The 115,343-nt window shown below is 55.9% G+C and carries 102 protein-coding genes, 3 tRNA genes and 4 pseudogenes (1 of these 109 running past the window's edge); 47 read left to right on the top strand and 62 right to left on the bottom strand.

Features of this window, described 5'->3' with window-relative positions:
* The 3 genes in view from N1037_12560 to N1037_12550 are tightly spaced (each overlapping or abutting the next) and all read right to left on the bottom strand, a layout consistent with a single transcriptional unit that may run on beyond the window.
* A protein-coding gene (locus tag N1037_12560) for a uracil-DNA glycosylase (GenBank protein UWS78116.1) crosses the window boundary here: on the bottom strand, positions 1 to 300 show its 5' portion. It extends 372 nt beyond the left edge of the window; the window shows 300 of its 672 coding nt (coding positions 1-300); it begins with the start codon at positions 298 to 300; its stop codon lies off the left edge, out of view.
* Positions 297 to 1,322 carry an anthranilate phosphoribosyltransferase gene (gene trpD / locus N1037_12555; GenBank protein ID UWS78115.1) on the bottom strand — a complete coding sequence of 342 codons (1,026 nt, stop codon included), beginning with the start codon at positions 1,320 to 1,322 and terminating at the stop codon, positions 297 to 299. The genes N1037_12560 and trpD overlap by 4 nt, the downstream gene beginning before the upstream one ends.
* Positions 1,319 to 1,900 (bottom strand): aminodeoxychorismate/anthranilate synthase component II, encoded by a 582-nt coding sequence (locus tag N1037_12550; GenBank protein UWS78114.1) that lies wholly within the window; start codon positions 1,898 to 1,900, stop codon positions 1,319 to 1,321. The genes trpD and N1037_12550 overlap by 4 nt, the downstream gene beginning before the upstream one ends.
* Positions 1,901 to 2,124: 224 nt before the next feature.
* Between N1037_12550 and N1037_12545 the strand changes: the two genes are divergently transcribed.
* Positions 2,125 to 3,888, top strand: a complete 1,764-nt coding sequence (locus N1037_12545) for a divergent polysaccharide deacetylase family protein (GenBank protein ID UWS78113.1) — start codon at positions 2,125 to 2,127, stop codon at positions 3,886 to 3,888.
* Positions 3,889 to 4,035: 147 nt separating this feature from the next.
* Here N1037_12545 and trpE read toward each other — a convergent pair whose 3' ends face one another.
* The 5 genes from trpE to fabI form a co-directional block, all read right to left on the bottom strand.
* Positions 4,036 to 5,547, bottom strand: a complete 1,512-nt coding sequence (gene trpE, locus N1037_12540) for an anthranilate synthase component I (GenBank protein UWS78112.1) — start codon at positions 5,545 to 5,547, stop codon at positions 4,036 to 4,038.
* Positions 5,548 to 5,565: 18 nt separating this feature from the next.
* On the bottom strand, positions 5,566 to 7,407 hold the full coding sequence (locus N1037_12535; GenBank protein ID UWS78111.1) for a peptidylprolyl isomerase: 1,842 nt from the start codon (positions 7,405 to 7,407) through the stop codon (positions 5,566 to 5,568).
* Positions 7,408 to 7,613: 206 nt separating this feature from the next.
* Complete coding sequence (locus tag N1037_12530) at positions 7,614 to 8,789, bottom strand: aminotransferase (GenBank protein UWS78110.1); 1,176 nt, start codon at positions 8,787 to 8,789, stop codon at positions 7,614 to 7,616.
* 186 nt (positions 8,790 to 8,975) lie between these two features.
* Positions 8,976 to 9,491, bottom strand: coding sequence for a xanthine phosphoribosyltransferase (gpt, locus tag N1037_12525; GenBank protein ID UWS78109.1), 516 nt, complete (start codon positions 9,489 to 9,491; stop codon positions 8,976 to 8,978).
* A gap of 179 nt (positions 9,492 to 9,670) precedes the next feature.
* Positions 9,671 to 10,474: an enoyl-ACP reductase FabI gene (gene fabI, locus N1037_12520; GenBank protein UWS78108.1), complete on the bottom strand. Its 804-nt coding sequence runs from the start codon at positions 10,472 to 10,474 to the stop codon at positions 9,671 to 9,673.
* A gap of 188 nt (positions 10,475 to 10,662) precedes the next feature.
* Between fabI and pdxH the strand changes: the two genes are divergently transcribed.
* The 5 genes from pdxH to N1037_12495 all read left to right on the top strand — a co-directional run bounded on the left by pdxH (position 10,663) and on the right by N1037_12495 (position 17,118).
* Positions 10,663 to 11,268: a pyridoxamine 5'-phosphate oxidase gene (pdxH, locus tag N1037_12515; GenBank protein UWS78107.1), complete on the top strand. Its 606-nt coding sequence runs from the start codon at positions 10,663 to 10,665 to the stop codon at positions 11,266 to 11,268.
* 118 nt (positions 11,269 to 11,386) lie between these two features.
* Entirely contained in the window at positions 11,387 to 11,929 is a 543-nt protein-coding gene (locus N1037_12510) for a cold shock domain-containing protein (protein UWS78106.1), read from the top strand.
* Between the two features lie 4 nt (positions 11,930 to 11,933).
* Positions 11,934 to 12,422: a DUF192 domain-containing protein gene (locus N1037_12505; protein UWS78105.1), complete on the top strand. Its 489-nt coding sequence runs from the start codon at positions 11,934 to 11,936 to the stop codon at positions 12,420 to 12,422.
* 44 nt (positions 12,423 to 12,466) lie between these two features.
* Positions 12,467 to 12,543 (top strand) — tRNA-Pro (locus tag N1037_12500).
* Positions 12,544 to 13,467: 924 nt separating this feature from the next.
* Positions 13,468 to 17,118 (top strand): vitamin B12-dependent ribonucleotide reductase, encoded by a 3,651-nt coding sequence (locus tag N1037_12495; protein UWS78104.1) that lies wholly within the window; start codon positions 13,468 to 13,470, stop codon positions 17,116 to 17,118.
* Positions 17,119 to 17,277: 159 nt separating this feature from the next.
* Here N1037_12495 and N1037_12490 read toward each other — a convergent pair whose 3' ends face one another.
* From N1037_12490 to N1037_12480, 3 genes are read right to left on the bottom strand one after another with little or no spacing between them, the layout of a single operon-like run.
* Complete coding sequence (locus tag N1037_12490; GenBank protein UWS78103.1) at positions 17,278 to 18,051, bottom strand: ABC transporter ATP-binding protein; 774 nt, start codon at positions 18,049 to 18,051, stop codon at positions 17,278 to 17,280.
* Complete coding sequence (locus tag N1037_12485; protein ID UWS78102.1) at positions 18,048 to 19,124, bottom strand: iron ABC transporter permease; 1,077 nt, start codon at positions 19,122 to 19,124, stop codon at positions 18,048 to 18,050. Before N1037_12485 ends, N1037_12490 begins: the two co-directional genes overlap by 4 nt.
* A gap of 59 nt (positions 19,125 to 19,183) precedes the next feature.
* Positions 19,184 to 20,332 carry an ABC transporter substrate-binding protein gene (locus N1037_12480; protein UWS78101.1) on the bottom strand — a complete coding sequence of 383 codons (1,149 nt, stop codon included), beginning with the start codon at positions 20,330 to 20,332 and terminating at the stop codon, positions 19,184 to 19,186.
* A gap of 224 nt (positions 20,333 to 20,556) precedes the next feature.
* Between N1037_12480 and N1037_12475 the strand changes: the two genes are divergently transcribed.
* From N1037_12475 to N1037_12465, 3 genes are read left to right on the top strand one after another with little or no spacing between them, the layout of a single operon-like run.
* Positions 20,557 to 21,129 (top strand): MarR family transcriptional regulator, encoded by a 573-nt coding sequence (locus tag N1037_12475; protein UWS78100.1) that lies wholly within the window; start codon positions 20,557 to 20,559, stop codon positions 21,127 to 21,129.
* On the top strand, positions 21,107 to 21,982 hold the full coding sequence (locus tag N1037_12470; GenBank protein ID UWS78099.1) for an alpha/beta hydrolase: 876 nt from the start codon (positions 21,107 to 21,109) through the stop codon (positions 21,980 to 21,982). The genes N1037_12475 and N1037_12470 overlap by 23 nt, the downstream gene beginning before the upstream one ends.
* 45 nt (positions 21,983 to 22,027) lie before the next feature.
* A complete protein-coding gene (locus N1037_12465; GenBank protein UWS78098.1) occupies positions 22,028 to 22,786 on the top strand; it encodes an enoyl-CoA hydratase-related protein in 759 nt (252 codons plus the stop codon).
* Positions 22,787 to 22,911: 125 nt separating this feature from the next.
* On the opposite strand, the gene N1037_12460 is transcribed toward N1037_12465, so the two are convergent.
* Positions 22,912 to 23,388, bottom strand: a complete 477-nt coding sequence (locus N1037_12460) for a TetR/AcrR family transcriptional regulator (protein ID UWS78097.1) — start codon at positions 23,386 to 23,388, stop codon at positions 22,912 to 22,914.
* Between the two features lie 125 nt (positions 23,389 to 23,513).
* Here N1037_12460 and N1037_12455 point away from each other — a divergent pair, with 125 nt between their 5' ends.
* From N1037_12455 to N1037_12440, 4 genes are all read left to right on the top strand, one after another.
* On the top strand, positions 23,514 to 24,194 hold the full coding sequence (locus N1037_12455; protein UWS78096.1) for a DUF1295 domain-containing protein: 681 nt from the start codon (positions 23,514 to 23,516) through the stop codon (positions 24,192 to 24,194).
* A gap of 269 nt (positions 24,195 to 24,463) precedes the next feature.
* A complete protein-coding gene (locus N1037_12450) occupies positions 24,464 to 24,727 on the top strand; it encodes a hypothetical protein (GenBank protein ID UWS78095.1) in 264 nt (87 codons plus the stop codon).
* Entirely contained in the window at positions 24,727 to 26,094 is a 1,368-nt protein-coding gene (locus N1037_12445) for a hypothetical protein (GenBank protein UWS78094.1), read from the top strand. Before N1037_12450 ends, N1037_12445 begins: the two co-directional genes overlap by 1 nt.
* A gap of 343 nt (positions 26,095 to 26,437) precedes the next feature.
* Positions 26,438 to 27,865, top strand: a complete 1,428-nt coding sequence (locus N1037_12440) for a Hint domain-containing protein (GenBank protein ID UWS78093.1) — start codon at positions 26,438 to 26,440, stop codon at positions 27,863 to 27,865.
* 169 nt (positions 27,866 to 28,034) lie between these two features.
* Here N1037_12440 and N1037_12435 read toward each other — a convergent pair.
* Positions 28,035 to 28,628, bottom strand: a pseudogene (locus N1037_12435) (transposase).
* Positions 28,629 to 28,731: 103 nt separating this feature from the next.
* Between N1037_12435 and N1037_12430 the strand changes: the two are divergent.
* Both N1037_12430 and N1037_12425 read left to right on the top strand, forming a co-directional pair.
* Positions 28,732 to 29,057, top strand: a pseudogene (locus tag N1037_12430) (transposase).
* 80 nt (positions 29,058 to 29,137) lie between these two features.
* Entirely contained in the window at positions 29,138 to 30,181 is a 1,044-nt protein-coding gene (locus tag N1037_12425; GenBank protein UWS78092.1) for a glycosyltransferase, read from the top strand.
* A 41-nt stretch (positions 30,182 to 30,222) separates the two neighbouring features.
* Here N1037_12425 and N1037_12420 read toward each other — a convergent pair whose 3' ends face one another.
* Positions 30,223 to 31,581, bottom strand: coding sequence for an oligosaccharide flippase family protein (locus tag N1037_12420; protein ID UWS78091.1), 1,359 nt, complete (start codon positions 31,579 to 31,581; stop codon positions 30,223 to 30,225).
* A 532-nt stretch (positions 31,582 to 32,113) separates the two neighbouring features.
* Between N1037_12420 and N1037_12415 the strand changes: the two are divergent.
* From N1037_12415 to N1037_12395, 5 genes and pseudogenes are all read left to right on the top strand, one after another.
* A pseudogene (locus N1037_12415) lies at positions 32,114 to 32,830 on the top strand (IS5 family transposase).
* 284 nt (positions 32,831 to 33,114) lie between these two features.
* Entirely contained in the window at positions 33,115 to 33,495 is a 381-nt protein-coding gene (locus N1037_12410; protein UWS78090.1) for a hypothetical protein, read from the top strand.
* Positions 33,492 to 34,760 (top strand): relaxase/mobilization nuclease domain-containing protein, encoded by a 1,269-nt coding sequence (locus N1037_12405; protein ID UWS78089.1) that lies wholly within the window; start codon positions 33,492 to 33,494, stop codon positions 34,758 to 34,760. The genes N1037_12410 and N1037_12405 overlap by 4 nt, the downstream gene beginning before the upstream one ends.
* A gap of 12 nt (positions 34,761 to 34,772) precedes the next feature.
* Entirely contained in the window at positions 34,773 to 35,147 is a 375-nt protein-coding gene (locus tag N1037_12400) for a hypothetical protein (protein UWS78088.1), read from the top strand.
* A gap of 41 nt (positions 35,148 to 35,188) precedes the next feature.
* The gene (locus tag N1037_12395; GenBank protein UWS78087.1) at positions 35,189 to 36,121 is read left to right on the top strand and encodes an IS5 family transposase; all 933 of its coding nucleotides are present in this window, start codon (positions 35,189 to 35,191) and stop codon (positions 36,119 to 36,121) included.
* Between the two features lie 432 nt (positions 36,122 to 36,553).
* Here the strand turns inward: N1037_12395 and N1037_12390 are convergent.
* Positions 36,554 to 36,630: transfer RNA gene (locus N1037_12390), tRNA-Arg, on the bottom strand.
* A 140-nt stretch (positions 36,631 to 36,770) separates the two neighbouring features.
* On the bottom strand, positions 36,771 to 37,340 hold the full coding sequence (locus N1037_12385) for a DUF882 domain-containing protein (protein ID UWS78086.1): 570 nt from the start codon (positions 37,338 to 37,340) through the stop codon (positions 36,771 to 36,773).
* A gap of 359 nt (positions 37,341 to 37,699) precedes the next feature.
* Here N1037_12385 and N1037_12380 point away from each other — a divergent pair, with 359 nt between their 5' ends.
* The 4 genes from N1037_12380 to N1037_12365 are packed head-to-tail and all read left to right on the top strand — an operon-like array spanning position 37,700 to position 41,990.
* On the top strand, positions 37,700 to 39,325 hold the full coding sequence (locus N1037_12380) for a L,D-transpeptidase family protein (GenBank protein ID UWS78085.1): 1,626 nt from the start codon (positions 37,700 to 37,702) through the stop codon (positions 39,323 to 39,325).
* Between the two features lie 45 nt (positions 39,326 to 39,370).
* Positions 39,371 to 40,444 (top strand): UDP-3-O-(3-hydroxymyristoyl)glucosamine N-acyltransferase, encoded by a 1,074-nt coding sequence (lpxD, locus tag N1037_12375; GenBank protein UWS78084.1) that lies wholly within the window; start codon positions 39,371 to 39,373, stop codon positions 40,442 to 40,444.
* A gap of 48 nt (positions 40,445 to 40,492) precedes the next feature.
* Positions 40,493 to 40,750 carry an acyl carrier protein gene (locus N1037_12370; GenBank protein UWS78083.1) on the top strand — a complete coding sequence of 86 codons (258 nt, stop codon included), beginning with the start codon at positions 40,493 to 40,495 and terminating at the stop codon, positions 40,748 to 40,750.
* Between the two features lie 31 nt (positions 40,751 to 40,781).
* Positions 40,782 to 41,990 carry a beta-ketoacyl-[acyl-carrier-protein] synthase family protein gene (locus N1037_12365; protein ID UWS78082.1) on the top strand — a complete coding sequence of 403 codons (1,209 nt, stop codon included), beginning with the start codon at positions 40,782 to 40,784 and terminating at the stop codon, positions 41,988 to 41,990.
* Between the two features lie 134 nt (positions 41,991 to 42,124).
* Here the strand turns inward: N1037_12365 and N1037_12360 are convergent, their stop codons facing one another.
* Complete coding sequence (locus tag N1037_12360) at positions 42,125 to 42,760, bottom strand: invasion associated locus B family protein (GenBank protein ID UWS78081.1); 636 nt, start codon at positions 42,758 to 42,760, stop codon at positions 42,125 to 42,127.
* Between the two features lie 629 nt (positions 42,761 to 43,389).
* Between N1037_12360 and N1037_12355 the strand changes: the two genes are divergently transcribed.
* The gene (locus tag N1037_12355; protein UWS78080.1) at positions 43,390 to 44,934 is read left to right on the top strand and encodes a DUF853 domain-containing protein; all 1,545 of its coding nucleotides are present in this window, start codon (positions 43,390 to 43,392) and stop codon (positions 44,932 to 44,934) included.
* A 128-nt stretch (positions 44,935 to 45,062) separates the two neighbouring features.
* On the opposite strand, the gene N1037_12350 is transcribed toward N1037_12355, so the two are convergent.
* The 7 genes from N1037_12350 to N1037_12320 form a co-directional block, all read right to left on the bottom strand.
* The gene (locus N1037_12350) at positions 45,063 to 46,385 is read right to left on the bottom strand and encodes a branched-chain amino acid ABC transporter permease (GenBank protein UWS78079.1); all 1,323 of its coding nucleotides are present in this window, start codon (positions 46,383 to 46,385) and stop codon (positions 45,063 to 45,065) included.
* Positions 46,382 to 47,392 (bottom strand): branched-chain amino acid ABC transporter permease, encoded by a 1,011-nt coding sequence (locus N1037_12345; protein ID UWS78078.1) that lies wholly within the window; start codon positions 47,390 to 47,392, stop codon positions 46,382 to 46,384. Before N1037_12345 ends, N1037_12350 begins: the two co-directional genes overlap by 4 nt.
* An 11-nt stretch (positions 47,393 to 47,403) precedes the next feature.
* Positions 47,404 to 47,910, bottom strand: a complete 507-nt coding sequence (locus N1037_12340; protein UWS78077.1) for a hypothetical protein — start codon at positions 47,908 to 47,910, stop codon at positions 47,404 to 47,406.
* A 2-nt stretch (positions 47,911 to 47,912) separates the two neighbouring features.
* Positions 47,913 to 48,626 carry an ABC transporter ATP-binding protein gene (locus tag N1037_12335; GenBank protein ID UWS78076.1) on the bottom strand — a complete coding sequence of 238 codons (714 nt, stop codon included), beginning with the start codon at positions 48,624 to 48,626 and terminating at the stop codon, positions 47,913 to 47,915.
* A gap of 90 nt (positions 48,627 to 48,716) precedes the next feature.
* The gene (locus tag N1037_12330) at positions 48,717 to 49,502 is read right to left on the bottom strand and encodes an ABC transporter ATP-binding protein (GenBank protein ID UWS78075.1); all 786 of its coding nucleotides are present in this window, start codon (positions 49,500 to 49,502) and stop codon (positions 48,717 to 48,719) included.
* 101 nt (positions 49,503 to 49,603) lie between these two features.
* A complete protein-coding gene (locus N1037_12325; protein ID UWS78074.1) occupies positions 49,604 to 50,797 on the bottom strand; it encodes an ABC transporter substrate-binding protein in 1,194 nt (397 codons plus the stop codon).
* Positions 50,798 to 51,298: 501 nt separating this feature from the next.
* Positions 51,299 to 52,297, bottom strand: coding sequence for a GlxA family transcriptional regulator (locus N1037_12320; protein UWS78073.1), 999 nt, complete (start codon positions 52,295 to 52,297; stop codon positions 51,299 to 51,301).
* Positions 52,298 to 52,491: 194 nt separating this feature from the next.
* Between N1037_12320 and N1037_12315 the strand changes: the two genes are divergently transcribed.
* Positions 52,492 to 53,868, top strand: coding sequence for a 3-deoxy-7-phosphoheptulonate synthase class II (locus N1037_12315; protein ID UWS78072.1), 1,377 nt, complete (start codon positions 52,492 to 52,494; stop codon positions 53,866 to 53,868).
* A 182-nt stretch (positions 53,869 to 54,050) separates the two neighbouring features.
* Here N1037_12315 and N1037_12310 read toward each other — a convergent pair whose 3' ends face one another.
* Positions 54,051 to 54,866: a PAS domain-containing protein gene (locus tag N1037_12310; protein ID UWS78071.1), complete on the bottom strand. Its 816-nt coding sequence runs from the start codon at positions 54,864 to 54,866 to the stop codon at positions 54,051 to 54,053.
* Between the two features lie 250 nt (positions 54,867 to 55,116).
* On the opposite strand from N1037_12310, the gene N1037_12305 reads away from it, so the two are divergent.
* From N1037_12305 to phoB, 10 genes are all read left to right on the top strand, one after another.
* Positions 55,117 to 56,013 carry a YicC family protein gene (locus tag N1037_12305; protein UWS78070.1) on the top strand — a complete coding sequence of 299 codons (897 nt, stop codon included), beginning with the start codon at positions 55,117 to 55,119 and terminating at the stop codon, positions 56,011 to 56,013.
* Between the two features lie 19 nt (positions 56,014 to 56,032).
* Positions 56,033 to 56,674, top strand: coding sequence for a guanylate kinase (gene gmk, locus N1037_12300; protein UWS78069.1), 642 nt, complete (start codon positions 56,033 to 56,035; stop codon positions 56,672 to 56,674).
* A complete protein-coding gene (locus N1037_12295; protein UWS78068.1) occupies positions 56,671 to 57,192 on the top strand; it encodes a gamma carbonic anhydrase family protein in 522 nt (173 codons plus the stop codon). Before gmk ends, N1037_12295 begins: the two co-directional genes overlap by 4 nt.
* A 91-nt stretch (positions 57,193 to 57,283) precedes the next feature.
* Positions 57,284 to 58,327, top strand: coding sequence for an ATP-binding protein (locus N1037_12290; GenBank protein ID UWS78067.1), 1,044 nt, complete (start codon positions 57,284 to 57,286; stop codon positions 58,325 to 58,327).
* A 354-nt stretch (positions 58,328 to 58,681) separates the two neighbouring features.
* Positions 58,682 to 59,737, top strand: coding sequence for a substrate-binding domain-containing protein (locus N1037_12285; protein ID UWS78066.1), 1,056 nt, complete (start codon positions 58,682 to 58,684; stop codon positions 59,735 to 59,737).
* A 107-nt stretch (positions 59,738 to 59,844) separates the two neighbouring features.
* Positions 59,845 to 61,323, top strand: a complete 1,479-nt coding sequence (gene pstC, locus N1037_12280) for a phosphate ABC transporter permease subunit PstC (GenBank protein UWS78065.1) — start codon at positions 59,845 to 59,847, stop codon at positions 61,321 to 61,323.
* Positions 61,323 to 62,675 (top strand): phosphate ABC transporter permease PstA, encoded by a 1,353-nt coding sequence (pstA, locus tag N1037_12275; protein ID UWS78064.1) that lies wholly within the window; start codon positions 61,323 to 61,325, stop codon positions 62,673 to 62,675. Before pstC ends, pstA begins: the two co-directional genes overlap by 1 nt.
* Before the next feature lie 14 nt (positions 62,676 to 62,689).
* Positions 62,690 to 63,487 carry a phosphate ABC transporter ATP-binding protein PstB gene (gene pstB / locus N1037_12270; protein ID UWS78063.1) on the top strand — a complete coding sequence of 266 codons (798 nt, stop codon included), beginning with the start codon at positions 62,690 to 62,692 and terminating at the stop codon, positions 63,485 to 63,487.
* Positions 63,488 to 63,506: 19 nt separating this feature from the next.
* Positions 63,507 to 64,217, top strand: a complete 711-nt coding sequence (phoU, locus tag N1037_12265; GenBank protein UWS78062.1) for a phosphate signaling complex protein PhoU — start codon at positions 63,507 to 63,509, stop codon at positions 64,215 to 64,217.
* Between the two features lie 3 nt (positions 64,218 to 64,220).
* A complete protein-coding gene (phoB, locus tag N1037_12260; GenBank protein ID UWS78061.1) occupies positions 64,221 to 64,910 on the top strand; it encodes a phosphate regulon transcriptional regulator PhoB in 690 nt (229 codons plus the stop codon).
* A 91-nt stretch (positions 64,911 to 65,001) separates the two neighbouring features.
* Here the strand turns inward: phoB and N1037_12255 are convergent, their stop codons facing one another.
* The gene (locus N1037_12255; protein ID UWS78060.1) at positions 65,002 to 65,916 is read right to left on the bottom strand and encodes a LysR substrate-binding domain-containing protein; all 915 of its coding nucleotides are present in this window, start codon (positions 65,914 to 65,916) and stop codon (positions 65,002 to 65,004) included.
* Between the two features lie 109 nt (positions 65,917 to 66,025).
* Between N1037_12255 and N1037_12250 the strand changes: the two genes are divergently transcribed.
* Both N1037_12250 and sulP read left to right on the top strand, forming a co-directional pair.
* A complete protein-coding gene (locus tag N1037_12250; protein UWS78059.1) occupies positions 66,026 to 67,246 on the top strand; it encodes an acyl-CoA dehydrogenase in 1,221 nt (406 codons plus the stop codon).
* Between the two features lie 763 nt (positions 67,247 to 68,009).
* A complete protein-coding gene (sulP, locus tag N1037_12245; GenBank protein UWS78058.1) occupies positions 68,010 to 69,767 on the top strand; it encodes a sulfate permease in 1,758 nt (585 codons plus the stop codon).
* 13 nt (positions 69,768 to 69,780) lie between these two features.
* Here sulP and N1037_12240 read toward each other — a convergent pair whose 3' ends face one another.
* A complete protein-coding gene (locus N1037_12240) occupies positions 69,781 to 70,146 on the bottom strand; it encodes a VOC family protein (protein ID UWS78057.1) in 366 nt (121 codons plus the stop codon).
* A gap of 347 nt (positions 70,147 to 70,493) precedes the next feature.
* On the opposite strand from N1037_12240, the gene N1037_12235 reads away from it, so the two are divergent.
* On the top strand, positions 70,494 to 71,261 hold the full coding sequence (locus tag N1037_12235) for an SDR family oxidoreductase (GenBank protein ID UWS78056.1): 768 nt from the start codon (positions 70,494 to 70,496) through the stop codon (positions 71,259 to 71,261).
* A 22-nt stretch (positions 71,262 to 71,283) separates the two neighbouring features.
* Here N1037_12235 and N1037_12230 read toward each other — a convergent pair whose 3' ends face one another.
* The 10 genes from N1037_12230 to N1037_12185 all read right to left on the bottom strand — a co-directional run bounded on the left by N1037_12230 (position 71,284) and on the right by N1037_12185 (position 82,193).
* Positions 71,284 to 72,150, bottom strand: a complete 867-nt coding sequence (locus tag N1037_12230) for an acyl-CoA thioesterase II (protein ID UWS78055.1) — start codon at positions 72,148 to 72,150, stop codon at positions 71,284 to 71,286.
* 13 nt (positions 72,151 to 72,163) lie between these two features.
* Positions 72,164 to 74,125, bottom strand: a complete 1,962-nt coding sequence (locus N1037_12225; protein ID UWS78054.1) for an acetoacetate--CoA ligase — start codon at positions 74,123 to 74,125, stop codon at positions 72,164 to 72,166.
* Positions 74,122 to 75,333, bottom strand: coding sequence for a beta-lactamase family protein (locus N1037_12220; protein ID UWS78053.1), 1,212 nt, complete (start codon positions 75,331 to 75,333; stop codon positions 74,122 to 74,124). Before N1037_12220 ends, N1037_12225 begins: the two co-directional genes overlap by 4 nt.
* A gap of 32 nt (positions 75,334 to 75,365) precedes the next feature.
* Entirely contained in the window at positions 75,366 to 76,130 is a 765-nt protein-coding gene (locus N1037_12215) for an enoyl-CoA hydratase/isomerase family protein (GenBank protein ID UWS78052.1), read from the bottom strand.
* 209 nt (positions 76,131 to 76,339) lie between these two features.
* The gene (locus N1037_12210) at positions 76,340 to 77,368 is read right to left on the bottom strand and encodes a phosphotransferase family protein (GenBank protein ID UWS78051.1); all 1,029 of its coding nucleotides are present in this window, start codon (positions 77,366 to 77,368) and stop codon (positions 76,340 to 76,342) included.
* Positions 77,369 to 77,380: 12 nt separating this feature from the next.
* Positions 77,381 to 78,031 carry a histidine phosphatase family protein gene (locus tag N1037_12205; GenBank protein ID UWS78050.1) on the bottom strand — a complete coding sequence of 217 codons (651 nt, stop codon included), beginning with the start codon at positions 78,029 to 78,031 and terminating at the stop codon, positions 77,381 to 77,383.
* Between the two features lie 2 nt (positions 78,032 to 78,033).
* The gene (locus N1037_12200; GenBank protein UWS78049.1) at positions 78,034 to 79,029 is read right to left on the bottom strand and encodes a nitronate monooxygenase family protein; all 996 of its coding nucleotides are present in this window, start codon (positions 79,027 to 79,029) and stop codon (positions 78,034 to 78,036) included.
* 45 nt (positions 79,030 to 79,074) lie between these two features.
* Positions 79,075 to 79,896: an SDR family NAD(P)-dependent oxidoreductase gene (locus tag N1037_12195; GenBank protein ID UWS81357.1), complete on the bottom strand. Its 822-nt coding sequence runs from the start codon at positions 79,894 to 79,896 to the stop codon at positions 79,075 to 79,077.
* A gap of 6 nt (positions 79,897 to 79,902) precedes the next feature.
* Positions 79,903 to 81,018: an acyl-CoA dehydrogenase family protein gene (locus tag N1037_12190; GenBank protein ID UWS78048.1), complete on the bottom strand. Its 1,116-nt coding sequence runs from the start codon at positions 81,016 to 81,018 to the stop codon at positions 79,903 to 79,905.
* 5 nt (positions 81,019 to 81,023) lie between these two features.
* A complete protein-coding gene (locus N1037_12185) occupies positions 81,024 to 82,193 on the bottom strand; it encodes an acyl-CoA dehydrogenase family protein (GenBank protein UWS78047.1) in 1,170 nt (389 codons plus the stop codon).
* Between the two features lie 168 nt (positions 82,194 to 82,361).
* Between N1037_12185 and N1037_12180 the strand changes: the two genes are divergently transcribed.
* The 3 genes from N1037_12180 (at position 82,362) to N1037_12170 (ending at position 84,729) form a co-directional block, all read left to right on the top strand.
* Positions 82,362 to 83,357, top strand: coding sequence for an NADPH:quinone oxidoreductase family protein (locus tag N1037_12180; GenBank protein ID UWS78046.1), 996 nt, complete (start codon positions 82,362 to 82,364; stop codon positions 83,355 to 83,357).
* Between the two features lie 164 nt (positions 83,358 to 83,521).
* A complete protein-coding gene (gene aroQ, locus N1037_12175; protein ID UWS78045.1) occupies positions 83,522 to 83,974 on the top strand; it encodes a type II 3-dehydroquinate dehydratase in 453 nt (150 codons plus the stop codon).
* Complete coding sequence (locus tag N1037_12170; GenBank protein ID UWS78044.1) at positions 83,974 to 84,729, top strand: LuxR family transcriptional regulator; 756 nt, start codon at positions 83,974 to 83,976, stop codon at positions 84,727 to 84,729. Before aroQ ends, N1037_12170 begins: the two co-directional genes overlap by 1 nt.
* 513 nt (positions 84,730 to 85,242) lie before the next feature.
* Here N1037_12170 and tsf read toward each other — a convergent pair.
* The 5 genes from tsf to N1037_12145 all read right to left on the bottom strand — a co-directional run bounded on the left by tsf (position 85,243) and on the right by N1037_12145 (position 89,005).
* Complete coding sequence (gene tsf / locus N1037_12165) at positions 85,243 to 86,118, bottom strand: translation elongation factor Ts (GenBank protein UWS78043.1); 876 nt, start codon at positions 86,116 to 86,118, stop codon at positions 85,243 to 85,245.
* A 90-nt stretch (positions 86,119 to 86,208) separates the two neighbouring features.
* A complete protein-coding gene (gene rpsB, locus N1037_12160) occupies positions 86,209 to 86,964 on the bottom strand; it encodes a 30S ribosomal protein S2 (GenBank protein UWS78042.1) in 756 nt (251 codons plus the stop codon).
* Positions 86,965 to 87,121: 157 nt separating this feature from the next.
* The gene (locus tag N1037_12155) at positions 87,122 to 87,949 is read right to left on the bottom strand and encodes a 1-acyl-sn-glycerol-3-phosphate acyltransferase (GenBank protein ID UWS78041.1); all 828 of its coding nucleotides are present in this window, start codon (positions 87,947 to 87,949) and stop codon (positions 87,122 to 87,124) included.
* 4 nt (positions 87,950 to 87,953) lie between these two features.
* Entirely contained in the window at positions 87,954 to 88,715 is a 762-nt protein-coding gene (locus N1037_12150; protein ID UWS78040.1) for a GNAT family N-acetyltransferase, read from the bottom strand.
* 107 nt (positions 88,716 to 88,822) lie between these two features.
* A complete protein-coding gene (locus N1037_12145; protein UWS78039.1) occupies positions 88,823 to 89,005 on the bottom strand; it encodes a DUF3553 domain-containing protein in 183 nt (60 codons plus the stop codon).
* 27 nt (positions 89,006 to 89,032) lie between these two features.
* Here N1037_12145 and N1037_12140 point away from each other — a divergent pair, with 27 nt between their 5' ends.
* On the top strand, positions 89,033 to 89,629 hold the full coding sequence (locus tag N1037_12140; GenBank protein UWS78038.1) for a histidine phosphotransferase family protein: 597 nt from the start codon (positions 89,033 to 89,035) through the stop codon (positions 89,627 to 89,629).
* A 117-nt stretch (positions 89,630 to 89,746) separates the two neighbouring features.
* Here N1037_12140 and N1037_12135 read toward each other — a convergent pair whose 3' ends face one another.
* From N1037_12135 to N1037_12105, 7 genes are all read right to left on the bottom strand, one after another.
* Complete coding sequence (locus N1037_12135; GenBank protein ID UWS78037.1) at positions 89,747 to 91,012, bottom strand: glutamate-5-semialdehyde dehydrogenase; 1,266 nt, start codon at positions 91,010 to 91,012, stop codon at positions 89,747 to 89,749.
* Positions 91,013 to 91,111: 99 nt separating this feature from the next.
* Positions 91,112 to 92,218, bottom strand: coding sequence for a glutamate 5-kinase (gene proB / locus N1037_12130; GenBank protein UWS78036.1), 1,107 nt, complete (start codon positions 92,216 to 92,218; stop codon positions 91,112 to 91,114).
* Positions 92,206 to 93,240, bottom strand: a complete 1,035-nt coding sequence (obgE, locus tag N1037_12125) for a GTPase ObgE (protein ID UWS78035.1) — start codon at positions 93,238 to 93,240, stop codon at positions 92,206 to 92,208. The genes proB and obgE overlap by 13 nt, the downstream gene beginning before the upstream one ends.
* 129 nt (positions 93,241 to 93,369) lie before the next feature.
* Entirely contained in the window at positions 93,370 to 93,906 is a 537-nt protein-coding gene (locus tag N1037_12120; GenBank protein ID UWS78034.1) for a GNAT family N-acetyltransferase, read from the bottom strand.
* Positions 93,907 to 94,123: 217 nt separating this feature from the next.
* The gene (rpmA, locus tag N1037_12115; GenBank protein ID UWS78033.1) at positions 94,124 to 94,393 is read right to left on the bottom strand and encodes a 50S ribosomal protein L27; all 270 of its coding nucleotides are present in this window, start codon (positions 94,391 to 94,393) and stop codon (positions 94,124 to 94,126) included.
* Between the two features lie 11 nt (positions 94,394 to 94,404).
* Complete coding sequence (gene rplU, locus N1037_12110) at positions 94,405 to 94,953, bottom strand: 50S ribosomal protein L21 (GenBank protein UWS78032.1); 549 nt, start codon at positions 94,951 to 94,953, stop codon at positions 94,405 to 94,407.
* A gap of 275 nt (positions 94,954 to 95,228) precedes the next feature.
* Positions 95,229 to 96,080 (bottom strand): DUF2059 domain-containing protein, encoded by an 852-nt coding sequence (locus N1037_12105; GenBank protein UWS78031.1) that lies wholly within the window; start codon positions 96,078 to 96,080, stop codon positions 95,229 to 95,231.
* Between the two features lie 122 nt (positions 96,081 to 96,202).
* On the opposite strand from N1037_12105, the gene N1037_12100 reads away from it, so the two are divergent.
* Positions 96,203 to 96,292 (top strand) — tRNA-Ser (locus N1037_12100).
* Positions 96,293 to 96,642: 350 nt separating this feature from the next.
* Here N1037_12100 and N1037_12095 read toward each other — a convergent pair.
* The 6 genes from N1037_12095 to N1037_12070 form a co-directional block, all read right to left on the bottom strand.
* Complete coding sequence (locus tag N1037_12095; GenBank protein ID UWS78030.1) at positions 96,643 to 97,599, bottom strand: tyrosine-type recombinase/integrase; 957 nt, start codon at positions 97,597 to 97,599, stop codon at positions 96,643 to 96,645.
* A gap of 487 nt (positions 97,600 to 98,086) precedes the next feature.
* Complete coding sequence (locus N1037_12090) at positions 98,087 to 98,527, bottom strand: hypothetical protein (GenBank protein UWS78029.1); 441 nt, start codon at positions 98,525 to 98,527, stop codon at positions 98,087 to 98,089.
* A 71-nt stretch (positions 98,528 to 98,598) separates the two neighbouring features.
* A complete protein-coding gene (locus N1037_12085) occupies positions 98,599 to 99,015 on the bottom strand; it encodes a hypothetical protein (GenBank protein UWS78028.1) in 417 nt (138 codons plus the stop codon).
* Between the two features lie 442 nt (positions 99,016 to 99,457).
* Positions 99,458 to 100,795, bottom strand: coding sequence for a hypothetical protein (locus N1037_12080; GenBank protein ID UWS78027.1), 1,338 nt, complete (start codon positions 100,793 to 100,795; stop codon positions 99,458 to 99,460).
* Positions 100,792 to 102,729: a site-specific integrase gene (locus N1037_12075; GenBank protein UWS78026.1), complete on the bottom strand. Its 1,938-nt coding sequence runs from the start codon at positions 102,727 to 102,729 to the stop codon at positions 100,792 to 100,794. Before N1037_12075 ends, N1037_12080 begins: the two co-directional genes overlap by 4 nt.
* A 268-nt stretch (positions 102,730 to 102,997) precedes the next feature.
* The gene (locus tag N1037_12070) at positions 102,998 to 103,369 is read right to left on the bottom strand and encodes a helix-turn-helix domain-containing protein (GenBank protein UWS78025.1); all 372 of its coding nucleotides are present in this window, start codon (positions 103,367 to 103,369) and stop codon (positions 102,998 to 103,000) included.
* A 205-nt stretch (positions 103,370 to 103,574) separates the two neighbouring features.
* Between N1037_12070 and N1037_12065 the strand changes: the two genes are divergently transcribed.
* The 3 genes from N1037_12065 (at position 103,575) to N1037_12055 (ending at position 106,524) form a co-directional block, all read left to right on the top strand.
* Complete coding sequence (locus tag N1037_12065) at positions 103,575 to 104,549, top strand: hypothetical protein (protein UWS78024.1); 975 nt, start codon at positions 103,575 to 103,577, stop codon at positions 104,547 to 104,549.
* 42 nt (positions 104,550 to 104,591) lie between these two features.
* Positions 104,592 to 105,755, top strand: coding sequence for a hypothetical protein (locus tag N1037_12060; GenBank protein ID UWS78023.1), 1,164 nt, complete (start codon positions 104,592 to 104,594; stop codon positions 105,753 to 105,755).
* A gap of 136 nt (positions 105,756 to 105,891) precedes the next feature.
* Complete coding sequence (locus tag N1037_12055) at positions 105,892 to 106,524, top strand: hypothetical protein (protein ID UWS78022.1); 633 nt, start codon at positions 105,892 to 105,894, stop codon at positions 106,522 to 106,524.
* 92 nt (positions 106,525 to 106,616) lie between these two features.
* On the opposite strand, the gene N1037_12050 is transcribed toward N1037_12055, so the two are convergent.
* From N1037_12050 to dcm, 7 genes and pseudogenes are all read right to left on the bottom strand, one after another.
* Positions 106,617 to 108,860: a helix-hairpin-helix domain-containing protein gene (locus N1037_12050; protein UWS78021.1), complete on the bottom strand. Its 2,244-nt coding sequence runs from the start codon at positions 108,858 to 108,860 to the stop codon at positions 106,617 to 106,619.
* The gene (locus N1037_12045) at positions 108,857 to 109,291 is read right to left on the bottom strand and encodes a restriction endonuclease (protein UWS78020.1); all 435 of its coding nucleotides are present in this window, start codon (positions 109,289 to 109,291) and stop codon (positions 108,857 to 108,859) included. Before N1037_12045 ends, N1037_12050 begins: the two co-directional genes overlap by 4 nt.
* On the bottom strand, positions 109,288 to 111,117 hold the full coding sequence (locus N1037_12040) for a DEAD/DEAH box helicase (protein ID UWS78019.1): 1,830 nt from the start codon (positions 111,115 to 111,117) through the stop codon (positions 109,288 to 109,290). The genes N1037_12045 and N1037_12040 overlap by 4 nt, the downstream gene beginning before the upstream one ends.
* Positions 111,107 to 111,925: an HNH endonuclease gene (locus N1037_12035; protein UWS78018.1), complete on the bottom strand. Its 819-nt coding sequence runs from the start codon at positions 111,923 to 111,925 to the stop codon at positions 111,107 to 111,109. The genes N1037_12040 and N1037_12035 overlap by 11 nt, the downstream gene beginning before the upstream one ends.
* Positions 111,926 to 111,934: 9 nt before the next feature.
* A complete protein-coding gene (locus tag N1037_12030; GenBank protein ID UWS78017.1) occupies positions 111,935 to 113,560 on the bottom strand; it encodes an ATP-binding protein in 1,626 nt (541 codons plus the stop codon).
* A 1-nt stretch (position 113,561) separates the two neighbouring features.
* Positions 113,562 to 114,038: a very short patch repair endonuclease gene (locus N1037_12025; protein ID UWS78016.1), complete on the bottom strand. Its 477-nt coding sequence runs from the start codon at positions 114,036 to 114,038 to the stop codon at positions 113,562 to 113,564.
* Positions 114,039 to 114,051: 13 nt separating this feature from the next.
* Positions 114,052 to 115,110 (bottom strand): annotated as a pseudogene (dcm, locus tag N1037_12020) (DNA (cytosine-5-)-methyltransferase).
* Between the last annotated feature and the right edge of the window lie 233 nt (positions 115,111 to 115,343).

Genomic DNA, 115,343 nt, shown 5'->3' with positions numbered 1-115,343 from the left:
CTCTTTGTAAATGTTAGAAAGAGACCGTGGCAGAGGCCGCACGTCAGGCGCGACTGAAAAGGCCAGCCCATTGGCGTGACCCGGCGTCGGATAGGGATCCTGTCCCAAGATGACCACACGGGTGTTGTTCAGCGGCGTCAGTTCAAGCGCCGCAAAGCGCACCGAGTTTGGCGGCAAAATGGCCCGAGTTTCCGCATCCAGCTGCGCTTTGATTGCCGGCCAGTCCTGGGAGAAAAACGCCAGATCGCCCCAGTCACCTAACTGGGGTGCGCTTGGGGCTGAGCCAGCAGCTGTACTCATACGGCGGCGGCCGTGGTGATTTTTGCCAAGGCTTCCAGCTTATTCTTGGCCGCACCAGAATCGATGCTTTCTATCGCCTTTTCAACAGCTTCTTTCAAAGAGCTGGCCGCATTCGCAACCACCAGTGCCGAGGCTGCGTTCAACAGAACAGCATCACGGTAGGCGCCTTTTTCACCGTCCAACAAGGCGCGGAAGGCCGCAGCATTGTCTGCGGGGCTGCCGCCAACGATGGCCTCAAAGGGATGTACGGGCAGGCCGGCCTGTTCCGGGTGCAGTTCGAAATCATTGATCGACCCGTCTTCTTCCAGCGCGGAGACCCAGCTGATCCCGGTGATGGTCAGCTCATCAGTGCCGTCAGATCCATGCACCAACCAGGCGCGCTCGGACCCGAGCTGGCCCAGGGTTTCCGCCATGGGGCGGATCAGTTCGCGGCTAAATGCACCGGTGAGCTGACGTTTGACACCGGCAGGATTGGTCAATGGTCCCAATATGTTAAAGATCGTTCTTGTGCCCAGCTCCTGACGGGTTGGCATCACATGTGCAACGGCCGGGTGGTGCATAGGCGCCATCATGAAGGCGATGCCGCAATGGTCCAGCGCCTCTTCGACCACCTTTGGCGGTACCATGACATTGATGCCCATCTGCGCCTGCACATCCGCCGTGCCAGAGCGTGACGACAGGTTGCGGTTGCCATGTTTGGCGACCACAACCCCGGCGCCTGCGGTGACAAAGGCGGTGGCGGTGGAGATATTCAAGGTATGTTTGCCGTCGCCGCCGGTGCCGACAATATCCATGGCCCCGGCGGGGGCTTTCACAGGATTACATTTGGACCGCATGACCGAGGCCGCAGCGGCATATTCATCAACGGTTTCGCCACGGGTGCGCAGCGCCATCAGGATACCGCCAATCTGGCTGGGAGTGGCTTCGCCTTCAAACAACAGGGTAAAGGCCTGGGTCGCCTCATCGCGGCTCAGGGGGCGGTCGGCGGCGGCACCAATCAGCGGTTTGATCAGATCGCTCATGCGGGCACCTTCATGTCATCGAGGAAGTTCTTGAGCAGAGCATGGCCGTGCTCGGAGGCGATGGATTCGGGGTGGAACTGAACCCCGTGCATTGGCAGCTCTTTGTGCTGCAGCCCCATGATGGTGCCATCTTCCAGCTCGGCGGTGATGTCCAGACATTCGGGCAGGGTTTCGCGATCCACCACCAGAGAATGATAGCGGGTTGCCTCAAACGGGCTGGGCAGCCCGGCAAATAGCCCGGAGTTGTTGTGCTGTACCTTGCCCATCTTGCCATGCACGATCTCGTGACAGCGGACCACATTGCCACCAAAGGCTTGGCCGATGGTTTGATGCCCCAGGCAAACCCCAAGCAGCGGCGTTCTGGTTTCTGCGGCGGCCAGGGTCAGCGCCAGGCAAATACCGGCCTGTTCCGGGGCCTTGGGGCCAGGCGACAGCAGGATGCCTGCCGGATTTAACGCCATGGCCTCCTGCACGCTGAGGGCATCATTGCGATGGACCTCCATCTCGGCGCCGAGCTCTCCCAGATAGTGCACAAGGTTGTAGGTAAAGGAGTCGTAGTTGTCGATTAGCAGCAGCATCTTGGTGGGCTCTTTTATGGGTGGCGGGCGAGGGGGGCGCCGCAGTATAGTGGTTTCGGTATACTTGTTCAGGCTTGCGCGGCAGCGTCAAGAGCAGGACGGTCAATTGGCGCAGTGCCTGACCTGACAAGGTACCAAACAGGTAGCAAATCCGGTGCAGATGCACAGTTTGTTGTCTGTGGCTTTGAGGATAAACCAGCCCGGTGACAGGGTGGAAACAGGTGATGAGAGGCAAGACTGCGATGAAAGGGTTTCTCGGAGGCGTGAGTATCGGTGCACTGGTGGCCGTTGGCGGGGCAGCAATGGTGTCGTTGTCGTCTCCTTTGCCGAGCCGTGTGCAGGTTGATGCAACACTGCCGGATCAATCCAACCCGCCCAAAGCCGCCGCGACACAGGCACCTGAGGCCAGTGAACGTCGCGATGCCGATCTGGTGGAAGCAGCCCCCAGCCTCCCCACAAACTCCGGCACCGAGGACGCCAGTCCAGTTGCCGTTCTTGACACCAACCCCGGATCACGGCCCGTGGTGGCCACCGCGGAGGGGGCCAGCCCCGGCGATATGAGCCAAGGGGCAGGGGTGCAGAGCCTGCCACAGGTGCCAAGCACCGTCACAGCGGAGACCGAGAGCAGCGTAGCCCCCAATGCCCCGGCCCAGGAACAGGGGCCGGTTGTCTCCACCGAGACAGCAGCAGTGCCAGCACCGCCAGTCTCGACAGAAACGACCACAGAATCGGCGCCAATGGAATCATTGCCCCTGTCCGAACAAGCAGCTCCCTCGCAAGGGGCCAGCGGTACTGGCGATACCACGACTGTCAGGGTGGGCACAAAAATTACGGAAGCACCCGGCATGAGGGCAGACAGCCCCGCAGTGGAAACCGCCGATACGGAAACAGCAGACGCCACCCAACCAGCCGCCACCCAAGCAGATGCCAGCCAACCGCGCCCGGGGATCACTGCTCCTGTAGTGGCGACTCCTTCTGGGTCGGGTTCTCTGGGGCCAGAAATCGGGACAGCGCCGGTGGCCACGGCCCTGCCCAGCATATCTGCTACAGCTGTGACACCGTCGCAGCCAGAAGGCGGCGAAGCGCAAGCAGAGGTGGATCCAAGCCAGCAAGAGAGCGCAGCTGCTTTGGTGGCTGACGAAGAGGCTGATGAACAGCAATTGGCCTCTGCCGAGGGAGCAACCTCTGGCGGGGAGCTGGGGGCACGCCTCGGCACCCGTGTGGTTCCGCTGACCGAACGCAGCAGCACACCGACTTTGATTGCCGGCGATGACGCGGCCCCCTCAGAGGCGGTTCTGGCCGAGGGTCGCCCCTTTGAGGTTAACGCCGAGGCTTTTGTCGCGCTGGATAACCGACCCTTGATGTCCATCGTATTGATAGATGACGCGGCCGCAATTGGCGCCGAAGCGTTGCAGGATTTCCCCTATCCGCTGACCTTTGCAATTTCTCCTCAGGATCCAAAGGCTGCAGAAAAGATGAAGGCGCGCCGCGCCGCCGGGTTTGAGGTGCTGATCCTTGCCGACCTGCCGCGTGAGGCCAGCCCGCAGGACGCTGAAACCGCCATGGGGGTCTGGATGCAGCAATTGCCCCAGGCGGTTGGTATCCTGGAAGGAGTCGACACCGGGTTTCAGGGCAACCGGCCGCTGGCGGACCAGATGGTGGCGGTGATGAAGGCCACGGGCTATGGCATGGTGACCCAGAACAGCGGGCTGAACACGGTGCAAAAGCTGGCCCTGCGCGATGGTATGCCAGCGGGCGTGGTGTTTCGTGATTTTGACGGAGCCGGACAAAACCCGCGCGCCATTCGCCGGTTCCTGGACCAGGCGGCCTTTCGCGCCCGCCAGGAAGGCGCTGTGATCATGCTGGGCCGGTTGCGCCCGGATACCATTTCGGCGCTGTTGCTGTGGGGCTTGCAGGATCGTGCCAGCCAGGTGGGCCTGGCGCCCATTTCAGCCGGGCTCAAGGCCGCTCTTCCCGCGGCTGACTGAGCGGGAACCTAACATAAGGCCAGGGCCAGGCCCCCAATAGGGCCGGGGCCAGCCCCAGTGCGCCAACACCAGAGCCGCACAAAATGACAAAGGGCCTCCAGCGGGAGGCCCTTTTATACTGTCGATATTGAGGATCGCCTGTCGCGGTCAGCTGTTTCCATTGCCGACAAAGCGCGCCGCATCGGCTGCAGCCCGGCGGATGGCGTTGGATTTATGCACGGTTTCCATGTATTCGGCCTCTGGGTCGCTGTCATAGACAACACCACCACCGGCCTGCACATAAAGCGTCTGGTCCTTGACGATGGCGGTCCGCAGGGCAATGCACATATCCATGTCCCCCCCGGCTGAAAAATAGCCAACACCGCCGCCATAGACACCCCGTTTTTCCGGTTCCAGCTCGTCGATGATCTCCATCGCCCGCACTTTGGGCGCGCCGGAAACCGTGCCCGCAGGCATTCCGGCAAAAAACGCATCCAGGGCGTCTTTGTCTTCGTGCAGCTCACCCACCACGTTGGAGACGATATGCATCACATGGCTGTAGCGTTCGATGATGAACTGCTCAGTGGGTTTGACGGTGCCGATCTTGGCAACCCGGCCGGTGTCATTGCGCCCCAGATCCAGCAGCATCAGATGCTCGGCCAGCTCCTTTTTGTCGGCCAATAGATCCAGCTCGTTGGCCTTGTCCTGTTCGGCGGTCTCGCCGCGGGGGCGGGTGCCTGCGATGGGGCGAATGGTGACCTCATTGCCAAAGACCCGAACCAGGATTTCCGGGCTGGCACCGATCACCTGGAAGCCACCAAAGTTGAAATAGAACATGAAAGGCGACGGGTTGGTGCGCCGCAATGAGCGATAGAGCGCAAAGGGAGGCAGCGGGAAGTCCTGGCTCCAGCGCTGTGCAGGAACCACCTGAAAGATATCGCCGGCCCGGATGTAGTCCTTGGCCTTTTCCACCGCTTCCATATAGCCGGATTTGGTGAAATTCGATACCGGCGGCGCGATCTCGCGGGCCTCGCCCAGATCGCGGGTTTCTGCGGGCATCGCCCGTTCCAGATCGCGCACCGCATCCATGACCCGTTCCGCTGCCTGGGCATAGGCGGCGCGGGCGGTCTGGCCCTCGCTCACCCAGGCCGGAGACACCACGGTGACCTCACCTTTGACACCGTCCAGAACTGCGATCACCGAGGGGCGCATCATCACCGCATCCGGCAGGCCTAGCGGGTCGGGGTTCACATCCGGCAGATGTTCCACATGGCGCACCATGTCATAGCCCAGATAGCCAAACAGGCCGGCAGCGGCCTGGGGCATATCCTCGGGCAGGTCGATTTTGCTTTCGGCCAGCAGCGCGCGCAGATTGTCGAGCGGATTACCCTCCTGCGGCTCAAACGCATCCGGGTCAAACCGGGCCGAGCGATTGAGCGCCGAGGCCTCCCCATGGCTGCGCCAGACCAGATCCGGCTTCATGCCGATGATGGAGTAGCGTCCGCGCACCTCACCACCGGTTACGGATTCCAGCATAAAGGCGTCCTTCTGGGCGCCTGTGAGCTTGAGCATCAAAGAAACGGGGGTGTCCAGATCTGCGGCAAGCCGCGTATAGACAACCTGGTTTTCACCGCTCTCATAGGCCGTGGCAAAGCGCGCAAAATCTGGGGTCAAAGCCATTGGGCGGGTCTCACTTGTTTACTGATAGTTCGTCATAACGGCGTTGAGCGCCTGTTCATCAACGCGTGGTGCTGCACGCAGCTGTGCGGCGCTGATAAAGGCAGAGAACAGCGCCTCGGAGACGGCCTGGTCCAATTGGGTGCCCAAAGCCTCTGCCAGGAGCCGCGTCTCCTCGTTGTCCTCGGCGGCAAGGATCTCATCCAGACGGACCACAACGGTGCTGGCCTCGCCTTTGATCACTTTCAGATCCCCTGGCGCCATGGTGAAGATCTGGTTCATCATATCGGCTGGGGTATTGTCGAGGTAAGCGGTCCGGGTGAGGCCGGTTTCGGTCTGGACCTGGGTGCCTTCGGGGAAATCGCCGGTTTCAGAGGTGGCCGCCAGCAGGGCGTCCGCCTGTGCCTGCAGCGCCGTCGCAACGCGATCGGCTTCCCACGCGGCCAGTACCTTTTGTTTGGCCTCTTCAAAGGCTTCGGGGCGTTCCGGCAGGATCTCATCAAGGCGCAGCGCAAACAGGCTACCATCCTCGAGGAATTCGGCCGAGGGGAAATCTTCCAGTGTCACCACGCTGGCAGCGGTACGGAAGCCCTCATAGGCGGTGATGCCTTCGCCGGTGTCGCCGCTCCAGCCCAGGCTGGCGACTTCCATTTCGCTTTCATTTGCCAGATCTTCCAGCGTTGCACCGCCGGCAAGCAGATCGTTGATGTCTTCGGCCTGCTGTTCGATCAGGCGGCGGGCGCGATCCGCTGCCAGCTCGTCGCGCAGATCAGGCAGGGCCTGCTCAAAGGTGGTGAGCTGGGCCTCAAGGCGACCATTGATCCGGTACAGGGCAGGGCCAAGATCGGAAGGCAGCGGACCGGTGACATCATGCACCGCAGCGGCAAACACCGCTTCGCCTGCCGCGCTCAGGGCGGGCTGTGTTACATCGCCAAGGTCGATATCCTGCAGCGACAGACCGCGCGCCTCGACCAGAGCTTCAAAGGTTGTCTCAGCGGCATCCAGCTGTGCCTTGGCAGCGGTGGCGCTGGCCTCATCGGCAAAAACCAGACGTTCCACCAGGCGACGCTCGGCCACCTGATACTGGTCGCTGCGTTCGGCATAAAGTGCGCGCAGGGCCTCTTCTGCGACCTCGACGGTGTCCAGGATCATATCAGGGCTGAGGTGCGCATAGGTGATGCGTTTGGTTTCGGGCAGGGTGAACTGCGCCGTGTTGGCGTCATAAAATGCCTTGAGCTCCGCGTCGTCTGGCACCACCTGGATCAGGGCGATCTGATCCGGGCTAAACGGCACATAAGAGAAACTGCGGCGCGCACCGATGTAATCGGTCATGGTTTTGGTCATGGTGTTCGGCATTTTGGCACCGACCACGATGGCGCCTTGCACCAGGGTCCGGGCGGATTCGCGGCGCAGATCGGCCTCAAAATCGCTTTCGGTCAGGTTGACGTTCTGCAGCGCAAATTTATACGCCTGCCTGTCGAATTTGCCGCTGGCGTCCTGAAAGGCCGGGATTTCGGCCAGCTCTTGGCGCAGATTGTCATCGCCAACAGAAATGCCGAGGCTTTTGACTTCGTTATCAATGGAGGCGATGGAGATCAGACGGCTCAAAACCGCCTGGTCCAGACCAAAGGCCGCCATTTGGGCAAAGGTCAGGCTCTGACCGCCCTGGGCCTGCAGCGCACGCTGTTCGCGCTGCATCTCGCGCAGGTATTCGTCAACGGTGACCTCTTCCTCGCCAACAAGGGCAATGGCGGACATCGAGCTGCTAAAGTTGACCGCGCCAAAGCCGGCAAGGCCCACAATCAGCAAGCCCATAAGGATCCAAACAAAGGTATTGGATAGTTTTTTTATGCTTGTGGCCATGCTGCCCTCGTTGTTTTCGGTTCAGAAAGGCGCCGCGAGATTTTCGCCTGGGGGCTGCCTCTTCAAAAGAATTCGCACCTTGCATACGCTGCCACCCCAAGGGGAGCAAGATCCAGCGGCCTCCCAACCACTTGAATAAGGCGCTTTGACGGGGATCTGGGCCAATGGCTGGGAGAAATGCCGCCAGATCTGGTTGCTCTGGCCTCCTACGGGGTGAAGTTGCACAACCGCGAGAACAGCTCGGCTATTCCGTCGGCATCCACATTGGCAAAGGCTATGCGGAACTGACGCGCGGCAGGTTTGCTGCCTTCCGGCATAAACATGGTGCCGGGCAACATCAGCACGGAGGCATCGGTGACCAGTTTTTTGGCAATCTCTTCGGCGGGGGCTTCGAAGGGATGTTCAACATAGGCAAAATAGGCGCCGCATCCCAACAGCTTCCACCCCTGGGCTTGCAGGCTGGGGAAGTGGTCGATGATGGCCTGTTTGCGGGCCAGGATTTCAGACCGTTCCCCAGCCAGCCAGTCTTGTAAGTTGTGAATACCCCATTGCGCGCCGATCTGTCCCAGCTGCGACGGGCAGATGGTAACGGTGTCGAGAAACTTCTCCATCTCAAACAGGCGCTGCGGCGCTGCGGCGATGGCGCCAACCCGGTGGCCGGTCAAACGGTAGGCTTTGGAGAAGGAATACAGATGGATCAAGGTCTGCTCCCAATCCGGATCCTGAAACAGCGCGTGAGGTGGCCCTGAGCGGCTGTCAAAGTCACGGTAGGTTTCGTCCACAATCAGGGTAAGCCCGTGGGATTTGGCCAGATCAAAATAGGCGCGCAGCAGGCCGGCGGGATATTCCACGCCGGTGGGGTTGTTGGGGGTCACCAGCACGATGGCCTTGGTCCGCGCTGTGATCAGCGCCTGCGCGGCGTCGAGATTTGGCAGCATATCATCGCCAACCTGCAGCGGGCGGGCGGTGACGCCGCTGAGATCGAGCCACATTTTGTGGTTGAAGTACCAGGGCACCGGAATGATCACCTCATCCCCTTCGCCGCAAAGCGATGCAATCGAGGCGGCAAAGGCCTGGTTGCAGCCCGAGGTGATCCCAACCTGAGCGGGGGAGATGTCAGCCGCGTAATGGCTGCTCATCTGGTCTGCGAGCGCCTGACGCAACCCGTCGCGCCCCAGCACCGCCCCATAAAGATGGGCGTCATCTTGGTTCAGCGCCGCCTCTGCCAGCGCCTGGCGCAGACCCAGTGGCGGCGGATCCGCCGGGGCGGCCTGGCTGACGTTGAGCAAAGGGCGCTGGCTGGGAAAAGTGACACCTTCGACCCAGCGACGGGATTCGACAATTGGCGAAAGAAAGGTGGCCTCTGTGCGCGACTTGGTCATGCCCGCTCCTGTTCAAGGGATTTTCTGGTTCAGAATTGGTAGGGGCTTGGGCGGGCGATGGCAATCACTCTGTTTTGGGCAAAATCCTTTTGCCAGAAAAAGAGGTGCACAGAAAAACGCGCCCCAAGGGGCGCGCTGGTTTTATGATTTCAAGAGAGGCGTTTGCGTCTAATCCGCGCCGTCTATCTAGGTGCCGCGATAGGGCTCGACATATTGCAGCGCCATATCCCAGGGGAAAAAGATCCAGGTGTCCTGGCTGACCTCGGTGATAAAGGTATCAACCATGGGGCGGCCTTTGGGTTTGGCATAGACGGTGGCAACATGCGCCTTGGGGTACATGGCCCGCACCAGCTCCAGAGTTTTGCCACTGTCCACCAGATCGTCGATGATCAGAATACCTTCGCCATCGCCCATCAGTGCGGGGTCGGGGCTTTTCAGCACTTCGGCTTCGCGCTGTTGATCGGCCTTGCCGCCGCCGGAATGATAGGATTTCACGCTGATGGTATCGACCGTGCGGATGTCCAGCTCGCGGGCGATGATCATTGCAGGGGCCATGCCGCCACGGGTGATTGCCACCACGGCGCGCCAGGCATTATTGTCGGGCCCCTGTCCATCCAAACGCCAGGCCAGCGCCCGGCTGTCTCGGTGGATCTGGTCCCAGCTGATATGAAAGCCTTTTTCATGCGGCAGGCGGTCTGTCATCTTTATGGCTCCGGCAGTGGCTGCGTGGGGGTGCTGATCCGATCTTTGCCGAGCTTCGCGGAGGAGGCCTGTGGGCGCAGTGATCAAAAAAGCAGTCTAGTCAAAGGTGGTGCCTCTTGATCACTCCGCCCCGTGAAGGCAATGGGGGCAGGGTGAACAGGAGGGGTATCTAGCAGAGGTTATTTTGTAATGTCAGGCGCGTCGACAGCTTTCATGCCAACCACGTGATAGCCCGCATCCACGTGCAGGTTCTCACCGGTCACGCCGGAGCTGAGATCAGACAGCAGGTACAGGGCCGATTTGCCCACATCATCCGTGGTCACATTGCGACGCAGCGGCGAGTTGTATTCGTTCCACTTCATGATGTAGCGGAAATCACCAATACCCGAGGCGGCCAGGGTTTTGATCGGACCAGCCGAGATGGCGTTGACGCGAATGCCGTCTTTGCCCAGATCTTCGGCCAGATATTTGACGGAGGCTTCTAGCGCGGCCTTGGCAACACCCATGACATTATAGTGCGGCATCACCTGCTCGGCGCCATAATAGGTGAGCGTCAGCATCGAGCCGCCCTCAGCCATCATCTTTTCCGCGCGTTTGGCGATGGCGGTAAAGGAATAGACCGAAATATCCATGGTCATCTGGAAATTGTCGCGGCTGGTGTCGACGTAGCGGCCGCGCAGCTCGCTCTTGTCAGAGAAACCAATGGCATGAACCACAAAGTCCAGCTTACCCCATTTTTCCTGCAAGGAGGCAAACAGCGCATCCATCGAGGCTTCGTCCGAAACATCGCAGGGCAGAACGATATCGCTCCCCAGCTGTTCGGCCAGCGGTACGACGCGTTTTTTCAGAGCGTCGCCCTGAAAGGAAAAGGCCAGCTCAGCACCCGCATCGGCACAGGCTTTGGCTATTCCCCAGGCAATCGATTTGTCATTGGCCAGGCCCATGATCAGACCGCGCTTGCCGGTCAGCAGTTGATTAGACATTCAGGTTCTCCGCCTGTGTTCCGTAAAGTTAAACACGTTTAATATGTTGGTGCGCCTGCTTCAAGGGGCCACCTTGATTGTTCCTGCAACTGACCCGGTGGCTGTCCAGGCCAGATCCGTGTCGCGCAGCCCTTGCTGTTCTGAAAGGTGCTGCCTAGTGTACCGACGAAAACAGACAGGAGGCTCTTATGAGCGAACGTTCAGGGATCTTTGCCGGCGATGACCCATTTGAAATTGCCCGCACCTGGCTGACAGAGGCGGAAAAGACCGAAATCAATGATCCCAATGCGATTGCGTTGGCGACGGTTGATTCCAATGGGTTGCCCAATTCGCGCATGGTCTTGCTGAAAGAGATCGAAGCGGACGCTTTTGTCTTTTATACAAATTACGAAAGCGCCAAGGCCCAGGAGCTGGACCAGGCTGGCAAGGCCTCCTTTGTCATGCATTGGAAATCCCTGCGGCGGCAAATCCGCGTGCGCGGCAATATCAGCCGCGAGGAGGGGCCAAAGGCGGATGAGTATTATGCCTCTCGCTCGCTCAAAAGCCGCCTTGGCGCCTGGGCCTCAAAACAGTCCCGGCCGCTGGACAGCCGTGCCAGCCTGATGGCTGAGGTGGCGAAGGTGACAGCCACCAAGGGGCCGAATCCCCCAAGACCGCCGTTTTGGGGTGGGTATCGAATTTCACCTGTCGAAATTGAGTTTTGGGCGGATGGGGCCTTTCGTTTACACGACCGTTTTACTTGGATTTATGATGCCGAACAGGACAAATGGTCTGTTTCGCGACTTAATCCTTAAGGTTTATCAAGGAAAATAGCACTTTCCTAACAAATGGGAGGGTTTTTGCTTGAAATTAGGCAGTGAAATCGCGCATCACGTCACTACCAAAATGAAAAATACGCAGTGGATGAGATAAGTGGCAGAAGATCTGAGCAGCCTGCAGCAAATCCAAGGCCTCGTTAAATGGTTTGATCCCACCAAGGGATTTGGTTTTGTTGTGTCCGATCTGGGCGGCCCTGATATTTTGTTGCACGTAAATGTACTTCGTAATTTCGGACAGAGTTCCGTTGCAGATGGTACCCGTGTCGAAATAGTGACCCATCGCACCGATCGGGGGGTGCAGGCGGTCGAAGTCCTGGCAATCCATCCGCCAGAGCGCGAGGAGTCTCCGGTTCTGAGCGATTTTGCCGATTTTGACCTCAGTGATTTGACCTCCAAACCGCTGGTACCTGCGCGGGTGAAGTGGTTCAACAAAGGCAAGGGATTTGGTTTTGCCAATATCTTTGGTCGCAGCGAAGATGTCTTTCTGCATGTAGAGGTGCTGCGCCAATCTGGCTTGGCGGATCTACAACCTGGCGAAGCCCTGGCCGTGCGGGTGATTGACGGCAAACGCGGTCAAATGGCTGCCGAAGTTCAAGCCTGGGAAGCCGCCCTGCTTGAAAATAGTCAGGACAGCTGATCTCATGGCGCGGTTGAGAGCCTCTCTCGCCGCACCGGCCTTGGCCCTTTTCTGTGGCTTGGGCCTTTGTGCCCCAGTTCTCGCAGCGGACTGTCGTCCCGATCGGGTGGAGCTGCGTGGCAGCTGGGGGCAAACATCCTTTTCCGTTGAAATTGCTGATGACGAAGCCGAACGCGCCCAGGGGCTGATGTTCCGCGAAAGCATGGCGCGGGGCGCGGGTATGCTTTTTGTCTATTCAAAGCCGCAGCGCGTGGCCTTTTGGATGAAGAATACCCTCATTCCACTTGATATCATTTTTCTCGATCAGACCGGTCGAGTCATTCGGGTGCAGGCGGATGCGGTTCCCGGTGATCTGACGCCGCTGCCCGGCGGCAGTAACGTCTTTGCTGTGCTCGAAATCAACGGTGGTTTGGCCGCTAGATATGGAATTTCGATCGGCACCGAGATGCGCCACAAAGTTTTTTCAAAAACTGCACCAATTTGGCCTTGTTAGGGGTTTTCAAATCAATCCACTGGCGTTAGGAACAGCGCACGGTCCGGGGCGTGGCGCAGTCTGGTAGCGCACCTGTTTTGGGTACAGGGGGTCGTGAGTTCGAATCTCGCCGCCCCGACCATAATCACTTGAAAGCATTGCGCTTTTCGGTGGTGTTTATAAGAGAAGGCCCTATTGGGTCGGACCTAAAACGGGCAGTTCGCATTCAGATGCGACTGCCCGTTTTCTTTTTCTAGCACCTCAGTCCAGACCTCATATCGATCTGTTTTGTCTCAAGGTATAGCTGCCCGGGCGGCGCGCATTCCGGTTGGGCTCTAATAGGCTTTGCCAATCTTTCTGGTAGGACTGCATAGAATCACAGCGCGGCGCTGAATCAGTTTGGAATATCCCTGTAGCCGCTCTTAACCCTTCCTTAAGGAAGTGACGCGAAAGCGTGGCAATAGGTTTAAAAAGTGTTAACGATCTATACGCCAGGTCCGGGATCGGTTGCTCAAAATCTGTGCAAGGATATCACAGGTCCACCTAGAGCCTGTTGGCTGATGCTGGACCGGGCAAGCTTGCCTTTGCTGACCGTGCGCTGGTGGTATTTTTGGCAGGGCTTTGCGAAGGGAGTGCGGTGCGCTTTCAACTTCTAGGGACAAGTCGTTGCTGTTACCCGAATTTTCCCAGCTGCTGGATTGGTAACTTTTGCCCCCTGCGATGCCGTAGCCTGTGGGTGAATCACTCGCAACTGCAAGCGCCGCGTTTTGGGAATTTTCGTCAACAGTAAAGATGGTTTAAAATTGGTAAAATATCCGTTGACCCTCTTGGGGTCTATACGCCAAATTGTGGGAATTCGAGTTGGCGCTACTAGATCTAGTGAGATTTGCAGCGCCGGGACGATGGGAAAACACTAGACATATCCACAATAAATGGCCGGCGAAGGTCTTGTGTAGTTGGCCCGTAAACAGGCCTGCCAGCTGTGATGTGCTTTCCGACCGGACAGGTCACAGCGGCTGCTGTGGCGGCAATGAAGTTATGAGACGAACATCTCAAGGGGCAGAGCATGAAGATCGAGCGCAAATTCACCAAGTCAGGGCAGGACGCCTATAAATCTCTGGATTTCATTTCTGCCACCTCAGAAATTCGAAACCCGGATGGCACCATTGTGTTCCGCCAGGAGAATATCGAGGTGCCCTCCAGCTGGAGTCAGGTTGCCAGTGATGTCATTGCGCAGAAGTATTTTCGCAAAGCCGGCGTGCCAGAGCGGCTGAAAAAGGTCAAAGAAGAGGGCGTACCCGAATTCCTATGGCGCTCTGTTCCCGCTGGCAAGGATGTGCCCACTGGGGGCGAAACCTCCTCTAAGCAGGTGTTTGATCGTCTGGCGGGGGCCTGGACCTATTGGGGCTGGAAAGGCGGCTATTTCACCAGCGAAGAAGACGCCCGCGCCTATTTTGACGAAATGCGCCACATGCTGGCGACCCAGCGCGCCGCGCCCAATAGCCCACAATGGTTCAACACCGGTCTGCACTGGGCCTATGGGATTGATGGTCCGGCCCAGGGCCACCACTATGTTGATTACAAAACCGGCAAGCTGACAAAATCCACCAGCTCCTATGAGCACCCGCAGCCCCATGCCTGCTTTATCCAGTCCGTGGCGGATGACCTGGTCAACGAGGGCGGCATTATGGATCTTTGGGTGCGCGAGGCGCGCCTGTTCAAATATGGCTCTGGCACCGGCACCAATTTCAGCCACCTGCGCGGCGAAGGAGAGGCCCTGTCGGGTGGCGGCAAATCCTCTGGTCTGATGGGCTTCCTGCGTATTGGCGACCGCGCTGCGGGGGCGATCAAATCCGGCGGCACCACCCGGCGCGCGGCCAAGATGGTTATTGTGGATGCGGACCATCCCGATATCGAAGATTTCATCGAATGGAAGGTCATCGAAGAGCAGAAAGTTGCCTCGATTGTGGCCGGTTCCAAGATGCATGAGAAGATGCTGAACAGCATTTTTGCCGCCATCCGGTCCTGGGATGGCGCCTCTGAGGATGCCTATGAGCCTGCAAACAACCCGGCGCTGAAAACGGCGGTCCGCGAGGCCAAGAAGGTTGCCATCCCCGAGACCTATATCAAACGTGTGCTGGACTACGCCAAGCAGGGTTATGACAGCATTGAATTCCCGATCTATGATACCGACTGGGATTCAGAGGCCTATAATTCTGTCTCTGGTCAGAACTCCAACAACTCGATCCGGGTCACCAATGCGTTTTTGCATGCGGTGAAAAAAGATGCCGATTGGCAGCTGATCAACCGCACGGATGGCAAGGTCGCCAAAACCGTCAAGGCGCGGGATCTGTGGGAAAAAGTCGGCCATGCGGCCTGGGCCTGTGCCGATCCTGGCATTCAGTTCCACGACACCGTGAACGAGTGGCATACCTGCCCGGCGGATGGGGAAATTCGCGGCTCAAACCCGTGTTCGGAATATATGTTTCTGGATGACACCGCCTGTAACCTGGCCTCATTGAACCTGTTGACCTTCTACAAGGATGGCAAGTTCCAGGCTGAGGACTACATGCATGCCTGCCGTCTATGGACCGTGACACTGGAAATCTCGGTCACCATGGCGCAGTTCCCCTCCAAAGAGATCGCTCAGCGGTCTTATGACTTCAGAACCCTGGGCCTGGGCTATGCCAATATCGGCGGTTTGCTAATGAACATGGGCTATGGCTACGACAGCGAGGAAGGCCGGGCGCTTTGCGGTTCGCTGACCGCGCTGATGACTGGTGTTGCCTATGCCACCTCGGCTGAGATGGCCGGGGAACTGGGCGCATTTTCTGGCTATGCCCGCAATGCCGACGCCATGCTCAAGGTCATTCGCAACCACCGCACCGCGGCAATGGGCAAGGTTACGGGCTATGAGGGGCTTTCGGTTCCACCTGTGCCGCTGGATATTTCCGGCTGCCCAGATGCGCGGCTTGCGGATCTGGCCATGGGGGCCTGGGACGAGGCATTGGAGCTGGGTGAAAAGCACGGCTACCGCAATGCCCAAACCACCGTCATCGCCCCGACCGGCACCATTGGCCTGGTAATGGACTGTGACACCACCGGAATTGAGCCGGACTTTGCCCTGGTGAAATTCAAGAAACTGGCTGGTGGCGGCTACTTCAAAATTATCAACCGGTCGGTGCCCTCCGCTCTCGAAGGGCTCGGATATAGCTCCTCGCAGATTGAAGAGATCGTCTCTTACGCGGTGGGTCATGCGTCCCTCGGCAATGCGCCGGGTATCAACCACACCTCGCTGGCTGGCCACGGCTTTGGCCCCAATGAATTGTCCAAGATCGACAGTGCCTTGGAAGCAGCTTTTGACATTCGCTTTGTGTTCAACCAGTGGACCCTGGGCGAGGATTTCTGCACCGGCGTACTGGGCATCCCGGCTAAAAAGCTGAATGATCCCACCTTTGATTTGCTGCGCCATCTCGGCTTTAGCAAGGCCGACATCGACGCCGCCAATGACCATGTCTGTGGCACCATGACGCTGGAAGGGGCGCCACATCTGAAAGAAGAGCATTATCAGATCTTTGACTGCGCCAACCCTTGTGGCAAAAAAGGTAAGCGTTTTCTTGGCGTTGAAAGCCATATCCGCATGATGGCTGCAGCCCAGAGCTTTATCTCCGGGGCGATTTCAAAAACCATCAACATGCCCAATGATGCCGCCATCGAAGAGTGCCAGAAAGCCTATGAACTGAGCTGGTCCCTGGGTGTCAAGGCCAATGCGTTGTACCGTGATGGCTCCAAGCTGAGCCAGCCGCTGGCAGCGGCGCTGGTTGAGGATGACGATGAGGCAGCAGAGCTGCTGGAAACCGGCAACAATCAGGAAAAAGCCGTTGTTCTGGCAGAGAAAATTGTCGAGAAGATCGTCATCAAGGAAGTGATCAAATCCCACCGCACCAAGATGCCGCACCGGCGCAAGGGCTATACGCAAAAAGCGGTTGTTGGCGGTCACAAAGTCTACCTGCGGACCGGCGAATATGAGAGCGGCACCCTGGGTGAGATCTTCATCGACATGCACAAAGAGGGTGCAGGGTTCCGGGCGATGATGAACAACTTTGCCATCGCGGTCTCGGTTGGTCTGCAATACGGCGTGCCCCTGGAAGAGTTCGTCGATGCCTTTACCTTCACCAAGTTCGAACCCGCCGGCATGGTGCAGGGCAATGACTCGATCAAAAATGCCACCTCGGTACTGGACTATGTGTTCCGCGAACTGGCGGTGAGCTATCTGGATCGCACGGATCTGGCGCATGTCAAACCCCAGGGCCCTGCCTTTGACGACATTGGCCGCGGCGAGGAAGAAGGCGTGTCCAACCTGTCGGAAATCAGCGAAAGCGCCGCAACCCGGTCGCTCGAAGTGCTGAAACAGATCTCTTCCACTGGGTATCTGCGCAAGCGTCTACCACAGGATCTTGTGGTGCTTCAGGGCGGGCAAACCGGTGGAACGGGGTTAATGAACGCAGGTCTCTCGGCGGCGGATCCGGTTTCCGATCTGCAATCCCTGGTGCCAGAAACCACCGCAGCCCCAGTCACGGGCATGGATGCGCGCACCAAGGCCAAGATGCAGGGCTATGAGGGCGAAGCCTGCGGCGAATGCGGCAACTACACGCTGGTGCGTAATGGTACCTGCATGAAGTGCAACACCTGCGGCTCCACCTCTGGCTGTTCCTAAGCCCTTGGGGAGACGTAGTTTACGGGTCAGGCTGTTTAGATGTAACTCTTTGTAGCAAGGCCTTGACTTAACATTATAAAACCCGCGCCAGATTTGGCGCGGGTTTTGTTATTTCGCGGTTTCCTGTGTCGAGCAGCCCGTCAGAGCAACAGGATATATTTACGACGCATAGGCATGGACGGTCAGATCCTGTCTGGGGCCGGTGCTGGTTTCGACCTCCACCTTGTAGGTTTCGGATATCGCCGGTGAGCGCAGTACAGTTTCTGCACTGCCCTGGGCAAGAATGCGCCCCTGACCCAATAGGATAAGGTGATCGGCAAATCGCGCTGCGAGGTTCAGATCATGCAAGGCAACAACGCCAATACTGTCGCGCGCCATCATGGTGGCGCGAATACGGGTCAGCACCTCTAGCTGATGACGCAGATCCAGCGCCGAGGTGGGCTCATCAAACAGGTAGACATCAGAGTGGCGGATCAGTGCCTGGGCCACCGAAACCATCTGGGATTGGCCGCCGGACAGATCGCTCACATAGGCTTGCGACAAATGCCCGATCCCGGCTTCTTCCAGGGCCTGGGCCACGGCCGCCATATCTGCCCCAGAGACCCGCCAGCCGCGCAGTTGTTTATGGGCCATCATCACCACATCAAAAACGGTCAGGGCTGCGTTTGCGGCAAAGTACTGCGGCATAAAGCAGATACGTTTAAGCCGGTCCCGAGCCCCCAAGGAGGCTAGGTTCGTGTCATTCAGGATGACGTGACCCGCTGCAGGCTTGACCAGACCTGAGATCAGGCGAAACAGGGTGGATTTCCCCGCCGCATTTGGCCCGATCAAAGCCGTCAGCTTGCCCGAGGGCAATGGATCAAACTCCAGCCCCTTCAGAACGGGCCGCGCCCCATAGGAAAAGGACAGGTTTTCAGCGCTTAGTTTGGTCATTGCCAATGCCTCTTACGTTGTCCAAGGATCAACAGGATGAAAAACGGGATACCGATCAGCGATGTGATCATGCCAATTGGATAGACAATGCCCGGGGTGATTGCCTTGGAGGCGATTGAGGTGCCGGACATGATCAGCGCACCGCAAAGCGCCGAAAGCGGAAGAAACCCCCGTTGATCTTCGCCGACGATCATGCGGGCAATATGGGGACCTACAAGCCCGACAAAGGCCACAGCTCCGACAAAGGACACCGCAACCGCAGACAGCAGCGACACCCCAGCCAGGACCGACATGCGCAACAGCGAAACATTGACCCCAAGCGCTGCGGCTTTTTCCTCGCCCATGCGCAGGGCCGTCAAAGCCCAGGACCGGGACATGAAAAAGGGCAGCACAATCAGCAAAACGGCGATGCAGACGCCAACTTTGGCCCAGGAGGCACGGGCGAGTGAGCCGAGTTGCCAGAAAATCAGCTGTGCCAATTGCAGCTCGGATGCGCCGTATTGAAGAAAAGCCAGCAAGGCGTTGAATGTAAACAGCATCGCGATCCCGACAAGGATCATCGCCTCAGGTGTGACGCCGCGCAGACGGGTGAACAGAAACAAACAGCCAGAGGTGAGCATCGCCAGAACAAAGGCATTGGCGGTGACAAACAGCCCGCCGACACCCGGCACAACCGACCAGCCCAGTACGATGGCCAGCGCAGCGCCAAAGCTGGCGGCCGATGACAGGCCGAGGGTAAAGGGATCTGCAAGCGGGTTGTTCAAAATGGTCTGCATTTCCGCACCGGCAACGCCCAGCATGGCGCCAACCGTCACCGCCATCAGGGCCACGGGCAACCGCAGCTGCCAGATGATCACCTGTTCTTTTGGCGATGCCAGCGATGGATCCAGGATCACCGCAAGCGTGCGTCCAAAGCTCAGGTTTGCAGGCCCGGTGATGATGTCCAGAACAACAAGGCACATCATTACGATTACCGCGCCTGCAACCAGCCCAACGCGGCGCAGACTGCGCCGTTTGTAAGCCATCACCAGAGCAGCTGCGTTCAAACCAGCAGAGGTCGTTTGATCTGTCATTTTAGGATTTCCAAGTGTCAGGTTCGCAGAGCACAGCCGCAGTGCGAACCTGGTGAGTGTTATTTGAGCGATGCCCAGAACTGGCCGGAGGCTTCAAACGGCAGAAACTGATCGTGCAGTTCTTCAAAGGAGGCCTGCGGATCCAGATCTGCAAACTCCTCTGGGTGGAGCCATTTGGCAATCTGTTGCACCGCAACGAAGTGATAGGGTGAATTGTAAAACTGGTGATAGATCGCGTGCATATTGCTCTCTTTCACCGCCCGCATCTGGGCAAACCCGGTGCGCTCTGCCAGCGCCTGTAGCTTGGCCTGATTTTCCACCGGGTCGCCGTCATAGCCCAGCAAAATCGAGGTGACCTCTGGGCGCGTCTCTTTCCAGTTGGCACCGGTGGCGATGATGTGATCAGGGTCCGCCTCAATCAGCCCTTCCAGACTGATATCGACAGAATAGGCATTGGCCAGGGTTGAGCCATAGTTGACCCCGCCTGCCAGTTCGACAAAGCGGCCAAAGTTGTAGGGACCAAAGGACCAACAGCAAAAATCAGTTTGCCAGCCGGCGGCGTTTTCTATCGCCACCAGCGGGCGCGCGTCCGCCGGGATCTGATCAACAACGTTTGTGACCTTGCGCATCTGGCCGATATAGAAATCAATAAACTCCGCAGCCCGCTTTTCCTCGCCCAGGATACGGCCCATCATCAACAGCGATGGCACGGTATTTTCGGTTGCGTTGCGGCGGAAATCAACAAAGGCCACGTTGACGCCTGCGGTTTCCATCTTTTCGATCAGGCCGGTTTCTTTGGCTTTGAACAGGTTGCCCACGTCGAGCAACAAGAGATCTGTCTCTGCCTCCAATACGGCTTCGATGCTGAAATCGCCAGCATAGGGATTGCCAAAGTTGATCAGGCGGGCGGTGTCGTCTGGGAGGGCGTTTGCGTATTTGCGGAAAGCATCTGGATCGTAGTTGATCAGATCGTCTTTCCAGCCAACGATTTTTTCAAACGGATTGCAGGTGGTGATCGGCGCGATTGAATAGATCATGCGGCCTTCGCCCAGAACAATCTTGTCAGGCAGTTCGGTGAACGTGACCTGTCGGCCGGCAATATCTGTAACAGTGAGGGCGTCCGCTTGAGCTTCACTGGCTTGTGCAATCAAGAGTGCACTGGCTGTAACAGCACCAAGGAAACCGCCCATTGATGTCGCATAGGACATAAGCGTCTCCAGTGTGTTGATCGTGTGAGTCGGGGTTGTAATGAACTTTTTTGATATACCCAAGTGATTTTGTAAGAAAATGGAAGGGCGGGAGTTCAACTCAAGTGCGTCCGGTAAAATGCTGAAATAATATGAAATAATTCTCCCATCCTTGCGCTTGATCGGGTGAGGGCCCTCTGTGATCAAAATCCTCTGTGCTTGAACAGCTTTGATTTTGATCCTCTGTGACTTCGCGTCATGCCGTTGGAGCAGGTATTGCCAGGTCTGGTTGGTCCATATACGAACTAAATATAAGTTTGTTTTGGAGCCCTGTTGTGTCGGTAAAACTGCGTGTCTTTCATCAATTGCAGGTGGCTCATAATGCGTTGTTTCGCGCGGCTGACCAGCGTACGCGCCAGAGCGTGGGGCTGACCACAAGCCAAATTGCAGTGCTATTTGTCTTGTCCCAGTCAGATGCGCAGCCCATTTCTGAAATTGCCAAACGGCTCTCGATGGGGAAATCCAGTCTGACGGGGCTGGTGGATCGCATGGTTGATCGTGACCTTGTTGCCCGCATTGCCTCTACCAGTGATCGCCGGGTTATCAATGTGCATCTTGCGCAAAACGGCGCCAAAATTCTGGCCCATGTCAAAGAAGAGACCTCCCATTTCAATTCAGCTTTGCTTGCACCTTTTAATGATAAAGAACAGCTGGTTATCCAGAGGTTCTTAACGCATCTCGTCGATCACGCGGATGAGATTATCAACCCTGTTTCACCCCCTGGCGGAGATGACCATGACGCAATCGACACAGCGTGAACCAACACGTTTTTCCACCAGTGACGGTGTCACGCTGCAAGGCGATTTGACCAGCTGCGACAGCCCTAAACTGGCGGTTCTGATCTCCGCCGGCACCGGGTTTCCGCGCCAGTTTTATCATGCGATTGCGCAGTTTATGGCCGAACGTGGCGCCGTTGTGCTGACCTATGATTATCGCGGCATTGCAGGGTCGTGCCAGGGGGATCTGGCCCAATCTGAGATCGAGTATCCTGATTGGGGCCGATACGATATGGTTGCCGCCGTGGAGCACCTGTGCCAGGCGGCGCCGGGTCTGCGCATCACCCATCTGGCCCATAGCGTTGGCGGCCATTTCATTGGCGTTATGTCCAATCACCAAGCCATTGATCGCCATGCATTTGTTTCTGTTGGAACTGGGTATTTTGGCGGCCACCAAATCAAGAATTGGCCGCTTGAGTTTTACTTCTGGTGGATTTTGGGCAGCTATTCCTTGCTGCGCTGGGGCTATATCAAACCTGTGGGCGGCTGGCAGGGCGAGGCCTTGCCACCGCGCGTGTTCAGAACCTGGCGCAAATGGAGCCAACGTCGCAGCTATTTTCGCACCGATTATGAGGGGCTGCTAAAGCCACAGCACTACGGCGATGTGACGGCACCTATCCGATCCTGGGTCTTTTCCGATGATCCAATTGCGACCCCGCGGGCGGCGCGCGATCTGCTGGCGTACTATCCCAACGCAGCGAAATCATTGCACATTCGAACCCCCGCTGACATTGGTGTTAAGCGTATTGGTCACGAGGGTGCCTTTCGACCAGGCCGCGAAGCGCTTTGGTTGGAATGCTGGAATTGGCTTTCACAAGATCAGGTAACTGATTGAATTGGCAGAATTGCCTCTACGACTTCACATGTTAGGACTGCTGTTATGACCGACACAATTACACTAGAGGCCGATGGCCGGGTTACCCTTCTGACCATCAATCGGCCGCAAAAACGCAATGCGATCACCCAACAGATGTATGGGGTCATGGCAGATGCGCTCAAAGCCTATGAGGCCTCTGACACACAGCGCGCCTTTGTCATTACCGGAGCGGAGGATTATTTCACCGCTGGCAATGACCTGCAGGATTTTTCCACGGCGGATCACACAGAGGATTTGCCACCTGTCGCCCGGTTTCTCGAAGCGATCTCTACTTGCAAAAAGCCGGTGATTGCCGCCGTGAATGGCCCCGCAATTGGCATCGGGCTGACGATGCTGCTGCATTGTGATCTGGTCTATGCCTCTGCCAGCGCAACCTTCACCGCGCCCTTTGTCAAATTGGGCCTGGTGCCAGAGGCTGCCTCGTCAATGTTGTTGTCGGCCTCGGTAGGTATGGCAGTGGCCAATGACATCCTGCTGGCCGGGCGCAGCCTGTCCGCCGAAGAGGCGCATAGCTACGGTCTGGTTTCCCGGGTATTTGATGACGGCGCGCTGCAGGGGCAGGTGGCAGAGATTGCCAAACACGTCGCCGCATCGGCGCCTGAGGCGATTAAACTGTCAAAATCCCTGATCCGTCATCAGCGCGATCAGGTTGCAGTGCACATGCAGCGCGAGTCCGACCTGTTTGTGGCGCAGTTGAAATCTCCGGAGTTCGCCGAGGTTGTCTCTGCGATGATGCAAAAACGAACGCCGTCTTTTTCCTGACGCCGCTTAGGTGCTCGCTCTGCCACCTTCTGGTCACCCAGGCTGTTGGCAGGTTGGCATGGGCCGTCAGTCTGTACTGGCACAGATTGCGCCCCCAGATGGGGCGTCATTCTGCTTTCTGGGCGTCATTTCCCAGAAAAATAGTCTAACATCAGTTCTCCCAACAAACGGGCCAGGACCGCCTCGGCCCGTTTTTCCCCGACAATACTTGTGACAACCCTGCGATAAGCACTCATGGCCACCTGCATGGCCTCATCCTGGGCAATCTCGTTTTGGGTCTTGCCCCGCAGGTAGTCAAAAATCAGCGCCATTTCGCGGGCAAAATCCTGACGCAGGGCCTCTGTCAGGCGGTGAAGGTTTTCCTGCTCTGACGCCGCTGGGTCGACAAAATCGGCGTCAAATGCGCCCATAACCTGTTTGGTGCAGGCTAAAAACAGATCTTCTTTGCTTGGAAAGTAGTGATACAGCGCGCTTTTTGACAGGCCCAGATGCTGCGCCACCGCGCGCATACTGGTGCCGGCATAGCCATGATCCGAAAAATACCCCGCAGCGCGTTGCGCCAGGTGCTGACTGTGAGCCTGGTGGTCGACAATTTTTGGCATCTGTTTTCGTCCGATTGGTCCAAATACTGTTGACATGAAGCAAGGGCGAGGTCTAGAGCAGTTTTATAGACCGAGTGGACGAAAAAGGGTTTTTCCCTGAACCGGCAGCAAGAAAGGAAACGCCAATGGCAACCAGATACGGCGGTGTTGATCGCGCCCATGCCCGGTCATTTGGGCCAAAACTGACCTTTGCAGTTTTGCACCTTTGTCTAGTGGTGATTTGCCTGTGGCTGGCCTTTGGCGGTTTTGAGTGGGCTGATCCAACCCGGGCCAAAGTCCTGGCGCTATGCGCTGTGCTGTATTGGGGGCGGCACGGGGTGACGCTTTTTGTGATCCTGCAGCGCCGGGTTGAACTCTCCGAAGGGCTGGGACTGACCGTGTTTATTGGCATCGTTGAAGTTGGGTTTTTGCTGCTGGGGGCAGGGGCTTTGTCCGGTATTGCCACACCTTTTGGTCCTTGGGATTGTCTGGGGGGGGCTTTGTTGGTGATCGGATCCTCCCTGAACACCGGCTCTGAACTGCAACGACGTGCCTGGAAAAAACTGCCCGGCTCACAGGGGCGCTGCTACACGGGGGGGCTGTTCTCTTATTCCATGCATATCAACTATTTTGGCGACAGCCTGATGTTCACGGGATGGGCCATTCTGGCAGCCTCGGTCTGGGCGTTCTCCATTCCCTTGCTGATGACTGCGCTGTTTGTCTTTTACCACATCCCAGCGCTGGATCGGTATCTGGCCGACCGATATGGCGCCCAGTTCCATGTCTATTCCCGCAAAACTGCCAAGTTCGTGCCGTTCCTCTATTGACGCCAAACTATCCCAACTCTGGGTGCCAAACTTCGGCCACATAGGGAAAAATTGATCCTGTTGCCTGGGCATCGGGCGCCGTCGATTATATTTTACAACCTCAATTCGCCTATTTTGGTCTCGCGACACTGAATGAAGGGCGGATCTCGGAAGCTTTTGTTTCCCCAGCGGCAGGAGCGGTCTGGTGCAAATGGGAGTGACAGCGATCCCGAGCCCGTTCGGCCCCAAATAGGGGCCGTATTTCACTTGAAACCATGAGGCCAAACCACATGCCCCAGACTGATCCTTTTGCTGATATGAGCCGCAGCTTGACCAGCCCCGCCACCGAGCATTTTTCCATCGCGCCGGCCGATGGCGTTGATCTGCCAGTGCGCCCGCGTGTGCTGCGAGTTGTGAGCTCGGGCGATCTTGCTATGCGCGATTGCGAGGGCCAGGTGATCACCTATGCTGTCTATGCCGGTGAAACCCTGCAGTTTTCGGCCGTCGGCGTCGAGTCCACCGGGACCACGGCCACTGTTGTGGGTTGGCTCTGATGTTGGGGCTGGGGTTGGGGATCGGCGTGGCGCAGACCGCGCCACTGAGGCGCTACAGTATCGGCGGCAAGGCCCCGGCTGTGGTCGCGGACTATTCTTCCGGGATCTATGGTCTCAACGGTACGCCTGGGGTCTTCAACGGGCTGTTCAGCTTTTCCCGGCTATCCGCCGCCTGGAAACTTAACGCCCTGGGTCACTGGGTCAAGGCGCTGGCAGGCGAGCCGCGCACCGGGCATCACATCTGGAAAGATGGCAAGCTGGTGCCTGCTGGCCAGCTGGTGGAGAGTGCGACCCGAACGCAGGAATTCAGCTACAGCAAGCTTGACGATGCGAGCCTCGGCAGTACGTTCCAAACACTTGGTTCAGATGTGACCATTCAAGGCGGCTCAACTGACATCGTTACTGAAGTCGTGGCGACCGGGACACAAAATGGCATCCCCTACATTGATTGGAGTATTAGCGGAACCAACAACGCAGGGACCACTCAGTTTTATAACATCACTGACAATCGACAGCTTGTGACTAGTCCAGGCGACACTTACACGATCAGCGCTTATCTTAAGCTTATTTCTGGTTCGCTCGGAGCTTCCACTGGCACGGTTCAACTTTACGGCCATTATCGAGACGCTGGGAACGCTCTTATCGGCCAAGCCAATAGAGATGTCACGTCTGACATTACTGGGGATTTTCAGCGCCTGAGTGGTGGTGGGCAGGCAGCACCTGCGGGAACCACTAACATTGCTGCTAAGGGCTTGTTTGTCCGTGTGCCTGATGGAAACAGCATAAATATTGTTCTTCGTATTGGCCTGCCACAGGTCGAAAGCGGAGGTGTCTCAACATCTCCAATAGTTTCAACTGGATCACCGATCTCTGTTGCCGCTGAAAGCTTACAGATCGACACGCCAGCTTTATCTTCTGCCTTTGATGGCGCCATGCCCGAGGAGCTGACCCTGCTCATTAATGGCACTGTGACCTATGCTGATGAGGACAGCTTCAACACTGTAAAGCTAATTGAATGGCGCGTTTCCAGCGATGATTATCTTGAAATCTCTTTGGACACTTCTGGTGCAGAAACTGGAGAGGTGAATTTCAAAAGTAATTTGGGTGGGGTTTTTACGGGTGCGCAGTCTGCCCCTGATGCTTATTCCCCTGGAACCGAGGTTCACTTTTCCATTGCTTTGATCGTGACCGCCACGGCTATCGAGGGCTTTTGCAACGGGGTGTCAACCGGACAGATAGCCCATGGAGGCATGGCTGACCTGTTGTCTGCGCCAACGAAGCTCTTCCCAGTGGGCAACGCCACACTCAAAGACATCCGCCTCTGGTCCAAGGCTCTCCCAGATGCCGATCTGTTGCAGGCCATCTGAGGATGGCGACCGGTTGCAAAGTTTCCTGAGCGCTGCAAATGATCAACGATCCAGCGCAGAGCTGACAGGCAGGCCGATGTTCCGCGCCCAAGGCTCCAGATCATAGGCTGGGGGAACGCTCGCAAGGCGATTTTTGGTCTGATTGGCTGGATTCCGCAGGAGACGGTAGGCCTGTCAATTCGCAAAAAAGGGAAAAGAATGCCTAATTTCGGCTGCGTTTTTGCCACTGTGGCCGCGCACTTTGGGGGCATAGAATTCAAACCGGCACTTAAATCAGGCACATGCGATCGGCACAGCACTCGAACTGGCGTCGGCGGCGTCCATTCGAAAGTAGTCAAACGTCATGCCCACAGTCGACATTATCCGGCTAGATGAAGACCCGCATGAAAGCGCCCATGGCGTGCGCACCGACACATCTTCTCGCGGGGTGGATCTGGATGGCGCCCAAATCACCGCAACCTTCGCGGATGGCACAACCGAAGTCCTGACCTGGAAGGCATTGGATCCCTATACCGCTGGCGGTGCGTCAGGGACCGATATCGATATGTACTTTGGCTATGACTGGCATGATCTGACGACAACCAAACTATTGACCTCGTTGCAGATTGACCTAGCTCCGGCAAGTTCGGTGTTTGATACAAACTTTGCCACGGACGAAGACCCTCTGGGGGGATCGACGCCCACATCCAAAAATGGCTATCCGTTCAAGCTCTCCCCGGAATACGAAGACCTGACGGGCACCATTTCCGCCACCTATACCGGTATTGTCAACATTACCGGAAGCGAGGCCGTAGGCGATCTTTATACCACCATGATCATCGACTTTTCTGGCCTCCCAGAGGGTGGATTGCTTGGCGATCTGGTGTGGAATTCGGATATCGACACATTGACCGGCCCTTTTGAAGACGGTCTGACTGCCACCAGTGACGTGTTTGAAATTTCCGGTGACGGCTCCGAGGTCCTAAATGTTCTGGACAATGACCTTCACAGCGACGGCAGCAGTCTGACGATCACCCATATCGAGGGGCAGGCGGTCTCAGCTGGGGACACCGTCACCCTGGGCAGCGGCGAGGTGGTGACCCTGAATGCTGACGGGACGCTTTCGATCAGCAATGACAGCACCGTCGATGAGACCAGCAGCTTTTCTTATACGGTGGCGGATGATGAGGGCCACACCGACACTGGATCAGTTCAGGTCAAAACTGTCGTCAGCACCGCGCCCTGTTTTGTGGCAGGCACGCTGATCAAAACCGAATTTGGCTTGGTGGCTGTTGAAGCGCTTGAGGTCGGAGACCGAATTGTGACCCGAGATCATGGGCTACAGCCGCTGCGCTGGATTGGGCGCAGTACCCGCCGTGCGTCAGGGCAAAATGCACCGGTGGTTTTTGCAGAAAACGCGCTTGGCCGTCACGACTGCATCGCGGTCTCGCCAAATCACCGGGTGTTGATCTCTTCAGATCTGGCAGAGCTGCTCTTTGGACAGTTCGAAGTCCTGGTCAAAGCCAAACATCTTGTAAACGACACAACGATCCGCGTGGTGGCGGATGGTCAGTTGGTGACCTATGTGCACCTGCTGTTTGATCAGCATGAAATCCTGTGCGGCAATGGCCTGGAAAGTGAAAGCTATCATCCAGGCGCTGAAACCCTGGGCTCCTTTGATGCCGAAACACAGGCTGAAGTACTCGCTCTTATGGCGGATTTTGGACACTACGGCCCGACGGCGCGAACGACGTTGAAATCACATGAAAGTCAGCTGCTACGCGCCTCTTAGGGGCCATCTTGGAGCGCGGGCGCGGATGCACAGGCGTAGCGATTTTCCATTTTTCTTTTTGTCAGAACCATCATCTTTACTTAAGTTGATGGTCTCCGACAAGCTCGGGGCGTTTCACATAACCCACCTAAGTGGGTCACTTTTGCATGCCGTGGCGGAGGGTGTTTTAGAACAGAGCGGCAATCTTGCGCGCTGTTTCTTTGACCGCTTTGGACTTGCCCGCCCTTGCTGCCAGTCGGCGGTAGAATGCCCCAAGAGCGGTATCACTACGCCCGATAGTGACCGGAGCCAAACGCAGCAGGGCCGCCGCACGGCTGGAAGATCGCCTCTTGCGCGATGACAGCACCTTACCGCCAGATATCTTGTTCCCTGGTGCCAGGAAGAGCCACGACGTGAAGTGCTTAGCACTCGGCCAAGCGCGCAGATCAGTACCGCATTCGCCAACCAATTTTAGGGACAGAGACAGCCCCATCCCATGGAGCGCAGACTTGATGGTCTCGACATGGGCCTTGCATCGCACGTCACGGAAGGCCGCCACCACATTCAGATCCCGCTCGCCCGCAATAACCGCTCTGATGGTTTTCATTCCCGTCATACCCGTAATGTCAGACACAACATGATGCAGCTGGAGGTTCCACGTGTAGAGAGATTTGGTGCTGATACCAAACCGTTCGGCCACCTCCTTGACCGAAAATCCGCGCTCGATGATCTGCGCCACCGCGTCGATCTTGAACTCAACTGAGTAGCAAATTTGCCCTGACATTTGTATCCTCCTTTGCTTCCAAAATTAGCAAGCAAAGCGTCAACAAATCTAGGGGCACAACAGGGCCGCGAGGTGCGTGGGCGGGTCCATACGGTTCTTAAAGACGGCTGGTCAGGTCAGCGACTACACTGGAGCGATGTCATTATTGAGCAGTCTTCCGACCTAGGATTGGCTCCTGGGGGGCGGGGGTATGATGCGGATTGGTTCCGCGAAGGCCCCATAGACAAGAAGATACCGCCCTGCAGCCCCGGTCGAAAGTCACGCTACAAGCCCGTCAAATACAGCAAGCGCCGCTACAGAAGGCGCAACCGGATCGAAATCATGTTCGGACGTTCAAAGGACTGGCGACGCGTCGCCACGCGCTATGACCGAAGCCCCATGGTCTTCCTGTCTGCCATCGCGCATGCCGCAACTGTGACCTTTTACTAATGATTCCAGAGCCTAAGCTTGAAAAACGGCGCAAACACGGTCAGAACTATTTCTATATTACACTAGTTGGGAAGTTCCAAATGAGGTTTTTGTTTTTCGTTCCAGATGTCGCCGTTGTACGCGGAGGAATATCCGTAATACTAGATACGATCAATGTCCTAAACGAAAACAACATTGAAGCAGTTGCGCTATATAGCCGACCCGATTTCGAGTATCAGAGCTATATAAAGACAGCTCCCCGCATATGGTCTCCGGTTGTACGTGAACCCGACCTTAGAACTAAAAAGAAAACTTTGCTCGACTACGCGTTGGGACGTAAAGTTAGGCCAGAAGGAAATGCCAAGCCATGCCCAAAATGGGATGCCAGACCGGGTGACGTACTGATCGTTCCTGAATACGTTTCAGCTTGGATGCCTGACCGTGTTCCCCAGTACGTTAGAAAAGTACTATTCAACCAAAACCCATTCGCTCTCCTTAATTCCTCAACCAAAGACGGTTTCGACAAACGGAATTTCCACACATCTCTTTCCATTTCGGATGCATGTTCAGCTGCAAATAGAATGGTCATGGGGGATGAAGGACACTTCTTCCCTCTTTGTATTTCAAAAGAACTTTTTGGATATGTAGAGGATAAGTCCTTTCAGGTGGCTTACATGCCCAGAAAACGAGAAGACGATTCCTTGGCTTTGATAAAATGTTTGAGGGCTAGCCCAGAAATGAAGGATATCTCATTTGTTCCCATCGATGGGTTGTCCAATACAGATGCAGCCAAAAAAATAGGGGAATCCCTGTTTTTCTTGTCCTTTTCAGAGCGCGAAGGGTTTGGACTTCCTGCCGCTGAAGCAATGGCCACTGGCTCTATCGTTATCGGGTACTCGGGTGTAGGTGGAGACGAGTATTTCAACGAAGACAATGGCTACAAGGTGCCCGAAGACAACCTAATGCGCTTCTACGAAGACGCAATTCGAATTGTCGGGGGATATCAAGAAAATCGTAAGAGTTTTGACACCATGAGGAGAAAGGCCTCCCAAAATATATTAGAAAAATACTCGGAAGATGAATTCAAGAGAGGCGTGCTGCAATCCTTTTCGAAAATTTGCGACAACAGTGCCACCACATCGTGACGACGCCTGCTGCGCTTTAATCTACCAGCCTCAGCACCAAATTATTTAAAATCTAAAAGCAACAGCAACTCATCCCTTTGCACATAAATCGCCGTAGCGCATACGCATGTAGCGACAAGGCCGAAAACAAGATCATGGCCCCAATCCCAGACCCCATGCTTGCGTGCCAGCCGGACAACAAAAATATGTGATAAGAGCTGCGACAGCCACACGCCAGCTAGCGCGCCAACAAGACCAAATGAGAAAAATCCAATTGAAAAAAGAGTTAGCTGAAGGATTGTTTTCATTAACTGAAGAAAGAACATTCCCTTAGAGTCGCCCGCTGCAAGTGCGGCGTAATCGTATGTCATACCTGTAAGGTAAGGGGTATTCATGCATGCGATTGCTACGAGAACACCTCCGGCAGCAGAGTATTGATCTGAATACAATATATCCACGACCCAGATGCCAGACCAGGCCAACACGCATTGGAGAGACAAAGTTACAAAAGTGAGGACAAAACGGGTCTTTCTAAGCCGCGTGTAATTTTCATGAGAAAAACGTGGATTCCACTCGCGGTGAATAGGAATCAAGATGCGTGACATCAAACTTGCAGCCATTGCCTGTGGCACGGAAGCTAGAAAAAATCCTATATTGTAAATTCCGAGCTGATACAAATCGATGTACTTCCCAAGTATGGCTTTATCCGACTGCACCAGCAAAAAACCACATACCGTACTGAGAAAAATCCACCGACCAAAAGTAACAATCTCAGTGGCAGTGCTTGATTCCCATCTAATTCTGTTCTTGTGGCCCGGCAGGAAAGCTACCATGAAGAACAGCCTCACACCTGCACCAATAACCGTACCAATGACCAGCGCCCAAACAGATTGCAGTATTAATGCCAACGCCACATTGGCAACGAACGCAAGGAATTGCGCTGCTATATCTAAGGATGTCACCACGCCAATTTTCAGATGTCTGTTTGCAGTCTCAACTCGAGTTGGAGTGAAACCAGCGACAAGTAAGGATATTCCAGCGACAGGTAACATCAAAGAAAGATGTTCTGAATCGTAAAACCTTGCTCCCAATGGGGCAATTACAAAGCATGCCCCCCAAAGCAACAGGCCGCGCAAAATTTGAATTGTCCAAGCGGTATCTAGAAATACCGGGTCATCGCCGCGAGAACTCTGCTGAATAGAGGGAGACAATCCCACATCTGAGATCATCATGAGGCCGACCAGGAACACGGTCACCAGCGCCATAAGACCAAAATCTTCTGGGAACAGGATTCTCGTCAATACGAGATTGGATGCGAAGCGGATAACTTGACCACCGCCATACCCTATTATCGACCAAGCCGAGCTGCGCAAAAAACGTGCCGACAGAGTTTGAGACTTTATTATTTCTTTAAACGGCATTGAATTAGGTTTCGAGTTACTTCCATTACCCTGGGGGTCTTTTTGACGTGATTTGACGGTGCGACATCACAAGTTTGGCTACAATCGTGCTCTAGAGAGTACCCTCATCAGTGACTTCACTGCGCGGATCTGAGCTGACAAGGCTGGAGGCCAAAATTAAAAGATTCCCCTGCATAAATGCGCCGAGCATACGGCCTTGTTGCACAAATCAGTACCTGAGACATCTCCCATTTCTCTGAAGGGACTTGTTCTGCGGCCTCAGTACCAGGCAATAGCCAAGGTACCGCACGACTGTCCTGCTTGCTGCTTCCCCCACCGCTTCCCACGATCTGCCGGTACATGCACGATCAGGGGCACGTTTTCACCCTGCGCCAGATACAACTGCACTCTCACTTCCAACTGTTCTCGAAATGCGGTCGGGCAGACTTGTACCTGTGCGAACCGTGATCGACCCTACTTGGTTTTCAAATTCATTCAAGGCAGTTCTGTTTGCAACGATAAGAAGGCACCACTGGTTCGAGCCCACTGGCCAACGGGGGGGGACGTTCAGAGCCTGTTGCGTTTGGCGGGTCTGGATTGGTCTGCGCTGGATTTCAGCACATTGAGCCCACGTCAAAAGACACTGAACGTGAACCGGCCTTATTGTGGTAGCAAGGGCCCACGGAACCTCCTTGTCGACAGCACGGGGATCAAGGCCGAAGGCGAAGGCGAGTGGAATGCTCGCAAGCATCGTGGTCCAAAACGTCTGCTCTGGCGCAAGATAGATATCGGAATTGACGAAGAAACGCTGGAAGTGTGAGCCGTGGAGGTCACGACCAGCAGTATTGGCGACGCTCCAATGCTGCCTGATCTTCTCAACCAAATCCAACCCGATCCGGACGTGGGGTCAGTGACCGCAGACGGGGCATATGACGCGCGCAAATGCCATGACGCGATTGCCGCTCGTGGTGCCCATGCTGTCATACCGCCATGCAAGAACGCCAAGCCGTGGAAACCCACCACGGCCGGAGCCATCGCTCGGAACGATGCAGTGGATGCCTCGCGCTACCTCGATCGAACCATTTGGAAGCGATGCAGCGGATATCACCGCAGGAGCCGCGTCGAGACCAAGATGCACTGTGTGAAGCAATTGGGCCAATCCTTGATGGTCCGAGACTTCGACCGACAGGTCGCTGAGATCCAAATCCGGATCGCCGTCTTGAACCACTACACCGCTCTTGGCAAACCTGTCACAGAGCCCGCAGGATAACTCCGTCCGGGGAAAGGGGGAGGCTGTCCTTCAGACGATTTGCGCAGCAAAGCCTAGGGAGACCGGTTATGTGATTGAAACTATATCAAAAAAAGTGAAAAGGCCCGACGAAAAACACGTCGAGCCTTATGAATTCTGGCGCGCAAGGAAAGAGTAGGTTCGAACCAGCTTTCCTGCGGGTTTGGGGATATTTCGGCGCCTGACTTCGAGGCTGTCTTTGAAGAACTGGAGCGATGGAATGATGTTCTCAAAGACCACAAATATGAGTTGCGGGGGCCAAAGCCATGACCCTGCACATTGCTCAAAAACTACCTCGTCCTGCACCGTTTTCCCTCCGCCTTACGCCAGAGGAGCGCCAGAAGCTTGAAGCTCAGGCTGGGGCGATGCCGTTGGCGTCGTATATCAAGTCCGTGGTTTTGGCCGACGAAGCTCTTAAATATCGCAGTCGGCGGAAACCACCTGTTGCGGAGCAACAGTTGCTTGCAGAAGTGCTGGCACGCCTCGGCCAAACACGGCACGCCAAAAACCTCAACCAGATCGCTAAACATCTTAACCTCGGCACGTTGGTTGTTGATCCTGAACTGGAAGACGACCTCAAACGCGCTGTGGCTGAAGTGGCATGGATGCGGGCAAAGCTGATGGAAGCCTTGGGGGGGAAGTCATGATCCTCAAAGGTTCACAACGTGCAGGCGCAAAGGCGTTGGCAAATCACCTTATGAATGAACGTGACAACGATCATGTCACCTGTTTAGGGTTGCGAGGATTTTCAACTAATCAACTTGATGATGCGTTGGCTGAAACCTACGCAATTTCCAAAGCCACCCGTTGTAAGCAGTTCATGTTCTCTTTGAGTTTAAACCCACCCACAGATCACATTGCCACCGAAGACGAATTTCTTGAGGCCGCAGATCGTGCAGAACAAGCACTGGGGCTGGATGGTCAGCCCCGCGCTGTTGTGGTGCATGAAAAAGAAGGCCGTCGTCATGCCCATGTGGTGTGGTCGCGCATTGACGTGGATGAGATGAAGGCCATCAACCTTCCTCACTTCAAGAACAAGCTGCGGGACTGCTCACGCGATCTGTTTTTGGATCATGGCTGGGTGCTGCATGACGGGTTGGCAACCTACGGCAACAAATCTCCACTGAACTTCACACTGGAAGAATGGCAACAAGCCAAACGCCAAGGTGTCGATCCCCGTGAAATCAAACAAGCCTTCCAGCACTCATGGGAACGCTGTGACAGCCAGATCGGCTTCAAAAATGCTCTTGAAGATCGTGGGTACTTCCTCGCCCGTGGTGATCGTCGTGGGTTCGTCGCCTTGGATGTCGATGGCAATGTTTACGCCATCCCCAAATGGACAGGCCTCAAGTCCAAGGATGTGAAAGCCAAGCTAGGTTCTCCTGAAGATCTGTCATCAGTTGATGAAACGCGCAGCTCTATCCGCTCTCGTGTTTCAGGGCAGATGCGTGAATATATCGCTCAGGTCAAAGAACGACAGGCGCAAGAATTCAAACCGCTGCGCGCGGAACATCAGGCCATGAAAACATCCCATAAATCTGAGCGGCTGAAGCTCAAGGATGGGCAATCCAAACGCTGGGCTGAGGAAACCAAAGAGCGTTCCAGCCGTTTGAACAAGGGTTTGCGCGGATTGTTTGATGGCCTTTCGGGCAAGAACAAATCCATTCGCTTGCAAAATGAACGAGAAGCACGGCTTGCCGCCAAGCGAGACCAAGACCAACGCGATTTCATGGTCAAGGAACAGATGAAAGAGCGGCAATCCTTGCAGCAGGGCTTTCGTCGCTTGCGGCGAACACAACAAGAGCAGCGCTCCTTGTTTGCCCATCTGATTTCAAGCGCTCGGAAACTCAAAGATACCGAGGCAGCCATCCAATCACAGAACAAAACACGACGTATAAAACCCACCCCTTAGCAGGATGACATTATGGATTTTGAAGAATTCTTATTGAGGGCGCTGATCCTCGGTGTTCCTATTGCCCTTGGTTACGCCATCGGATGGCTTGTCTCACCCAAAGGTCGTGAACTTCGTGCTATCGCGGGCTATGTGATTGCGATTATCGCCGTCGGCTGCGCGCTCTTGATGGACCATGATGGTGGGCTGATCCTTGCCAGCACCCTCGCCCCCATTGGATTTTTTGTAGCTGCGATTTTTGCCATGCGCAGCAACAAAACGAGTGATGAAGACACGGACAGTTCTTCTCGCGTGACCACCTTTGGCTCCAGCAGTTGGGCCACCATGAAAGATCTCATGGAATATAAGTTGGTTGGGCGCGGGGGGGCTTTGTTGCACAAATCGTGACGGGGATTCACTGTATGAATCCAGCGTGATAGCTGGGATGCATGAGCAGTTGGGCCCCTACGAAGTATAAGACCACGAATTGGTCGTCTTCCAATGACGCGCTGAAGCAGCGTGGATCGTTGGCGATCTGGTTTGATCCCGAGATGGTTTGGACACCGCCACCGACCGGCAGGCGCGGTCGTCAATGCAAGTTCAGCGATGCCGCGATCCAGACCTGTCTGACCATGAAAGTCCTTTTCGGTATGCCACTGAGGCAGACGGCTGGGTTCGTTGAGAGTCTGTTGCGGCTGGTCGGACTGGATTGGTCCGTGCCCGATTTCAGTACGCTGTGGCGCCGCCAGAAGACGCTGAACGTGAGCTTGCCGTATTTCGGTGGGACTGGCCCACTGAACCTTCTGATCGATAGCACAGGCATCAAGGCAGAGGGCGAAGGTGAATGGAACGCCCGCAAGCATGGCGGCCCCAAGCGACGTATTTGGCGCAAGATACATATCGGGATTGATGAGGAAACGCTGGAGGTTCGCGCGGTAGAGGTCACCACCAGCAACATCGGTGATGCGCCCATGTTGCCTGAACTGCTCAACCAAATCCCACCAGATCAGGACCTTGGGTCAGTGACCGCCGATGGTGCCTACGACACGCGCAGATGCCATGACGTGATTGCAGCACGGGGCGCTCATGCAGTCATTCCGCCGCGCAAGAACGCCAAACCGTGGAAACCCACAAGCGCCGGAGCCATCGCAAGAAACGAAGCGGTCAATGCCTCACGATACCTAGGGCGCGCGCTGTGGCGACGATGGAGCGGATACCACCGCCGAAGCCGCGTTGAAACCAAGATGCACTGTGTGAAGCTGCTCGGCCAATCGCTGATGGCCTGGGACTTCGACCGGCAGGTAGCGGAAATCCAAGTCCGCATCGCGGTCCTAAACCGCTACACCGCTCTTGGCATACCCGTCACAGAGCCCGTAGGGTAAATCCGTCCAGGGAAAGGGGAAATGCGCTCGGGCCCCGATTTGTGCAACAAAGCCATATCGACCGACAGATCAAAGCGCATGACAAGCAAATCTCCCAAACGCTGGACAAAATTGTGACCAGCACCAGCGGCACCGTGATTGCGGCCTTCGAAAAACGCATCGAAGAGCTGGAGCGGGAAAGGCAGATACTGGAAGAAAAACGGGATCAAACCGCAAAACCAAAGCGCTCATTCAAGGAAGTGTTCGAACCAACAATGGAGTTTTTGGCAAACCCTTGGAAACTCTACGAAAGTGGGAGCTTTGCAATGAAGCGGATGGTGCTGAAACTGGCCTTCAAGCTGCTCATTCCGTATACCAAGGAAACAAGTGTTCGAACCGCTCAACCGTCTGATATATTTGCGATTTTCGACAAAATCACATTAGAATGTAAAATGGCGCACCTGAGAGGATTCGAACCTCTGGCCTCTGCCTTCGGAGGGCAGCGCTCTATCCAGCTGAGCTACAGGTGCTAGCAATAGCGGCGGTATAACCGCCAAGAGATTGAGCTGCAATGGCAAAACGGCCTGCGTCGAAAAAAACCATCCCAAGGCCAAAGGCTGCCTAAAGCCGACGCAGTCCTCGATCGCAACCAACGACGAAAAGCGCCGTGTTAGCCGTTCCAGCTGCGCACGACACCACAGTCCATATGGACAAAGTTCGAGCCGCGGTATTTGCCAACGCCACCAGCGTGACAGGCCTTGGCGGCATTTGCCATTTGGGTGACGGAGCGCGATGCCAGACGCAGATCGGCGGCCTGTCCACGCATATGCAGCGAGTTCTTAGCCACCCCGCGTGAGCGCCGACGGAGCATCGCGTTGGTCTGCGGGCTACGATACCCGGACAACATCATATAGGGCTCGGAGATATCGAGCAGGTTATGTGAAGCTGCCATGATGTCGATGGTGCGCAGATCCATGGATTTAACCTGATCGGTCCGCCAGTCGCGCATGAAGTAGTTGATCTCTTTCACGGCGTCTTTGATGTAGTCGCCATCAATCCAGTAGATCATATCCAGCCGTTCACCAGTACGCCCGGAAAACATCCGAATGCGGCGGATATCACCGCCACCACGTAGAAAACCTGCTGCCTTAGAAAACGTTGGTGCTGCCGCTACGGTTGTTGCTGCAAATGCACCAAGAAGTGCCCGCCGGGTCATGCCCGTCTTAGTAAGTTCTGCCATATCTTAACTACGCCATCCCGAACGTGATTAATCCTGCCTATGCCCGATGTTACGAGCCGACTGCGTTTTTTTTCCTGTGGTCGGTATGCCACAGTGAGAATCAATTACCAAGGTCCGTTTTGCCCGCCGCCTCATTGATGAGGATTTTCGGCAAAAAATTGCGCAAAAGGGGACGTGTGGTAAATATTTCCCCTAAGAGTAACGTCGATTACCCCTATTTATGCGACAGCATCGCACCACAATCACACTGACATAGCGTGGTTTCGGAAACGTGAATGGACATTCTGGACTGTCTTTCACCAATAATTCATAGAGCTGCTACCATTGTTACTGTTCATCGCTGTTGAGGACTTAAAAATATGACCAAAATCAATTCCCCGAGGCGCGCTGCACGTCTTAAATATGGGCTTTTTGCCCTGGCCTTGGGCAGCATCAGCAGTTTTGGTTTTGGCACCATGGCAACCGCGCAGTCCACGGCTTTTCGTCAAGCTGTCGCCTCTACTGCGTCTGTTAACGATGATGTTGCGCAGTTTTATCGGGAAAATACCTATTCGGCCCTCTGGACCGGCGGTGACGCGGCATCAAACCAGCGGCGCGCGGCGCTATTGCGGGCGCTGGAGGAGGCCTCTGCCCATGGGCTCCCTGACCAATCTGGCACTGCCGCATCTCTGGTGGAGCAGATGCGGAATGCCCGTACGGCCCGAGATTTTGGCCAGGTTGAGGCCGCACTGAGCACGGCATTTGTTAACTATGCAGCCATGGTCCAGACAGGTTTGCTGAAACCTTCTGCCATCGACAGCGACATGGTCCGCGAGCGGCGCGATCACGACGGCCCGGCGGCGCTGGCGGGGATGCGGGACAATCAACCCTTTGCCTATATGCGTACCCTGGTTCCGGCTTCGCCACAGTATCGCGCTTTGATGCGGGAAAAACTGCGTCTGGAGCAAGTGCAGGCGGCGGGTGGCTGGGGGCCAACCGTTTCAGGCAGCAAACTGGAACCCGGCGATACCGGGCGCAACGTTGTTGCTCTGCGCAATCGGCTTATCGCTTTGGGCTACATGGAGCGCAGCGCCACGGCCAATTACGACCATAACATTGAACGCGCTGTTGAGAGCTTTCAGTCCGACCATGGGCTGGAGGTAGACGGTGTTGCCGGCGGCGGCACCCTGAAGGAAATCAACCGTCCGGTGCGCGACCGCCTGAAATCGGTGATCATCGCCATGGAGCGGGAACGCTGGCTGACACCGGACCGGGGGGCGCGCCACGTTCTGGTGAACCAGACCGACTTTACCGCCAAGATTATCGACAATGGCGATATCACCTTTGAAACCCGTTCCGTCATCGGCAAAAACCAATCTGGTCGCCGCTCGCCCGAGTTCTCCGATGTGATGGAGCATATGGTGATCAATCCCAGCTGGTATGTGCCGCGGTCGATTATCACCCAGGAATATCTGCCAAAACTGCGCAACAATCCCAATGCGGTTGGACATATTCAGATCACCGACAACCGTGGCCGGGTGGTCAACCGCGCCAATACGGATTTTTCTCAGTTTACTGCGCGCAACTTTCCCTATGCGATGCGCCAGCCGCCCAGCCGGAGCAACGCGCTTGGCCTGGTCAAGTTCATGTTTCCGAACAAATACAACATCTACCTGCATGACACGCCACAAAAGAGCCTGTTCAAACGCGAAGTCCGCGCCTTTTCGCATGGCTGTATTCGTTTGGCGCAACCTTTTGAATTTGCCTATGCGCTGCTGGCCAAACAAACCGAAGACCCAATCGACTTTTTCCACCGCATTTTGAAATCCGGTAAGGAAACCAAGGTGGAGCTGGATCAGCAGGTGCCTGTTCACATTATCTACCGAACCGCATATGTGTCCAACAAAGGCCGGGCCGAGTTCCGCCGGGATGTTTATGGGCGTGATGCCAAGGTCTGGTCTGCACTGGAGCGGGCTGGGGTGTCACTGTCAGACGTTCAGGGGTAAATCTGGGGCCCGATCAGGAGCTTGAGCCGGAAAGGGCCCCTAGATATGTACACAGTTCGCGAGATCGCAGAGGCCATTGGTGTAGAGGCACAGGGTGACCTGGATCTGGTTATTGCCCGCGCGGCAGAGCCCCAGGATGCCGGCCCGCAAGATCTTGCCATGGCCACTTCTGCCAAATATGCCGAAGGCTTGGCGCGCGGCGCAGCTCAGGTGGCTTTGCTGTGGGATGGGGCCGACTGGCAGGCCCTGGGGCTGAAGGCAGCGCTGTTCGCCACCCGTCCACGCATGGCTTTGGGTGGGGTTTCAGTGTTGATGGATAGGGGGCAGGGATTTGCCTCCGGCATTCATCCCACGGCGGTGATCGACCCCAGCGCTACCCTGGGCGCAGATGTTTCCGTTGGCCCGCTGAGCATTATCGCCGCGGGCGCCAAAATCGGCGCTGGCTCAATCATCGGGCCGCATTGCTATATTGGTGCCGAGGTCGAAATCGGCGCTCAAGCACAGCTGCGCGAGATGGTCTCGATTGGGGCGCGCGCCCGCATTGGGGATCGCTTTCGCGCCCAACCCGGTGCTCGTATTGGCAGTGACGGATTTTCCTATGTCACCCCAGAGGTTTCGGGGGTGGAAAACGTCCGCAAAACTGTTGGCGATCAGGGCGGTGCGCAATCCCAAAGCTGGCTGCGCATACACTCCCTGGGGGCGGTGACGATCGGCGACGATGTGGAGCTTGGTGCCAATTGTACCATCGACAATGGCACCATTCGCGACACTCAGATTGGCTCTGGCAGCAAGTTGGATAACCAGGTGCATGTGGGGCACAACACCCGGATTGGCCGGGATTGCCTGATCTGTGGCCAATGTGGCCTGTCCGGCTCGGTTGAGGTGGGCAATAATGTTGTCATGGGCGGGCAATGTGGCGCTGCGGACAATATCTTTATTGGCGATGGGGTGATTGCCGGGGGGGCTACCAAAATCATCTCCAATGTGCCTGCAGGGCGGGTCGTCATGGGCTACCCGGCGGTCAAAATGGAAACCCATACGGAAATCTACAAGGCACAGCGGCGTTTGCCACGGCTGATGCGGGATATCGAAAACCTGAAAAAGGCTGTTTTCAAATAGGATTGAAGCAGCTACATCTGCCTCGACATCACAGATCAGGGGGCCGGAATGAGCACTCAGGACAAGGTCATCGCAATTGTCGCCGAACAGGCGCTGCTTGAACCATCGGATGTAACCCTTACCAGCACGTTGGAGGATCTTGGGATCGACAGCATGGGGCTGGTGGAGTGCATTTTTGCCATTGAAGAGGAATTTGATATCTCAATCCCCTTCAACTCCAATACACCTGAAGACAGCGATTTTGATATCTCAAATGTCGCGGCCATCATCGCTGGGATTGACAAGTTAGTGTCACAACCCTCGTGATATCAGCGCTTGAATCCTAGGGGAATACGACATGAAGCGCGTTGTCATTACCGGAGCAGGGACCATCAATGCCTTGGGGCATTCGGTTGCCTCCACCTTTGAAGCCATGCGCGAGGGTCGTTGCGGTATTGGCAAGCTTGAGTTTCGCGACGTGGAGCGGCTCTCGATTCGGATCGGCGGCCAGGTGCGCGGGTTTGAGGCCGAGGGGCGGTTCAACCGGCAACAAATGAGCCTCTATGACCGGTTCACCCAGTTTACGCTGATCGCTGCCAAGGAAGCCATTTTGCAATCCGGGCTCGAATTCCACGGTGAACTGTCTGCCAAATCCGGCGTGGTTCTCGGCACCGCCGGCGGCGGGGTCTCCACCTGGGATGACAATTACCGTTCGGTCTATGAGGATGGCAAAAACCGGGTGCATCCCTTTGTGGTGCCCAAGCTGATGAATAACGCAGCGGCCAGCCATGTCTCGATGGAATTCAATCTCAAAGGCCCCAGCTTTACCGTCTCGACCGCCTGCGCCTCCTCCAACCACGCCATGGCCCAGGCCTATCAGATGGTGCGCAGCGGCATGAGCCCGGCGATGATCACCGGTGGGTCGGAATCCATGCTGTGCTTTGGCGGTGTCAAAGCCTGGGAAGGGCTGCGGGTGATGTCGAAAAAGGCCTGCCGTCCCTTTAGTGCCAATCGCAACGGCATGGTTCAGGGCGAAGGTGCCGGGATTTTTGTCTTTGAAGAATATGAACACGCGCAGGCACGCGGGGCGGAAATCCTGTGCGAGGTTCTGGGCTTTGCCATGTCTTCGGATGCTTCAGATATCGTCATGCCCAGCAAACAGGGGGCGGCGCGGGCCATCGCTGGCGCGCTTCAGGATGCCGGCGTGGACCGCGAGCGCGTGGGCTATATCAACGCCCATGGTACCGGAACGGTTGCCAATGACAAAACCGAATGCGCTGCGGTGGCGGATGTCTTTGGGCCCCATGCGGATCGGCTGATGATGTCTTCAACCAAATCCATGCATGGGCATCTGATCGGCGGCACCGGCGCTGTTGAGCTGTTGGCCTGTATCATGGCGCTGAAGGACGGGGTGATTGCACCGACAATTGGTTATGAAGAACCAGACCCGGAATGTGCCCTGGATGTGGTGCCAAACCAGGCCCGCGAAGCGCGGATTGATGTGGCGCTCTCCAATGCTTTTGCCTTTGGCGGCCTGAATGCTGTCCTGGCCCTGGGGCGTGTTTAACACGCCAGGTCCAAAAGGCGCAGATCGGTCGAGAAAAAAACCACCGCAGGCGAATGACCTGCGGTGGTTTTTGTTTGTTCAGAGGAGGGAATAGGCGCGGGGCGGAAACCGCCATACGCGCCTAAGAGCGCAGCTTACTGCTGCACCACGTCCACAACATTGTAGCCAGCGGTAAAGCCTTTGAGCGACATTTTCATCTCAACCAGCTGATCTGGTGCAGGAGCGGGGCGCAGTGACATGGTGGCTTCGCCGCCTGCTTTGAAGGTGTCGATATCCGATTGGGTCAACCCAATTTGGGCGACGCAGCCAAGCGGGTTACAGAAAGAGTAGTTATAGCGCTTGCCAGGGGCGCCATCGACCGAAATGGTCAGCCCGGCGGGCAGCATGGTTTCCAGCGGAACAATGATTGTGGCACCGGCAACGGCCTGGCCACCGGGTTGATCAATCCGGAACAGCGAGACTTCGGCCATGGGATTGCCGTTTGGATCCGTCAGAATTTGCAGCAAAGAACAGGGATCTGTTTCAGCTTCGGTCTTAATGCAGGCCAGATCCCAATCGCCATGGGTTTCTTTGGCGTAGCGATCTCCAAGCTTTGGAGTGCCATCATCGACAGGCTGACCAAGATCAAGCACCTGGTCTGCTGTTGCTTCGTTGGCCTGCGCAACCGGTTCGGATGTGTCCGTGGTGGCTGTTTCACTGTCCTGGGCGGACACGGCGCTCGTTACCGCCAGCAGGGCGGCAAGGGTCATCGGCGTAAGGGACTTGATCATGAATGCCTCATTATTCTCAGGTCGTTTGCAGAGCCTTTACCATGTTGCAACTGGGGTGTCAGGTCTCAATCCCGCCACGGGCAAGAAATCGGCAAGGATTTGTAAAACAGTTTAATAACAAGTGAAGCGTTTGCTACAAAAGCAAAAAAGGAAGCTCTCCGGCTTCCCTTTTTGTTTAGTTCTCCCCGTCGGACTGGCCGACTTAGTTATTGAGTAGGACGTTACGAAAGGCCTGTGCTCGGGTCAACATGGAATAGCAAAAAAATGTGACACCTAGCTGCTTTACCCGGTATTTCTGCCAAAAGCCGCCAAACCTGGAGGTTTTCCCCGCTCTGGCCGCTCAAATAGAGGGCAAAACCGGTGAGAAATTGATCAGCAACAACAAGCCAGCCCCTCAGCCTTCAAAGGCGACAACAAAAAAAGGCCGTGCCCAGGGCACGGCCAGTCTGACAGGGAGGAAATGCCCGTCGCGGTCTCGATTAGAGAGGACGAGCATGACATTCATCGCATATAAAAGTTAATAATCGGTTTTCAAGGGGCCTTGCTTGAAGTCCACATGCCCGGGGTGATTCCCGGCTGTACCTTCATGGGGCCGGTTGGAGGCGTCTATTGGCGGGCAAAGGAAGACTATGACGGACAAGATTTTTATTGGTGGCGGTGGCGAAGGCTACGCTGAGCCGCAAGAGATGCGTTTCAAATATGCCAACCGCCACGGGTTGATCGCCGGGGCCACGGGCACCGGTAAGACGGTAACCCTGCAAATCCTGGCTGAAAGCTTCTCCCAGGCCGGCGTTCCGGTAATCCTGGCGGATGTAAAGGGCGATCTCTCCGGGTTGGCCAAGGCGGGAACAGCAAGCCATAAGCTCCATGCGGCCTTTGTGGGCCGCGCTGAAAAAATCGGTTTTTCCTCCTATACATACCACGACTGTCCGGTCACCTTCTGGGATCTGTTTGGCGAGCAGGGCCATCCCGTGCGTACCACGGTGGCGGAGATGGGACCTTTGCTGTTGGCGCAACTGCTGGAGCTGAGCGAAGCCCAGGAAGGGGTCTTGAATATCGCCTTTCGGCTAGCGGACGAACAGGCCCTGCCGCTGCTGGATCTGAAGGACCTACAGGCGCTGTTGGTTTGGATTGGTGAAAACCGGGGCGAGCTATCACTGCGCTATGGCAATGTTTCTCCGGCCTCGGTGGGGGCCATCCAGCGGCGTCTGTTGGTGCTGGAAAACCAGGGCGGCGCGGATCTGTTTGGTGAGCCTGCGCTGGCGCTGAGCGATCTGATGCGACAAGACAGCGCCGGGCGCGGCATGGTCAATATCCTTGCCTCTGACAAACTGATGTCCGCGCCCAAGCTTTATGCCACCTTCCTGCTGTGGCTGCTGAGCGAGCTGTTTGAAGAACTGCCCGAGGTGGGCGATCCTGACAAGCCCCGGCTGGTGTTCTTCTTTGATGAGGCGCATCTGTTGTTTGACGACGCGCCCAAGGCCTTGGTCGACAAGGTGGAACAGGTGGCGCGGCTGATCCGCTCCAAGGGGGTTGGCATCTATTTCATCACCCAGAGCCCGGGCGACGTTCCAGAGGATATTCTGGGACAGCTTGGCAATCGCATCCAGCACGCGCTGCGCGCCTTTACCGCGCGGGATCGCAAAAACCTGAAACTGGCCGCAGAGACCTATCGGGAGAACCCGCGGTTCTCGACTGAGGATGCCATTCGTGAGGTCGGCGTCGGGGAAGCGGTGACCTCGATGCTGCAAAAGAAGGGCGTGCCCGGCATTGTTGAGCGCACCCTGATCCGGCCGCCCAGCAGCCAGTTGGGGCCGCTGACAAAAGCGGAGCGCGCAGAGGTGCTCAAGCAATCGGATATGGCGGGGAAATACGACAAACCCCTGGATCGCCATTCTGCCTATGAAATTCTGCTGGCACGCACGGCCAAGGCAGCACAAGAGGCTGAGGTCGCTGAGGTTCAGGCCGAAGCGGCGCCAGAGCCGATGGCCCGGGAATTCAATGCAGCACGGCGGTTTTCTGGCGCCCGTGTTACGCGCTCGTCCGCGCGCAGGCATAGATCAAAAGATACCTTTGCCTCTGCCATGTCAGAAGCGGTGATCAAGGAATTGAAAGGCACCACAGGCCGCCGTCTGGTGCGCGGCATACTGGGTGGTTTGTTCAAAGGACGATAAGTGCATAGTGGGCCGGCAACTGCCAGCCCCCTATGGGTCCGCCTTTGGCGGGAGTATTTAGCGCCACATGAAATATGGGCCAAGAGCAAGGGCCGCCCCTGGTGTTTGGGCGGCCCTTTGTTGTTGTGCTACTTCTCCGGGATCAAGCCGCGCGGGCTGAAGCGGAGCACCAAAAGCAGGATCAATCCCATGGTGAACAACCGCATATGGGCGGCGTTTTCCAGCAGGTGTTCCCGCAGCATGTTGGTCTCATCCATGCCTGAGGTCAGCAGGGTGATCAGCTCCAGGCTCATCGGTTCCACCTTGATCCAGAGGAACCAGATCAGGAAGCCGCCCAGCACCGAGCCAAAGTTGTTGCCGGAGCCGCCAACGATGACCATCACCCAGATCAGGAAGGTAAAGCGCAAGGGATTATAGGTGCCCGGAGTCAACTGCCCGTCCAGGGTGGTCATCATCGCACCTGCAATACCGCAAATGGCCGAGCCAAGCACAAAGATCTGCAAGTGGCGTTTGGTGACGTTTTTGCCCATGGCCTGCGCCGCGACCTCATTGTCGCGAATGGCGCGCATCATCCGCCCCCAGGGGCTTTTGAGCGCCATCTGCGCCATCCACAGCAAGGCGATCAGCACCAGGGAAAACAGCGCCGCATAGCCCAGCTTGACGTAGAGCGTTGACCCCAAAACCGGATCCATTCCAAGACTGGCAAACCAGTCCACATAGGCGGGATCATTTTGCAGATCGACCTCGTAAGGCACGGGCCGGGGCAGGCCGACGACGTTTTTCACGCCGCGCGACAGCCAGTCTTCGTTTTTGAGGATGGCAATGATGATTTCGGCAATGCCAAGGGTGGCAATCGCCAGATAGTCCGACCGCAGCCCAAGAGCCGTTTTACCAATCAGCCAGGCCGCTCCGGCTGCCAGCAGCCCGCCCATGGGCCAGGACAAGAGCACCGGCCAGCCAAGCCCACCGATATTGCCCGCCAATGCCGGATTGATGTCTTCGATCGCTTCAATCGACGGGTCAAACAGGGCGCGATAGATGACAAACCCAACAATCAGGATGGCCACAATCAGCGCCGTACGCAGGCCACCTTTGGGCAGCAAACGGGTTGCGGCAACTGCCGAGATCACCGTCAGCGCCCCCATCACCAGTGCCATGACAACGCCCGGGCCTCCGGCGCTCCAGGCACCTGGGGATGGCGGCGTTGAGGTCAGCACCACAGCGAGACCGCCCAGAGCAGTGAACCCCATGATGCCCACATTGAACAAGCCGGCAAAGCCCCACTGCAGGTTTACCCCCAGCGCCATGATGGCCGAAATCAGCCCCATGTTGAGGATCACCAGAGAGGAGTTCCAGGAGCCTGAGAAAAAGCTCCAGTTCGTGAGGCCTTCCAGCAGGATCAGCACGGCCACGACCGCAAACAAAAGACTGTGTTTCAGAGTATCAGTCATACCGATTTCCCCTTGAAGAGCCCTGTTGGCTTGAACAGAAGGACGATGATCAGGATCGCAAAGGAGACCGCAAACTTATAGTCGGTACTCAGAAGTTGTACCAAACCATCGGGTTCCAGGTGTTCCGGCATCAGATAGCCCAACACCTTTTTCCAGGCGTAGGTAATAGTGACCTCGGAAAAGGCGATGATGAACCCACCCGCAATCGCACCCTGGGGGCTGCCCAGACCACCAACAATGGCCGAGGCAAAGATCGGCAGCAGCAGCTGGAAATAGGTGAAGGGCTTAAAGCTCTTGTCGAGGCCATAGAGCACACCGGCGATGGTCGCCAGGGAGGCCACGATCAGCCAAGTATACATCACCACCCGGTCCGGATCGATGCCGGACAACAGCGCCAGATCTTCATTGTCGGAATAGGCGCGCATGGATTTACCGGTGCGGGTCTTGTTGAGGAACCAAAACAGCAGCGCCACAACCACAATGGCGGCCACCACAGTGATGCCCTGAGAAGTCTTGATCGCCAACCCTTCACGCAGGCCCGTCATTTCCTTAAAGGCGCGCGCCTTGATGATAAAGCGCTCGCCATCGGCAAAACGCTGATCGCCGGGCCCAATGACAAAACGGACAAGGCCGTTCATCATGAACATCACCCCCAGCGAGACCATGACAAAAACCACAGGCTTGGCCTTTTGGGCGCGGTAGAACCGATAGACGGTGCGATCCGTGAGCAGTACCAACACCATGGTTGCAAAAATGCCAAAGGGCAGGGCGAGCAGCGCCGTGGGCAGTGGGCCAAAGCTCACCCCCCAGGATTGCAGCAACCAGGTCACCAGAATGGTCATCATAGTGCCAAAGGCCATGGTGTCCCCATGGGCAAAGTTGGAAAACCGCAGGATGCTGTAGATCAGCGTGACCCCCAACGCCCCAAGCGCCAGCTGGCTGCCATAGGCGATGGCGGGTACGCCAACGAAGTTCGTGAATGCCACAAGGGCGTTGAGAAGATCCATGTTGTATCTCTCTAGTCTGAATTCTGTGAATTGCTGCTTGGCGGTGGCAGCAAACTCTCACCGTCGATGGGAGCACGTTGTTTTGGGGAACCGGAGCCTTCATTTGAGTTCGTCAGGTTTTCATTCCTTGTGAGACCAACACCACATTTCCCTGCAGCGAATTCTGCTTCACTCTCTCCAACTGGCAATAACTGAAAATTCTCATGGGTTTCATCTATCCAGAGCGCCATAGATTCACCGTTGACTTCGCCTTTGAACCATCGAGAAGAGCTATCTACTGGTGAGAGAATAACGGCTGTTCGTTCTCGGTTTGGTACCTTTGTAATAAGCACAAGGTTTTCAGATTCTGAGGTCTCCAGCTCGATTAGTTCAAACTCGACCTTAAACGGTGAGCACTCAAGTGAGATCGAGCATGTTTTCTGGACTTGGCACTCTAGGGCTGTCGCCGTTTGAGCTGAGAACAGAAAGGACGCCAAAGCAAGTGTCAGATTTCGTTTCCAGTAATAGGTCGGTTCCATCTTCACCCCCCCAGAAACGATTTGCGTACTTCGGGATCGGCCAGCAGCTCTTGGCCGGTGCCGGTATAGGCATTGCGCCCCTGCACCAAAACATAGCCTTTGTCCGCAATCTCAAGCGCTTGCTTGGCGTTCTGCTCTACCATCAGGATCGGCAGCCCCGTGCGGGCCACCTCAATGATACGGTCAAACAGCTCATCCATGACGATGGGCGACACCCCGGCGGTGGGCTCATCCAGCATCAAAACCTTGGGCTGGGTCATCAGCGCGCGCCCCACGGCCACCTGCTGACGTTGCCCACCAGACAGCTCACCGGCTGGCTGGTTGCGCTTGTCGCGCAGGATCGGGAACAGATCATAGACCTGCTCCATGGTGCCAGTGATGTCATCGGTGCGAATAAACGCCCCCATCTCCAGGTTCTCTTCCACCGTCATCGAGGTAAAGATATTGCTGGTCTGCGGCACAAACCCCATGCCCTTGATCACCCGGTCCTGTGGGCTCAGACTGGTGATATCCTCACCACCCAACCGCACCGCGCCCGCGCGCACATTCAGCATGCCAAAAACCGCCTTCATCGCGGTCGATTTGCCCGCCCCATTGGGGCCAACAATCACGGCAATTTCACCGGGGTTCACAGCAATGGTGCAGTCATGCAGGATATCCGGCCCCTTGCCGTATCCCCCAGTCATGCTGTCACCAATCAAAAAGGGTTCAGACATGGGCGGCGCCCCTATTCATCTTGCCAAAAATACCTCGGGGGAGCCGCGAAGCGGCGGGGGCAGAGCCCCGGTTTTCTTTGCAATTCCCCATCAGGCCTTCTCCAACTTGTCTTTGTTCTTCAGCCCGGTACCCAGATAGGCCTCGATCACCTGCTCATTGGCTTTGATCTCGGCCAAAGTGCCCTCGGCCAGCTTCTTGCCCTCGGCCATGCAGATCACCGGGTCACACAGGCGGTCGATAAACTCCATGTCGTGCTCGATCACCACAAAGGTATAGCCACGCTCTTCATTGAGACGCTTGATGGCATCCGCAATTGTATAGAGCAGGGTGCGGTTCACCCCGGCGCCTACCTCGTCGAGGAAAACGATCTTGGCATCCACCATCATGGTGCGGCCCAGTTCCAACAGCTTCTTCTGGCCGCCCGAAACCTCGCCGGCGCGCAGATCTGCGATATGGCTGATGGTGAGAAACTCAAGCACTTCATCCGCCTTGGCCCGCAGAGCGCGCTCTTCATCGGCTATGCGCTTGCGGCCAAACCAGGTGTTCCACAGGCTTTCACCCGATTGCGCGCCGGGCACCATCATCAGGTTCTCGCGGCAGGTCATCGAAGAAAACTCATGTGCAATCTGAAAGGTGCGCAACAGCCCCTTGTGAAACAGCTCGTGCGGCGGCAGGCCAGTAATATCTTCCCCATCCATGGTCACGCGACCAGATGTGGGCTCAAGAACGCCAGCTATTACGTTGAAAAGAGTGGTCTTTCCCGCGCCATTTGGCCCGATCAAACCGGTTATGGAGCCCTTGGCGATTTCAAGCGAGGCGCCGTCAACCGCGTGGAACCCGCCGAAGTGCTTGTGCAAGTCCTCGACGACGATCATATCATTCTATCCCCTGCCGCTATTTTTTTCGGCTTACTAAATTTGGAACAGCCCGGGAAATTCCCGGGCTGCTCTTTGACTTTATGATCCTACAAAAGAGATCAGCGGAACTTTACAGTGGTGTTCACACCGTCTTTGACCAGGATCTCACGGTAGGAGCCTGCGCTCTCACCGGGGCCAATCAGCTCAACGCCGGTGGCGCCCTGGAAATCAACGTCTTTGCCAGCGGCAATCAGTTCCAGTGCCTTGCCCAGCTCGCCGGGGTTGATCACTTCACCGGGTGCATTGGCAACATCCATGATCTTGGCGCCGTACTCAGCAGGATCGGTCGAATTGGCCGCCTGCATTGCCAGCAGGATCAAAGCCGCCGCATCATAGGACTCGGAGGCATAGGCAGAGGTGCCGTCAAAGCCCAGGGCCTTTGCTTGCTCGGCAAAGATCTCCGCACCTTGGCTGTCGGAGCCTGCGATCTGGCCGTAAGAACCGTCCAGGTCGGAGCCAACGTTTTTCGGCAGGCTGTCACCGATCATGCCGCCAGGCAGACCAAAGGTGTCAAAGGCGCCGGAGTCGAGCGAGGACTGAATGATGCCCAGACCGCCCTGGTCAAGGTAACCGGCAACAACCAGAATGTCGCCACCAGCAGAGGCCAGCGAAGCCACTTCAGCAGAATAGTCACCCTTGCCGTCTTCATGGGCGGCGACGATTGTCACTTCACCGCCAACAGCCTCAAAGGAGGTCTTGATCGCATCGGCTAGGCCTTTGCCATAGTCGTTGTTGGTGTAGGTCAGAGCAATGGATTCAACGCCTTTTTCCTGCAGCATCTCAGCCATTACCTGACCTTCACGGGCGTCAGAGGGCGAGGTGCGGAAAAACAGGCCATTGTCTTCCATTGAGGAGAGGCCAGGGGAGGTCGCCGAAGGGGACACCATGACCATACCGTTTGGAATGGCAACGTTTTGCAGGATCGCGCCGGTCACACCGGAGCAGTCACCGCCAACAATACCATTGACGCCTTCTGCGATCAGTTTTTCACCGTTGGCTACGGCCAGGCCGTTATCGATGCAGCCTGTATCTGCCCGCACAGAGGTTACGGTTGCGCCGTCAAGCAGCAGGCCGGATTTGGTGACCTCATCCATCGCCATTTCCGAGCCAGCTGCCATGGCAGCGGTCAGCGATTCAATGGGGCCGGTGAAACCGATCAGAACGCCAAGCTTTACTTCTTTGGCGTGGCTGCCTGCAAAGGCGGTGCCTGCAGTCAGCGCGAGGGCCGCTGTGGCCATCATCAATTTTTTCATCATATTTCTCCCAGTTTATTGGAACAAGTCTGTTCATAAGGAACCCTAGGCAAGGCGATTTGAAAAGAAAAGTCCCCTTGGCTCGCGACACCCTCCCGATGTCCACTTGCTCTGTTTTTATCCAGCAGCGTTTTGCTGGCCTGATGAGGCGGATGCTCTACAGGTTTTTGCGCCAGAGGGAAAGAAAACAATGGCCATTTCGTCGCATCCCTTTGGGGTTGGTTTTGTCTCGCGGGCTTTCGTTGGACGGCGGAAATGTCCGTTTGGAGGCCGGTCAAAGCCGGTGGGCTTCCGCAAGTGCTTGAAGCTTAAAATAAATATGTTGATGAAATCGACCAGCCAAAGCCTGTGTCTTTTGCTGTGTCCAAAAAAGCCGGGCACAGCGCAGGATCTGTGAGAATGATCAAAAAAATGTGACAGGCCGAGCCCTCTGGGACGGCCCCCAAGTGGCAAAAGTGTCTGTTCTCGCCAGAGAATCAGTCGCTTTTGCTCAAGGTAGAATCACTGCCCGCCAGATTTGCTGCCGCGCTCACGGTAGGGGGTGGTGTCATAATGCGCCCGGTAGCATTTGGAAAAATGCGACGGCGAGGCAAACCCACAGGCCAGCGCCACATTGATCACGCTCATATCGGTCTGCATCAACAGGTTGCGGGCTTTTTGCAACCTCAGCTCCATATAATAGCGTTTGGGGCTGCGGTTCAGATAACGGCGGAACAGACGTTCAAGCTGCCGGGTCGACATCCCAACATTCTGCGCCAAGACGGAGGGGCTGATGGGTTCCTCGATATTGGTTTCCATCATTTGGATCACCATCGACAGCTTCGGGTGACGCACGCCGATCCGAGTCGGGACCGACAGGCGCTGGGTGTCCTGATCGGTGCGGATAGAAGAATAGATCAACTGGTCCGCCACGGAATTTGCCAGGTCCTCGCCGTGGTCATTGGCAATGAGTTTCAACAACAAATCAATCGACGACGTCCCACCCGCCGTAGACAAGCGATTGTTATCAATTACGAAAACGGACTTTGTGAGGGTGACTTCCTCGAACTCTTCGGCAAAGCTGTCAATGTTTTCCCAATGGATGGTTGCCTTTTTTCCGTCCAGCAACCCAGCCTTCGCCAGAACATAGGATGCGGTGCACAGGCCACCAATCATCACGCCCTTGCGGGCCTCACGGCGCAGCCAGGCCAGCAGTTTTTTACTGGTTGCGGCCTGAACGTTAACTCCTGCACAGACGAGAATACTGTCATCGCGTTGCAAATCACCAAAATCACCGTCCACAGCAAAGGTGGTGCCGGCAGAGCAGGTGACTTGTTCGCCACCCTCGCCAAGCAAGGTCCAGCTATAGACCTCGCGACCGGCCATACGGTTGGCGATACGCAGGCATTCAACCGCTGAGGCAAAAGAGAGCATCGAGAATCTCTCTAGCAAAACAAATACATATCGTCTTGTGGATGAAACCTCTTTTGATGTTTCGACCGGTTTTCTTTGGGTTTGCATGGGGCACATCCTTGGCAATTTTTGAATGCACCGGGAGAGACCAATAGTAAGTCAGCCCCGCGTGAGACCAGAAAACCGTGACCATAGGTTCGAAGCCGGGTCAAGAGGGGCAAATCTAAACTGGTCAGCACGAGTGCGTTTTTGTATAGGTGGCTTCCGTTCTATTATTAAGACCTCTTAAGCGGAGAAAAGCTATGAGTGAGTGGCAAAAAGCATCCTGGCGCAACAAACCCCGCGTGCAGATGCCCGATTACACCGACGCCCCGGCGCTCGGCGCCGTAGAAGCGCAGCTTTCAAGCTATCCTCCACTGGTCTTTGCCGGCGAAGCACGGCGCTTGAAACAACATCTTGCAGCGGCGGGCCGCGGCGAGGCATTTTTGCTGCAGGGCGGTGACTGCGCCGAAAGCTTTGAGCAGTTCAGCGCGGATGCCATTCGCGACACCTTCAAGGTGATGCTGCAGATGGCCATGGTGTTGACCTATGGCGCCAAGGTTCCTGTGGTGAAAGTGGGCCGTATGGCCGGCCAATTCGCCAAACCGCGCAGCGCGCCTACTGAAACCCTGGATGGGGTGGAGCTGCCCAGCTATCGCGGCGACATCATCAACGATCTTGGCTTCACCGAAGCCGCGCGTCTTCCCGATCCCAAGCGGATGTTGCAGGCCTACACCCAGGCGGCGGCAACCCTCAACCTGCTGCGGGCCTTTTCCACCGGCGGCTATGCGGATGTGAACCAGGTGCATTCCTGGACCCTGGGCTTTACCGAGGGTGAAAAAGCCCAAAGCTACCGCGAAATGGCCAACCGCATCACCGACACGCTGGATTTCATGAAGGCAGCCGGGGTGAACAATGATGCGGCGCATGCGTTGCAGACGGTAGAATTCTACACCAGCCACGAAGGCCTGTTGCTGGAATATGAAGAGGCGCTGACCCGTCTTGATACGACCTCTGGCAATTGGCTGGCAGGCTCCGGTCATATGCTGTGGATCGGGGATCGCACCCGCCAGCCCGACGGCGCCCATGTGGAATTCTGTCGTGGTGTGCTGAATCCCATCGGCATGAAATGTGGCCCGACAACATCGGCTGATGACCTGAAGGTGCTGATGCAGCGCCTGAACCCATCAAATGAGGAGGGGCGGCTGACGCTGATCGCGCGCTTTGGTGCCGGCAAGGTGGCAGAACATCTGCCGCGACTGGTCAAGGCGGTCGAGGAAGAGGGCGCCAATGTCACCTGGGTTTGCGATCCAATGCATGGCAATACCGTGAAATCCTCTACCGGCTACAAAACCCGCCCCTTTGAGAGCGTGTTGCGCGAAGTGCAGGACTTCTTTGCGGTCCATTCCGCCGAAGGCACCATTCCGGGCGGGGTACATTTTGAGATGACCGGTCAGGATGTAACCGAGTGCACCGGCGGTGTTCGCGCGGTAACGGATGAAAACCTGAGCGATCGCTATCACACCGCCTGTGATCCGCGTCTTAACGCCAGCCAATCCCTGGAACTGGCCTTTCTGGTTGCAGAAGAATTGTCAAACCTGCGCAATAAGCGTCGCGCACGCAGCGCTGAAGCCAGCTGAGCCACGCTCTGTGGGTTGTAGAAAATCAAGACCGCTCCAGGAAACTGGGGCGGTTTTTGTTTAACCACAATGTGTTGCGATGCGATGTTGAGGGGTGTTCAAAAGGGAAACGCCCCGGGAATTCTTCCGCGGGGCGATCATTGCTAGACTATGACCAAATAGACTAGAAATAGGCTAAAATTTTAGGAAACGGGCGTTTCATCACGGCTGGAGACCAGCCGCAAATGTGCCACTTTTGATTTGCTTTTGTCATCTGTCCGCGCAGTGTCACGCGCCGGTTTTTTCAACCTGAGATCGGCAAGATCACGCGCTTCTTGCAGGATGGATGGCTCAGGAGCAAGGCGCGCTTGCAACTCTGCAAACTCAGGGTTTGGCTTGTTCACATCACCCGCGTCGCGCGACTTTGCCTTGAACTCGGTATCATCGGTGTTTTTGGCAATGGCCCGCATTTCGATCGAGGTGATTGCAAAGCGCTGCGATGTTTTGTTCGGGTTACCCTCAGAGACAAAAACACCCAGTGCACGGCTCACATCGCCCAGGTCGCTGCGCAAGGGGAGCAGCAACATGCGGGCCTCACGGCGACCACGCAGGCGTGACCCTTCGGTCTGCATCTCAATCTCAACAATGGCAGGCGCTTCAAACATGTGCTCCAGCGCGGCGCTCATCTGTTTGCGGGCATCGGGGGTGAAAAAGGCGGTGATCGGCATGCCGCGCACCTCCATGCCTGCCATCTCATTGACCTTTTGGCCGGCCAGACGGAAGCGGGCGATGCCTGGGGCAACACGCTCCAGTATAAATGTCTGCGACAGAATGTTTTCCAACCCGCGTGGGTCGATCTGTGACCGGCTGGGAATGTCGTCGCCGCGACGCAGCGCGGTCCAATAGGCCTCGGCCTGACGCATGGGGGAAACCGGAACGGTGTTACGGAAATTCGTCATGGGAACCACCTTGTTGTGACCCTTGTCCTGGCTAGAGTTTTTGCTGCCGCCAAAAAACATGTGCTTTTCCTTACGTTGTCCGGTCCATTTGCCATCTTGTACGCAACACAATCTGCCGACTGCCTTATTCGTACCGTTTAGATGGTTACCTTGCAGTTAACATGCCATAATATTATTCAAATTTGGACTAAAACTTAAAGCAATGGTTAACGCCTTTGTATAACCACCTATCCTTTTGCGCGTGCCGGCACTGCTGAGGACACTGTTTTGGCCTGATTTTGCTGGCGATTGGCTGGATAAGGACAAGTTTATGAAAATTCGAAGCATGACCGGATTTGCCTCGGGACAGGGGCGTCTTGGGGTCCACAGTTGGAGCTGGGAAATGCGGTCGGTCAACGCCAAGGGGCTGGATCTGCGCCTGCGGGTGCCGGACTGGCTGGATGGGCTGGAAGTGCACCTGCGCAAGGTCATGGGCAACACACTGGCGCGGGGAAATGTCTCGCTCGGGCTGCGGATCAGCCGGGGCGAAGAGGCGGCTGGAACCCTCACTCTGAACAAACCTCTGCTCGCTTCGGTGCTCACCGCCCTGGCAGAGGCAGAGGCGCTGGCCCAGTCGGCCGGGGTGGATTTGTCGGTCACATCCGGTGCGGATTTGCTTTCTATTCGCGGGGTGCTGGAAACCACAGCAATCGAAGATGACCCGGCGCCCTTGGTTGCTGAGTTGAAAAAGGAATTCGAAAGCCTTGTGTCTGAATTCGTTCAAATGCGTGAAACCGAAGGGGCTGCACTGGAGCAGGTCTTGCGCAACCAACTGGCCGAGGTGAGCCGCCTGACCCAGTTGGCGGCAGACAGCGCCGAAGCGCGCAAACCCCTGGTGGCTGCGGCGCTTAAGGTCAATCTGGCCAAGGTGTTGGAAAACGCGGACGGGGCGGATGCCAACCGGGTTGCCCAGGAATTGGCGATGTTGGCGGTGAAATCAGATGTCACCGAAGAAATCGATCGGCTGGCAGCCCATGTGGCCGCCGCTGAGGATCTGCTGGCCACCGGCGGCGCGGTGGGTCGCAAGTTTGACTTCTTGATGCAGGAATTCAACCGCGAGGCCAATACACTGTGTTCAAAAGCGCTTAACAGTGACTTGACCTCCGTGGGTCTAGAGTTGAAAGCAGTGATCGACCAAATGCGCGAACAAGTGCAAAATATAGAATAACTCCAAAGGAGAAGACCTGATGGCAGATCGGCGCGGCCTTTTGATCATCCTGTCCTCGCCCTCCGGCGCGGGCAAATCCACTCTGGCAAAGCGGTTGCGCGCCTGGGACGACAGCATTTCGTTTTCGGTTTCGGCCACCACCCGCAACCCACGCCCCGGTGAGGTCCACGGCCAGGATTACCATTTTGTTTCCGTGGATGATTTCAAATCTGCCGTTACAGAAAATGACATGCTGGAACATGCGCATGTCTTTGGCAATTTTTATGGCTCCCCCAAGGGGCCGGTGCGCGCCGCCATCGAGGACGGCCAGGATGTGCTGTTTGACATCGACTGGCAGGGGGCGCAGCAGATCCGCAACTCTGAGCTGGGCCAGCACACATTGTCGATCTTTTTGTTGCCCCCGTCGATCACCGAGCTGCGGCGCCGGTTGGAAAGCCGGGGACAGGACGATGCCGAGACCATCAAACGGCGGATGGAGAAGAGCTGGGACGAAATTAGCCACTGGGGCAGCTATGATCATGTGTTGATCAATGATGATCTGGATGCCACCGAAGAAGCGCTGAAAACCATCATCACCTCCACCCGTTTGCGCCGTATTCAGCAGCCGCAGCTGGTGGATCATGTGCGCCTGTTGCAAAGCGAATTTGAGGACATGACATGACATTATACGCTCTTGGTGAACACCAACCCCAACTGCATGCCGATACCTGGGTTGCACCGGATGCCAATCTGGTGGGCAAAGTGGTACTGGAGGCCGGGGCCTCGGTTTGGTTTGGCTGCACCCTTCGCGCTGATCACGAAGAGATCCGCATCTGCGAGGGCGCAAATGTGCAGGAAAACGTGGTCATGCACATCGATGCGGGCTTTCCGCTGACCGTGGGCAAGAATTGCACCATTGGCCACAAGGTCATGCTGCATGGCTGTACCATCGGCGAAAACAGCTTGATCGGCATGGGGGCGACTGTTCTGAACGGCGCCAAGATTGGCAAGAACTGCCTGATCGGGGCAGGGGCGCTGATCACCGAAAACAAGGTTATACCGGATAATTCTCTGGTCATGGGCGCGCCGGGCAAAGTGGTGCGCGAGGTCTCTGCGGAGCTGGCCCAGACCCTGACCCAGAGCGCCCTGCATTATCAGGATAACATGCGCCGCTTCCGGGATGAGATGCGTCCAGTCTGACCAAAGCCCCCGGTACCAATGCAAGCGATGCGTTGCCACATAGGCTTTACATTCGCCTGATATTGGAAGCGGATTGCAACAGGGGTTCGCCATGAAACAAGAGGTAATCGAGAGTTTTCTTGAGGCAATTCCAATGCCTTGCGTCTTGGTGGATCAAACTGAGCGTTTTATCGGATCCAACAAACCTGGGCTTACCCTGTTGGGGGAGCAGATCCTGGGGCGTCATTTTGCGACAATCCTGCGGCAACCCAATGTTACTGCGGCAATTGAAAAATGTCTGGAGGATCGCGGCAATCGCAGTGCGCGGCATCTGTCAAACGATGGGGCGCAGGATACCACCTACGAGGTTGACCTGCGCTATATTGTCGGCATTGGCGCTGTCGAAGGTGGCGCGGTGCTGATCACCTTTCAGGATGTGACAGAGCGCGAACAGGCCAACCAGATGCGGCGGGATTTTGTCGCCAATGTCAGCCACGAATTGCGCACGCCGTTGACCGCCCTGATGGGGTTTATTGAAACCCTGCGCGGGGCGGCACGTGATGACCCGGCGGCGCGGGATCGTTTTCTGACCATCATGGAAGGCGAGGCCAGCCGGATGAACCGTCTGGTGGGCGATTTGTTGTCCCTGAACCGGGTCGAGAGCAAAGAGCGCATTCGCCCCAAGGAACAGATGGACCTGGTGGCACATCTTTGCTCCACGCTCAAAACCATGCAGCCCCTTGCCGAAGCTGGCAATGTCAGCCTGAATTTTAGCCCTCCCGAAGTGCCGGTGATGATCATTGGCGATCCGGATCAATTGCTACAGGTCTTTATCAATCTGGTTGAGAACGCCATTAAATATGGCGGCGATCAGGTCGAAGTGACCCTGGAGCTGCTGGAACGGGATCCTTCGCTGCGCGCTCCGGCGGTGCGGGTGCAGGTCACTGACAATGGTGCGGGCATTGATCCGATTCACCTGCCACGGCTGACAGAGCGGTTTTACCGCGCTGACAATCATCGCTCGCGCGAAATGGGGGGCACCGGATTGGGGCTGGCCATCGTCAAACACATCGTCAACCGCCACCGTGGCAGGTTGCGGGTCGAAAGCGATCTTGGCGCGGGAACCTGTTTTTCTGTGACCTTGCCCCTGTCCTGATCCCCGTCCTGATCCGAAGGCCAAACCTCAGATCTGATCCCGGCCCTTATTGCGGACCTGAAATCGCTGCTCTTGGGGGTATCCTCTTTGGCTTTGTCCATCTTTTGCAACGCGCACAGTCCGGCGCGCGGCCTGAACGGGCGCGCCTTTATAGGTGCTGTCTTTGCGCAGCTGCCAGAAATGCTGGCCCAAAGATTAACGCAGGGGCGGGATTTGTGACAAAAATCGCCGCTGATCCGGTTTTGTCATACAGCTGTTACATGCGCGTCACAAAAGCCTCATGTGCAGCTTTTAGGACCGGCACATGATCATCGTGTGGATGGTCACACAATTTAATCTCTCATGGAGACTCTCATGTCCTTTGTGAAACTGACCGCTTCTGCCCTGACCATTGCTGCCGCCACTGCGACGGCTGCCACTGCGCGTGACCAGGTTCAGGTTGCTGGCTCCTCGACCGTTCTTCCCTATGCTTCCATCGTTGCCGAAGCCTTTGGCGAAAACTTCGACTTCCCAACCCCTGTTGTTGAATCCGGTGGCTCTTCTGCTGGTCTGAAACGGTTCTGTGAAGGTGTTGGCGAAAACACCATCGACGTCGCCAACGCGTCGCGCGCCATCAAGGAAAAAGAAATCAAAGCCTGCGCCGAGGCTGGTGTCACCGACATCATCGAAGTGCGCATCGGCTATGATGGCATCGTCTTTGCCTCCGACATCAACGGCAACGAATTTGGCTACACCCCAACCGACTGGTTCCTGGCGCTGTCTGACGAGATCCTGGTTGACGGTAAAATGGTTCCAAACCCAAACAAGACCTGGGCCGACGTGAACCCATCTTTCCCAGCTCAGGCCCTGCAGGCCTTTATTCCTGGCACCAAGCACGGCACCCGTGAAGTGTTCGAAGACAAAGTGATCCTGGCAGGCTGTGAAGCCACCGGCGCATTCGAGCACCTGCTGGCCCATGCCGAAGGCGACACCGCCAAGGCACAGAAAAAAGCCGCTGAAAAAGCCTGTATCTCGCTGCGCACCGATGGCGTTTCTGTCGACATCGACGGCGACTACACCGAGACCCTGGCCCGTATCGAAAGCAACAAGGACGGCATTGGCGTCTTTGGTCTAGCGTTCTATGAGAACAACACAGACAAGCTGCAGGTTGCGACCATGTCCGGTATCGTGCCTTCGACCGAAAGCATCGCCACCGGCGAATACCCTGTGTCGCGCCCCCTGTTCTTCTACGTGAAAAAAGCCCACATCGGCGTGATCCCAGGCCTGAAAGAATATGCTGAGTTCTTCATCTCCGATGAGGTTGCCGGCCCCGATGGCCCACTGTCCGAGTATGGCCTGGTTGCTGACCCAGAACTGAGCGACACGCAGGACGCGGTTGCCAACGAAGCCACCATGGGCGGCAACTCCTAATCGCCCCCAGCACATAGCTTTTGACTGGGGCGGGCTCTCCGCCCCAGTCTTAATTCCTGGACCAGATCCAGCTCCCATTTTCTGCCGCTGCCATACCGGAGCATAAGATGCCAACATTCTGGCTTGTCGTTGTCCTGCTGGCGCTTACTGCGCTTGGCTTTTGGTTCGGGCGCCGTCGCGCCTTGAACTCGGCGCAGGGAAACCCGCGCGAACTGCATTCACTGCCCGTCTATTACGGCGCCAATGTCGCCATGAGCGTTGCTATTCCAGCCCTGATCACCCTGATGATCTGGCTGTTGGCGCAGCCTCTCCTGATTGAAAATCGGGTGTCGGCAACGATCCCCGCAGAACTTATCCCTGAAAACACCAGCATTGGCCTGGTGATGAGCGACGTGCGCCGCCTGGCCGAAGGCCTGGACGAGGCTGTCCTGCAGGGGGTTATGACCAAAAGCCAGTCGATCACACTGAATACCGAAGCCAGTGATATTCGCGCGGTTCTCGGTACTGTTGGGGTTGCCCTGGGGTCTGAAGTGCGCCCCGAAGTGCTGGAGGCCGCGCAAAGCTACCGCAGGTTGTCCAGTGTGGGATCAACCGCCATGACCCTGGTCTGTCTGGTCCTGGCGCTGATTGGGTTTGGACTATCTACGCTGCGTACCACCAAAGAGTTTCGTGCCCGAAACGTTGTGGAACGCGGTGTTCTAGCGCTGCTCATTCTGGCCGCATCGCTGGCGATCCTCACCACGGTTGGCATCGTATTGTCGATGCTGTTTGAGACCATCAACTTTTTTGGCTTGCATGCCTGGAGCGACTTTTTCTTTGGCTCTACCTGGGCGCCGAACTTCCGCGGCGACAGTGAGTTGTCGATGTTGCCTTTGCTCTGGGGGACGCTCTACATCTCGGCGATTGCTTTGATGGTTGCGGTACCCATCGGACTGTTTGCCGCCATCTACCTGTCTGAATATGCCAGCTCCACGGTGCGTTCCTTTGCCAAACCGCTGCTTGAGATCCTCGCTGGGATCCCAACTATCGTCTATGGTCTTTTTGCGCTGCTGACGGTTGGTCCGCTGCTGCTCAAACTGTTCGGCCAGGGTGAAGACGGTGTGCTTGGGCTTAGCTGGATGACAGGCGCGACCTCGGTTCTGACCGCTGGGGTGGTGATGGGCATCATGCTGATCCCCTTTGTGTCCTCGCTGTCGGATGACATTATCAACGCCGTGCCGCAATCCCTGCGTGATGGCTCGCTTGGCCTTGGTGCCACCCCATCGGAAACCATCCGTCAGGTGGTTCTGCCGGCCGCGCTTCCGGGGATTGTTGGCGCCATTCTGCTGGCGGCCTCGCGCGCCATCGGCGAGACGATGATTGTGGTTATGGGGGCAGGGGCAATTGCCAAGTTCTCGGCCAACCCTTTCGAATCCATGACAACAATCACCACCCGCGTGGTCAGCCAGCTGACTGGCGATACCGATTTTGCCAGCCCCGAAACTCTGGTAGCCTTTGCCCTCGGGCTTTCTCTCTTTGTCCTTACCCTGGGCCTAAACGTCCTGGCGCTCTATATTGTGCGCAAATATCGGGAGCAGTACGACTAATGACCGATCTCAGCTCAACCCCGAACCAGTCCGCACCAGCGCAGAGCTCTTTGCTGACACTGTCCCAGCGGACCATCAAGCGCAACGCGTCGGAAACCCGGTTCAAAGCCTATGGTATTGCTGCCATCGCCGTCGGCCTGATTATGCTGCTGGTTCTGGTGACCACAATTGTCGGCCGCGGCACTGGTGCCTTTCAGCAGACCTTTATTACCGTGAATGTTGAATTGCTGGAAAGCAAACTGGACAAAAACGGCGAACGCAACATCGAAGACATCAAGCGCGTCACCACCTTTGGCTATGCGCCCTTGATCAAATCCGCGATGCAGACAGCGGTTTCAGACCTGGGCATTGAGACCAGCCTGAAATCCAAGGATATGGCGGGTCTTTTGTCGAAGAACGCTGTGGCGCAGCTGCGGGCCTTTGTACTGGCCAACCCTGATCAGATTGGCGAAACCGTTGAGTTTCGTTTTCTGGCCCAAAGCCGTGTTGACGGCTATCTAAAGGATCGGGTGTCCCGCGACAGCATTGCCAATGACAAGAATATCTCTCCGGCGCAGCTGGATCTGGTGGATGCGCTGATTGCGGCTGGGGTTATTGAAAAAACCTTTAACCTGGACTTCATCACCGGCTCTGACGCCTCGGACCAACGTCCAGAAGCTGCCGGCATGGGTGTTTCAATGCTGGGGTCGCTGTTCATGATGCTGGTGGTGCTGGCCCTGGCCCTGCCAATTGGTGTGGCCGCCTCAATCTATCTGGAAGAGTTTGCCCCCAAGAACTGGATCACCGATGTGATTGAAGTGAACATTGCCAACCTCGCGGCGGTGCCCTCGATTGTCTACGGTATTCTGGGGCTGGCGGTTTTCATCAACTATATGCATCTGCCGATGTCGGCGCCGCTGGTTGGTGGCCTGGTGCTGACGCTGATGACGCTGCCAACGATCATCATCTCCACCCGTGCCGCCCTAAAGGCGGTTCCGCCTTCGATCCGGGATGCGGCCCTGGGGGTTGGTGCTTCCAAGATGCAATCGGTTTTCCACCACGTGCTGCCCCTGGCCGCGCCTGGCATTCTGACCGGGACCATCATCGGTCTGGCCCAGGCCCTGGGGGAAACTGCACCGCTGCTGTTGATCGGCATGGTTGGCTTTATCGCTTCCAATGCGCCTGAAACCATCGGGGAAGGCCTGTTGTCCCCGAACTCTGCAATGCCTGCACAAATCTACGAATGGGCCAAACGCGCCGACCCGGCCTTTTATGAACGCGCCTGGGGCGGGATTATCATCCTACTCGTTTTTCTTGTAACCATGAACACGGTGGCGGTGATACTGCGTCGTCGCTTTGAGCGTCGCTGGTAGCCGGAGGTGAGGAAATGAACACTATGAATATGTTGGATAAAACCTTGGACACAATGACCACCAAGATCTCCGCACGGGACGTGAACGTCTACTATGGGGATACGCATGCCATCAAGAACGTGAATGTCGAAATCGACTCCAACACGGTCACAGCCTTTATCGGCCCCTCGGGCTGCGGAAAGTCTACTTTCTTGCGGTGCATCAACCGGATGAACGACACAATTGATGTCTGCCGGGTGGAGGGTGACATTCTGCTGGATGGGGAAGACATCTATGACAAACGGGTCGATCCGGTGCAGTTGCGCGCCAAGGTCGGCATGGTCTTCCAAAAGCCCAATCCGTTCCCAAAATCCATCTACGACAATGTCGCCTATGGTCCCCGAATTCATGGTCTGTCGAGAAACAAGGCGGAAATGGATGAGATTGTTGAGAAATCCCTGCGCCGGGCTGCGATTTGGGAAGAGGTAAAGGACAGGTTGGATGCCCCTGGCACCGGTCTCTCTGGCGGTCAGCAACAGCGTCTGTGCATTGCCCGTGCCATTGCCACCGAACCAGAAGTCCTGCTGATGGATGAACCCTGTTCGGCGCTGGATCCAATTGCCACCGCGCAGGTAGAAGAGCTGATCGACGAGTTGCGGTCAAATTTCTCGGTGGTAATCGTGACCCACTCGATGCAACAGGCGGCACGGGTCAGCCAGAAAACGGCCTTCTTCCATCTTGGCAATCTGGTTGAGTTTGGCGCTACAGGCCAGATTTTCACCAACCCCGAAGACCCCCGCACCGAGAGCTATATCACAGGCCGTATCGGTTAAGCCCACAAAGGAAAATACCATGGTAGAACAACATATTGCCTCCGCCTTTGATCGGGATCTCGAAGCGATTCAGGCTCAGATCATGAAGATGGGGGGACTGGTCGAAGCGGCCATCGTCGATTCTGCACGGGCGCTGGAGACCCGGGATGAAGAGCTGGCGCAACAGGTGCGTCTTGCGGATCAGGCCATTGATGGTCTGGAAGAGCTGATCAATGAAGAATCCGCCCGCGTGATTGCCATGCGGGCCCCGGCCGCGGTTGATTTGCGGGTGGTGTTGTCGGTGATGAAAATCGCCGGCAATCTGGAACGCATCGGTGATTACTCCAAAAACATCGCCAAACGCACTGGGGTGCTGATCCAGTGGCATGACAGCACCGACAGCTCCTCTGCCTTACGTAGAATGGCCCGCGAGGTCGAACTGATGCTCAAGGATGCGTTGGACGCCTATATCCAACGGGATGTCGAACTGGCGGCGGATGTGATCATCCGGGACCGTGAAGTCGATCAGATGTACAATGCGCTGTTCCGCGAGTTTCTGACGCATATGATGGAAGATCCGCGCAACATTACCGCCTGTATGCACCTGCATTTTATTGCTAAAAACATCGAACGCATGGGCGATCATGTGACCTCTATTTCAGAGGAACTGATCTATCTGGTGACTGGTAACCGCCCCGAGGATGAGCGGCCCAAAGCCGATACCACCTCCACCGCGATCGGGGAGCTTTGATCCATGACTGCCGATCAGCCTACTGTCCTGATCATCGAAGATGAATTGGCGCAGCGGGAAGTCCTTGCTTATAATCTGGAAGCCGATGGTTTTCGCGTCATCCGGGCAGAAAACGGCGAAGAAGGCCTGCTGCTTGTTGAAGAAGACATGCCCGATATTATCGTGCTGGATTGGATGATGCCAAATCTGAGCGGTATCGAGGTGTGTCGCCGCCTGAAAACGCGGCCTGAAACACGCGGCATTCCGATTATTATGTTGTCGGCCCGATCCGAGGAGGTCGATAAGGTGCGCGGGTTGGAAACCGGCGCGGATGACTATGTGGTCAAACCCTATTCGGTGATCGAGCTGATGGCGCGGGTGCGTACCCAGCTGCGCCGGGTGCGCCCGTCGACCGTCGGCGTGCGTTTGGAGTTTGATGACATCATACTGGATGCAGAAACCCATAAGGTCAGCCGCTCGGAAAACTCGCTTAAGCTGGGACCAACCGAGTTTCGCCTGCTGTCCACCTTTATGGAAAAACCAGGTCGTGTCTGGAGCCGGGAGCAATTGCTGGACCGGGTTTGGGGCCGTGACATCTATGTCGATACCCGGACCGTCGATGTGCATATTGGCCGTTTGCGCAAAGCCCTGACCCAGTTCGGCGGGGATGACCCGGTGCGAACCGTGCGCGGGGCAGGCTACGCCTTGGGCTAAGTCTTGCCAGAACCAGGACGGGACGTGAAGTCAAATGGGTGCCCTTGTTTGGGCGCCCATTTTGTTATCCGCTGCGGTGAACTGGCGGGCCTTATCGTGGCAGCGGATCTTCGGGCTGGGCCTGTCCCTCTAGCCAGTGACGAAAGGTCGTCAACGCCGGATCGCGGGATTTGTTTTTGGGCCAAACCAGATAATAGGCGCCGGAAGCCTCGGTTGTTTGCGGCTGTAGTGCCGTCAATCGCCCGGTGGCGATGTCTTGTTCCACCAGATAGTCCGGCATCAGGGCCACGCCCAGCCCATGCTGCGCAGCCTGCGTTATTGTTGAGAATTGATCATACATTGTGCCGCCCATCTCCTCTGGGCTAGCGTCAACCTGGTGGAGATTAAACCAATCCAGCCAGGCCTTTGGGCGGGTCTGAATATGCAGGAGCGGCATTTTGAGGATTTGCTGCGCGGGAACATAGTTTCCAACGGCCACCAGTTCCGGGCTGCAAACCGGCAGAAGATGCTCACTTTTCAACAGCAGACTATCAGTTCCGGGCCAGTCTGCGTTTCCAAAATGTATCGCTGCATCAATAGGTTCACTGCCAAAGCTGAAAGCCTGCAGCCGGGTTGTCATATTGATGGTGATATCGGGGTGGCGGCGGGCGAATTCCGGCAGGCGCGGCATTAACCACCGCATCCCAAAGGCCGGCAAAATGGCCAGATTTAGGGTTCCTGCCAGTGGCGCCGTCTGCACACGCAGGGTGGATTGAGTAATCTTGTCCAGCGCTTCGCGGATCTCGCCGGCATAGGTTTCCGCCTCCGGTGTCAGATGCAGTTTTTTGCGGTCGCGCTGGACCAAAGACACCCCAAGCTGCGCCTCAAGGGATTGTAATTGCCGACTAACTGCGCCCTGGGTCAGGCACAGCTCTTCGGCTGCCGCAGAAGCACTGCCAAGCCGGTCGAGGGCTTCAAGAGCCCGCAGGGCAGAGATTGAGGGGAGGAATCGCCGGGGATGTTGCATGTATGAGTTTTACTCATGTTTGAGTGCCAAAGTCTCGCTGTTTTTTTGTCAGGGCAGCTGTTAATCTTTGCGCAACACACGCCATAAATCCAATATTGAGGATCTTTTGATGACTGATAAGCCAAGCCTGCGCGCCAAAGACGCCCCTGATCTGGGAGGGTTCACCTGGGAAGATCCCCTGCGTATGGACGACCAGCTGAGCGAAGATGAGCGGATGATCACCGCCTCCGCTCGGGCCTATGCCCAGGAAAAGCTGCAGCCACGGGTCACTGCAGCCTATGAAAACGAAGAAACCGATCCTGCGATCTTCCGTGAAATGGGTGAAATGGGTCTGCTGGGCACCACCATCCCCGAGGAATACGGCGGATTGGGCGGCGGCTATGTCTCCTACGGTCTGGTTGCCCGCGAGGTCGAGCGCGTCGACAGTGGCTATCGCTCGATGATGTCGGTGCAAAGCTCGCTGGTGATGTATCCCATCTATGCCTATGGCAGCGAAGAACAGCGTCAGAAATACCTGCCCAAACTGGCCTCTGGGGAATGGATCGGGTGCTTTGGCCTGACAGAGCCTGACGCAGGTTCAGACCCCGCCGGCATGAAAACCCGCGCCGAAAAAACCGCGACGGGCTATAAGCTGACCGGCTCCAAGATGTGGATTTCAAACGCACCGATTGCGGATGTCTTTGTTGTTTGGGCCAAGTCCGAAGAACACGGCGGCAAGATCCGTGGCTTTGTGCTGGAAAAAGGCATGAAGGGCCTCTCGGCGCCAAAGATCCAGAACAAAGCCTCGCTGCGGGCTTCGATCACCGGTGAAATCGTCATGGATGGCGTTGAAGTTGGTGATGAGGCGCTGTTGCCGCATGTCCAGGGGCTGAAAGGTCCGTTTGGCTGTCTGAACCGGGCGCGCTATGGCATCAGCTGGGGCGCCATGGGCGCGGCAGAGGCCTGCTGGCATGCGGCCCGCCAATATGGACTGGACCGCCATCAGTTTGGCCGCCCGCTGGCCAACACCCAATTGTTCCAGCTGAAGCTCGCCAATATGCAGACCGAAATCACCCTCGGGTTGCAGGCCTCTTTGCGGGTTGGCCGCCTGATGGATCAGGCAAACGCTGCGCCAGAGATGATTTCTATCGTCAAGCGCAACAACTGCGGCAAGGCGCTGGAGATTGCCCGCAATGCCCGTGACATGCATGGCGGCAACGGCATCAGCCTGGAATTCAACGTCATTCGCCACATGGTGAACCTGGAGACCGTTAACACCTATGAGGGCACCCACGACGTGCATGCGCTGATCCTTGGCCGGGCTCAAACCGGTTTGCAGGCGTTTTTCTAAGGAAAGCCCGCCTTTCACAGACAGGTTTTTGGAAAACTTGCTCTGACACTGGGCGAGGGGTGATGAGCCATCCCTCGCCCTTTGTTATTTCGGGCCTGCATTTGCGCAATATCTGATTGCAATTATGAAAATATCGAAGGCCGGGAGCCCATCCCGGCAAAGCTGCAAGGGATGGGCGGGGAGGTTTGTCCTCTCCGGGACGTGGTTAGGATCCAAAACCCTTAACAAGTAGCTTTGCCACCTAAGGCCCAGCCTGCGGTGGAGTTTTGCTGATCTTATCTTGAAAACAAAGGGCTTGAGAGCAGCAGGCCTGGGATGTGCTGTGTCGCAGTCCGGTCCATTTGGTTACCATCGCCAATGCCGACCTCGGGATTATACAAAACCAGAGTGGCGCGGCACGCCTGTTGCAGGTATTTTTGCAGAGGGCGCTTAGCGGCGCCATAGGGCAGGGTGATCTTGCAGCGATGCAATGGGGAAAGCCGCTCCGCAAGAAAGCCAGCGCCGACCTCGGGCAAGCTTTGCAAAAATAAATCTATAAGTTTGCACAGATGCAGCCACAAAAACGCAAGGCTGACAGGCCTAACCCGCCGGAGACCTAAACATTATCGCATCTTTACAATAAGTTAACATATTTCGTCGGGCCTGTGAAGGCTTTTCTTTCGCTTTGGTCGGCGCCAGGGGTTTACTCTCACCTATTTACATATAAATAAATGAATGTGTAAACATTCCCGGCCCAGAGGGCGTTAAACGGATGAGAGCGGCAATGACAAAAACAGCCTCGGGCACCCCGCAGTGGAAAAGGCTTTTCCCGATCCTAACCTGGGGCGCTGCTTACAATAGACAAGATCTGGGTGGCGATGTCACTGCAGCGGTGATTGTCACCATAATGCTGATCCCCCAATCCCTGGCCTATGCCCTGCTTGCGGGACTTCCCGCAGAGGTTGGGCTATACGCCTCGATCCTGCCCTTGGTCGCCTATGCCATCTTTGGCACCTCACAGGTATTGGCGGTGGGGCCGGTCGCGGTGGTTTCCTTGATGTCTGCCTCGGCCCTGTCATCGCTGGGGCTGGAAAGTGTCGCCGATTATGTTGCTGCCTCAGCTGTGTTGGCGCTGATGTCGGGGGTTTTGCTGGTTGCCATGGGGGCGCTGAAACTGGGCGTGGTTGCAAACCTGCTCTCACATCCTGTTATCGCAGGGTTTATTACCGCCTCAGGCCTGTTGATCGCGGTGAGCCAGGCCAAGCACATACTGGGTATCAAAGCCTCGGGGCATAACTTGATAGAGATCCTTGGGTCGCTGGGGCAGGGGCTGGGACAGGTCAATTTTGTGACGCTTATCTTAGGTCTTGGTGTCCTGGCCTTTTTGTTCTGGCTCCGCCTTGGGCTTTCGGATCTATTGCAGGGCAAATTTGGCCTGTCCAAGCTGGCAGCGGGTACTATTGTGCGCGTTGGCCCGGTTTTTGCTGTCTTTGGTACCATTGCCTTGTCCTGGGGGTTGGATCTGCCAGCCCTCGGGGTCTCGGTTGTTGGGACGGTGCCAACTGGCTTGCCGCCCTTAGGGCTGCCGACACTGGACAGTTCGGTATTAACCACCCTGATTGGCCCTGCGGTGTTGATCACCATCATCGGCTATGTGGAAAGCGTCTCTGTCGCCCAGACACTGGCCGCCAAGCGCCGCCAAAAGATTGATCCCAATCAGGAGCTGACAGCCCTGGGGGCCGCAAATATTGCCTCCGCTCTGTCGGGGGGGTATGCGGTCACCGGTGGCTTTGCCAGATCGGTGGTGAACTTTGACGCCGGTGCACGTACCCCAGCGGCTGGCGCCCTGACCGCAATTGGTTTGACTTTGGCCGCTATCTATTTGACGCCATATCTTTATTTCCTGCCAACCGCGACATTGGCAGCCACTATTATCGTGGCCGTTCTGTCGCTGGTCGATCTCTCCATCCTAAAAACCGCCTGGAGCTATTCGCGTGCAGATTTTGCCGCCGTCTTTGTGACCGTTGTATTGACACTGCTGGTTGGAGTCGAAACCGGTGTTGGTGCCGGGGTTGCGACCTCGATTGCGCTGTTCCTGTGGAAAACCTCGCGCCCCCATGTGGCTGAGGTCGGGCAGGTGCCAGGGAGCCAGCATTTTAGAAACATTGACCGCCATCAGGTGCTGACCGACCCGACGTTGGTCACGCTCAGGATTGACGAGAGCCTGTATTTTGCCAATGCCCGGCGCATGGAAGAGCTGATCCTGGATCGTGTCCATCGCGGGGCAGGCCAGTTGCGCCACGTTGTCTTGATGTGTTCGGCTGTCAATGAAATCGACCTCAGCGCCCTGGAATCCCTTGAGGCCATCAACCACCAGCTTGCTGATCTTGGGGTGCAGCTGCATCTGTCAGAGGTCAAAGGACCGGTGATGGATCGTTTGAAACGGAGCCATTTTCTGGATGACCTCAGCGGCGAAGTTTTTCTATCGCAGAACTGTGCCTATGAAAAACTGACAAAGGATCAGAAGCCAGACCCGTCTTAGGGGCACAGCGAACCTATAGCGGCATAAAAGCTCTGCTTGAAACTTGAACGGTGTTGCCCGACGGATCCTTTGTATTGGCAAAGCTATATCCGTCAGCCTGGAAAATAGTACCAAACGTCAAACCGTTACCGCGCGCAGCTTCGCAAAAAGCCGGGACGTCTTTGACATCAAACACCAGCTTTACAAGAACCTGACCCTCCTTTTGCTTGGCGGATGCAGGGTGCAAGAGTATCGGAATACCGTTGTCTTTTGGCTTTAGTTCTAAAATCCGATCGCCCTCGATATGGGAGAGCGTATAACCAAAATGTTTGGAATAAAACGCAACCATTTGCTCGATCTTATGAGTGTAAATAATGATGCGCCCAAGTGCTGCTGTCATTGCTACTGCCTTTGCATCGTTTGGGTTGAAACCGATGTATCAGAGAATGCCTGACCGTGTCAGGTTTGCCTGCGCAAAGCAAACAGGCCGGCTATCTCAGGTTTGGCGCTATTGTTGCGCGCGCTTTGAATGTAGTTTGGTGACGACCAAGTGGTTTCACACCGCTAGTTAAGCATCTTATTTTTGGCCTGGCATTGGTTGGGGACGCGCGCTCGCAACTTTCACACCAAACCCCCATAATCGGTATTATGTTGATTATAGATGTTCCGTTCCGTCACACCGGATTGGCAGACCCCGAAAACCACAGTAGCCTTTAATCCAACAAAACCAAGGACAAGGCGACAGAGATGGATATCAAGGGTAGTTGCATAGTTGTAACCGGCGCTGGACATGGCATTGGCAAAGGGCTGGCAGAAAAATTTGCCGATCTTGGCGCGGCCCATGTGATCTGCGCTGATATTGATCTGGAAGCTGCAAAAGCGACCGCAGACCATATTGGAGGTGTCGCGCTGCATCTTGACGCTGGTAGCGAAGACAGCATCAAGGGGCTGATTGATACCGTTGAAGACAGCATCGCACCGATAGATTTGTTCTGTTCCAATGCCGGGATACTGACCAAGGGTGGATTTGAAGTTCCCAATGATGAATGGCAAAAGATTTGGGATATCAATGTGATGTCCCACGTTTGGGCCTCGCGTCATTTGGTGCCGCTGATGTTGAAACGTGGTGGTGGATACATGCTCAACACCGCCTCGGCGGCAGGCCTGTTGAACCAGATTGGCGCGGCGCCCTATGGGGTGACCAAACATGCGGCAGTTGGGTTTGCTGAGTGGCTGGCCATCACCTACGGGGATCAAGGCATTGGTGTCTCGGTTCTTTGCCCACAGGCCGTGCGATCTGAAATGACCCGTGGATTGGAGGAAAGTGTCGCCAGTCTCGACGGTTTGCTAGAGCCGGATATGGTTGCAGACTGTTGTGTAAAAGCGATTGAGAACAATGAGTTCCTGGTTCTTCCGCATCCACAGGTGAAGGACTACATGCAGGCCAAGACTTCCAACTATGGGCGTTGGATTACTGGCATGCAAAGGCTGCGGGACCGCTTTGGTGGCATGTAATGTGAGATAGGATGATGGGGCTTTATCGTTCTTTGATTGGCCGCATTAGTCCTTCCTGCGCGACACTGGCGACCAATTGGCCGTCCTGAGTATAGATCGAGCCGCGATTGAAGCCGCGGCCGCCGCCGCCAAAAGGCGAATCCATTGTATAGAGGTGCCAGTTTTCAAACTGCACCGGAGCATGGAACCACATGGCATGGTCCAGACTGGCTGTCATCGCTTCTGGCTTGTGCCAGGTGAGCCCATGGGGCCGCAGCGCGGAACCAAGCAACCCAAAGTCGGAGGCATAGGCCATCAGAACATGTTGCAACTGCGGCCCTGCCCCTTTGGCCGCCTCCATTCTTATCCACATATGATTGATATCACTGGTGATTTCTGGATTTAGCGGATCACGCGGCTCAATATCGCGGATTTCAAAGGGACGCTCTTTGATGAATTCCTCATATTGATCCTCTGCGATGCGATGGGCATGCTGGCGATGCAATTCATCGCGGGACAACAGCCCGTCTGGCGCTGGCACATCGGGCATTTCATGCTGATGTTCCCAGCCTGACTCCACCAAATGGAACGAGGCTGCCAGGTTCAGGATCTGGCGACCATTCTGGATCGCGGTGACCCGACGGGTGGTAAAACTGCCGCCATCACGGGCTGGATCTACCTCGTAGATCACCGGTTTGCTAGGGTCGCCGGGCCGGATGAAATAGGCATGCAGCGAATGGCACAACCGTTCGGGAACACTGGCATAGGCGGCAGCCAAGGCCTGGGCAATGACCTGGCCACCGTAGATCCGCATGGGCGTCTCTCCACCCGAGCCAACCCCGCGATAAAGATTGGTATCGAGCTCTTCCAGATCAAGAAGATTGAGAAGAACACTCCCAGCGTCAGTCATTTAGCAGATCTTTCTAAGATGTATTTCGGTCGTTCGCATAGGCAATGAATACATCAAAACTGTCAGGGTTCACCATCGAGTCCCGGTTCACAACCTTTGCAGGGTTGCCCCCCAGTAGCAGCTTTTTCACCGGAACTTCCAGCTTTTTGCCTGATAGCGTGCGGGGAATCTCCGGCACTTCAATAATTTCGTCAGGCACAAAGCGAGCGGATACAAACTGACGGATGGAAGATTTAATCTTATCCTTCAGTGTATTATCCAGGCTTCCGGGCTGTGTCAGCACCACAAAGAGCGGCATAAAGCTTTCTTTGCCAAGGAATTCCAGATCAACAACCAAACTGTCCTGTATCTCCGCCAGCACCTCCACCGCCTGATAGATTTCGGATGACCCCAACCGCAGTCCGCGACGGTTGATCGTGGCATCGGAACGTCCGTAGATGACCGAGCCACCATCGGGGGTGAAGGATATCCAGTCCCCATGCCGCCAGATGCCTGGATAGGTGTCAAAATAGCTTTCAAACAGGCGTGATCCGTCCTCATCTCCCCAGAAAAACAAAGGCATAGAGGGCAAAGGTTCGGTGCAGACCAATTCTCCGACCTCTCCGGTCAGCTCGGCGCCAAAAGGATCAAAGGCACGCACCGCATTGCCAAGCACACGGGCCTGCATTTCACCGGCCCGAACGGGCAGCATCACGTTGCCGGCGACGAATGCGCCGCCAAAGTCAGTGCCGCCAGAAATGGGCGCCAGCCAGATATCTGGGCTCACCGCGCGATAGACCCAGTCATACCCATCCGAGGTCATCGGCGACCCGGTTGCCCCAAGTGAAACCAGAGCGGAAAGATCCAACGTGGCGTCGGGGGTGATCCCGGACTTGGCGCAGGCAGTGAAAAAGGCGGCGCCAGCACCAAAATACGTCATCTTCTCATCTGCCACCCGCCGCCAGATATCCAACATATCCGGATAGTTAGGGGCGCGATCATAAAGCATCACAGTGGCACCCTGCCCCATAGCCCCAAATTGCGAATTCCACATGATCCAACCAGATGAGGTCAGCCAGCAAAAGCGGCTGCTGGGGCTCAGATCAAGGTGAAGCGATTGTTTGGTGCCTTCCAGCAGAATGCCGCCGTGGCCGTGCACAATCGGCTTGGGGTTGCCGGTAGTGCCAGAGGAATAGACGATCCACAGGGGGTGGTCAAAATCGACCTGCGCAAACGTCAGCTCTGCCGGGCGATGCAACAGGCCTTCCCAGGCGACAGAGCCTGTGGGGAGAGGTTGGTCATTTGCGGCGACATAGATATGGCTCTGCAGGTCCGGCAAGTCCGCGACAACCTTTGCCATCTCGTCCTTGCGGCTGATCTCTTTGCCGCCATGCATATAGCTGTCCTGATAAATCAATACCTTGGGTTTGATCTGTCGGAACCTGTCGAGGATGGCAACATGGCCCATATCTGGCGCACAGAGAGACCAGATGGCACCCAGGCTGGTTGCTGCAAGGCAGGCAATAATGGCGCTTTCGGTGTTGGGAAGGATGGCGGCGACCCGGTCCCCCTGCCCGACCCCCATGTCACGCAGATGTGCAGCCAGGCTTGCGACCTGCGCGCGCAGCTCCCCCTGGCTAAGTTCTGTGCGGCCAAAGGTTTCAGAGTGGATGATAAGAGCCTGATGGTTCTCCGCAACACCTCTGGCAGCAAGGATATTTTCGGCCCAGTTTAGCTTTGCTCCCGGGAACCACTTGGCACCCGGCATTTTGCGCTCTTCCAGCACAGTGCTGGCCGGTTCAGAGAACTTGAGCTCAAAATAGTCACAAATGCTTTGCCAGAACGCCTCCAAGTCGGTGGTGCTCCAGGTCCACAGCGCGTTGTAGCTGTCAAAATCCAGGCCTTTGGTCTGCTTTAGCCAGTTTTGGTAGGCCGCCAGCTGGCTGGCCTCTGCGCGTTCGGATGTGGGGGTCCACAGGATTGGGTTTTCGTTCATGACAAAATGGCTCCGTGCACCAGGGCTTTGAGTTCAGCCCGTGCTGGGTACGAGCTGGAAGGAGAGAGCTGGGTGAAAAAGACCACCGATAGGTCCAGTTTTGGATCCACCCAAAAAAAGGTCGAGGCCATACCGCCCCAGCTGAAATCGCCAACAGATCCGGGGCAGCGCGCCCGGGCTGGATCCAGTACCACAGCCCCCCCCAGGCCAAAGCCCATGCCCTCCATTGGCTGTTCGGCAAAGCTTTGTGGTCCCATAGAGGCAATGTCACCTGGAAGGTGGTTTTGCATCATAAAATCAACGGTTTTTGGCGAGAGGATAAAGCCATCCTTGCCGCGCCCACGCTGGCGCATCATCTCGGCAAACAGCATATAGTCGTCAAGGGTTCCCACCAGACCACCGCCACCTGACATCATATCGGCGGTCTCAAAGGGGGAGCCGCCGTAAAGATCGGTCAGGCGTAGGGACTCGCCGCCAGTTTGTGCGGAATTGAGCGCCATGGCGTCCCCGGACAGCGGAGTATAGAGCGATGCAAAGCGGTTGCCCGCCTGCCGTGGAACCCGAAACCCAGTTTCTGTCATCCCCAGAGGTTGGAAGATCTCTGTTTCAAAGAACTCTGCAAGTGTCTGACCAGAAACAATTTCGACCACTCGTCCCAGGACATCAATACCGACGGAATACTCCCAGCGGCTGCCCGGCTGGAACGCCAGTGGATAGCTGGCCAGGTGGGAAACCATCTTGCCCAAATCGCCCTGGTTGGGTTTGAACATCAGCTGTTCACGGTCCATGGCCTGGGACAGGATGCCGGGGTTGAACGGGTAGCTTAACCCGCCGGTATGGGTCAGCAGTTCGTGCAGGGTTGGCGACCGAGAGGGCTCGGTTTGCTCGATCGAACTGGCACCGGGTACCAGCGCCTGCATCTGAGAGAATTCTGGAATGAAATCGGACACCGGCGCATCAAGGTGAAACAACCCCTTTTCGGCCAGCATCATCAGCGCCACAGAGGTCACAGGTTTGGTCATGGAATAGATCCGCACCAGCGTATCGCGGGTGAAGTCCAGGTTCTCTTCCAGGTTCCGGCGGCCTGCCGCATGAAAATACTGCTCAACACCACCCCGATTGATCAGAAGGGAGCTGCCCGCATATTTTCGTTCATCCACATAGCGTTGCTGCCATTGCTTTAAGTTCTCTAGCCGGGTTTTATCCATTCCCTGCACCCCCCATATTCGCCTCTATGTCGCTATCTCTGATCTATCATGCGTTGCATGGCCGCGACGGTCTGGTTGTTGAACCAGCCGCCGTCAGGGGCGTTGCCGCCTGCCGCCAATGCTGTCTTGATCTTTTTGATTGTCTCGCCTCTGAGCTGCTGCTTGATCGAGGCATAGGCCATCGAAGGAAGCTCAGCCAGCTTGCGCGCCTCTGACAGGGAGTAGCCTGCCAGATCTTCAAGGTCGTCTGCGATAATGTCGATAAAGCCAAAGTTACGCGCTGCGATGGGGCCAATGGGTTGGCCGGTCAGCATCATGCGCCGCTGGGTATCGGCGTCCAGGGTTGCTTTGGCGATCTCCAATGGGCCAACCGGGAAATCCGCCCCAACGCGAACCTCGGCGAGGCCAAAGGACGATTTGTTCAGGGCAACCCGACGATCACTAGCAAGCACAAAGAACAACCCACCCGCAATAGCCGCCCCACCGACAGAGGCCACGACCGGTTTGGGGCAGGCATAGAGCGCCAGAAAGCCTTCGTTGAGGCCACGCACAATTGCCTGTTGCTGCTCTAGATCAAAATGCTGCGCTTCCTTCAGGTCAAGCCCGGCAGAAAACACCTTGAAAGGACTGCTTAAAATGATGCACCGCACGGCGTCATCCGTGCCCAGTCGGGTGATCAGTTCAGCAAATTCCATCAGGAACGCAGCACTCAGCGCATTGACCGGGCCACGGCCCAACTGCAGCTCAACTATCCCATCTCCAAGATCACGTGTGGTGAGGGTATCACTTCCTGTCATCCGGGCTCTCCTTTGCTCAGAGTTCGCCTTCTGTTGCCGAAGGCTTTGATTGACATATTGCGCAGTCCTGATGCCCCCGGTCGAGGGTAAAGAGCTACGTATAACCACGCAGTACCGCATGGTCAGGCCTGTCTAGCCAAGAGAGGTAAACAAATGCGGGCAGATGTTGCCCGCATTTTTTCAAATGATACATGCGATAGATCAAAAGGTTATTTATTCAGCGCTTCCAAACCGCTACGGGCAAACAGTGACACAAACCCACCCAGCTTGACGGCGCGTTCGGGGTTTGAGGCATTGCCATCAAGCGCGCGTTTCAGAACGCCCTGCAAAATCCCGCCCATGCGGAAAAAGCTGAAAGACAGATAGAAGCCAAAGTTGTCAATTCCGGCTAATCCCCGCCGCTTGCAATAGCTTTCGATAAAGGCCTGATCCGAAGGCAGACCAAGCGCGGCGCGATCAATACCCGCCAGGCCACGGCCTTCGCTTCCCGGCGGCATTTGCCACTGCATGATAACCCCGGCAAGATCCGCATAGGGGTGGCCAATGGTTGACAGCTCCCAGTCCAACACGGCCTGACAGGTTGGTCCGTCGCTGGCAAAGATCATATTGTCGATCCGGTAGTCTCCGTGCACAAGACCCCGTTGTCCGTCCTCTTTTGGCATCGCTTTTTCAAGGGCTTGTATCAGCTCGTTCATCTCTGGGATGACCTCGGTTTCCGAGGCGCGATACTGTTTGGTCCAGCGCGCCAGCTGGCGCTCAAAATAGTTGCCGGGAGGGCCATAGTCCGCCAAGCCGACCGCATCAATATCCACCTGATGCAGCGAGGCCAGAACCCGGCTCATCTCATCTACCACCGCAGCGCGGGATTGCGGGTCCGAGTCCGGCATACGCGGATCGGTGAGGTTGCGCCCGGCCACGTGATCCATCACATAAAAGGCTGAGCCAATGACATCGTCGTCTTCGCACAGCAGATGCATCTTGGCCACCGGCACGTCGGTGTCCGCCAGAGCTTTTTGAACCCGGAATTCACGATCAACCGCATGGGCCGATTTCAGCAAAACACCCGGAGGTTTGCGCCGCAGCACATAGTTTCCTTCGGTGGTTTTCAACATGAAGGTGGGGTTCGATTGCCCGGTTTGAAACTTCACTACCTCAAAATCGCTGTCAAATCCCGGCAGGCGGCCGCGAAGATAGGCGCCAACGGCCTCGTGATCCAGGGTCTGGGTCTTTGTGCTCATCTTCTGTTCCTGTCAACTATAGGTCATAAGAGCCGCACGCTCCACGTTATGAAAATGCGGCACAGAATTGAATTCGTGGAGAAAAAACTTCTCCTTTGAGAACACGAACCGGCTGGTGGATGTGTTCTTGATCTGAAGGTTCAGCGCGATCATCTGATCGTTGGGCAGGGAAAGGCTGTCCGCAACCAGCCGGGCGATGGCTCCGCCCGAACTTACCACCAATACCCGTTCCACCCTATCAGAAACCGCCGCCTGGCGGGCCCGTTCAACCCGGTCGCAAAAGCTGAGCCAGCTTTCACCCGCCGAGGCAATGCCGCCCTGCTGCCACTCTGTCAGCGTTTCCCTGAGGGCACGAAAATGCGTCTTGCGATCTGTGATGACATCATCCGGGGCCACACCGCCATAGCGGCTGTTGAGCAGGTCGTGAAAATCATATTCATTCCAGCCCGCATGCTCTTCTGCAGCTCCGTCAAACCCCATTTCCTCCAGGGTTTGCTTTTGACGCATCAAGCTTCCGGTGATCATCCGATCCGGGACCCAGTCAAGGGCACGTAAGGTATCCCCCAGGGCGCGCGACTGTTGCCGCCCCAGGTCGCTTAGATCATCATAGTTCTCGGCCCCAAACGAGGCCTGTCCATGGCGAACAATCAGAAGTTCGGCCATGGTCAGCTCTTGAACTCGCTAGCCAGTTTTTTACCAGCGGCGTGGTATTCGCTGGCAATGCGATCTACCAATTCCCCCGCAGAGCAGATCGATTTTACATCGCCAATGCCTTGGCCAGAACCCCAGATCTCTTTCCAAGCCTTTGGTTTGGAAGAGCCGCTGCCAAAGTTCATGGAAGAGGAATCTGCCTGGGGCAGGTTTTCGGGGTCCAGACCGGCCTGAGAAACAGACTTCTTCAGATAGTTCCCCCAAACACCTGTAAAGAGTGAGGAATATACAATGTCCTCTGCGCCGCTTTCGACGATCATTTGTTTGTAATCCTGTTGGGCGTTTGCCTCATGGGTGGCGATGAAGGGCGAGCCGGCATAGCCAAAATCGGCGCCCAAAGCGCGCGCCGCCAACAGGGCTTCGCCGCTGGCGATTGCGCCGGACAGCGCCAGCGGGCCATCAAACCAGCTGCGGATTTCACGGATCAAGGCAAAAGGCGACTGTTCGCCTGCATGGCCGCCAGCGCCGGCAGCCACGGCAATCAGCCCGTCAGCGCCCTTGTCGATGGCCTTTTTGGCAAAGGTATTGTTGATCACATCATGCAACACCACGCCACCACAGGAATGTGCCGCATCATTCACTTCAGGACGCGCGCCCAGCGAGGTGATCCAGATCGGCACCTTCCAGCGGTTGCAGATTTCCAGGTCGCGTTCCAGTCGCGCGTTCGAGCGGTGAACGATCTGATTGACCGCAAAGGGCGCGGCGGGCTGATCAGGGTTTTCCTGATTGTGGCGATCCAGCTCTTCGGTGATCTGCTTGAGCCAAGCCTCCAGCAGGATCGGATCCCCCTCGCCTTCGCGGGCATTTAGCGCTGGAAAGGCGCCGACGATGCCCGCCTTACACTGGGCAATCACCAGTTCAGGCACCGAAATGATAAACAAAGGCGAGCCGATCAGCGGCAGGCGCAGGTTTTGCAGCGCCTTGGGGAGGCGTTGATTGGGTGAAGACATCTTTTCTTCCTTATTTCAGAATATTACGGGTCAACTTTGACCTTTCTATTCCATTACGCTGCCAAAAATATTCTGACCGGACATGACATTGATACCACCTGAAATCGGCACCACCGCCCCTGTGACATAGGCGCCGCCCTTGCCGCTGAGAAACAACACAGAGCCCGCGATATCCTCGTAGCAGCCAACCCGGCCAAGGGGGACATCGTTGCCGACTTTTTCCCGCTTTTCCTCGTCGCCGGTGGCAAAGGCCGTCATTCTGGAAACAAAGGGCCCAGGGGCCAGCGCATTTACCGTGACATGCTTATGGGCCAGTTCCTTGGCAAGAATTTTGGACATATGAATGACCGCCGCCTTGGAGGCGGAATAGCTATAGGCGCCATCCCCCATAGGGATTTCCCCCATGACCGAGCCTACATTGATCACCCGCGCCGGATCTCCCAGCTCACCGCTTTTGATCAACATTGGCAGCAAGCGACGGGTCAGATCAAAAACGCCAGTCACATTGACATTCATAACCTTTTCCCAAGCCTGATGGGGGAAGTCCTTGAGCTCTGCCCCCCAGGTGATACCAGAGTTATTCATCAAAATATCAAGCTGTTCGGTGCGGGATTTAACCTCATCCACCAGGGCGATGATGCCCTCTTCGGTGCCGACATCGCCGGCAAAACCTTCGGCCGAGCCCGGTGCATCCAATGCGTTCAGTTCTTGCGCCACGGCTTCGCAGGCATGGCCTTTACGCGAGGCGATCAAGACCCGGGCGCCAGCCCGGACCATGGCTTCAGCCGCCATCCGGCCAATGCCGGTTGCGCCGCCGGTGATCAGTGCGGTTTTGCCGTTGAGTGTAAACAGATCCTGCATCTCAATCTCTCCTTAGAAGCCACGCAATTGGGCAACCAGCCCGGCGTGATAGCCATAGTCCCCCAGCCATTCGGCTGCGACCCGGGCGCGTTTCATATAAAAACCCATGTCGAATTCATCGGTCATGCCAATGCCACCATGCATCTGCACCCCTTCTTGAACCGATTTCTGGGCCGTATCCGTTGCCCGCGCCTTGGCGACCGAGACCGCAAGTGTCGCCTGATCTGGAGTTTCGTCCAGAATACGGCCGGCATTCAACACCGCAGAATGTGTGAGCTCGATTTCGCACCACAGATGCGCCGCCCGATGTTGCAACGCCTGGAAACTGCCGATGGTAATGCCAAATTGTTTGCGCTCTTTCAGGTAATCGGTGGTCAGGGAAAATGCCGCCTCTGCCAGTCCGGTGGTTTCAGCCGCCAATGCGGCCTGTCCGGCCTCAAGCGCGGGTTTCAACACATCAAACCCTGCACCGGGGTCGCCCAACAGGGCCTCGCCTGAGACTTCGACATCGTCAAATATCAAGTCCGCAGCATCACGACTGTCGATCATTTTCAGCGCATTTTGGGTCAGACCCTGGGCCTTGTTGGCCAGATCAAACAGGCACAGGCCCGCGTCGCTTTTGGCCAAAACCAGAATGCGGTCCGCGTCACAACCATCTACGACAAATCGCTTTTTACCGTTTAACACATAGCCGTTGCCACGGCTTTGCGCAGTTAGCTCAACCTGGTCTGGCGAAAATTTTGCCGTCTCATCCAACGCCAGCGCATAGGTCAGTCCGCCGACGGCGATCTGTTTCAGTTTGCTGGTGGCGCTGTCATCGCTGAATTGGCGCAGCAAGGTTGCAGCCATGACGGCGGTGCTGAGAAAGGGGCTGACAGTCAGGTTGCGGCCCATTTCGCGGGCCAGCACATGGGCTGCTGCGTGGCCCATATCGGAGCCTTCAGCGGCCTCGGGCACCAATACACCGGCCCAGCCGGCTGCAGCCATTTCCTGCCAAAGCGCCGGATCAGAATGCTCGCCACTGTCGCGCATTTCCCGCAGACGCGACACTGGGGCGGATTTGGAGAGGAACCCATGGGCCGCCTCTGACAAGAGGGTTTCTTCCTCTGTTTGAATGAGTTTTGCCATGTTTCTTATCCTGGAAGGTTCAAAATGCGACGGCTGATAATCGAGAGCATCACTTCAGAGGTGCCCCCCTCGATCGAGTTGGCCTTGGTCCGCAGCCAAGACGATGCTGGCGTGTCTCCCCAGGTCAATGCATCAGCCCCATCGGTAGCCATGATCAGTTCAAGCCGGGTCTTGTTCAGTTCGGTTCCCATGTATTTCAGCATGGCAGAGGCATCGCCAACGCCCTGGCCGCCTTCGGCCTGATCCTTGTACCGCTCCAGGGTCATCGCCATCGCCAGGCTATCCACCTCGGCCCGCATCGCATCGCCACGCAGCACAGGATCGCTCTGGCCGGTTTCGCTCTCGGTTAAAACCGCCCCCAGGGCACGGCCAGATCCCATGGCATTGCCGCCATTGCTGATCATCTCGCGTTCATGGGTCAGCAGGTATTTCGCCACATCCCAGCCCCGATCAATGGTGCCAACAACTTGGGTCTTTGGCACCTCGACATTTTCAAAAAAGGTCTCACAAAACGGCGACGCGCCGGAAATCAGCTGGATCGGACGCGTGGTAATTCCAGGGCTGCGCATATCCATAAGGACAAAGGAAATGCCGAGATGTTTCTTGGCGTCACGGTTTGTTCTGAGCAGAGCAAAGATCCAATCGGCGCGATCCGCATAAGAGGTCCAGATCTTTTGCCCATTGACCAGCCAGGTCTCGCCCTGATCCGCGGCATGGGTCTGTACCCCGGCCAGATCAGAGCCGGCGCCGGGCTCGGAATAGCCCTGACACCAGCGAATTTCGCCGCGGGCAATGGGCGGCAGGTAATGCAGTTTCTGCTCTTCTGTACCGAACTTCAAAAGCGCCGGCCCAAGCATCCAAATGCCAAAGCTATCCAGCGGCGAACGCGCGCCGATGGCCTGCATCTCCTGCTTCAGGATTTTGTCTTCATCCCGGCTAAGCCCTGCACCGCCGTAGGCTTTGGGCCATGTGGGCACGGTAAAACCACGTGCAGCGCAGCGATCCAGCCAGATCTTTTGTTCATCGCAGGTAAAGACCCAAGTGGTCCCCCCCCAACAGATCGAACTCTCGCCAGCCGCACCATCGCGCATTTCTGGCGGGCAATTTGTCTCCAACCATTCCCGGACCTCGCGCCGAAACTCGGCGTGATCGCGTCCCGCGTTAACTTCACCCATGATGTGTCTTCTCCTCAGTCCCGCGCTCCAGAGCCTCCCATGGCCTATGGCGGTTTCACAATGTAGAATTACATTTCGCTATGCCATTGACAACGCGGCTGAGGGACAGAAGACTTTACGTAATTTTAGGAAACATAAGGCGGCCACCGGGCTGCCGGAAGGAAAAATATGAAATCTATGCTCAGCACCACCCCGGGTGGACCTCAAACACTTGTCTGGACCGAACAGCCGGATTTGAGCCCTGGCAAGGGTGAACTGCTGGTTGATATTCGCGCTGCTGGCGTCAACTTCCCTGACACGCTGATCATTCGTGATCTCTATCAGATGAAGCCGCCGCGCCCCTTTGCCCCGGGTGGCGAGATTGCCGGGGTGGTGGCTACCCTTGGTGAGGGGGTCAGCGGATACGAAATCGGCGACCGTGTGCTGGCCTTGACCGGCCATGGAGGTTTTGCCACGCAGATCTGTGTGGCGGCAAAGCAGGCCGTGAAGTTCCCGGACGCGATGCCTTTTCAGGATGCTGCGGGTTTTGTCTTTACCTATGGCACCTCCTATCACGCACTTAAGGACCGGGCGCAGCTTAAAGCCGGGGAAACCCTGCTGATTTTGGGTGCCGCCGGCGGCGTTGGTGCTGCGGCAATTGAGCTGGGGAAATCCATGGGCGCAAAGGTGATTGCGGCGGTGTCATCCGACGAAAAAGCAGCCTTTTGCAAGAAGATCGGCGCCGATGAAACCCTGGTCTACAGTCGCGAGATGAGTCGCGATGAGCAGAAAGAGTTTTCGAATAATATCAAAGAGCTGTCCGGCAAAGCTGGCGTTGATGTTGTTTATGATGCGGTGGGCGGTAACTATGCAGAACCAGCGCTTCGGACGATGGCATGGCTGGGGCGCTACCTGGTTGTTGGTTTTCCTGCCGGCATCCCGGAACTTCCGCTGAACCTGCCGCTGCTGAAAGGCTGCGATATTCGTGGCGTATTCTGGGGCGCATCGGTCTTTCGTGATCCCAAGGGCCATGAAGAAAACATGACCGAGCTGCAGGAGCTCTATGGCGCAGGCAAGATTAAGCCACAGATTTGCGATGTCTTGCCTATGACAAAGGCCGCAGATGCGTTGGAGATGATGCAGGACAGGCGTGTTATGGGCAAGGTGGTTTTGACCAACAGCTAGACCAAACAAAGGTGCAAAGATTCAGGTTGGCGGCCAATTGGGTACGCCAACCTTTTTTTCGTGCGATATTAGCAACATACTGCGTGTAAAACCGCGTTCAATTGTTTCGCTTTGACTGTGCAAAGCTGCCGTTTCACCTTAATCTCGGACACAGGGGATATGTAATGCATAGCTTATTGATACTGAACGGTCCTAATCTCAACCTGCTTGGAACGCGGCAACCCGAGGTCTATGGGGCTGAAACCCTCGAAATGCTGGAAAGCAGCTGCATTCAATATGCACAAAAATCGGGGGTTCAGGCGCAGTGTTTGCAATCTAACCACGAAGGCGTTCTGCTGGACGCCATACATGATGCCCGTGGTAAACATGCTGGCATTGTTCTTAATGCTGGCGCCTATACCCACACCTCTGTGGCCCTGATGGATGCCATTTACTCGGTTGAGATCCCTACGGTTGAGGTTCATCTGTCCAATATCCATGCCCGCGAGGCCTTTCGCCACCAGTCCTATATTGCCCGGGCGGCAATCGGACAGATATGTGGTTTTGGCCCTCATGGCTATTTAATGGCGATTGATGCTCTGATTCAAAAACTGTCTCAATCAAGCGATATAAGCTAATGACAATGTTGGAATATCTTCACTTTGTTTCCGGCGCAAAAAGCATCGAAGAGCTGTGGCATGCTCATTTATCGAAAATGGCAGAATATGGATTCCACCGTCTTATCTACGGCTATACCCGGTTCAAAACCGAAACTTCGCTGGGTGATCCCGACGATTTTGTAATTCTGACCAACCATGATCAGAAATACATTTCTGGTTTCCTGGATCAGGGCCTCTACCGCCAGGCTCCGATGGTGCTCTGGGCGCTCAAGAACGAAGGCGCCCGCAGTTGGGAAATGATCCGCAAAATGCTCGACGACGGCCAGTTGGGCCCCGCGTCCAAACAGGTGATCGAATTCAACGAACGCATGCAGCTGACGGCCGGATATACCATCAGTTTTTTCTCTGCTTCCAAACGCTACAAAGGGGCAATTTCCCTGGCTGGTAAACCCGGAATTTGCCAGAGCGATCTTGACGAAATGTGGCGTGAGCATGGTGAAGATGTCATTCTGATGAACAATGTGGTTCATCTCAAGATCCTGACCCTGCCCTATGACTCGCCGAATCGCAGCCTGACCAGTCGCCAGCGCGAAGCCCTGGAATGGGTCGGAGACGGAAAAACCACCCAGGATATTGCTCTGCTTATGGGGCTGACCCCGGCGACCGTAGAAAAACACCTTCGCCTGGCGCGGGCGTCGCTATCGGTGGAAACCAGTGCCCAGGCCGTGCTAAAGGCGGCGCTGCAAAACCAGATGTATGTGCTTGAAAACTGAAACAGTTTTACTGTCATAGGTCGATCGACAAAAACTACACATGATTTACATCTTTTAGATGTGCCTTCCCTAGGGGGAGCTGCCGTCATTCGGGTATGGAAAACACTACTACACGAAAAGTTAAATATCGGGCACTATAGCACCGTTCCGTGAGTGGTGGCTTTGGCCTAGGAACTTTGGGAAATGACCCTTGCAATACCAAGGCTCTCAGACCTGTTCGGTTTCTGGCGCGTATTTTTCCGCGCCAGTTCCGTGTTAAAGAGAGGCCCCATCCATCCCCATCAATGGGGCCTCTCCACCTGCTCCTCTTCCTTCGCGAGTTCGATGATACCCCAAGCATTAGAGCTTGCGCCTGGCGCCGGTGTGTTGCTGATATTGGGCTGGTTTTGCGGTTGCGGCAAATCTAGCCAGTCTAACTAGGGCGTATTTTGCCCGGCCTGCTGTCATTTCGACAAACAAAAAGGGGCTGACGGAAAACCGCCAGCCCCTGATCTTGGATATTTGGGAGGACGTTTAGCCCTGCGCCGCTTTTGCAACTTCAGCTGCGAAGTCTTCTTTTTCGACTTCGATGCCTTCGCCAACTTCCAGACGTACAAAACCGGTGATGGTGGCGCCGGCTTCTTTGGCCGCTGCTTCAACGGTGAGGTCTGGGTTCACAACAAACGGCTGGTTGAGCAGAGTGGACTCACCAACAAATTTCTTCATGCGACCAACGATCATCTTCTCGATGACAGCCTCAGGCTTGCCGGATTCGCGAGCGATATCCATCTGAACCTGCTTTTCTTTTTCAACAACCGAAGCGTCCAGGTCCGCTTCTGACAGAGCTGCAGGGTTCACAGCTGCAATATGCATCGCTACCTGCTTGCCAAAGGCTTCGTCGCCGCCGGTCATTGCAACCAACACGCCGATTTTGCCCATGCCAGCAGTCACGGCATTGTGGACGTAAGAGATGACAGTGTCACCTTCGGCAACAGACATACGACGTACGGACATGTTTTCACCAATGGTGGCGATCTTGTCAGTGATAACGGCTTCGACGGTCTTGCCACCCATGTCAGCGGCTTTCAGCGCCTCAACATCGGAAACACCCAGGGCAGCCTTGGCGATGCCGCCAACCATTTCCTGGAATTCGGCGTTCTTGCCAACAAAGTCGGTCTCGGAGTTCACTTCAACCGCAACACCTTTGCCGCCTTCAACAACAACGGCCACCAGGCCTTCTGCTGCGGTACGACCGGATTTTTTGGCCGCTTTGGCCAGACCTTTGGTGCGCAGCCAGTCAACGGCGGCTTCCATGTCGCCATTGGTTTCGGTCAGCGCTTTTTTGGCGTCCATCATGCCGGCGCCGGTGGAGTCGCGCAGTTCTTTAACGAGTGCAGCTGTGATTGCCATCTTTAGGCTCTCCTCAAATCAAAACGGAATTGGGGCAGGTGATAGCCTGCCCCGCATGTCAAAACTGTGACAGGTAGCGTCGGCGGGTGCTTATTCAGCAACTGCTTCTTCTACAGGCGCCTCTTCCAGGGCACCAAGGTCAACACCGGCGGCACCCAGCTGAGCGGACATGCCGTCCAGCGCAGCACGTGCAACCAGGTCACAGTACAGGGAGATAGCGCGCGATGCGTCATCGTTGCCTGGGATCACGAAATCAACGCCATCAGGGGAGCAGTTGGTGTCGACGATTGCCACAACTGGGATACCCAGTTTTTTGGCTTCGGCGATGGCCAGCGCTTCTTTTTTCACGTCGATGACGAACAGCAGATCAGGAACACCGCCCATTTCGGCGATACCGCCCAATGAGGCCTGAAGTTTGCCCTGGTCACGTTCCATGCCCAGACGCTCTTTCTTGGTGAGGCCTTCGGCGCCACTTTCCAGCTTTTCGTCAATTTCTTTCAGGCGTTTGATCGACTGGGAAACGGTTTTCCAGTTGGTCAAGGTGCCGCCGAGCCAGCGGTGGTTCATGTAGTACTGTGCGGATTTTTCAGCGGCTTCGGCGATGGGGCCGGTGGCCTGGCGCTTGGTGCCAACAAAAAGAACGCGGCCGCCCTTGGCAACGGTGTCGCGGACGATCTGCAGGGCCTGGTCCAGCATAGGAACAGTCTGTGTCAGGTCCATGATGTGGATGCCGTTGCGTGCACCATAGATATAGGGTGCCATACGCGGGTTCCAGCGCTGTGTCTGGTGACCAAAGTGTACGCCTGCTTCCAGCAGCTGGCGCATGGTGAACTCGGGAAGAGCCATGCTTGTATTCCTTGTTTCCGGTTTCAGTCCTCGGTGGGGGTTCAGAGCATTTGCTCCAACCGGCGGCCCATTTGGGGATTTCTCCCCCAGACAGGCCAAACCCCACCTGCGGGTTTGATGGCGCGCGTATAGGCCAGGATGACCACCTGTGCAAGGGCTATTTGCGCATCTTCGCATGTCCCTGTCGCACGATACGTTCACATTCCGCCGCCAGGGCCTTGCGATTGGCAAAATCACTGACCTTCAGCGGCGCGTGGTAGGTCAGCTCAACTCGTCCTTGGCGCCGCGAGGCCAGGGTTTTCAGCAGATGTGGCCCGAACTCCATATCGCCCCACCAGCCATAGAACCGCTCTTCTGCCTCTTTGGGCGCATGGAACACTGCAGATACCGGTTGGATGTAGCAAATGTCCCGCAGGTGTTCCCCAAAAAACGCCGCAAAAAGCGTTGTTTTAAAGGGCAAAACCCGGAGCCCATCGGTGGAGGTGCCTTCGGGGAAAAACAGCAGCTTATGCCCTGCCATAAGCCGTGCCTCAAACAGTTCGGTCTGCTCCTTTGCGCGGGCACGGTTGCGTTCGATAAAGACCGTTCCAGTGGCACGGGCCAGCCAGCCAATGCCGGGCCAGGCGGCGACCTCAGCCTTGGACACAAAATAGATGCGTTTTTTGGCGTTAAGCGCAAAAATATCCAACCAGGATGTGTGATTGGCCACCACGGCACCGCGATGTTTCATCAGGGTGCCATGGGCCGCAAAGCCGATCCCTAGGATACGAAAGGCATTGCGACAAACGAACTGCGTAATAAAGGGAGTGACAGGCCGGTGCAGTCCACAGAGCGGCCGCTCGACCAGACGAACCAAGAGCAGGATTATCAATCCGCCAAACACCAAGGTTCCCAGCACACTGGCGCGCAGTAGGATCAGCCCCCAGCCAGAGGGCGAGATCCGCAGCGGCTCCGGGGGCTCGCCTTCATTCCAGGTCGCAGACATCTTGTTAAGCCCGGGCCGTTGGAGTGCTGTAGAACCGCTTTTGTCGTTCAGTCATACGAGCGGTATCCAGGATCATAAGCACATCGGTGGTGTTAAACCCGTGGTCGACAAAGGCACCGTCTCCCACGGTGCCGCCCAGGCGCAGATAGGCCTTGATCAAGGCCGGGCACTCCACCATGGCGCGCTTGCGGTCTACTGCGCTGGCCTCCAGAAGGTCCATCGGCTGATAGCTGCGGGATTTGCACCGCAGAGGCGGTGGCGCCAGGTAGTCCCGGTTCAGCACCGACAATGGCCCGGAAAGCGCGTTCAGGTCGGTGCCGGCAAAACTGGCAGTCCCAAACAGGATTTCAATATCGTGCTCAGACACATAGGCATTGAGACCCACCCAAAGATAAAACAGGGCTTTGCCACCGCGAAACTCTGGATGTAGGCAAGACCGGCCCAGTTCCAGCAAGCGCCGCCCAGAGCGGGTCAGTGGGCTCAGATCGTATTCGGCCTCTGAATAGAACCCTCCGGCGTTGACCGCCTGGTCCGCGCGCATCAAGCGGTACACCCCGACCACCCGGTCTGTTGCGGTCTCACGAATGATCATATGATCACAAAAGGCATCAAACGTGTCTTTCTCCAGCCCTTCGCGATGATCTACCAGGGCGCCGTCAGCGCCCATTTCGCTGACAAAGACCTCATAGCGAAGCGCCTGGGCCGCGCGCAGGTCTGCGTCGGTCGTGGCCAGCGAAACGGTGAATTCAGTTTGGGTTTCAGCCATGTACCAGGGCTTTCCTAGATCAGTTTGCGGCGCTGATAGACCGCTAAGGGCGCATTAGGCAAGGTTTTCGTAAAACTCTCTGGGGTTTCTTAACTATTCATAAACCGTTAAGCCTCATTCACTAGAATCAAGGGAACACGCGTCCCGTCAAAGACCAATTTTCCCTGGTCCGGGAAATTGACAGTAATTTTGCCACCTGCATTGGATTGGACTTCTCCAGGTCCCCATTCAGGATGATCCGGGTGCGTAACGCGCATGCCGGGGGCAAGGAAGGCATTGAGGTCGATCATGTGATGGGCCCAATTCGGAGGAAAGATATGGCCGTAGATACCGCCAATTTGGCCGCTTTGATAGGGTCCAGAATTTGTCACGATTTGATCAGCCCCGTCGGCGCTATTAACAACGGATTGGAACTGCTGGCAATGTCCGGTGCTATGGCCGGACCGGAGCTTGAGCTGATTTCCGACAGTGTGTTGAATGCCAATGCGCGCATCCGGTTTTTCCGCATTGCCTTTGGCGCCGCGGGCGATCAGCAGATGGGCCGGGCAGAGATCGTCTCGGTTCTGGATGACATCAGCAAGGCTGGCCGCCTAAAGTTCCAATGGGATTACGCCGACGGGTGCAGCCGCAGCGCCGTACGTATGGCCTTTCTGGCGGCGCTGTGCCTGGAAACCGCCCTGCCCTATGGCGGTATGATCACCATGACCTGCACAGATGGGAAATGGACGGTGGTGGGCGAAGGCCGTAAGGTCGCTGTTGACGCATCACTTTGGGGCTATCTCGACGATAGCGACACCTCGGCCAGCTTGACCCCGGCGCAGGTGCAATTCGCCATGCTGCCGGCGGCGGCGACAGAGGCAGAATGTCAGCTGGGCTTTGACCATACAGACGAGAAAGTCACAGTCTGGTTTTAGAATGCCTGCTGTCAGACCCTGACAAAAGTGATCATAGCAAAAGCCCCCAATCATCTGATCGGGGCTTTTTTATTGCAGTTTCAATTAGGTAATAGGCGATCTAGATGCCCTGAAATCCTAGGCCCGCACTGTGCCGTCGCCACGCACCAGGTATTTAAAGCTGGTCAACTGGGCAGCGCCGACGGGGCCACGGGCATGCATCTTGCCGGTGGCAATGCCAATCTCCGCCCCCATGCCAAATTCACCACCATCGGCAAACTGGGTCGAGGCATTATGCATCAGGATTGCACTGTCGAGCTCAGCAAAAAACTGAGTTACGGCAGCTTCATCCTCGGTAATGATGCAATCAGTATGCTGCGAGTGATATTTGCGGATATGCGCGATCGCATCCTCGATATCCGCTACGGGCTTTGCGGCAATAACCTTATCCAGAAACTCTTTGCCCCAGTCGGCCTCCTCTGCGGGCGCCATGCTCTCGGGGCCAACCAGGCCGCCAGCCGCGTGGATCTCCACCCCGGCTGCCGCCAGTGCGGTCAGTACGTCGCGACCAATTGTGTCGACGATATCGCGATGGATCAGCAGGCATTCCGCGGCGCCACAGATCCCGGTGCGACGGGTTTTGGCGTTTAGCACCACGTCGAGCGCCTTTCTGGGGTCGGCAGATTTGTCCAGGTAGATATGCACGATGCCCTCAAGGTGGGCAAAAACCGGCACCCGCGCCTCGCGCTGAACCAATCCAACCAGGCCCTTGCCGCCACGGGGCACGATGACATCAACATATTCTGTCATGGTCAGCAGCTCTTGCACCGCTGCGCGGTCCCGGGTTGGCACCAGTTGCACAGCATCCTCGGGCAGGTTTGCGCCGCGCAGGCCTTCGGCCAGACAGGAATGAATGACCTGGCTGGAATGAAAGCTCTCCGACCCGCCGCGCAGGATCACCGCATTGCCGGATTTCAGACACAGCGCCCCGGCATCTGCCGTGACATTGGGGCGGCTTTCATAGATCACGCCAATAACGCCAAGCGGCGTTCTTACCCTTTGAATGTTGAGGCCCGAGGGCTGTTCCCACTCTGCCAGCACCTCACCCACCGGATCAGGTTGTTCTGCCACGGCACGTAGCCCGTCTACGATGGATTGGATACGGGGCTCGTCCAGCATCAGCCGATCCATCATCGCGGGCGACAGGCCCTTGGATGTGCCATAGTCCAGGTCTTTGGCGTTGGCGGTAATGATCTCGCCGCGGCGCGCCCAGACTGCCTCAGCGGCGCCAATCAGGGCAGCATGTTTGCGTTCAGCGCTGGCTGTGGCCAGGATCTGCGCTGCCCGCTTTGCACGAATGCCAAGATCCATCATCAGCGCGGGGATATTTTGTGTCTCTGTCATCGGTCTCTTCTAAGCCTTGTCTGTGAGAGGCTACTGCCGTTCTGATGCTGCAAGATTAGGGCAAGCAACAGGCCGGTTTCCAGCCCCAAAGGAGAGGGGTCAGAGCGCCATATCGTCTCGATGGATCAAAGCAGCCCGGCCGGGATAGCCCAGGGCCTGTTCGATTTCGGCAGATTGACGCCCCTGAATGGCGCGGGCTTCATCGCCAGTGTAGCGTGACAAGCCCTGCCCCAGTTTGCGTCCCTCCGGGCTCTGGATGGCCAGGGGATCCCCCCGGCCAAAGTCACCCTCCACATGACAGACCCCTGCGGGCAATAGACTGTTGCCATTTGCCAGCGCGCGCGCCGCCCCGGCATCAATGGTCACCACGCCGCGCGGCTTCATCGCCGCAATCCAACGCTTGCGGGCAACCTGCGGGTCATCCAGCGCGGTGAACCAGGTGCAAGGTGCGCCGTCTATAAGTGTTTTCAAAGGGTTCAGGGGCGATCCTTCGGTGATCACCATGGCGCAGCCTGCGGCTGTCGCCATCTTTGCCGCCAGCACCTTGGTGATCATGCCGCCCTTGGACAGGCCAGACACGCCATCGCCGGCCATGGCTTCGATCTCGGGGGTGATCGCGTCAATCGTGTCATAGCGTTTGGCGCTGGGATCCAGCGCCGGATTGGCACTGTAGAAGCCATCCACATCCGACAGCAGCACCAGCGCATCGGCCCCAACGGTCACCGCGACCTGCGCTGCCAACCGATCATTATCGCCATAGCGGATTTCATCGGTGGCGATGGTATCATTTTCGTTAACGATGGGCACCGCGCCCAGACCAATCAGCGTCTCCAGAGTGGCGCGTGCGTTCAAATAACGGCGTCGGTCGGCGCTATCCTCTAGGGTGACCAGCACCTGGGCGGTGGTTACGCCATGGGGCGCCAAGGCCTCTTCATAGGCGCGCGCCAGACGGATTTGCCCAACAGCGGCCGCTGCCTGCGATTTTTCCAGCGGCAGGTCAGCGCGCGGCAGCCCCAGAACTTCGCGCCCCAGCGCGATAGAACCTGACGACACCAGGATCACATCCTTGCCCTTGGACTTGAGCCAGGCCACATCATTGGCCAGCGAGTGCAGCCAGCCCAGGCGCAGCTTGCCCGTGGTGCGATCCACCAGCAGGGCTGAGCCGATTTTTACAACAATGCGGCGCGCGTCGATCAGGGCCGCCAAGGGTCTTGTTCCTCGACGGGTTTTTGACGAATGCGATCATCGTCGATCTCGGCGCGCACTGCGCGCAAAACCTCGTTCAACCCCTCGCGGCTGACCCCAGACATCATCAGAACCTTGTCGCCAACAGCCGCTTCCAAGGCTGCAAGTGCCTCGGCGCGCTCTTCCTCATCCAGGGCGTCGATCTTGTTCAGGGCGGTCACGCGTGGCTTTTTGGCCAGCTCACCGCCATAGGCCTCGAGTTCATCAATGATGGTCTGATAGTCGCCGGCCACATCATCCGAGGTGCCATCCACCAGATGCAGCAGAACGGCGCAGCGTTCTACGTGGCCCAAGAAGCGATCGCCAATGCCTTTGCCTTCATGTGCGCCGGCAATCAGGCCGGGGATGTCAGCCATGACAAATTCAGTGTTATCAATGCCAACCACCCCAAGGTTGGGGTGAAGCGTGGTGAAAGGATAGTCGGCAATTTTGGGCCGCGCATTGGAGCTGGAGGCCAGAAAGGTGGATTTGCCCGCATTGGGCAGCCCCAGCAGGCCAGAGTCCGCAATCAGCTTTAGCCGCAGCCAGATGGTGCGCTCAACGCCTTCCTGGCCGGGATTGGCGCGCCGTGGCGCCTGGTTGGTGGAGGATTTGAAGTGCAGGTTGCCAAAGCCACCGTTGCCGCCCTTGGCCAGCTGAACCCGCTGGCCGATCTCGGTCATATCCGCCAGCACGGTCTCCTGATCCTCGTCCAGGATCTCGGTGCCGACTGGCACCCGCAGGATGATCTCGTCGCCATCCTTGCCGGTGCGCTGCCGCCCCATGCCGGACTGGCCGTTGTTGGCAAAGAAATGCTGCTGATAACGAAAATCAATCAGCGTGTTCAGCCCATCCACGGCCTCAGCCCAGACCGAGCCGCCCTTGCCGCCATCGCCGCCATCCGGGCCACCGTATTCGATGTATTTTTCGCGGCGAAAACTTACGCAGCCGTTACCGCCGCCACCAGAGCGAATATAGACCTTTGCCAGATCAAGAAATTTCATGGCGGCTCCTTGCTGCGCGGCCCCCTTCGCGAGGTGCTGCGCCGAAATACGATTAGCTCAACGAGCCCCCTGCTGGGGCCCGCCTATTTGTCTTTGACGTGCCTTACCTGAAAGCGCCAGCCGCGCCAATCACAGTTTTCGGCTATAGGTCCAGGTGGGCACATTTGCATTGCGGCTGACCGAGAAACTCTCGGCGTCGCCCAGATAGTCAAAACCGCAATGGATCAACACCCGCGCCGATGCCGCATTATCCTGAAAGACAGAGGCAAACATGGCGTCATTGTTCAACGGGTTCGCCTGGACCAAGGCTTCCACCGCCTCTGACGCCAGGCCGGTATTCCAGAACAAGGGCGCAATCCAAAAGCTGACCTCAGAATGGTTTCGGTCCATCTGTTTAAGGCTGATGATCCCTTTCAGGTCCTCACCACCATCCGGCGTGCCATCGATGGCCCAGATGTCCTCTTCCTGTTTGCGCGCAGCAGCACGAGAGACATAGGCCTCAACCGCGCCGGGGGGCATAGGATGCGGAATAGAGGGGGTCATGCGGGCCACGCGCTCATCACCCATATACAGGGCAATAAGGCCGCTGTCGGCCTCCCGTAGCGGGCGCAGCACAAACCGGCTGGTTTCAATAACCTGCTGATCTTTCACATTATCCAAACTCATATCTCTGCTCCTTTTCGCAAAGAAATCGGAAACGACGGCGGGTTTGCCAGATTGAACGCAACCAGCTACCAGCAAGGCCATGCCCCCAAAAGATGTGGGGCGGCTGGTCGTTCATCAAGGCGCCAATACAAAACAATACAGACGCAACCGCGCCAAATAGAAAAAGGGACCGGCTGTCGCCGATCCCCTGATTTTTCAAAAACCTTGTGGGTTCGGTTTACTCAGCGGCCTCCGCCACTGGGAGAACCGATACAAAGGTGCGGCCTTTCAGGCCTTTGTGGAAGGTGACAGCACCGTCAGTCACAGCAAAAATCGTGTGATCTTTGCCCAGACCTACGCCTTCACCCGGCCAAAACTTGGTGCCGCGCTGACGAATGATGATGTTACCTGCGATGGCCGCTTGGCCACCATAGAGTTTCACGCCGAGGCGGCGACCCGCTGAGTCGCGGCCGTTACGGGAGGAACCACCAGCTTTTTTATGTGCCATTCTGTCTCTCCTTAGCCTTTAGCCAGATCTTTGGCCTGTGCAACCCACTCGGGTTTCACTTTGACCGCGTCAATACCAGCAATGTCGTCATCCGACAAGGCTGCGATCTGGGCAAAGCTTGTCAGACCAGCTTCAACCAGCTTTTTGGCGGCGGCAGGGCCAACACCAGTCAGCTGTGTCAGATCGTCAGAACCGGCTGCAGCAGGCGCAGCTTTGGCGGCGGCCTTAGGGGCAGCTTTGGTTGCGCCGGAGGTCAGGATCTCGGTGATCTTGATCAGGGTCAGCTTCTGACGGTGGCCCTTGGTGCGCTTGGAAGAGTGCTTACGACGACGCTTCACAAAGTGAATGAGCTTTTCGCCTTTGATCTGGTCGATCACTTCTGCCTTAACAGCAGCGCCATCTACCAAAGGAGCACCAACCACGGGGGCATCGCCACCGAGCATCAGGATTTCGTCAAACTGGATTGTTTCGCCAGCATCAGCAGCCAATTTTTCAATGCGGAGGATATCGCCCGCTTGAACTTTGTACTGCTTGCCGCCAGTCTTGAGGACCGCAAACATATGCGTGTTTCCTTTATCAACCGCGTCCTTTGGTCCCCTATTGGGCGTTTTGGCCGTTTGGCCACCTCGAACAGCGCGCCCCGGTTGGGGGCCGTATTGCAAAATGAACCCGGCACAGAGAATCCGAGCCGGGATGGCGCATTTGCCCGAAAACACCTGCCCCTGTCAACCCATTATAACCGTGTCTCAGTCGATGTCGCCAAGTCTCACTACCGAAGGTGATAAATCACGGTTTGGCGCGCGGCCAACACCCCGCCAGACACCCGGGCTGGCGGCTAGATATCTTCCCCCTGGCCCAGCTCTTTCATACGAAAAGCCAAAGCTTCAAACCGGTTGGCGGTGATTTCAAACTGTACCGCGTTGAGCAGCTCATAGACCTGCTGCATCAAAGGCGTTTCCAGCGCCTTTACATAGGCTTCCACCTCCGCCTCGCTAAAACCCTGATAGGTATAGGCCGAGGCCGCAAGGTTAGAGGCCCGCAGCGCAATGCGCATCTCCGCTTCCTGTGCGCGCTGCAGCGCGCGCAGGCCTTCGCCATCCAATTGCAGCTCAATGACGCCAGCAGCATTGGCGGCCATCAGAAAGCGGAATTGGATCTGCTGGATCGACTTCACCCCAGACCCGGCCGCATCAATCGCCTTGCTCATCCGGTGATACAGCGCAACACGCGTGCTGCCGGATTTAACAAGATCCGCAATGATGCGCTGACCGGCGATCTGTTTGGCCTCCCCCTCTTCAACCAGATGCGAGGCGTTTTCAGCCACCACCAAGCGCTGGCCCAGGTCACTGGCATAAAAGGCGGCCGCATGGCTCAGGGCCTCATCCTCCAGGGTCTCGGTCAGAATATCGAGAGCCAGCTCGCGCATTTTGTCCTGATCAAACACCGACTGAGACAGCCGCGTCCAGTTTGAGCCAAAGTCCCCAGCGGACAGCCCCAGCATCTGCGGCGCGTCCCCGGCGGATAGCGCGATACTGTCCAGAGCGACATCAAACCCTGTCACCTCAAGAAAAGCCGCAACCTTCCCCCGTTCAGCGGCCTGTGCCGCAGGCACCAAGTGGAGCGCCAAAAAACCAAGGGTAACGGCGGCCAGCGCCAGGTGATTAAAGCGTTTTGCAATCTGTCTCATAGGTGAAATCTAGGCGAAAACTGTGCCAAAACAATGAAAAAATGCCATTCTGAAAAGAAGTTGAAAATCCCCCTTGCACTGGGCCGCATTCAGCCTTAAACGCTCCTCCACCAGACCCCCGCGGAGAGGTGCCGGAGTGGTCGAACGGGGCGGTCTCGAAAACCGTTGAGCCTTCACGGGTTCCCAGGGTTCGAATCCCTGTCTCTCCGCCATAAGCTTTTGATTTAATTGTATCTATGAGCCTCGACAGCACCCTGCATGTCAATCCTGTGAATAGCAGGCCCGTCATACTATGCCGTGTTTCCGCGCCACTACATGCGCCGACTATGCCGTTCCATCACAGAATTGGATCTGCCAGCCAAGTGATTGACCACCCCAAAAACGATGAAGCCCCACCGTTTCGGGCAGGGCTTTCATCAATCTGTTCCGGTTGGTATCAGAGGCCGACGTTGCCGTCAGAATTGGCAATCACCTGCTGCTCCTGCGACAGGTATCGGAAGTAATAGCGCTCGGTTGTCTTCACCGACCCGTGGCCGATGTACCGCTGTACGCGATAAACCGACTAACCTTCTTTTAGGCGCTCTATGGCAAACTTGTGGCGGATATCGTGGAGGCGGGCACCGAACTCGGTCTCTTGGGCATAATCCCAGAACAGGTTGGCGGCGCTACGATAGTAGCCATCCTCGGTCTTATTCCAGAAGATATATTGCGAGCGATTGGCGCGACGGATCTTCAACAGAATGTCGACCGCCTGCTGTCGCAAAGTTATGGTCCGGATCTTGCTTCCTTTCGTGTGTCGCAAGGTCAGCGTGACATGCCCTTCGACGGGATTCTCCATGCCTTTCAGATCTGCCCATTTGATCATCGACATCTCTGCAACACGGCCCCCTGTCGCATCAAGGAAGGCAGGAAAAAAGCAAAGGGTTCCAGGTGCGCGCCGACCCAGCTTTTTGATAGCCTCATCGGTGGGGAGAACGATGTCCGGCAGCCTTTCCTTCATTCCGGTCTTCTCAAATTGCAGAATTGGATTCGTTTCGATCCAACCCAGGTTTTTGATATGGCTCATGAGATGGTTGAAAGCGGTGAGGTCGCGATTGATTGTCGAGATGGAAGCGCCCGCATCTTTGCGCATGGCAACGAATTCCGAGATCGATTTCAGGTCGATTTCCCACGCCCCGGCCAGCTCGATATCCTCGCCGCGCTCCTCAAAAACATCCATCAGTGTCACCCCGATTTGGCGCAAGCTGACTTGATAACGTTTGCGGGTGTTTTCCGACCATCCATGAATCGGGTCGCAATGCTGGAGGCTATCGTAGAAACTTGTGAAACCGGAATGAAAGAGCCAATCTGTCTCGCCGCGCTCTGCCTTCTTTTTCAGTTCTTTGATCCGGTTTGCCGCTTTCTTTTCCGCGGCCCTTTTAGAACTTGTGCGAAGGGACTCTCGGTATTCCTTTCCGTCGATAGAGACCCGGAGGTAGTAATTCTTGCTGTTTTTGGGCTTGTAGATGTTGACTGCCATTGGTTTCCCTTAGTGATCCATAGAGCGAGCAAGTCCTGATCGAAGGTCCATATCTCGCCGTGTTTGACTGCGCCGGGGATTTTGTCCTTCGACGCGAGATCGGTGATTGTCCGACGCTTCAATCCCGAGAGTTTGACAACTACGCCGACCCGCACCCGCGGCTTCATGTCGGCCAAGGCGGGTATTGCGTCTTCGAATGATTGCGGTGATGCTTGATTCATATGTCTGCCGTCGCGCTGTAGCCGCCAAAGATCTCGGCGGTAGGCCCTTCTCGCGACCTTGTTGCTGTCGAAAAGGAAATTGGGTTCATCTCTCTTCGACGAGTCGCGAAAAACGGTCAAATCCAGTGACTTTCTTCACCAAGAGAGTGTAATCAATTGATTCAGAATAATTCTTTTATTGCCACAAGATGACGCCCCCCCCCGTGGCTGAGACGCCCTCTGGCCTCGGCAATGGACAACGAAGGCGATCTCAGCAATTTTCAGCGTCATCCACCGAAGCGCCGATTTATGATGCGCTCAGCCGTAAGGCGATGCTCCAACACCAGAAGCATCGCGCGAAGAATGCGCAGATTGCCGAGGCATTGTGAGATCTGAGCGCCGCGCGAGGTCAGTACCCTCTCATTTACAACGGTGCCAATCGCGCCCTCTTCAGGATCGTTGCGTCCATGAAAGACTGGCACGATTTCCTGGGTTTCTTGATCGAGCTTCCCGTCGAGGATCAAAATAACTTGATCAAGACCTTCGTAAGCATCCCGGCAAAGAAGCTTGCCTTCGGAAAGCGTGTTCATCAATTGGCGGATTGCATGCTGATTATGCACCGTCCCGGCAACTTCCGCCGATGTAGCCAAATCCGTGAGATGCTTGATTTTTTCGAGAGTTCGCGCGCAGAGCTCCTCAAGGGGCATTGTGTGGAAAAAGTTTGTCATGACCTACTCCCGGTCTTGCCGTGGCTGAATGCCAGGGCTTCAAGGCGTCGGCCGGATGGCCGACGGAAGGATCATGCCGCAGAGAGATCAAATATCTCGCGTTGAACGACGTCGCAGGTCGGATGCTCATCGGCAATTGCGACGAGCAGGTCGAAGAGCCGGTCAGCCACGAGACAGACCTCATCGACACTTGGGTCCAGAAGCTCCACCGCCATGAAAAACGCGGTTTCCTCACGCTCTGGATCCCCGACAAAATCCAGCATGAGCAACCTGTGTAGCCAGATAAGCTCATGCTTGAGTGCTTTGGAGAGCACCGCGCTTTCGGCGATATTCGAGTAGAGCCGCAGGCAGCGACGATGCGCGGCCGGCCCGCCGAGCATTGCAGCGGCGTTCAGCATTGCGTCACCGTGTTCACGGAAAAAATCTTTGGTTAGTTCGAGCGCGCGGTCACCGCCCGCAGTGCGGAACAGAACTGATTGAATAGACATCGGATACCTCTTAGTTGCGCCGCCCATCATGGCGATCAAGACCCCGGGAGAGCCTCCTTTTGATTTTCGGGGTGGTTTCGCCGGTGTTCAGGTAGCAGCAGAGAGTTTCACGGCCGGCGAGTTTCTTTATCTCTTCTGAGGCACTGCATTTTTGTCTGCCGCGCTCTCGCAAGAAGGGGCGCGGCCGACAAGAATGCTGTCCGATCTAATTTTTCATGTTTATGCAAGATTTTCTGTAAGCCGTTCTCTACGGTCCTTCACCGATTTGTGTCATTTTAGACCCGCAGCGATAGCCAGGCTGGGATGGAGAGATGGTTGAGAGAAACTGAAACAACAGCGGGGATTGCTAAGGACGGTGTCATTTTACCCAGTAGGCATATCATCGACACCTTTTGTCCTGGAAGTCAGGCAAACTAAAGATCGAGGATGATCGTTCTTGTTGCTACACTGCCTGTGCGATTTTCTTCCGATCTTTCTGCCAAGCAAGGACTGCGGCCTCGCTTTTGCACTCAATTGAGTATTCATCGCCGGCTTCAAGCGTCCCGTGGTCGAGATGTGTCGCGATGACCCGCGCGGCAATCTCCGGATCGTGCCTGCGCATGTAGTCAGCGGCGAGGGTCCGCAGATCGTGCGAAGGTACCCCGATTGCAGTCTTGACCCGTTCACTCGGCCATTTTTCAGACTTGGCAGCATCGGACAGTGTCAGCCAGTTCTTGCCGACGAGCTCTCGGTAACGCATGTGGATCAATCTGCTTGGCCGACCGCACAGAATGAGCTCATCAAGGACTTCACCGATCTCAGGCCAGAGTTCCCCGGCCTCTGTTGTCCGACCGGTCTTTCCCTGGTTCCACACGAGATGCCAAGACCCATCCCTCTCACGCCGCAGATCACTGCCTATGGACCAACGTGACATGTCGCCGGTCCTTGCGGGTTTGTTCATGTCAACAGCACAGCACGCGACAGTCTGCAGCAGCAGTTCCTTGCGCGCTGAATGATCCGGCAGCAGATCGGCTTCTAAAAGCAAATCACCGATGACTTCGGTAATGTAATCAAATCCGCCCTTTCTCATCAGATCGTTGATCCGAGCGACCTTCAGCTTCTCACCTAATTTCGCCTCATCTCGGAATGCCTCACGCATGTAACGCATGCCATCGAGATCCTCCGCACTGACGCCGCCAACTTTGCCGAGAGCAATCAGACCCTCGAGGTAATTTGCGATCGTAACCGGCCTGATGTCCGCCTCTCCGGCCTTGAAAGCCTCTCCGAGGCAATATGCGGTATAGAATGTCAGGCATTCCTGCGCGCCGCCCGCATTGACGATCTGGGCGCAGCGGGAGATGGAAGCGACATATCGCTTTCTGGAAGAGCCCTTGATCCGGGCCTGACGGAGAAAAGGATACATGGCCTGCCAGGATGGTGGCCATGATGCGATGAGCACTTCCTCGGAAGGCGCGCTTTGCGATTGGTCGGGGGCCTTGCCTGAACGCCGCGAATACCATTCCGCCCGCACCTGGCGGGCCGCCGCCGTTGAGACATCGGGCGCGTACCGGTCGAGGGTCCGTAGCAGCGTCCCAAGCGTGCTCTCGGAGGACGTAGCGGCCCGGAAGCTTTCTGCTCCCGGGGCTTCGATCAGCTCATGGCGCACCTTTACGATAGAAAAGAAGCGCCCGATAACGGCAGCCGCGCCTGGCGCGAGACTTTCACGGTTCTCGATCATGTCGTGCCGGATAGAGGCCGGAACCGGAGCAAGGTGTTCCTCGATGGTTTTCCTCCGTGTCATTTGGCAAGTTTCCTTTTCATTTTTTTGAATATATCGGGGTGATGCGCGAGGAGCGCCTGACGCACCTCTGCTGCGGCGGCTTGACCGCTGTCACATCCATAGTGCTTTCTGACGGTGTCTTCGGTATCCCCGAGAATTGAAGCCGCCTTTGCGTAATTGCCCGGCTCCAAGGCAAGGACGAGCGTGGCGACCGCATGGCGGCATTGATGAGGCGTCAGCCCGAGTCCGAGTTGAGCATCCCCAAGCGCCCACATTTCGGCCATCGTTGAAGGCGAAACGCAGCCTGCTGGAAGAGATAGCTTGTCTTTTACAAGGCGGGGCGACGCCTTCCCTGGAAAAAGATACGGGCTGTCTGGAATTTCTCTCAACTCAACAAAGCGGGCACGCAGTTCATTTTGCCATTTCCAGAGGATCTCGGCATCATTGTCCAAGACAGTGATAACCACCTTGATGTCATTCTTGATTTCTCCGGGCAGAAACGTGATTTCAGCCTTCTTTCTGTCCCGGATCCAAACAATGTTGCCGGGAACGCCAAGGACGCCCCGATGGCGCACCCTGATAATGTTGGAGGTTCGCAGCGGCCGAGACAGTTGGATCGCTTGCATTGCGGCCGTCGCATAAAGGCGCAATGCACGGTCCTCGGCGTCCTCATCCGAGTTTGCCTTGGCGCGTTCAATATCCGCCGTCGCCTGGTCGGCGAGTACATAAGGCCCGCGCACAAATTTAGCGGCAACATGTGGGTTGTCGCGCAAGACCTTGCAGGTATGTTCGGCATCCTCAGTCATCTGCTTTGGCGTCACGATGTATTCCCAATAGCTGATTTTCATCAGGTCGATGAGTGCGACCATATCCGGGCGGCACAGACCATGGCCTGCAACCGTCCGCAGGTTTGTCAGGCGGCCGTTTAGCGTCTGCGATAGTTTCGGATCCTTCAGTGTCAGTGAGCTTGTCGACCGCCGGATTTGGTCTTCGCAGACAGCCTCCAGATTCTCCCGTGTCATGAGGTCAGCCAGGGTCGTCGCGGCTCCGGACCTGCCGCGATCATCAACCGCGCGCCAAAGCCACGTCACCGCATTGCGATAACCCGAAAGGGCTGCGGTTGGATTTTTGATCTTTCTGCGACGAACCTTAGCATATGCGTTGACCTCGGCCAGGACAGCCTCAGGAGCCTCCCCCGCCTCGAGGCGTTCCTTGACCTTCGCCGCCCGGTCCTCCGGTTTGGCAAGTGTCTGCTGGAACACGTCTTCAATATTTGCACGCAGAGTTTCGGGAAGCCACGACCATAGAATTCGACGCGCGCGATCCGGTGAGCCGGGTACCTTGAAGCCAACAGACGGCAAAAGTTCGCGAACCTCGGGAAGAACATTTTGCAAGGTGATGAGCTGATTGATCAGCTTTATTCCCTTGATAATCGACTTCCTAATCTCCGGAGTAGCTTCCCCGGCAACGCGGTCTATCTCTTGTTGGGTAAGGCCGAGAGGGTTGGTCCGGCAACGCGCGCGAAGAGAGAACAGCGACTTGTGCCTGCCCGTCGTAAAGAACGTGCCGCTGGCAGTGAAGCCTTCATTATCTGCGACCAAGGCGATCACGCGATCCCAGTCTTCGCGCCCAATCTGTGGCGTGACCATTGCATGGGCCTCGTAAAATCGAACCAGCAATGCTCGAACGCGGGAATTACCACGTCGGCGGGCTTTTTCCGGATACTTCGACTTTGAAACGCCGCCGTAAGATGTCGGCGCGATTATCTTGTCAAAGTGAACCAAGTCGGCCGGTATCAGACCGATATCATCGTCGATCATGTTCATCCGTGCCGGAATTTTGTTGAGTTCGCGGATTGCGTCGTAGGATTCATCGTTGGCCTCTGCCCAACTCAGAACCTCACCCAACCAATATTCCTTTGCCTGGCAAATCGAAGCCGTTGTATGCATATTCATTTTTGATCTCCTCATCGCGAGGCAACTGCGCGACGCCTTCGCAAAGAAAGGCGCGGCGCAAGGGCCTCTTCATTTCATTGTGGTTTCAGGAATTTGGAGATCGTGCCCGGAGGAGCGTTTTGCACATCCTGTCGCGATTTTTTTGCTTTTTGCATTCACGCCCACCAACATAACGCCGATTTATGTTTGGGGATGTATGTGCGGCTGACAGTGTAGTGTCGCTCGTGTCCGAAAATCCAATATGCTATCTGTGCGAATGATAGGGACTTTAGATATACCAATCTTCTGCAAGGTCGAATTCGAGATTTGCATTTATCCAATCGCGGGCGTCGTCGGGATTGACGCGCACACTGCCGAATACGTTCCGAGTTGGAAGGCCATCCGCAATCATTCGTTCGATGCTCTTAACGCTATACCGTAGCTTCTTGGCGACACTCAATTTGCTCATCAAAGGCTTACGGTATCGTGCAAGGCGTTGCCCCTTGGGCATAGGCCCCTTCTCGCATGCCCAGACATCTTCCCAGGCAAGTCGATATTGTCGATTGATGCGCTGAGCGCGTAGCTTGCCAGTTTTGATCTGGTTTCGGATCGTCCCTGCCGTCAGAGCAAAATGTTCCGCGGTATCTTCGACAGTCAGCATGTTATTCTCCCTTGTTGTGATGAAATGGAATTAGTCACCGGGACTGCTCATTCAAAATTGAAGCAATGGTGGGGGTATCCTATCAAAATATATCAATTGAGCGCCCCCACCATTGCTGGTCCGACACCGCATCGGATGTCGCGACAGATTGCATTTTGAAGCGACTATGCTGGGGACAATATCCTTCCCAACAGAAGGATATCAAATGAAGCAGACACATCACTTTCCCGCCGATCACGGCATTCCGGCATGGCAGGAGCCGTCGCTGGCACGGCGTGAATTGCAAACCCGAATGGAGGCATTTGTTCGCAACGCCACGGAAGGTGAAATTACAGATGGCGAGGACTGTCCGGCACTGACGCTCAAGGTCAGCGCGGGTGTCGGCAAGACGAGTACGGCCCTGCGCTTGCTGGCAAAGCATGGCCGGGCTTTACTCAACCGGGGCCACATACTTGTCTATGTGCCGACTTTGGCTCTCGCTGAACGCGCTGCGGCAGATTTGCAAGAACTTGACGGTGCCCTGCCGATTTCCGTCATCCGCGGGCGTCTCGCTTCCAACCCGATATCTGGAAAACCGATGTGCGAGCGCCCCGATCTTGTCGAGGCCATAACCAACCTCGTCCCATCCGTGACACAAGCACTTTGCCGCGTGCAACGGGGAGGCCAATTAGTCGAGGCTCCATGCGCATTTGACTGCCCGTATCTCTTGCAGAAAGACGCTTTAGGCCCGAAGATTCATTTTCTGTCGCATAGCTACCTTGAGGCCTACACTCCCGTCGATCGCGATACGCCCACGGCGTTCCGGATCATCGATGAAAAAGTATGGCCAATCCTCTGCTCGTCCACAGATATCTTCGTCGAAGAATTCCTGCGCGCACCGGAACCAGGTTACCCGCGTGAACTTTTCTCTGATCTGCTTATCGCGAAAACTGGCATCGTCACGGCGCTGCAAAATGGATCGGATGTTCGGAACCTTCTCATGTCCCTTGGGGTCAACAAAGACAAACTTGAATTGCTTTCAAAAGGAGAAACCGCATCCAGAGAAAATCTCGATATCATGCCGCAGGACAGCATCGCGCGGGTTGAGTTTATGGTCAAAAGGTATGATCGGTTTGCGCTGTTTGCGTCACGAAAGAGGCAGGCGTTGTTCGACTTACTCGCCTCGGAGGAGGCGCTCTGACCGAACAGGCTGACTCTTGAGGATCAACCATGCTCATCCGGGATGCGACAGATCATCCGGGTATATAGGGTCACAAAAATCAAGCGCGACGCGCCGCTTCTCATGATCGACGCGGATGCAGATGAGACGATTGCAGAAAGGTTAGCGCCAGGAACCGATTTCGTGAAGATTGAAACCAGGCCACAAGCCCAGGTCGTCCAGATCTCCGATCGAACATTGTCTGACAGCTGGTTGCTCGATACTTTGGCTGGCACAGTTCGCAGAGCAAAGATCCTCGCGATCATCGACCGTGAAGTCGCCCGAGCCGATGGCAGCGGCGTCCTCGTGGTGGCGACAAAGTCAGTACTCACAAGGCTTCACGAAGATGCTGGGCAGCCGGTGGGTGACAACCTTGATGACGATCTTCGGCGGGATCTGATCGGCGCAACGCCGCGCTGGTTCGGCCCGAAGATGCTTGGTGTCAATGATTACGAGCGCTATCAGACCATTGTGATCGTGGGTCGCCTACAACCCGGAATCCACGATATCGAGAAGCAAGCCCGTAGCCTGTTTTGTGATACCGAAGAACCGCTTAGGCAATTCACAGGCGGTCCACTTCCAGAGCAGGAGACTGCCCGGATATGGCAAGACGGCTCCTTGCGGGCAGCAAAGGTTCGATCACATCCAGACCGGCGGGTTGAGGCAGTCCTGCGACAGACTCGTGAGTGTGGGACCCTGCAAGCGATCGCACGGCTCCGCCTTGTATCGCCCGACCAGCCCAAGCGCGTTGTTGTTCTGTCCAGCATGCCGCTGCTTAATCTTCCGATCTCAAAACTAACCACTCTCGACGCCCTTTATCGCGACCTTGAAGATGAATCGGATCTTACAGGGTATCTTCGTATGGATCGTGCCCTGCGTGCAACCATGGGTCGTCCGGTCTGCGGGACCCGAGTTTCGGCCGTCGGCCTTGCAGCCGATTTATCAGAAGATTTCACCAGCGTGAACGCCGCCAAGGAATTTCGGCGGGGTCGAAAGACGATCGACGTCCTGAACCTGATCGGTCGCATTGCTACGAGATATTCATGGCCGATGACGCGCATCGAGTTGTTCCGGGATGCTCACGGTGGGCGCGCCACGCCTGCAGTTGTCTTCGCGCCAAGTAGTCGAGCCCTGTCGCAGGCATCATGCTTGTGGCCCGGCTTCGCCGCCCGCTTGGCCCCACCATAAAAATAATGAAATTTTCAGCGCATGGAGTTTTTGTGCCACCGCAAATGAACCGATCTTACTTGTATCGCCCCGGCGTTAGGTTTCCGAAATAAAGTTTCCGAAACCTTTTCAGAAACCACACAGGAAAGGAAAATCAGTGTCAGCAAAAAACAAAGGCGGCCGCCCTCGGAAATATACTGCAGAACAGGTGGAGGACGCAATCGATCGGGTCGAAGCTCGTGGTGATGTCGCCGACGGAGCCTCTGTGAAAGAAGTCATGCACGAAGAACTCGGCGTTTCGCCCGGCATTGACGTGACCATCCTCGATGCCGAGGTCCAACGCATTTCCCGCGTCAGAGCCGAAGAAAAGGCAAGGTTGCTGGAGGCTAAGCTCCCTGCCTCGGCGAAGGATGCGGCGGTCGGCGTCGGCAACGAGGTTGCGAGTGCCGTGACGACTGTGCTTGCCGTGCAATTTGATCAATTGAGCATGGAAAGCCAAAAACGAGAGGCAGAACTCGAAGCCGATCTGCGCGTATTCCGCCGCCGTATACTGGATCTCGAAGCACAGATCGTCGAGCATGAGGTATCACACGCAGCCCAGGAGGAAAAGAACCATGATCTTACAAAACAGTCTGCGGCCAAAGATGTGGTGATTGCTGACCTAAATGCACAAATCGCCCAGTTTGGTAATGACGCTGACCTCGAGGGCAGGTTTGTTGAGATTGTCAGAGGCTTTCTCGCAGGAAATGTGCAGAAAGCCTTTGATCATGATCTGAAGCCCCCGGCATAGGCTCGACATGTTGATTGTCACTGAGAACTGCCCCGGTATTTTCGGCGAGATTTCGGAAGAGACACAGCCGGTTCTCGGTGATACCTCGGCTTTCAGTGGCTTCTTCGAAAGCCTCGAAGGAGAATTCTCTGCGGAGCGAAGTCCTCGACGTCTTCTTCCTCCTGAATGTCTGGGAAACCCCGAATGTCGTGCTTGGCTGTCTGAGCATCGGCCGACCACAGTTTGGTGTACCGACCAAGCCTGCCCATTGGGTATCCGGTTACGATAGCAACAATGGCAGGCAGATACGGCGAGATTTGTTCTTTTTCGATTTTCCATCCGGTAGCCAACAAGTCTGAGGCGAAGCTTGTGTCACCATCGGCCATTTCAAAGCACTCAGCGACAAAAGCCCAGTGCATCAGGAATGCAGCACTGAGGTGCACCGTGGATATTGAAAGGTTCTGGCCAATGTACACATCCCTCAGAAAGCTCAACAGATCCGTTTCTATGCGTTTGATCGATGAGCCGTAACTGCCCAAGTCTAAAGCAAGAGCCTCGGTGGTTGGCCTGTCCAACAGTGCAACGGAAGAGCGCCGGGTGAAGACATCCGCTGCATGCGCCGAAATTTTCCGAGAGTCCAAAACGGAAGCGGTTGTCGGAATTATACTTTCGAGGAAGCACAGCGGATCATTTACATCGAATATCGGAAGCAAGGCCACTTCCACCAAATCCGTATATTTCCACCAATCGACCAGCCCATCAGGATAGGTGCACTTGGCCAGCATCCGAATGCTGTCATACACACGGCGGGTGTGCGAGTTGTCTGAAGCAGATAGGGTTCCACTCTTTATCGCAGTTAGAAACTCACCAACAGTCGCATAGCCCTGTTCTTGAAGTGCCGCTGCCGATTTGTGTACCTGAAGTAGCTTCAAGGGGAGCTCAACGACCGGGTGATCGCCCTTTTTGAACGGGGTAGTGTCAAAGAGGACCGATGACTGAAACTCCTTCCCGGCCGCAAGCTCTCCAGTAACAATCGCAGTTACAAGAGGCAGGGCGGATGCAAAATCACGCCTCGGTACGGACCACGCCTTTTCAAGACCGTTGACAAAATCAATGAAGGAAATGTCGTCATCCGATTCTGAAAAGTACTCAGCGGCAGCTTTCCATGGTTCTGAAAACTCCGGGCGGAATCTGTAGGACGCATTTGCGTAGTCATCATGGATCAGTGCGTTGGCCAGACGTGTTAGGATTTTAGCTTCTTTTTGTCTAACCCTTTCCCTTGTCACCTTTTCAACGAAAAGATCGCTGACCGCCTCAAGGCTCAGCCTTTCCTTGGGCGGAGCCATGACCCTGTTTACGAGAATGATACCATCCTCTTCGCTTTCGCAGATCTCAAAGACGCTTTTTAGAACCGCAGGGAGGTCGGCAAGGATTTGGGAGAAGCTGCCTTTTTGAGGTTCTTCAGGGAACAGTCCAACGTCCATTCCCTCGCAGTAAGCTTCCCAGTCGATCGATCCATCCGGGTTTTGGGATTCAGCAAGCGCCGTCAAAGCCCGATCAATCCGGTTGGTGGTTGTCTTTCCCATGCTGGGAATATCCAAAAGTGCTGACTGCGGGGCTGAGGCAAGATCTCCAATGGTTTCCAGACCGCTCTCCATAAGTTTCTTGGTTTTTGGCCCAAGGTGAAGGCACCCGATTGTCAGTCTCCGAGCCTGTTCACTGAGAACCAAAGTAATTTCAGGTTCTTCCTGTGAGGGGGCGCCCTTAGGATGCCTGGACACCAGTGGATGCAACGCAGCGAGACGAGACAGGACGGAACTGTCTGAGCGAACATCCTTTGCCAAAGAAAGAAGCTGCTTCCAGAATGCCGCCAACTTCTTGGCTCCCAAACCAGAAGGGAGTGGTGATATGCCGATCCTAAGTGCATCAAGCAATTCTCCAAAACTATTCAAGCCCTCCCTTTCAAACATTACACCAGCGTTTCCGAATGACTTTCTGTTGACCGCAAACAGTGGGTTCTCCGAGTTAATACCGGCGAATTCAGGACAAACAAAAAAAAGTTCATGGAACCCGTCATCGCACCCCTCGTAGTATTCAATCCAGTCTACACTGGCTCCATGGACACAGGAAACAAGTCTAAGTAAGTTGGCAAGGAGCGCTTCCTTTGCCTCTTGTTGTAAAGTGGCGGAGGAAAGTGCGCTCTCGAGATCTTCGAGAACAAAGTAACCATGGCTTTCGAGCAGAGTGCTCGTTCCGGGCGACAAATGAAGGTGTCGATGGCTCATTCGCGTTGGAATGGCCAGTTGGTGAGGTTTGTCTTTGAGCAATCCTTGCTCCGTGTCCTGAATAAAATTCAATGAATTCTTCTCCATCCTCTCAGCACAATTCGATTGGATGTCTCACCCGTGACTGCGTCAGAGTGAGAATTTGTTATAAGCCGTAAATTGAATAAATTCTGGCCTTCGTCCTTGGAAAGCTCCAATTCGTCACCGGATTTTGCCCCAGACCGTCGCAGATACCCGGTCAAACAGGTAAGCCTGAACTCATTTCGGGTGCCTTTTTCGTCGTGGAGTTTGTTGTTGTAATAAACAAACTGCAAATCAACCTCCTCACCGTGTTCATCAAGACAAGATATCGTTCTCCGAGGGTTTTTTGTTGCGGGATCCAGTTCTCCGAGGAATGCCCTGAACTCGTGGTCCGCCTTGGGAATGAGCATTCCGGATTGGTGGCTCTTCGTCTCGCCGGCATCATTGGCGCTCAGGGTTTTTCTGTAAGTCTTTTTCGTCATGGTAATTGCGGCCTGATGTTCAGTGCATTCTTCAAGTCTTCATCATCTCTTGTAGACACCGGGGTTATCTCGTTGCCCATTTTGTTTTTCCAGGCCGATCGATCAAGCATAATCCTTTCGACAGTATCCTCGTAATAAAGGTGGTAAATAGTGACCGGCAGTGTCTGCCCTCTTCGGTGTGCCCTTGCGCTTGCCTGAGCTTCCAAAGCAGGGTTCCAGACTGGTGTCATGTGAATGACGACGGTCGCGGCAGTGATGTTCAAGCCTGCTCCGGCAGCCTTCGGGTTCAACACCAAAATGGCCGGGCCCTCCTCGGCAGAGAATTCATCGATTATGTCTTGTCGGTCTGCTTGCGGTGTTCCTCCGTTGATTGCTCCCCAATAGGCGTCAGAAAGGTCGGGAGCCGCTTGCTGAAGCAAATCCCCGAGACGATTGAACAGGGCGAAAACCAAGACTTTCCGGCCTGTCGCGAAAGCCTCTCGGATCAATCGGACTGTTTGCTCCATCTTGGTGTTGATCAGCGGAAGATCTACAACTTCAACGATGTTGGCATTTTCGGTGTCGGTGTCAGTGACATCGGTGCCGGATGCACGTAGCCAAGGGTGTGCACACACCAACTGCAGCTGCAGGGTGGCGACGAGCGCCCCGGCGACTGGATATTTCTCCAGAGTGGCTTCCCGTACCGCGTTGTAATGCTCAACGAGAGCACTCTCCATTTCCAGAGGCATCTCGATATCTATACGCTCTGGAAGATCGTCGGCTACGTCTGCGATACGACGTTTCAGCATGACCGGTTCGACGATTTTTGCGACTTCTGCCGCCGTCTCGATCCCATCAGGGAAATTGGCCTCAAAATCAGACAATGTGCCGAGAAGACCGGGAATGGCGAAGTCGGCCAGTGACCATAGGTCCACAAGGCTATTTTCGACAGGAGTCCCTGTCATGGGAACAGTCCGGGCGCGAGGAATGGTCGCAACGCAATTCCTCCGGCCGGAGGCCGGGTTCTTGATAGCCTGAGCCTCGTCACAAATTACCCAAGACCATTCAAATGCGGAAAAAATCGCGACGTCGTTCACCATCGTGTCATACGTGGTGATAACTACCTGAGCACTCTGCAGGCCGGTGAACACACCTGTTCGATAGGCGCCGCGGTGAACGAGGGTCGACAGGGAGGGTGCAAATCTTTCGATTTCTCGGACCCAGTTCGCAATAAGGCTGGTAGGGCATATGATCAAAGCCGGTGAATGCTCTGGAGGGGGCTCCTTCACGAGCAGAGCAATGATTTGCAGAGTTTTCCCAAGGCCCATTTCGTCTGCGAGGATCAATCCTCCGTGAGCTTGGACGGTTTCCCACATCCAGGCTACGCCTTTGGCTTGGTAAGGGTACAATTCAGCATTTAAGCCGGGCATTTTCAGCACGTCTGGATATCGGGAAGCGGATTCCGATCCCGATTGCCCCGCTGCATCGGTGAGTTGGATGCTCAAGGAACCATCCGATGAGGCGATGTGCTGGCGGAGCTCTCCGTATCCAACACTTCCGTCATGATCCACGTCCATGGAAGCTCTCAGCAACTCCAAAGCATCATGAGGCAACGGGCGAATGGTCTTGTCATCAAGAACCCAGTCGAATTCATTGCCGAACGCAAGTATCAGTTTTTCTTTACCTTTTACTGTTCGGCGCCCGGCCATTTTTGCGACGAGTTTCCCATCTTCCTTGTCGATGATGACCACTGGATCAAGGACACGATCACTCAAACGAATGCCCTCTGGGAGAGTATCCGGAAGATCAACATATTTTTCGGGAAGTGAATTCACATCAGTGCGCATTCGTTTCCATCATACTCGTCAGTTCTTCGATTGAATATGGCGTGAGGCGCCGTGTATGGACTGCTCGGTGGCAATTCGGGCAAAGAGGAACAAGGTCCGTGTTTGGATCGTAGCGCTTCTCCTCGGACAACTGAGATACTGGTTGCAGGTGGTGTACCTCGAGAATTTTGCCCGAAGCCCCATATTTGAATTGCGGTTTAAACCCGCAGCAAAAGCACTTGTGGCCGTGCACTCTGAGGCACAGGAGCCTGTTTCTCGGGTTTCTCTCTCGCTTTCGAACAAGCGCGAGGGTAAGAGCTCCCTCCAATTCTCCTTGCGTGTCCTCAGGGACTATTTCGTCGTAGCCAATCAATTCCGCCATTGCAGCCATAAGGGGCACAATAACTTCCTGGCATGTAGCGACGATCGCATCACTGCCCCCTGCCGTGGTCTCATGTCTGAGGGTGGCTGTTATCGTGAAACTGCCATCATCAACCGTCCAACATTCAAGGCTCTGACCAAGAATTTCCACGTTGGCGTCAACTCTGATGCTGGTCAGGAGGGATCGTGCCAGCTGGATGTCTTCCGCAGGAGCTTCGGAGATTTGCTTCAAAATCTGCCTTGAGAAATTCCCGAACCGAAGTTGCACCTGATGAGCTTTCAGACCGTGAGGGCGGAGTTCGACAATCGGCCCCTGTCGTTTTTGCAAATCTTGGAACCAAATATCCAAACCCGACCGCATGCCAGAGGCCACGATGCTCAAAGCGACAGACGCACCCGTACCTTCGCTCAACTCAGATGCAATCAGGTCTGAATATTCTTTCAGCATTTGAAAACTCTATTCGTTCTCAATGTCGTCACCGTTCGGTGTGGTCACGTCGCGCAAAAGCTTTCTCAAGTTTGAGGAAATCTCTTCGCGAATATCTGAAAAGATCGGATCCAGTTCTGCGTTGGTATTGTTCTGCTCGGCTGCAGTGAAGGCCCAGAGCAGAAGATCCATTCCCTGTACGGAATAGCCGCTGTTCGCTGCTCGAAGGTAGATTTTTTGGTAGTAGTCGTGGTGCTTGTTCAACAATACTGCGCCAACATGTCCCTCGGCCCCTGAGCTCCTATAGCTGGGTTCCCACAGGTCTCCTGATGTGATCGTGTCAACAGCTTCAATATAGAGACTGCCAGGTTCGACATTGTTTTCAACCTTCTGGCGAATTTTGATCTTCGGTCCTCGATTGTTCGAGATCACTGCGCTTTGCGTGTCCGGATCCGCTCCCTCTATCGTTGCTTGCCGCGTGTTTTTCGTGCCCTCTACCGTGCGGTTCGCAGACGTATGATCGACCTTGGCTTTCGCTGCGGCTTTCTGGGCTTTCTTTCGGTATCGAAGGTTTGCTTCCCGGCGCGCTGGTCCAAGAAGCTTTTCGAGGTATTCGGAAAGGGCCGGGTCAAAAAGAACGCGGGATTTCTTCACGTCGATGTGAAACGCTTCATCCAGTTCATGTCCAAAATCAAATTCAATTCGTAGCAACGACATATGTGGATCGAGACCGCCGAAAACGCTGAGCCATCCACCGCTACTGATCAATCGGCCTTCCCTGTAGATGTAGAAGCCCTGGCCCCTGTTGGTTATGCGGGCTTGGGTCTTTTCGTCGTCGTTCAGGTCGTCGCGGTGGGGGAGAATCCATGCTGCGACCGAAGCATTGTGTGCACTCCCGTCTTCGACCTGAACCTCCATTGCCTGTTGTTTCTCGGCAAGGACCTGTTCCGAGCGTACCCGGAAAAACGGATCCCATGGCTCGACATTGGCGCCATCCACAGAAATCGTGATATTCCGCTCTCGGGTATCGGCTTGATCCAGAAAACGGTGATAGATCTCACCTACGTGTTTCTGCAATCCCGCAGAGAGACGGCCAATTGCAGCTTTTTCCTTCGCACCACCGGGTTCGTCATAGTTCTTTGAGAGGATCCTGTCGCATTTTGACCAAACGACGAGTGTACCACTTCCTTCCCCACACAGCTCTTCGAAGGCTTCTTCCTCATCGACTGTCACCGGCTCCCTGCTCATTTCCCAGATTCTCGATGATTCGACATGATCAAGGTCCCAGGAAAGCTTACTCAGACCATCATCGGGTGAGTTTCTTGAGATCAGTGTGAATTGGCGGCAGACGGAACTCGAGGCCGTCTTCAATCCGAGGCCAAACTTGCCAAGGCTTTCAGGATTTTCACGCTCGGGGGCCCCGTAGCGCATCGCCTTGAATACACCACCGGCATCCATACCGGAACCATCATCGCCGAAATAGACAAGTTTTCGTCCGTCCTGCATCAAATCGATGCGAACATTGATTTCCTGAGCGCCTGCAGCTACTGAATTGTCTATGATGTCAGCCGAAGCTGTCCGGAAGTCATAGCCTGTATCCCGTAGACCGTTGATCAGCCTCGGGGCGTCTGGTTCGTTAATCAGTTCGTTGCTCATGTCAATCACTCTTTTTTGTGTTCTGATTTGTTATTGAATGACTTGCCCGCCATTTGTCAGAAGATATTTCTGCAAATTTTTCACGGGACTGCAACCACTCGGAGATGCGGTCGACAAGTTTCTCAACCGGAGTTTCGCGAGTTGCACATTCCCAAATAACCAGAACACGCCAGCCGCTATCAATAAGACTTTGAGCTGCAGTCTGATCGCGCTTTCGGTTGGAGAGAAGCTTCCCTTCCCAGAATTCACGCCGTGTCTTGGGCAACTTGAAATATCGGCAGCCTTCATGCGCATGCCAAAAGCACCCGTGGACAAAAATCGCTGACCGGTACTTGCTCAACACAAGATCGGGTTTTCCCGGGAGTTCCTTTCGGTGAAGTCGAAAACGATATCCACAGGCGTGAAGTGCGCGCCTGACGACAAGTTCAGGCTTTGTGTCCTTGGGCCCGATCCGCGACATCATCTCTGATCGGCTCATCGGGTGCCGTGTGTTATGCACGACTACTCTTTCTTGGCCTGATAGCAACCGTGTTCGTAAGCCACGGCTCCAAGGCATTCGCGATCGCTATGGCGACTGGAGCGGCAACTGCGTTCCCAAATTGGCGGTAAGCTTGGGTATCCGAAACGGGAATGATCCAGGGCCGATTATTGCCTGGTCTGTCAAACCCCATCAAACGTGAGCACTCCCGAGGGGTCAAGCGCCTCGGAATGTCTCCATCCTGCTCAATCAGGATTTCTGAACCGTCCTTGTGATACCTTGCGGACAGCGTTCTGGCGACATCAGCAGGCCCTCTCAAGCCGAAACCAAATCCATTGCCCGCAGCTTTGTGCTTTGCAGCGTATCTCTGAAGATAATCCCAGAGTTTGGGGGTCAAAGTATATTTTTCAGACACTTCCGCAAGCGAGCCAACCGTAAAAGGGGATTCTGCGATTTCAGATCCATCTTCAGGATGAAGGATATCTTTGAGAATGGGTTTGCGGCCTTCGGGGATCTCTACATCTTCCATCGTAAAGTTGGTCGGAAAGTCTCTACGGAAACCAGAAATGAAAATTCGTTGCCGATGTTGAGGAACCCAACTCTGGGCATCAATGACTCGATAGTCGACATCGTAGTCGAGTTCATCCAATGCATGCAAAATCACACGCATCGTATTTCCCTTGTCATGGCTCAGAAGGTTTTTCACGTTCTCGAGTAGAAATGCCTTCGGTTTATGGTGCCTCAGAATGCGTACGACATCGAAAAATAGCGTGCCTTGTGTTTCGTCGGCAAAACCATGGGCTCTTCCCAAGGCATTCTTCTTTGATACCCCAGCGATTGAAAAGGGCTGGCATGGAAAGCCCGCGAGTAACAAGTCGTGTGCCGGGATGTCTTCTTCACTGATCGCTGTGATGTCCCCTTCGATTTTGTGGTCGTCGTCCGGGAAATTTGCCCTATAGGTTTCTTGTGAGTATTTGTTCCACTCGGAGGTAAATACACATACTCCTCCGATTGATTCAAAACCGATCCGGAGGCCGCCGATTCCGGCAAATAGATCAATAAAACGAAATGATTCAGTGGTTTTATTCATTCTGCTCGCCGCGCCGTATATTAGAAGGTATGCTCCACGGACCACGCTCTGACGGGGCCGCACGGCAAGTGTAGCTTAGCTATAAGTATGCGACAAGCTTAAGCCATCACACAACAGTTATGAACGCCACCTGTAAGGTTTCAACAAATGGACGTGTTTTCGGCGGGGCTGGGCGCGCTCGGCTTGCGCGCCACAACCGAGCCGCGCGGGCAGGA

The organism is Phaeobacter sp. G2, assembly GCA_025163595.1.
Lineage (GTDB): Bacteria > Pseudomonadota > Alphaproteobacteria > Rhodobacterales > Rhodobacteraceae > Pseudophaeobacter.
Note: the sequence above shows the minus strand (reverse complement) of the source record. Positions and strands in the feature narration are given on the sequence as shown.

Coding starts and splice junctions, on each gene's coding strand:
- trpD (UWS78115.1), bottom strand. CDS start 1,322: ATGAGCGATCTGATCAAACCGCTGATTGGTGCCGCCGCCGACCGCCCC.
- N1037_12550 (UWS78114.1), bottom strand. CDS start 1,900: ATGCTGCTGCTAATCGACAACTACGACTCCTTTACCTACAACCTTGTG.
- N1037_12545 (UWS78113.1), top strand. CDS start 2,125: ATGAGAGGCAAGACTGCGATGAAAGGGTTTCTCGGAGGCGTGAGTATC.
- trpE (UWS78112.1), bottom strand. CDS start 5,547: ATGGCTTTGACCCCAGATTTTGCGCGCTTTGCCACGGCCTATGAGAGC.
- N1037_12535 (UWS78111.1), bottom strand. CDS start 7,407: ATGGCCACAAGCATAAAAAAACTATCCAATACCTTTGTTTGGATCCTT.
- N1037_12530 (UWS78110.1), bottom strand. CDS start 8,789: ATGACCAAGTCGCGCACAGAGGCCACCTTTCTTTCGCCAATTGTCGAA.
- gpt (UWS78109.1), bottom strand. CDS start 9,491: ATGACAGACCGCCTGCCGCATGAAAAAGGCTTTCATATCAGCTGGGAC.
- fabI (UWS78108.1), bottom strand. CDS start 10,474: ATGTCTAATCAACTGCTGACCGGCAAGCGCGGTCTGATCATGGGCCTG.
- pdxH (UWS78107.1), top strand. CDS start 10,663: ATGAGCGAACGTTCAGGGATCTTTGCCGGCGATGACCCATTTGAAATT.
- N1037_12505 (UWS78105.1), top strand. CDS start 11,934: ATGGCGCGGTTGAGAGCCTCTCTCGCCGCACCGGCCTTGGCCCTTTTC.
- N1037_12495 (UWS78104.1), top strand. CDS start 13,468: ATGAAGATCGAGCGCAAATTCACCAAGTCAGGGCAGGACGCCTATAAA.
- N1037_12490 (UWS78103.1), bottom strand. CDS start 18,051: ATGACCAAACTAAGCGCTGAAAACCTGTCCTTTTCCTATGGGGCGCGG.
- N1037_12485 (UWS78102.1), bottom strand. CDS start 19,124: ATGACAGATCAAACGACCTCTGCTGGTTTGAACGCAGCTGCTCTGGTG.
- N1037_12480 (UWS78101.1), bottom strand. CDS start 20,332: ATGTCCTATGCGACATCAATGGGCGGTTTCCTTGGTGCTGTTACAGCC.
- N1037_12470 (UWS78099.1), top strand. CDS start 21,107: ATGACGCAATCGACACAGCGTGAACCAACACGTTTTTCCACCAGTGAC.
- N1037_12465 (UWS78098.1), top strand. CDS start 22,028: ATGACCGACACAATTACACTAGAGGCCGATGGCCGGGTTACCCTTCTG.
- N1037_12460 (UWS78097.1), bottom strand. CDS start 23,388: ATGCCAAAAATTGTCGACCACCAGGCTCACAGTCAGCACCTGGCGCAA.
- N1037_12455 (UWS78096.1), top strand. CDS start 23,514: ATGGCAACCAGATACGGCGGTGTTGATCGCGCCCATGCCCGGTCATTT.
- N1037_12450 (UWS78095.1), top strand. CDS start 24,464: ATGCCCCAGACTGATCCTTTTGCTGATATGAGCCGCAGCTTGACCAGC.
- N1037_12445 (UWS78094.1), top strand. CDS start 24,727: ATGTTGGGGCTGGGGTTGGGGATCGGCGTGGCGCAGACCGCGCCACTG.
- N1037_12440 (UWS78093.1), top strand. CDS start 26,438: ATGCCCACAGTCGACATTATCCGGCTAGATGAAGACCCGCATGAAAGC.
- N1037_12425 (UWS78092.1), top strand. CDS start 29,138: ATGAGGTTTTTGTTTTTCGTTCCAGATGTCGCCGTTGTACGCGGAGGA.
- N1037_12420 (UWS78091.1), bottom strand. CDS start 31,581: ATGCCGTTTAAAGAAATAATAAAGTCTCAAACTCTGTCGGCACGTTTT.
- N1037_12410 (UWS78090.1), top strand. CDS start 33,115: ATGACCCTGCACATTGCTCAAAAACTACCTCGTCCTGCACCGTTTTCC.
- N1037_12405 (UWS78089.1), top strand. CDS start 33,492: ATGATCCTCAAAGGTTCACAACGTGCAGGCGCAAAGGCGTTGGCAAAT.
- N1037_12400 (UWS78088.1), top strand. CDS start 34,773: ATGGATTTTGAAGAATTCTTATTGAGGGCGCTGATCCTCGGTGTTCCT.
- N1037_12395 (UWS78087.1), top strand. CDS start 35,189: ATGAGCAGTTGGGCCCCTACGAAGTATAAGACCACGAATTGGTCGTCT.
- N1037_12385 (UWS78086.1), bottom strand. CDS start 37,340: ATGGCAGAACTTACTAAGACGGGCATGACCCGGCGGGCACTTCTTGGT.
- N1037_12380 (UWS78085.1), top strand. CDS start 37,700: ATGACCAAAATCAATTCCCCGAGGCGCGCTGCACGTCTTAAATATGGG.
- lpxD (UWS78084.1), top strand. CDS start 39,371: ATGTACACAGTTCGCGAGATCGCAGAGGCCATTGGTGTAGAGGCACAG.
- N1037_12370 (UWS78083.1), top strand. CDS start 40,493: ATGAGCACTCAGGACAAGGTCATCGCAATTGTCGCCGAACAGGCGCTG.
- N1037_12365 (UWS78082.1), top strand. CDS start 40,782: ATGAAGCGCGTTGTCATTACCGGAGCAGGGACCATCAATGCCTTGGGG.
- N1037_12360 (UWS78081.1), bottom strand. CDS start 42,760: ATGATCAAGTCCCTTACGCCGATGACCCTTGCCGCCCTGCTGGCGGTA.
- N1037_12355 (UWS78080.1), top strand. CDS start 43,390: ATGACGGACAAGATTTTTATTGGTGGCGGTGGCGAAGGCTACGCTGAG.
- N1037_12350 (UWS78079.1), bottom strand. CDS start 46,385: ATGACTGATACTCTGAAACACAGTCTTTTGTTTGCGGTCGTGGCCGTG.
- N1037_12345 (UWS78078.1), bottom strand. CDS start 47,392: ATGGATCTTCTCAACGCCCTTGTGGCATTCACGAACTTCGTTGGCGTA.
- N1037_12340 (UWS78077.1), bottom strand. CDS start 47,910: ATGGAACCGACCTATTACTGGAAACGAAATCTGACACTTGCTTTGGCG.
- N1037_12335 (UWS78076.1), bottom strand. CDS start 48,626: ATGTCTGAACCCTTTTTGATTGGTGACAGCATGACTGGGGGATACGGC.
- N1037_12330 (UWS78075.1), bottom strand. CDS start 49,502: ATGATCGTCGTCGAGGACTTGCACAAGCACTTCGGCGGGTTCCACGCG.
- N1037_12325 (UWS78074.1), bottom strand. CDS start 50,797: ATGAAAAAATTGATGATGGCCACAGCGGCCCTCGCGCTGACTGCAGGC.
- N1037_12320 (UWS78073.1), bottom strand. CDS start 52,297: ATGCAAACCCAAAGAAAACCGGTCGAAACATCAAAAGAGGTTTCATCC.
- N1037_12315 (UWS78072.1), top strand. CDS start 52,492: ATGAGTGAGTGGCAAAAAGCATCCTGGCGCAACAAACCCCGCGTGCAG.
- N1037_12310 (UWS78071.1), bottom strand. CDS start 54,866: ATGTTTTTTGGCGGCAGCAAAAACTCTAGCCAGGACAAGGGTCACAAC.
- N1037_12305 (UWS78070.1), top strand. CDS start 55,117: ATGAAAATTCGAAGCATGACCGGATTTGCCTCGGGACAGGGGCGTCTT.
- gmk (UWS78069.1), top strand. CDS start 56,033: ATGGCAGATCGGCGCGGCCTTTTGATCATCCTGTCCTCGCCCTCCGGC.
- N1037_12295 (UWS78068.1), top strand. CDS start 56,671: ATGACATTATACGCTCTTGGTGAACACCAACCCCAACTGCATGCCGAT.
- N1037_12290 (UWS78067.1), top strand. CDS start 57,284: ATGAAACAAGAGGTAATCGAGAGTTTTCTTGAGGCAATTCCAATGCCT.
- N1037_12285 (UWS78066.1), top strand. CDS start 58,682: ATGTCCTTTGTGAAACTGACCGCTTCTGCCCTGACCATTGCTGCCGCC.
- pstC (UWS78065.1), top strand. CDS start 59,845: ATGCCAACATTCTGGCTTGTCGTTGTCCTGCTGGCGCTTACTGCGCTT.
- pstA (UWS78064.1), top strand. CDS start 61,323: ATGACCGATCTCAGCTCAACCCCGAACCAGTCCGCACCAGCGCAGAGC.
- pstB (UWS78063.1), top strand. CDS start 62,690: ATGAACACTATGAATATGTTGGATAAAACCTTGGACACAATGACCACC.
- phoU (UWS78062.1), top strand. CDS start 63,507: ATGGTAGAACAACATATTGCCTCCGCCTTTGATCGGGATCTCGAAGCG.
- phoB (UWS78061.1), top strand. CDS start 64,221: ATGACTGCCGATCAGCCTACTGTCCTGATCATCGAAGATGAATTGGCG.
- N1037_12255 (UWS78060.1), bottom strand. CDS start 65,916: ATGCAACATCCCCGGCGATTCCTCCCCTCAATCTCTGCCCTGCGGGCT.
- N1037_12250 (UWS78059.1), top strand. CDS start 66,026: ATGACTGATAAGCCAAGCCTGCGCGCCAAAGACGCCCCTGATCTGGGA.
- sulP (UWS78058.1), top strand. CDS start 68,010: ATGACAAAAACAGCCTCGGGCACCCCGCAGTGGAAAAGGCTTTTCCCG.
- N1037_12240 (UWS78057.1), bottom strand. CDS start 70,146: ATGACAGCAGCACTTGGGCGCATCATTATTTACACTCATAAGATCGAG.
- N1037_12235 (UWS78056.1), top strand. CDS start 70,494: ATGGATATCAAGGGTAGTTGCATAGTTGTAACCGGCGCTGGACATGGC.
- N1037_12230 (UWS78055.1), bottom strand. CDS start 72,150: ATGACTGACGCTGGGAGTGTTCTTCTCAATCTTCTTGATCTGGAAGAG.
- N1037_12225 (UWS78054.1), bottom strand. CDS start 74,125: ATGAACGAAAACCCAATCCTGTGGACCCCCACATCCGAACGCGCAGAG.
- N1037_12220 (UWS78053.1), bottom strand. CDS start 75,333: ATGGATAAAACCCGGCTAGAGAACTTAAAGCAATGGCAGCAACGCTAT.
- N1037_12215 (UWS78052.1), bottom strand. CDS start 76,130: ATGACAGGAAGTGATACCCTCACCACACGTGATCTTGGAGATGGGATA.
- N1037_12210 (UWS78051.1), bottom strand. CDS start 77,368: ATGAGCACAAAGACCCAGACCCTGGATCACGAGGCCGTTGGCGCCTAT.
- N1037_12205 (UWS78050.1), bottom strand. CDS start 78,031: ATGGCCGAACTTCTGATTGTTCGCCATGGACAGGCCTCGTTTGGGGCC.
- N1037_12200 (UWS78049.1), bottom strand. CDS start 79,029: ATGTCTTCACCCAATCAACGCCTCCCCAAGGCGCTGCAAAACCTGCGC.
- N1037_12190 (UWS78048.1), bottom strand. CDS start 81,018: ATGGCAAAACTCATTCAAACAGAGGAAGAAACCCTCTTGTCAGAGGCG.
- N1037_12185 (UWS78047.1), bottom strand. CDS start 82,193: ATGGGTGAAGTTAACGCGGGACGCGATCACGCCGAGTTTCGGCGCGAG.
- N1037_12180 (UWS78046.1), top strand. CDS start 82,362: ATGAAATCTATGCTCAGCACCACCCCGGGTGGACCTCAAACACTTGTC.
- aroQ (UWS78045.1), top strand. CDS start 83,522: ATGCATAGCTTATTGATACTGAACGGTCCTAATCTCAACCTGCTTGGA.
- N1037_12170 (UWS78044.1), top strand. CDS start 83,974: ATGACAATGTTGGAATATCTTCACTTTGTTTCCGGCGCAAAAAGCATC.
- tsf (UWS78043.1), bottom strand. CDS start 86,118: ATGGCAATCACAGCTGCACTCGTTAAAGAACTGCGCGACTCCACCGGC.
- rpsB (UWS78042.1), bottom strand. CDS start 86,964: ATGGCTCTTCCCGAGTTCACCATGCGCCAGCTGCTGGAAGCAGGCGTA.
- N1037_12155 (UWS78041.1), bottom strand. CDS start 87,949: ATGTCTGCGACCTGGAATGAAGGCGAGCCCCCGGAGCCGCTGCGGATC.
- N1037_12150 (UWS78040.1), bottom strand. CDS start 88,715: ATGGCTGAAACCCAAACTGAATTCACCGTTTCGCTGGCCACGACCGAC.
- N1037_12145 (UWS78039.1), bottom strand. CDS start 89,005: ATGATCGACCTCAATGCCTTCCTTGCCCCCGGCATGCGCGTTACGCAC.
- N1037_12140 (UWS78038.1), top strand. CDS start 89,033: ATGGCCGTAGATACCGCCAATTTGGCCGCTTTGATAGGGTCCAGAATT.
- N1037_12135 (UWS78037.1), bottom strand. CDS start 91,012: ATGACAGAGACACAAAATATCCCCGCGCTGATGATGGATCTTGGCATT.
- obgE (UWS78035.1), bottom strand. CDS start 93,240: ATGAAATTTCTTGATCTGGCAAAGGTCTATATTCGCTCTGGTGGCGGC.
- N1037_12120 (UWS78034.1), bottom strand. CDS start 93,906: ATGAGTTTGGATAATGTGAAAGATCAGCAGGTTATTGAAACCAGCCGG.
- rpmA (UWS78033.1), bottom strand. CDS start 94,393: ATGGCACATAAAAAAGCTGGTGGTTCCTCCCGTAACGGCCGCGACTCA.
- rplU (UWS78032.1), bottom strand. CDS start 94,953: ATGTTTGCGGTCCTCAAGACTGGCGGCAAGCAGTACAAAGTTCAAGCG.
- N1037_12105 (UWS78031.1), bottom strand. CDS start 96,080: ATGAGACAGATTGCAAAACGCTTTAATCACCTGGCGCTGGCCGCCGTT.
- N1037_12095 (UWS78030.1), bottom strand. CDS start 97,599: ATGGCAGTCAACATCTACAAGCCCAAAAACAGCAAGAATTACTACCTC.
- N1037_12090 (UWS78029.1), bottom strand. CDS start 98,527: ATGACAAACTTTTTCCACACAATGCCCCTTGAGGAGCTCTGCGCGCGA.
- N1037_12085 (UWS78028.1), bottom strand. CDS start 99,015: ATGTCTATTCAATCAGTTCTGTTCCGCACTGCGGGCGGTGACCGCGCG.
- N1037_12080 (UWS78027.1), bottom strand. CDS start 100,795: ATGACACGGAGGAAAACCATCGAGGAACACCTTGCTCCGGTTCCGGCC.
- N1037_12075 (UWS78026.1), bottom strand. CDS start 102,729: ATGAATATGCATACAACGGCTTCGATTTGCCAGGCAAAGGAATATTGG.
- N1037_12070 (UWS78025.1), bottom strand. CDS start 103,369: ATGCTGACTGTCGAAGATACCGCGGAACATTTTGCTCTGACGGCAGGG.
- N1037_12065 (UWS78024.1), top strand. CDS start 103,575: ATGAAGCAGACACATCACTTTCCCGCCGATCACGGCATTCCGGCATGG.
- N1037_12060 (UWS78023.1), top strand. CDS start 104,592: ATGCGACAGATCATCCGGGTATATAGGGTCACAAAAATCAAGCGCGAC.
- N1037_12045 (UWS78020.1), bottom strand. CDS start 109,291: ATGACGAAAAAGACTTACAGAAAAACCCTGAGCGCCAATGATGCCGGC.
- N1037_12040 (UWS78019.1), bottom strand. CDS start 111,117: ATGCGCACTGATGTGAATTCACTTCCCGAAAAATATGTTGATCTTCCG.
- N1037_12035 (UWS78018.1), bottom strand. CDS start 111,925: ATGCTGAAAGAATATTCAGACCTGATTGCATCTGAGTTGAGCGAAGGT.
- N1037_12030 (UWS78017.1), bottom strand. CDS start 113,560: ATGAGCAACGAACTGATTAACGAACCAGACGCCCCGAGGCTGATCAAC.
- N1037_12025 (UWS78016.1), bottom strand. CDS start 114,038: ATGAGCCGATCAGAGATGATGTCGCGGATCGGGCCCAAGGACACAAAG.